Annotated in this window: 119 protein-coding genes, 4 tRNA genes, 3 pseudogenes and 1 riboswitch (2 of these 127 cut by a window edge); of the genes and pseudogenes, 72 read left to right on the top strand and 54 right to left on the bottom strand. The window is 67.3% G+C overall.

What is annotated here, in order from left to right; all coding sequences use genetic code 11:
* From AC5Y39_RS15855 to AC5Y39_RS15835, 5 genes are all read left to right on the top strand, one after another.
* Positions 1 to 1,108 carry the 3' portion of an aldehyde dehydrogenase gene (locus AC5Y39_RS15855; RefSeq protein WP_500018914.1) on the top strand. It extends 359 nt beyond the left edge of the window, so only the last 1,108 of its 1,467 coding nucleotides appear in the window; its start codon lies off the left edge, out of view; it ends in the stop codon at positions 1,106 to 1,108.
* A 72-nt stretch (positions 1,109 to 1,180) separates the two neighbouring features.
* Entirely contained in the window at positions 1,181 to 1,930 is a 750-nt protein-coding gene (locus AC5Y39_RS15850; protein ID WP_500018916.1) for an SDR family oxidoreductase, read from the top strand.
* Positions 1,931 to 1,941: 11 nt separating this feature from the next.
* Complete coding sequence (locus AC5Y39_RS15845; RefSeq protein ID WP_500018918.1) at positions 1,942 to 2,823, top strand: NAD(P)-dependent oxidoreductase; 882 nt, start codon at positions 1,942 to 1,944, stop codon at positions 2,821 to 2,823.
* A gap of 2 nt (positions 2,824 to 2,825) precedes the next feature.
* Positions 2,826 to 3,269 (top strand): carboxymuconolactone decarboxylase family protein, encoded by a 444-nt coding sequence (locus tag AC5Y39_RS15840; protein ID WP_500018920.1) that lies wholly within the window; start codon positions 2,826 to 2,828, stop codon positions 3,267 to 3,269.
* Positions 3,259 to 4,467 (top strand): hypothetical protein, encoded by a 1,209-nt coding sequence (locus tag AC5Y39_RS15835; RefSeq protein WP_500018922.1) that lies wholly within the window; start codon positions 3,259 to 3,261, stop codon positions 4,465 to 4,467. Before AC5Y39_RS15840 ends, AC5Y39_RS15835 begins: the two co-directional genes overlap by 11 nt.
* A 145-nt stretch (positions 4,468 to 4,612) precedes the next feature.
* On the opposite strand, the gene AC5Y39_RS15830 is transcribed toward AC5Y39_RS15835, so the two are convergent.
* A complete protein-coding gene (locus tag AC5Y39_RS15830) occupies positions 4,613 to 6,016 on the bottom strand; it encodes a WS/DGAT/MGAT family O-acyltransferase (RefSeq protein ID WP_500018924.1) in 1,404 nt (467 codons plus the stop codon).
* A gap of 80 nt (positions 6,017 to 6,096) precedes the next feature.
* A complete protein-coding gene (locus tag AC5Y39_RS15825; protein WP_500018926.1) occupies positions 6,097 to 6,708 on the bottom strand; it encodes a TetR family transcriptional regulator in 612 nt (203 codons plus the stop codon).
* Between the two features lie 159 nt (positions 6,709 to 6,867).
* On the opposite strand from AC5Y39_RS15825, the gene AC5Y39_RS15820 reads away from it, so the two are divergent.
* Positions 6,868 to 7,191: a nuclear transport factor 2 family protein gene (locus tag AC5Y39_RS15820; RefSeq protein WP_499947816.1), complete on the top strand. Its 324-nt coding sequence runs from the start codon at positions 6,868 to 6,870 to the stop codon at positions 7,189 to 7,191.
* On the opposite strand, the gene AC5Y39_RS15815 is transcribed toward AC5Y39_RS15820, so the two are convergent.
* Positions 7,182 to 8,048 carry a TIGR03619 family F420-dependent LLM class oxidoreductase gene (locus AC5Y39_RS15815; RefSeq protein WP_500018928.1) on the bottom strand — a complete coding sequence of 289 codons (867 nt, stop codon included), beginning with the start codon at positions 8,046 to 8,048 and terminating at the stop codon, positions 7,182 to 7,184. The two genes, AC5Y39_RS15820 and AC5Y39_RS15815, sit on opposite strands and share 10 nt — an antisense overlap.
* A 10-nt stretch (positions 8,049 to 8,058) precedes the next feature.
* The gene (locus AC5Y39_RS15810) at positions 8,059 to 9,288 is read right to left on the bottom strand and encodes a cytochrome P450 (protein WP_500018930.1); all 1,230 of its coding nucleotides are present in this window, start codon (positions 9,286 to 9,288) and stop codon (positions 8,059 to 8,061) included.
* 96 nt (positions 9,289 to 9,384) lie between these two features.
* Here AC5Y39_RS15810 and purD point away from each other — a divergent pair, with 96 nt between their 5' ends.
* Positions 9,385 to 10,656, top strand: a complete 1,272-nt coding sequence (purD, locus tag AC5Y39_RS15805; RefSeq protein ID WP_500018932.1) for a phosphoribosylamine--glycine ligase — start codon at positions 9,385 to 9,387, stop codon at positions 10,654 to 10,656.
* A 7-nt stretch (positions 10,657 to 10,663) separates the two neighbouring features.
* Here the strand turns inward: purD and AC5Y39_RS15800 are convergent, their stop codons facing one another.
* Complete coding sequence (locus tag AC5Y39_RS15800) at positions 10,664 to 11,569, bottom strand: alpha/beta hydrolase (RefSeq protein ID WP_500018934.1); 906 nt, start codon at positions 11,567 to 11,569, stop codon at positions 10,664 to 10,666.
* Positions 11,570 to 11,661: 92 nt separating this feature from the next.
* Here AC5Y39_RS15800 and AC5Y39_RS15795 point away from each other — a divergent pair, with 92 nt between their 5' ends.
* Positions 11,662 to 12,264 (top strand): TetR/AcrR family transcriptional regulator, encoded by a 603-nt coding sequence (locus tag AC5Y39_RS15795; protein WP_500048259.1) that lies wholly within the window; start codon positions 11,662 to 11,664, stop codon positions 12,262 to 12,264.
* On the opposite strand, the gene AC5Y39_RS15790 is transcribed toward AC5Y39_RS15795, so the two are convergent.
* On the bottom strand, positions 12,261 to 13,037 hold the full coding sequence (locus AC5Y39_RS15790) for a DUF429 domain-containing protein (RefSeq protein ID WP_500048258.1): 777 nt from the start codon (positions 13,035 to 13,037) through the stop codon (positions 12,261 to 12,263). The two genes, AC5Y39_RS15795 and AC5Y39_RS15790, sit on opposite strands and share 4 nt — an antisense overlap.
* Positions 13,038 to 13,056: 19 nt before the next feature.
* On the opposite strand from AC5Y39_RS15790, the gene purB reads away from it, so the two are divergent.
* From purB to AC5Y39_RS15775, 3 genes are read left to right on the top strand one after another with little or no spacing between them, the layout of a single operon-like run.
* Positions 13,057 to 14,484: an adenylosuccinate lyase gene (purB, locus tag AC5Y39_RS15785; RefSeq protein WP_500018939.1), complete on the top strand. Its 1,428-nt coding sequence runs from the start codon at positions 13,057 to 13,059 to the stop codon at positions 14,482 to 14,484.
* A 6-nt stretch (positions 14,485 to 14,490) separates the two neighbouring features.
* Positions 14,491 to 15,477 (top strand): tellurite resistance/C4-dicarboxylate transporter family protein, encoded by a 987-nt coding sequence (locus AC5Y39_RS15780; protein WP_500018941.1) that lies wholly within the window; start codon positions 14,491 to 14,493, stop codon positions 15,475 to 15,477.
* A 48-nt stretch (positions 15,478 to 15,525) separates the two neighbouring features.
* The gene (locus AC5Y39_RS15775; RefSeq protein WP_500018943.1) at positions 15,526 to 15,891 is read left to right on the top strand and encodes a hypothetical protein; all 366 of its coding nucleotides are present in this window, start codon (positions 15,526 to 15,528) and stop codon (positions 15,889 to 15,891) included.
* Positions 15,892 to 15,928: 37 nt separating this feature from the next.
* On the opposite strand, the gene AC5Y39_RS15770 is transcribed toward AC5Y39_RS15775, so the two are convergent.
* On the bottom strand, positions 15,929 to 16,573 hold the full coding sequence (locus AC5Y39_RS15770) for a hypothetical protein (protein WP_500018945.1): 645 nt from the start codon (positions 16,571 to 16,573) through the stop codon (positions 15,929 to 15,931).
* 46 nt (positions 16,574 to 16,619) lie between these two features.
* Here AC5Y39_RS15770 and AC5Y39_RS15765 point away from each other — a divergent pair, with 46 nt between their 5' ends.
* Positions 16,620 to 17,510, top strand: a complete 891-nt coding sequence (locus tag AC5Y39_RS15765; protein WP_500019209.1) for a phosphoribosylaminoimidazolesuccinocarboxamide synthase — start codon at positions 16,620 to 16,622, stop codon at positions 17,508 to 17,510.
* Entirely contained in the window at positions 17,507 to 19,642 is a 2,136-nt protein-coding gene (locus tag AC5Y39_RS15760; protein WP_500018947.1) for a S9 family peptidase, read from the top strand. The genes AC5Y39_RS15765 and AC5Y39_RS15760 overlap by 4 nt, the downstream gene beginning before the upstream one ends.
* On the opposite strand, the gene AC5Y39_RS15755 is transcribed toward AC5Y39_RS15760, so the two are convergent.
* Positions 19,604 to 20,044 (bottom strand): DoxX family protein, encoded by a 441-nt coding sequence (locus AC5Y39_RS15755; RefSeq protein WP_500018949.1) that lies wholly within the window; start codon positions 20,042 to 20,044, stop codon positions 19,604 to 19,606. The genes AC5Y39_RS15760 and AC5Y39_RS15755 overlap by 39 nt on opposite strands.
* Positions 20,045 to 20,134: 90 nt before the next feature.
* Between AC5Y39_RS15755 and AC5Y39_RS15750 the strand changes: the two genes are divergently transcribed.
* Positions 20,135 to 20,707 (top strand): TetR/AcrR family transcriptional regulator, encoded by a 573-nt coding sequence (locus tag AC5Y39_RS15750; RefSeq protein WP_500018951.1) that lies wholly within the window; start codon positions 20,135 to 20,137, stop codon positions 20,705 to 20,707.
* A gap of 59 nt (positions 20,708 to 20,766) precedes the next feature.
* Positions 20,767 to 21,476, top strand: a pseudogene (locus tag AC5Y39_RS15745) (DUF2334 domain-containing protein).
* Here the strand turns inward: AC5Y39_RS15745 and AC5Y39_RS15740 are convergent.
* Positions 21,473 to 22,123, bottom strand: coding sequence for an MBL fold metallo-hydrolase (locus tag AC5Y39_RS15740; protein ID WP_500018953.1), 651 nt, complete (start codon positions 22,121 to 22,123; stop codon positions 21,473 to 21,475). The pseudogene AC5Y39_RS15745 and the gene AC5Y39_RS15740 sit on opposite strands and share 4 nt — an antisense overlap.
* Before the next feature lie 61 nt (positions 22,124 to 22,184).
* Between AC5Y39_RS15740 and AC5Y39_RS15735 the strand changes: the two genes are divergently transcribed.
* Genes AC5Y39_RS15735 through purQ form a run of 3 tightly spaced genes read left to right on the top strand, consistent with a single transcriptional unit; the run spans position 22,185 to position 23,835 of the window.
* Positions 22,185 to 22,865 (top strand): ATPase, encoded by a 681-nt coding sequence (locus AC5Y39_RS15735; protein WP_500018955.1) that lies wholly within the window; start codon positions 22,185 to 22,187, stop codon positions 22,863 to 22,865.
* Between the two features lie 59 nt (positions 22,866 to 22,924).
* Positions 22,925 to 23,164 carry a phosphoribosylformylglycinamidine synthase subunit PurS gene (gene purS / locus AC5Y39_RS15730; RefSeq protein ID WP_500018957.1) on the top strand — a complete coding sequence of 80 codons (240 nt, stop codon included), beginning with the start codon at positions 22,925 to 22,927 and terminating at the stop codon, positions 23,162 to 23,164.
* On the top strand, positions 23,161 to 23,835 hold the full coding sequence (purQ, locus tag AC5Y39_RS15725; RefSeq protein WP_500018959.1) for a phosphoribosylformylglycinamidine synthase subunit PurQ: 675 nt from the start codon (positions 23,161 to 23,163) through the stop codon (positions 23,833 to 23,835). The genes purS and purQ overlap by 4 nt, the downstream gene beginning before the upstream one ends.
* Positions 23,836 to 23,935: 100 nt before the next feature.
* On the opposite strand, the gene AC5Y39_RS15720 is transcribed toward purQ, so the two are convergent.
* Positions 23,936 to 24,736, bottom strand: a complete 801-nt coding sequence (locus tag AC5Y39_RS15720) for a family 1 encapsulin nanocompartment shell protein (protein WP_500018962.1) — start codon at positions 24,734 to 24,736, stop codon at positions 23,936 to 23,938.
* A complete protein-coding gene (locus AC5Y39_RS15715) occupies positions 24,733 to 25,731 on the bottom strand; it encodes a Dyp-type peroxidase (RefSeq protein ID WP_500018964.1) in 999 nt (332 codons plus the stop codon). Before AC5Y39_RS15715 ends, AC5Y39_RS15720 begins: the two co-directional genes overlap by 4 nt.
* A 51-nt stretch (positions 25,732 to 25,782) precedes the next feature.
* On the opposite strand from AC5Y39_RS15715, the gene AC5Y39_RS15710 reads away from it, so the two are divergent.
* From AC5Y39_RS15710 to purF, 7 genes are all read left to right on the top strand, one after another.
* Positions 25,783 to 27,042, top strand: coding sequence for a M18 family aminopeptidase (locus AC5Y39_RS15710; RefSeq protein ID WP_500018966.1), 1,260 nt, complete (start codon positions 25,783 to 25,785; stop codon positions 27,040 to 27,042).
* A 17-nt stretch (positions 27,043 to 27,059) separates the two neighbouring features.
* The gene (locus AC5Y39_RS15705; RefSeq protein WP_500018968.1) at positions 27,060 to 27,410 is read left to right on the top strand and encodes a VOC family protein; all 351 of its coding nucleotides are present in this window, start codon (positions 27,060 to 27,062) and stop codon (positions 27,408 to 27,410) included.
* A gap of 113 nt (positions 27,411 to 27,523) precedes the next feature.
* Positions 27,524 to 29,794, top strand: a complete 2,271-nt coding sequence (gene purL / locus AC5Y39_RS15700; RefSeq protein ID WP_500019211.1) for a phosphoribosylformylglycinamidine synthase subunit PurL — start codon at positions 27,524 to 27,526, stop codon at positions 29,792 to 29,794.
* A gap of 107 nt (positions 29,795 to 29,901) precedes the next feature.
* Positions 29,902 to 31,578 carry an alpha/beta hydrolase gene (locus AC5Y39_RS15695; protein ID WP_500019213.1) on the top strand — a complete coding sequence of 559 codons (1,677 nt, stop codon included), beginning with the start codon at positions 29,902 to 29,904 and terminating at the stop codon, positions 31,576 to 31,578.
* Positions 31,578 to 32,201 carry an Rv0804 family intramembrane glutamic endopeptidase gene (locus AC5Y39_RS15690; protein ID WP_500018970.1) on the top strand — a complete coding sequence of 208 codons (624 nt, stop codon included), beginning with the start codon at positions 31,578 to 31,580 and terminating at the stop codon, positions 32,199 to 32,201. Before AC5Y39_RS15695 ends, AC5Y39_RS15690 begins: the two co-directional genes overlap by 1 nt.
* An 11-nt stretch (positions 32,202 to 32,212) precedes the next feature.
* Positions 32,213 to 32,602, top strand: a complete 390-nt coding sequence (locus tag AC5Y39_RS15685; RefSeq protein ID WP_500018973.1) for a sterol carrier family protein — start codon at positions 32,213 to 32,215, stop codon at positions 32,600 to 32,602.
* A 119-nt stretch (positions 32,603 to 32,721) separates the two neighbouring features.
* On the top strand, positions 32,722 to 34,263 hold the full coding sequence (gene purF, locus AC5Y39_RS15680; RefSeq protein WP_500018975.1) for an amidophosphoribosyltransferase: 1,542 nt from the start codon (positions 32,722 to 32,724) through the stop codon (positions 34,261 to 34,263).
* Here the strand turns inward: purF and AC5Y39_RS15675 are convergent.
* Complete coding sequence (locus AC5Y39_RS15675; RefSeq protein WP_500018977.1) at positions 34,243 to 35,583, bottom strand: NAD(P)H-binding protein; 1,341 nt, start codon at positions 35,581 to 35,583, stop codon at positions 34,243 to 34,245. The two genes, purF and AC5Y39_RS15675, sit on opposite strands and share 21 nt — an antisense overlap.
* Positions 35,584 to 35,650: 67 nt before the next feature.
* Between AC5Y39_RS15675 and AC5Y39_RS15670 the strand changes: the two genes are divergently transcribed.
* Both AC5Y39_RS15670 and purM read left to right on the top strand, forming a co-directional pair.
* Complete coding sequence (locus AC5Y39_RS15670; RefSeq protein WP_500018979.1) at positions 35,651 to 36,379, top strand: class I SAM-dependent methyltransferase; 729 nt, start codon at positions 35,651 to 35,653, stop codon at positions 36,377 to 36,379.
* Between the two features lie 91 nt (positions 36,380 to 36,470).
* Positions 36,471 to 37,544 carry a phosphoribosylformylglycinamidine cyclo-ligase gene (gene purM / locus AC5Y39_RS15665; RefSeq protein ID WP_500018981.1) on the top strand — a complete coding sequence of 358 codons (1,074 nt, stop codon included), beginning with the start codon at positions 36,471 to 36,473 and terminating at the stop codon, positions 37,542 to 37,544.
* Between the two features lie 23 nt (positions 37,545 to 37,567).
* Here the strand turns inward: purM and AC5Y39_RS15660 are convergent, their stop codons facing one another.
* Both AC5Y39_RS15660 and ygfZ read right to left on the bottom strand, forming a co-directional pair.
* A complete protein-coding gene (locus AC5Y39_RS15660) occupies positions 37,568 to 37,741 on the bottom strand; it encodes a DUF3073 domain-containing protein (protein ID WP_500018983.1) in 174 nt (57 codons plus the stop codon).
* Positions 37,742 to 37,878: 137 nt separating this feature from the next.
* Positions 37,879 to 38,997 carry a CAF17-like 4Fe-4S cluster assembly/insertion protein YgfZ gene (gene ygfZ / locus AC5Y39_RS15655; protein WP_500018985.1) on the bottom strand — a complete coding sequence of 373 codons (1,119 nt, stop codon included), beginning with the start codon at positions 38,995 to 38,997 and terminating at the stop codon, positions 37,879 to 37,881.
* On the opposite strand from ygfZ, the gene AC5Y39_RS15650 reads away from it, so the two are divergent.
* Entirely contained in the window at positions 38,996 to 39,847 is an 852-nt protein-coding gene (locus AC5Y39_RS15650) for an aminodeoxychorismate lyase (RefSeq protein ID WP_500018988.1), read from the top strand. The two genes, ygfZ and AC5Y39_RS15650, sit on opposite strands and share 2 nt — an antisense overlap.
* 430 nt (positions 39,848 to 40,277) lie before the next feature.
* On the opposite strand, the gene AC5Y39_RS15645 is transcribed toward AC5Y39_RS15650, so the two are convergent.
* The 7 genes from AC5Y39_RS15645 to lmeA all read right to left on the bottom strand — a co-directional run bounded on the left by AC5Y39_RS15645 (position 40,278) and on the right by lmeA (position 44,153).
* Positions 40,278 to 40,928, bottom strand: coding sequence for a heme-binding beta-barrel domain-containing protein (locus AC5Y39_RS15645; protein WP_500018990.1), 651 nt, complete (start codon positions 40,926 to 40,928; stop codon positions 40,278 to 40,280).
* A gap of 220 nt (positions 40,929 to 41,148) precedes the next feature.
* Positions 41,149 to 41,451 (bottom strand): DUF1416 domain-containing protein, encoded by a 303-nt coding sequence (locus AC5Y39_RS15640; protein WP_499906868.1) that lies wholly within the window; start codon positions 41,449 to 41,451, stop codon positions 41,149 to 41,151.
* Between the two features lie 2 nt (positions 41,452 to 41,453).
* Positions 41,454 to 42,287: a sulfurtransferase gene (locus AC5Y39_RS15635; protein WP_500018992.1), complete on the bottom strand. Its 834-nt coding sequence runs from the start codon at positions 42,285 to 42,287 to the stop codon at positions 41,454 to 41,456.
* Positions 42,266 to 42,748, bottom strand: a complete 483-nt coding sequence (locus AC5Y39_RS15630) for a DUF4395 domain-containing protein (protein WP_500018994.1) — start codon at positions 42,746 to 42,748, stop codon at positions 42,266 to 42,268. Before AC5Y39_RS15630 ends, AC5Y39_RS15635 begins: the two co-directional genes overlap by 22 nt.
* A 69-nt stretch (positions 42,749 to 42,817) precedes the next feature.
* A complete protein-coding gene (locus tag AC5Y39_RS15625) occupies positions 42,818 to 42,907 on the bottom strand; it encodes an Ms5788A family Cys-rich leader peptide (protein WP_499906864.1) in 90 nt (29 codons plus the stop codon).
* Positions 42,908 to 42,921: 14 nt separating this feature from the next.
* Positions 42,922 to 43,362, bottom strand: a complete 441-nt coding sequence (locus AC5Y39_RS15620) for a thioredoxin family protein (protein WP_500018996.1) — start codon at positions 43,360 to 43,362, stop codon at positions 42,922 to 42,924.
* On the bottom strand, positions 43,359 to 44,153 hold the full coding sequence (gene lmeA / locus AC5Y39_RS15615; RefSeq protein WP_500018998.1) for a mannan chain length control protein LmeA: 795 nt from the start codon (positions 44,151 to 44,153) through the stop codon (positions 43,359 to 43,361). Before lmeA ends, AC5Y39_RS15620 begins: the two co-directional genes overlap by 4 nt.
* A gap of 202 nt (positions 44,154 to 44,355) precedes the next feature.
* On the opposite strand from lmeA, the gene AC5Y39_RS15610 reads away from it, so the two are divergent.
* From AC5Y39_RS15610 to pstB, 6 genes are all read left to right on the top strand, one after another.
* Positions 44,356 to 45,135: a winged helix-turn-helix transcriptional regulator gene (locus tag AC5Y39_RS15610; protein WP_500019001.1), complete on the top strand. Its 780-nt coding sequence runs from the start codon at positions 44,356 to 44,358 to the stop codon at positions 45,133 to 45,135.
* Positions 45,132 to 46,025, top strand: a complete 894-nt coding sequence (gene mshD, locus AC5Y39_RS15605) for a mycothiol synthase (RefSeq protein WP_500019004.1) — start codon at positions 45,132 to 45,134, stop codon at positions 46,023 to 46,025. The genes AC5Y39_RS15610 and mshD overlap by 4 nt, the downstream gene beginning before the upstream one ends.
* A 146-nt stretch (positions 46,026 to 46,171) precedes the next feature.
* Entirely contained in the window at positions 46,172 to 47,284 is a 1,113-nt protein-coding gene (pstS, locus tag AC5Y39_RS15600; protein WP_500019006.1) for a phosphate ABC transporter substrate-binding protein PstS, read from the top strand.
* A 66-nt stretch (positions 47,285 to 47,350) separates the two neighbouring features.
* Complete coding sequence (gene pstC, locus AC5Y39_RS15595) at positions 47,351 to 48,376, top strand: phosphate ABC transporter permease subunit PstC (RefSeq protein ID WP_500019008.1); 1,026 nt, start codon at positions 47,351 to 47,353, stop codon at positions 48,374 to 48,376.
* Positions 48,373 to 49,284, top strand: coding sequence for a phosphate ABC transporter permease PstA (pstA, locus tag AC5Y39_RS15590; protein ID WP_500019011.1), 912 nt, complete (start codon positions 48,373 to 48,375; stop codon positions 49,282 to 49,284). The genes pstC and pstA overlap by 4 nt, the downstream gene beginning before the upstream one ends.
* Before the next feature lie 16 nt (positions 49,285 to 49,300).
* Positions 49,301 to 50,077, top strand: a complete 777-nt coding sequence (gene pstB / locus AC5Y39_RS15585; RefSeq protein WP_500019013.1) for a phosphate ABC transporter ATP-binding protein PstB — start codon at positions 49,301 to 49,303, stop codon at positions 50,075 to 50,077.
* Between the two features lie 65 nt (positions 50,078 to 50,142).
* Here the strand turns inward: pstB and phoU are convergent, their stop codons facing one another.
* The 4 genes from phoU to AC5Y39_RS15565 form a co-directional block, all read right to left on the bottom strand.
* A complete protein-coding gene (gene phoU / locus AC5Y39_RS15580; protein WP_500019015.1) occupies positions 50,143 to 50,817 on the bottom strand; it encodes a phosphate signaling complex protein PhoU in 675 nt (224 codons plus the stop codon).
* A gap of 66 nt (positions 50,818 to 50,883) precedes the next feature.
* The gene (locus AC5Y39_RS15575; protein WP_500019018.1) at positions 50,884 to 52,872 is read right to left on the bottom strand and encodes an LCP family protein; all 1,989 of its coding nucleotides are present in this window, start codon (positions 52,870 to 52,872) and stop codon (positions 50,884 to 50,886) included.
* A gap of 193 nt (positions 52,873 to 53,065) precedes the next feature.
* The gene (gene dusB / locus AC5Y39_RS15570) at positions 53,066 to 54,223 is read right to left on the bottom strand and encodes a tRNA dihydrouridine synthase DusB (protein WP_500048257.1); all 1,158 of its coding nucleotides are present in this window, start codon (positions 54,221 to 54,223) and stop codon (positions 53,066 to 53,068) included.
* 11 nt (positions 54,224 to 54,234) lie between these two features.
* The gene (locus AC5Y39_RS15565; protein WP_500019022.1) at positions 54,235 to 55,233 is read right to left on the bottom strand and encodes an acyl-ACP desaturase; all 999 of its coding nucleotides are present in this window, start codon (positions 55,231 to 55,233) and stop codon (positions 54,235 to 54,237) included.
* A 215-nt stretch (positions 55,234 to 55,448) separates the two neighbouring features.
* Here AC5Y39_RS15565 and AC5Y39_RS15560 point away from each other — a divergent pair, with 215 nt between their 5' ends.
* Positions 55,449 to 55,871, top strand: coding sequence for a PASTA domain-containing protein (locus AC5Y39_RS15560; protein WP_500019025.1), 423 nt, complete (start codon positions 55,449 to 55,451; stop codon positions 55,869 to 55,871).
* 4 nt (positions 55,872 to 55,875) lie between these two features.
* Here AC5Y39_RS15560 and AC5Y39_RS15555 read toward each other — a convergent pair whose 3' ends face one another.
* Complete coding sequence (locus AC5Y39_RS15555) at positions 55,876 to 56,508, bottom strand: TetR/AcrR family transcriptional regulator (RefSeq protein ID WP_500019027.1); 633 nt, start codon at positions 56,506 to 56,508, stop codon at positions 55,876 to 55,878.
* A gap of 74 nt (positions 56,509 to 56,582) precedes the next feature.
* Here AC5Y39_RS15555 and AC5Y39_RS15550 point away from each other — a divergent pair, with 74 nt between their 5' ends.
* Both AC5Y39_RS15550 and AC5Y39_RS15545 read left to right on the top strand, forming a co-directional pair.
* Positions 56,583 to 57,593 (top strand): oxygenase MpaB family protein, encoded by a 1,011-nt coding sequence (locus AC5Y39_RS15550; RefSeq protein ID WP_500019029.1) that lies wholly within the window; start codon positions 56,583 to 56,585, stop codon positions 57,591 to 57,593.
* Between the two features lie 29 nt (positions 57,594 to 57,622).
* On the top strand, positions 57,623 to 58,780 hold the full coding sequence (locus AC5Y39_RS15545) for a serine/threonine-protein kinase (RefSeq protein ID WP_500019032.1): 1,158 nt from the start codon (positions 57,623 to 57,625) through the stop codon (positions 58,778 to 58,780).
* 92 nt (positions 58,781 to 58,872) lie between these two features.
* Here AC5Y39_RS15545 and AC5Y39_RS15540 read toward each other — a convergent pair whose 3' ends face one another.
* Positions 58,873 to 59,385 (bottom strand): hypothetical protein, encoded by a 513-nt coding sequence (locus AC5Y39_RS15540; protein ID WP_500048256.1) that lies wholly within the window; start codon positions 59,383 to 59,385, stop codon positions 58,873 to 58,875.
* 94 nt (positions 59,386 to 59,479) lie between these two features.
* A tRNA-Lys gene (locus AC5Y39_RS15535) sits at positions 59,480 to 59,552 on the bottom strand.
* Positions 59,553 to 59,670: 118 nt separating this feature from the next.
* Here AC5Y39_RS15535 and AC5Y39_RS15530 point away from each other — a divergent pair.
* The 4 genes from AC5Y39_RS15530 to AC5Y39_RS15515 all read left to right on the top strand — a co-directional run bounded on the left by AC5Y39_RS15530 (position 59,671) and on the right by AC5Y39_RS15515 (position 61,353).
* Positions 59,671 to 59,743 (top strand) — tRNA-Glu (locus AC5Y39_RS15530).
* Positions 59,744 to 59,777: 34 nt separating this feature from the next.
* Positions 59,778 to 59,854, top strand: a tRNA-Asp gene (locus tag AC5Y39_RS15525).
* A 31-nt stretch (positions 59,855 to 59,885) separates the two neighbouring features.
* Positions 59,886 to 59,959 (top strand) — tRNA-Phe (locus tag AC5Y39_RS15520).
* A 221-nt stretch (positions 59,960 to 60,180) separates the two neighbouring features.
* On the top strand, positions 60,181 to 61,353 hold the full coding sequence (locus AC5Y39_RS15515; protein WP_500019036.1) for a Fic family protein: 1,173 nt from the start codon (positions 60,181 to 60,183) through the stop codon (positions 61,351 to 61,353).
* A 160-nt stretch (positions 61,354 to 61,513) separates the two neighbouring features.
* On the opposite strand, the gene AC5Y39_RS15510 is transcribed toward AC5Y39_RS15515, so the two are convergent.
* The 3 genes from AC5Y39_RS15510 to AC5Y39_RS15500 are packed head-to-tail and all read right to left on the bottom strand — an operon-like array spanning position 61,514 to position 63,601.
* On the bottom strand, positions 61,514 to 62,059 hold the full coding sequence (locus tag AC5Y39_RS15510; protein ID WP_500019038.1) for a chromate transporter: 546 nt from the start codon (positions 62,057 to 62,059) through the stop codon (positions 61,514 to 61,516).
* The gene (locus AC5Y39_RS15505; protein WP_500019040.1) at positions 62,056 to 62,619 is read right to left on the bottom strand and encodes a chromate transporter; all 564 of its coding nucleotides are present in this window, start codon (positions 62,617 to 62,619) and stop codon (positions 62,056 to 62,058) included. Before AC5Y39_RS15505 ends, AC5Y39_RS15510 begins: the two co-directional genes overlap by 4 nt.
* Positions 62,612 to 63,601 carry a phospholipase D-like domain-containing protein gene (locus AC5Y39_RS15500; RefSeq protein WP_500019042.1) on the bottom strand — a complete coding sequence of 330 codons (990 nt, stop codon included), beginning with the start codon at positions 63,599 to 63,601 and terminating at the stop codon, positions 62,612 to 62,614. Before AC5Y39_RS15500 ends, AC5Y39_RS15505 begins: the two co-directional genes overlap by 8 nt.
* Positions 63,602 to 63,994: 393 nt before the next feature.
* Here AC5Y39_RS15500 and AC5Y39_RS15495 point away from each other — a divergent pair, with 393 nt between their 5' ends.
* The gene (locus AC5Y39_RS15495) at positions 63,995 to 65,302 is read left to right on the top strand and encodes a PE-PPE domain-containing protein (RefSeq protein WP_500019044.1); all 1,308 of its coding nucleotides are present in this window, start codon (positions 63,995 to 63,997) and stop codon (positions 65,300 to 65,302) included.
* Positions 65,303 to 65,604: 302 nt separating this feature from the next.
* Here the strand turns inward: AC5Y39_RS15495 and AC5Y39_RS15490 are convergent.
* Positions 65,605 to 67,885: pseudogene (locus AC5Y39_RS15490) on the bottom strand (prolyl oligopeptidase family serine peptidase).
* A gap of 120 nt (positions 67,886 to 68,005) precedes the next feature.
* Positions 68,006 to 68,494: a winged helix-turn-helix transcriptional regulator gene (locus tag AC5Y39_RS15485; protein WP_499907458.1), complete on the bottom strand. Its 489-nt coding sequence runs from the start codon at positions 68,492 to 68,494 to the stop codon at positions 68,006 to 68,008.
* A gap of 94 nt (positions 68,495 to 68,588) precedes the next feature.
* Between AC5Y39_RS15485 and AC5Y39_RS15480 the strand changes: the two genes are divergently transcribed.
* Positions 68,589 to 69,290: an SDR family oxidoreductase gene (locus tag AC5Y39_RS15480; protein WP_500019046.1), complete on the top strand. Its 702-nt coding sequence runs from the start codon at positions 68,589 to 68,591 to the stop codon at positions 69,288 to 69,290.
* Between the two features lie 30 nt (positions 69,291 to 69,320).
* Positions 69,321 to 69,740: a tautomerase family protein gene (locus tag AC5Y39_RS15475; protein ID WP_500019048.1), complete on the top strand. Its 420-nt coding sequence runs from the start codon at positions 69,321 to 69,323 to the stop codon at positions 69,738 to 69,740.
* A gap of 13 nt (positions 69,741 to 69,753) precedes the next feature.
* Here the strand turns inward: AC5Y39_RS15475 and AC5Y39_RS15470 are convergent, their stop codons facing one another.
* Positions 69,754 to 70,128: an LGFP repeat-containing protein gene (locus tag AC5Y39_RS15470; RefSeq protein ID WP_500019050.1), complete on the bottom strand. Its 375-nt coding sequence runs from the start codon at positions 70,126 to 70,128 to the stop codon at positions 69,754 to 69,756.
* 367 nt (positions 70,129 to 70,495) lie between these two features.
* On the opposite strand from AC5Y39_RS15470, the gene AC5Y39_RS15465 reads away from it, so the two are divergent.
* Positions 70,496 to 70,660, top strand: a complete 165-nt coding sequence (locus AC5Y39_RS15465; protein WP_499906805.1) for a hypothetical protein — start codon at positions 70,496 to 70,498, stop codon at positions 70,658 to 70,660.
* On the opposite strand, the gene AC5Y39_RS15460 is transcribed toward AC5Y39_RS15465, so the two are convergent.
* Positions 70,657 to 71,529, bottom strand: coding sequence for an alpha/beta fold hydrolase (locus AC5Y39_RS15460; RefSeq protein ID WP_500019052.1), 873 nt, complete (start codon positions 71,527 to 71,529; stop codon positions 70,657 to 70,659). The genes AC5Y39_RS15465 and AC5Y39_RS15460 overlap by 4 nt on opposite strands.
* 150 nt (positions 71,530 to 71,679) lie before the next feature.
* On the opposite strand from AC5Y39_RS15460, the pseudogene AC5Y39_RS15455 reads away from it, so the two are divergent.
* The 6 genes and pseudogenes from AC5Y39_RS15455 to AC5Y39_RS15430 all read left to right on the top strand — a co-directional run bounded on the left by AC5Y39_RS15455 (position 71,680) and on the right by AC5Y39_RS15430 (position 76,891).
* Positions 71,680 to 72,870 (top strand): annotated as a pseudogene (locus AC5Y39_RS15455) (lipid-transfer protein).
* 81 nt (positions 72,871 to 72,951) lie between these two features.
* The gene (locus AC5Y39_RS15450) at positions 72,952 to 73,968 is read left to right on the top strand and encodes an SDR family NAD(P)-dependent oxidoreductase (RefSeq protein ID WP_500019054.1); all 1,017 of its coding nucleotides are present in this window, start codon (positions 72,952 to 72,954) and stop codon (positions 73,966 to 73,968) included.
* 9 nt (positions 73,969 to 73,977) lie between these two features.
* A complete protein-coding gene (locus tag AC5Y39_RS15445) occupies positions 73,978 to 74,769 on the top strand; it encodes an SDR family NAD(P)-dependent oxidoreductase (protein ID WP_500019056.1) in 792 nt (263 codons plus the stop codon).
* Between the two features lie 69 nt (positions 74,770 to 74,838).
* Positions 74,839 to 75,285, top strand: coding sequence for an SRPBCC family protein (locus AC5Y39_RS15440; RefSeq protein WP_500019058.1), 447 nt, complete (start codon positions 74,839 to 74,841; stop codon positions 75,283 to 75,285).
* A gap of 9 nt (positions 75,286 to 75,294) precedes the next feature.
* Positions 75,295 to 76,374 (top strand): CaiB/BaiF CoA transferase family protein, encoded by a 1,080-nt coding sequence (locus AC5Y39_RS15435; RefSeq protein WP_500019060.1) that lies wholly within the window; start codon positions 75,295 to 75,297, stop codon positions 76,372 to 76,374.
* Between the two features lie 55 nt (positions 76,375 to 76,429).
* Entirely contained in the window at positions 76,430 to 76,891 is a 462-nt protein-coding gene (locus AC5Y39_RS15430) for an SRPBCC family protein (protein WP_500019062.1), read from the top strand.
* A gap of 4 nt (positions 76,892 to 76,895) precedes the next feature.
* On the opposite strand, the gene AC5Y39_RS15425 is transcribed toward AC5Y39_RS15430, so the two are convergent.
* Both AC5Y39_RS15425 and AC5Y39_RS15420 read right to left on the bottom strand, forming a co-directional pair.
* The gene (locus AC5Y39_RS15425; RefSeq protein WP_500019064.1) at positions 76,896 to 77,381 is read right to left on the bottom strand and encodes a DUF2834 domain-containing protein; all 486 of its coding nucleotides are present in this window, start codon (positions 77,379 to 77,381) and stop codon (positions 76,896 to 76,898) included.
* 133 nt (positions 77,382 to 77,514) lie between these two features.
* Positions 77,515 to 78,684 carry a pyridoxal phosphate-dependent aminotransferase gene (locus AC5Y39_RS15420; RefSeq protein ID WP_500019065.1) on the bottom strand — a complete coding sequence of 390 codons (1,170 nt, stop codon included), beginning with the start codon at positions 78,682 to 78,684 and terminating at the stop codon, positions 77,515 to 77,517.
* Positions 78,685 to 78,844: 160 nt separating this feature from the next.
* On the opposite strand from AC5Y39_RS15420, the gene AC5Y39_RS15415 reads away from it, so the two are divergent.
* The 8 genes from AC5Y39_RS15415 to AC5Y39_RS15380 all read left to right on the top strand — a co-directional run bounded on the left by AC5Y39_RS15415 (position 78,845) and on the right by AC5Y39_RS15380 (position 87,474).
* Positions 78,845 to 79,846: an AAA family ATPase gene (locus tag AC5Y39_RS15415; RefSeq protein ID WP_500019066.1), complete on the top strand. Its 1,002-nt coding sequence runs from the start codon at positions 78,845 to 78,847 to the stop codon at positions 79,844 to 79,846.
* A gap of 6 nt (positions 79,847 to 79,852) precedes the next feature.
* A complete protein-coding gene (locus AC5Y39_RS15410; RefSeq protein WP_500048255.1) occupies positions 79,853 to 80,716 on the top strand; it encodes a DUF58 domain-containing protein in 864 nt (287 codons plus the stop codon).
* Positions 80,706 to 81,179, top strand: a complete 474-nt coding sequence (locus tag AC5Y39_RS15405) for a hypothetical protein (protein WP_500019069.1) — start codon at positions 80,706 to 80,708, stop codon at positions 81,177 to 81,179. The genes AC5Y39_RS15410 and AC5Y39_RS15405 overlap by 11 nt, the downstream gene beginning before the upstream one ends.
* On the top strand, positions 81,170 to 82,180 hold the full coding sequence (locus tag AC5Y39_RS15400) for a hypothetical protein (RefSeq protein WP_500019070.1): 1,011 nt from the start codon (positions 81,170 to 81,172) through the stop codon (positions 82,178 to 82,180). The genes AC5Y39_RS15405 and AC5Y39_RS15400 overlap by 10 nt, the downstream gene beginning before the upstream one ends.
* Entirely contained in the window at positions 82,177 to 83,196 is a 1,020-nt protein-coding gene (locus AC5Y39_RS15395; protein WP_500019072.1) for a VWA domain-containing protein, read from the top strand. Before AC5Y39_RS15400 ends, AC5Y39_RS15395 begins: the two co-directional genes overlap by 4 nt.
* Entirely contained in the window at positions 83,193 to 83,966 is a 774-nt protein-coding gene (locus tag AC5Y39_RS15390) for a hypothetical protein (RefSeq protein ID WP_500019074.1), read from the top strand. Before AC5Y39_RS15395 ends, AC5Y39_RS15390 begins: the two co-directional genes overlap by 4 nt.
* 147 nt (positions 83,967 to 84,113) lie before the next feature.
* Entirely contained in the window at positions 84,114 to 85,325 is a 1,212-nt protein-coding gene (locus AC5Y39_RS15385) for an acetyl-CoA C-acetyltransferase (protein ID WP_500019076.1), read from the top strand.
* Positions 85,326 to 85,329: 4 nt separating this feature from the next.
* Positions 85,330 to 87,474 (top strand): 3-hydroxyacyl-CoA dehydrogenase NAD-binding domain-containing protein, encoded by a 2,145-nt coding sequence (locus AC5Y39_RS15380; RefSeq protein ID WP_500019078.1) that lies wholly within the window; start codon positions 85,330 to 85,332, stop codon positions 87,472 to 87,474.
* Between the two features lie 49 nt (positions 87,475 to 87,523).
* On the opposite strand, the gene AC5Y39_RS15375 is transcribed toward AC5Y39_RS15380, so the two are convergent.
* Both AC5Y39_RS15375 and AC5Y39_RS15370 read right to left on the bottom strand, forming a co-directional pair.
* Positions 87,524 to 88,141 (bottom strand): TetR/AcrR family transcriptional regulator, encoded by a 618-nt coding sequence (locus AC5Y39_RS15375; protein WP_500019080.1) that lies wholly within the window; start codon positions 88,139 to 88,141, stop codon positions 87,524 to 87,526.
* Positions 88,142 to 88,147: 6 nt separating this feature from the next.
* Positions 88,148 to 88,540, bottom strand: coding sequence for an antibiotic biosynthesis monooxygenase (locus AC5Y39_RS15370; RefSeq protein ID WP_500019082.1), 393 nt, complete (start codon positions 88,538 to 88,540; stop codon positions 88,148 to 88,150).
* 75 nt (positions 88,541 to 88,615) lie between these two features.
* On the opposite strand from AC5Y39_RS15370, the gene AC5Y39_RS15365 reads away from it, so the two are divergent.
* Entirely contained in the window at positions 88,616 to 89,236 is a 621-nt protein-coding gene (locus tag AC5Y39_RS15365) for an NADPH-dependent FMN reductase (RefSeq protein WP_500019084.1), read from the top strand.
* Here AC5Y39_RS15365 and AC5Y39_RS15360 read toward each other — a convergent pair.
* From AC5Y39_RS15360 to AC5Y39_RS15350, 3 genes are read right to left on the bottom strand one after another with little or no spacing between them, the layout of a single operon-like run.
* Positions 89,219 to 89,788, bottom strand: coding sequence for a class I SAM-dependent methyltransferase (locus AC5Y39_RS15360; RefSeq protein WP_500019086.1), 570 nt, complete (start codon positions 89,786 to 89,788; stop codon positions 89,219 to 89,221). The two genes, AC5Y39_RS15365 and AC5Y39_RS15360, sit on opposite strands and share 18 nt — an antisense overlap.
* Before the next feature lies 1 nt (position 89,789).
* Positions 89,790 to 90,215: a pyridoxamine 5'-phosphate oxidase family protein gene (locus AC5Y39_RS15355; protein WP_500019088.1), complete on the bottom strand. Its 426-nt coding sequence runs from the start codon at positions 90,213 to 90,215 to the stop codon at positions 89,790 to 89,792.
* A 33-nt stretch (positions 90,216 to 90,248) separates the two neighbouring features.
* Complete coding sequence (locus AC5Y39_RS15350) at positions 90,249 to 90,371, bottom strand: hypothetical protein (protein ID WP_499906759.1); 123 nt, start codon at positions 90,369 to 90,371, stop codon at positions 90,249 to 90,251.
* Between the two features lie 57 nt (positions 90,372 to 90,428).
* Here AC5Y39_RS15350 and AC5Y39_RS15345 point away from each other — a divergent pair, with 57 nt between their 5' ends.
* Positions 90,429 to 91,415 (top strand): LLM class F420-dependent oxidoreductase, encoded by a 987-nt coding sequence (locus AC5Y39_RS15345; protein ID WP_500019090.1) that lies wholly within the window; start codon positions 90,429 to 90,431, stop codon positions 91,413 to 91,415.
* Here AC5Y39_RS15345 and AC5Y39_RS15340 read toward each other — a convergent pair.
* Positions 91,412 to 92,431, bottom strand: a complete 1,020-nt coding sequence (locus AC5Y39_RS15340) for an NADP-dependent oxidoreductase (RefSeq protein ID WP_500019092.1) — start codon at positions 92,429 to 92,431, stop codon at positions 91,412 to 91,414. The two genes, AC5Y39_RS15345 and AC5Y39_RS15340, sit on opposite strands and share 4 nt — an antisense overlap.
* 276 nt (positions 92,432 to 92,707) lie before the next feature.
* Here AC5Y39_RS15340 and AC5Y39_RS15335 point away from each other — a divergent pair, with 276 nt between their 5' ends.
* The gene (locus AC5Y39_RS15335) at positions 92,708 to 93,187 is read left to right on the top strand and encodes a hypothetical protein (protein ID WP_500019094.1); all 480 of its coding nucleotides are present in this window, start codon (positions 92,708 to 92,710) and stop codon (positions 93,185 to 93,187) included.
* Positions 93,184 to 93,819, top strand: coding sequence for a uracil-DNA glycosylase (locus tag AC5Y39_RS15330; protein WP_500019096.1), 636 nt, complete (start codon positions 93,184 to 93,186; stop codon positions 93,817 to 93,819). Before AC5Y39_RS15335 ends, AC5Y39_RS15330 begins: the two co-directional genes overlap by 4 nt.
* An 80-nt stretch (positions 93,820 to 93,899) precedes the next feature.
* Here AC5Y39_RS15330 and AC5Y39_RS15325 read toward each other — a convergent pair whose 3' ends face one another.
* Both AC5Y39_RS15325 and AC5Y39_RS15320 read right to left on the bottom strand, forming a co-directional pair.
* Positions 93,900 to 95,549, bottom strand: coding sequence for a DNA repair helicase XPB (locus AC5Y39_RS15325; protein WP_499914036.1), 1,650 nt, complete (start codon positions 95,547 to 95,549; stop codon positions 93,900 to 93,902).
* Positions 95,550 to 95,576: 27 nt separating this feature from the next.
* Entirely contained in the window at positions 95,577 to 97,829 is a 2,253-nt protein-coding gene (locus AC5Y39_RS15320) for a helicase-associated domain-containing protein (protein WP_500019098.1), read from the bottom strand.
* Between the two features lie 65 nt (positions 97,830 to 97,894).
* On the opposite strand from AC5Y39_RS15320, the gene AC5Y39_RS15315 reads away from it, so the two are divergent.
* Genes AC5Y39_RS15315 through AC5Y39_RS15300 form a run of 4 tightly spaced genes read left to right on the top strand, consistent with a single transcriptional unit; the run spans position 97,895 to position 99,475 of the window.
* The gene (locus tag AC5Y39_RS15315; RefSeq protein WP_500019100.1) at positions 97,895 to 98,089 is read left to right on the top strand and encodes a hypothetical protein; all 195 of its coding nucleotides are present in this window, start codon (positions 97,895 to 97,897) and stop codon (positions 98,087 to 98,089) included.
* 8 nt (positions 98,090 to 98,097) lie between these two features.
* Positions 98,098 to 98,580 carry a cyclic pyranopterin monophosphate synthase MoaC gene (gene moaC / locus AC5Y39_RS15310; protein ID WP_500019102.1) on the top strand — a complete coding sequence of 161 codons (483 nt, stop codon included), beginning with the start codon at positions 98,098 to 98,100 and terminating at the stop codon, positions 98,578 to 98,580.
* A complete protein-coding gene (locus tag AC5Y39_RS15305) occupies positions 98,577 to 99,053 on the top strand; it encodes a MogA/MoaB family molybdenum cofactor biosynthesis protein (RefSeq protein ID WP_500019104.1) in 477 nt (158 codons plus the stop codon). Before moaC ends, AC5Y39_RS15305 begins: the two co-directional genes overlap by 4 nt.
* Positions 99,050 to 99,475, top strand: coding sequence for a molybdenum cofactor biosynthesis protein MoaE (locus AC5Y39_RS15300; protein WP_500019106.1), 426 nt, complete (start codon positions 99,050 to 99,052; stop codon positions 99,473 to 99,475). The genes AC5Y39_RS15305 and AC5Y39_RS15300 overlap by 4 nt, the downstream gene beginning before the upstream one ends.
* A 5-nt stretch (positions 99,476 to 99,480) precedes the next feature.
* Here the strand turns inward: AC5Y39_RS15300 and AC5Y39_RS15295 are convergent, their stop codons facing one another.
* The 4 genes from AC5Y39_RS15295 to AC5Y39_RS15280 all read right to left on the bottom strand — a co-directional run bounded on the left by AC5Y39_RS15295 (position 99,481) and on the right by AC5Y39_RS15280 (position 102,677).
* On the bottom strand, positions 99,481 to 100,545 hold the full coding sequence (locus AC5Y39_RS15295; RefSeq protein ID WP_500019108.1) for a transglycosylase family protein: 1,065 nt from the start codon (positions 100,543 to 100,545) through the stop codon (positions 99,481 to 99,483).
* A gap of 9 nt (positions 100,546 to 100,554) precedes the next feature.
* A riboswitch (cyclic di-AMP (ydaO/yuaA leader) is annotated at positions 100,555 to 100,746 on the bottom strand.
* A gap of 209 nt (positions 100,747 to 100,955) precedes the next feature.
* Positions 100,956 to 101,225 carry a MoaD/ThiS family protein gene (locus AC5Y39_RS15290; protein WP_500019110.1) on the bottom strand — a complete coding sequence of 90 codons (270 nt, stop codon included), beginning with the start codon at positions 101,223 to 101,225 and terminating at the stop codon, positions 100,956 to 100,958.
* A 1-nt stretch (position 101,226) separates the two neighbouring features.
* The gene (moaA, locus tag AC5Y39_RS15285) at positions 101,227 to 102,288 is read right to left on the bottom strand and encodes a GTP 3',8-cyclase MoaA (protein ID WP_500019112.1); all 1,062 of its coding nucleotides are present in this window, start codon (positions 102,286 to 102,288) and stop codon (positions 101,227 to 101,229) included.
* On the bottom strand, positions 102,285 to 102,677 hold the full coding sequence (locus AC5Y39_RS15280) for a YccF domain-containing protein (protein WP_500019114.1): 393 nt from the start codon (positions 102,675 to 102,677) through the stop codon (positions 102,285 to 102,287). The genes moaA and AC5Y39_RS15280 overlap by 4 nt, the downstream gene beginning before the upstream one ends.
* 177 nt (positions 102,678 to 102,854) lie before the next feature.
* Between AC5Y39_RS15280 and AC5Y39_RS15275 the strand changes: the two genes are divergently transcribed.
* Both AC5Y39_RS15275 and AC5Y39_RS15270 read left to right on the top strand, forming a co-directional pair.
* Positions 102,855 to 103,265 carry a cold-shock protein gene (locus tag AC5Y39_RS15275; RefSeq protein ID WP_500048254.1) on the top strand — a complete coding sequence of 137 codons (411 nt, stop codon included), beginning with the start codon at positions 102,855 to 102,857 and terminating at the stop codon, positions 103,263 to 103,265.
* Between the two features lie 82 nt (positions 103,266 to 103,347).
* On the top strand, positions 103,348 to 104,358 hold the full coding sequence (locus AC5Y39_RS15270) for a glutathione S-transferase family protein (RefSeq protein WP_500019118.1): 1,011 nt from the start codon (positions 103,348 to 103,350) through the stop codon (positions 104,356 to 104,358).
* Here AC5Y39_RS15270 and AC5Y39_RS15265 read toward each other — a convergent pair.
* Entirely contained in the window at positions 104,355 to 104,804 is a 450-nt protein-coding gene (locus AC5Y39_RS15265; RefSeq protein WP_500019215.1) for a DUF2771 domain-containing protein, read from the bottom strand. The two genes, AC5Y39_RS15270 and AC5Y39_RS15265, sit on opposite strands and share 4 nt — an antisense overlap.
* 32 nt (positions 104,805 to 104,836) lie before the next feature.
* Entirely contained in the window at positions 104,837 to 106,423 is a 1,587-nt protein-coding gene (locus tag AC5Y39_RS15260; RefSeq protein ID WP_500019217.1) for an MFS transporter, read from the bottom strand.
* Positions 106,424 to 106,611: 188 nt separating this feature from the next.
* Here AC5Y39_RS15260 and AC5Y39_RS15255 point away from each other — a divergent pair, with 188 nt between their 5' ends.
* Entirely contained in the window at positions 106,612 to 107,382 is a 771-nt protein-coding gene (locus AC5Y39_RS15255) for a DUF3027 domain-containing protein (RefSeq protein ID WP_500019120.1), read from the top strand.
* Here the strand turns inward: AC5Y39_RS15255 and AC5Y39_RS15250 are convergent.
* Together AC5Y39_RS15250 and AC5Y39_RS15245 are read right to left on the bottom strand one after the other, a co-directional pair.
* Positions 107,379 to 107,843 carry an SRPBCC family protein gene (locus tag AC5Y39_RS15250; RefSeq protein ID WP_500019122.1) on the bottom strand — a complete coding sequence of 155 codons (465 nt, stop codon included), beginning with the start codon at positions 107,841 to 107,843 and terminating at the stop codon, positions 107,379 to 107,381. The genes AC5Y39_RS15255 and AC5Y39_RS15250 overlap by 4 nt on opposite strands.
* Positions 107,844 to 107,859: 16 nt before the next feature.
* On the bottom strand, positions 107,860 to 108,123 hold the full coding sequence (locus AC5Y39_RS15245; protein ID WP_500019124.1) for a DUF2530 domain-containing protein: 264 nt from the start codon (positions 108,121 to 108,123) through the stop codon (positions 107,860 to 107,862).
* A 36-nt stretch (positions 108,124 to 108,159) separates the two neighbouring features.
* Here AC5Y39_RS15245 and AC5Y39_RS15240 point away from each other — a divergent pair, with 36 nt between their 5' ends.
* Together AC5Y39_RS15240 and AC5Y39_RS15235 are read left to right on the top strand one after the other, a co-directional pair.
* Positions 108,160 to 108,978: a TrmH family RNA methyltransferase gene (locus AC5Y39_RS15240; protein ID WP_500019126.1), complete on the top strand. Its 819-nt coding sequence runs from the start codon at positions 108,160 to 108,162 to the stop codon at positions 108,976 to 108,978.
* Positions 108,975 to 109,250 (top strand): DUF2537 domain-containing protein, encoded by a 276-nt coding sequence (locus tag AC5Y39_RS15235; protein WP_500019128.1) that lies wholly within the window; start codon positions 108,975 to 108,977, stop codon positions 109,248 to 109,250. The genes AC5Y39_RS15240 and AC5Y39_RS15235 overlap by 4 nt, the downstream gene beginning before the upstream one ends.
* On the opposite strand, the gene sepH is transcribed toward AC5Y39_RS15235, so the two are convergent.
* Positions 109,247 to 109,266, bottom strand: the end of a protein-coding gene (gene sepH, locus AC5Y39_RS15230) for a septation protein SepH (RefSeq protein WP_500019130.1). 748 nt of this gene lie beyond the right edge of the window; only the last 20 of its 768 coding nucleotides appear in the window; its start codon lies off the right edge, out of view — the gene reads right to left on this strand; the stop codon is at positions 109,247 to 109,249. The two genes, AC5Y39_RS15235 and sepH, sit on opposite strands and share 4 nt — an antisense overlap.

The following is a 109,266-nucleotide window of genomic DNA, read 5'->3' as shown; positions in this document are numbered from 1 at the left end:
GACGGCTGAAAGTTATTCGTGGACACAAGATCTCGGGTTGGCGTCGCCGCTGGGAATCAAGACCAAGCGCACCATCGTGCGGGAGCCGTTCGGTGTCGTCGGCGCCGTCACGCCGTGGAACTTCCCGCACCAGATCAACTTCGCCAAACTGGGACCCGCCCTCGCCGCCGGCAATACCGTGGTGCTCAAGCCGGCGCCGGACACCCCATGGTGTGCGGCTGAAGTCGGTCGAATCATCAAGGAGAAGACCGACATTCCGCCCGGCGTCGTGAACATCGTCACGTCCAGCGATCACCGCCTGGGTGCGCAACTGTCGGAGGATCCCCGCGTGGACCTGGTGTCATTCACCGGGTCCACCGCGACGGGCCGGGCCGTAATGGCCGCCGCTGCGCAGACCATCAAAAAGGTCTTCCTCGAACTCGGCGGCAAGTCGGCGTTCTTGGTGCTCGACGACGCCGACCTCAACAGCGCGTGCGCAGTGGCCGCGTTCACGGTCGCCACCCACGCCGGCCAGGGCTGCGCGATCACCACCCGGCTGGTGGTGCCGCGCGATCGCTACGACGAGGCAGTGGCGGCGGCGGCAGGAACGATGGCGGGGCTGGCGCCCGGTGACCCGACGGATCCGTCGACCATTTGCGGGCCGCTGATCTCGGCGAAGCAGCGCGACCGGGTTCAGGGGTATCTGGATCTCGCGCGCGAGGAAGGCGGGTCGTTCGCCTGCGGTGGCGGTCGGCCCGCTGACAAGTCGGCGGGGTTCTTCATCGAGCCGACTGTGATCACTGGCCTGACCAATGACGCCCGGGTGGCCCGCGAGGAGATCTTCGGACCGGTACTCGTGGTGCTGCCACACGACGGTGACGCCGACGCGGTCCGCATCGCCAACGATTCTCCGTATGGCTTGTCCGGCACGGTGTTCGGCGCTGATCCCGAGCGCGTGAACTGGGTGGTGTCGCGGTTCCGGACCGGCACGATCAATGTCAACGGCGGAGTGTGGTACTCCGGCGACGCACCGTTCGGCGGCTACAAGCAGTCCGGGATCGGCCGCGAGATGGGACTGGCCGGCTTCGAGGAGTACCTGGAGACCAAGCTCGTCGCGGAGGCCGTCTAGCGCCGAGTGTCTTTATGGCACGGAATCCGGCAAAAGGCGTGGATCAACTCGACTCTCGGCGGAAAGGAAGCAATGAGGTTCGACAACAAGGTCGCGATCGTCACCGGTGCGGGCGGCGGCATCGGCCAGGCATACGCCGAGGCGTTGGCGCGTGAAGGCGCCGCCGTGGTGGTCGCCGACATCAACGCCGAGGCGGCCGAACGGGTGGCCAAGCAAATCGTCGCCGACGGCGGCACGTCCATCCACGTGCCCGTCGACGTATCGGACCCCGAGTCGGCCAAGGCGATGGCGGACCGGACGCTGGCCGAGTTCGGCGGCATCGACTACCTGGTCAACAACGCCGCCATCTACGGCGGCATGAAGCTCGACTTCCTGATCACCGTCGACTGGGACTACTACAAGAAGTTCATGAGCGTGAACCTCGACGGCGCGCTGGTATGCACCCGCGCGGTGTACAAGAAGATGGCCAAGCGAGGTGGCGGCGCGATAGTCAACCAGTCGTCGACCGCGGCGTGGCTGTACTCGAACTACTACGGACTGGCCAAGGTCGGTGTAAACGGCCTCACGCAACAACTTTCGCGTGAGCTGGGCGGAATGAACATCCGGATCAACGCGATCGCACCGGGCCCTATCGACACCGAGGCCACTAGGACCACCACGCCGCAGGAGATGGTGGCCGACATCGTCAAGGGAATCCCACTGAGCCGCATGGGTACTCCTGAGGATCTGGTGGGCATGTGTCTGTTTCTGCTCTCCGATCAGGCGTCGTGGATCACCGGGCAGATCTTCAATGTCGACGGCGGCCAGATCATTCGGTCGTGAGGAGCTCGCAGATGAGTGGCGAGGAGCAGAACAGCACACCGAAACTCGGTTACATCGGGCTGGGCAACATGGGCGCGCCGATGGCTCGGCGACTGGTCGACTGGCCGGGTGGACTGATCGTGTACGACGTTCGCGCCGAGGCAATGACCCCGTTCGTCGATGCGGGGGCTCAGGCGGCTGACAGCCTCGCCGACGTGGCGGCCGCCGATGTCATCAGCGTGACGGTGCTGAACGACGAACAGGTTCGCGACGTGGTCGGTGAGCTGGCCCGGAATGCCAAGGGCGACACCGTGATCGCAATCCACTCGACGATCAGCGACGTGACCGCAGTAGAGCTGGCCAGAGAGCTCGAGCCGCAAGGCATCCACGTCGTCGACGCGCCGGTGAGCGGCGGCGGGGGAGCGGCCGAGAAGGGCGAGCTGGCCACCATGGTCGGTGCCCAGCGCGATGTCTATGAGCGGATCAAGCCGGTGTTCAAGCAATGGGCATCGCTGGTGATCCACGCCGGCGAGCCGGGTGCCGGGACTCGAATGAAGTTGGCGCGCAACATGTTGACGTTCACCTCGTATGCGGCAGCGTGCGAGGCGATGAAGCTCGCCGAAGCGTCGGGTCTGAGCTTGCAGGCGCTGGGCCGGGTGGTCCGTCACACCGACGCACTCACCGGCGGGCCCGGCGCGATCATGGTGCGTGAGGACATGAAACCGCTGACACCGGACCACTGGCTGTACGACGCGTTCACCCATACACGCGGACTGGGTGAAAAGGATCTCAGCCTGGCGCTGGCACTCGGTGACGCGGTCGACGTCGATCTGCCGCTGGCGGAGGTAGCTTTGCAGCGGCTCGCGGAAGGACTCGGCGTCCCGCACACCGCCGAGTCTCCATCGAAGGAGTGACCATGGACGAGTTGCGCCGCAAGGGCCTCGAGAAGATGAACGAGGTCTACGGCTGGGAGATGCCCGACGTGCAGGGCGACGAGTTCTTCGACCTGACCGTCGACCACCTCTTCGGCAGCATCTGGACGAGGCCGGGGTTGTCGATGCGCGACAAGCGAATCATGACCTTGACGGTGGTCACCGCTCTCGGCGAACAGGGCCTGGCCGAAATCCAGGTGAACGCGGCGCTGCAGAACGGTGAGCTCACCGAGCACGAGCTTTTGGAGATGTCGATTTTCCTCACGCACTACCTCGGGTTCCCGCGGGGCTCGGGGTTCAACGGCGTGGTCAAACGCGTGATCGCCAAGCACAAGAAGGCCGCTGAGAAGGGCGAAGGCGTCGACAAGAAGGCCAACGTGAACGCGGCGGTCAAGATGCACACCGGCAAGACATTCGATGACCAGTAGGTACGCCAGCCTCAGCCGCGACGAGCTCGCCCGCTTGCTGCCCGAGCTGCTGCTGATCGGGCAGCTGATCGACAGATCCGGAATGGCTTGGTGCATCCAGGCTTTCGGCCGCCCCGAAATGCTGCAGATCGCAATCGAGGAGTGGATGGGGTCCAGCCCGATCTACACCAAGCGAATGCAGAAGGCGCTGCGCTACGAGGGCGACGACGTCATCACGATCTTCAAGGGCCTCCAGCTCGACATCGGTGCCCCACCGCAGTTCATGGATTTCCGATACACCGTGCACGACCGTTGGCACGGTGAATTCCACCTCGACCACTGCGGGGCGTTGCTGGACGTCGAGCCGATGGGCGAGGACTACGTGCGCGGCATGTGCCACGACATCGAAGACCCCACGTTCGACGCGACCGCGGTGGCGACCAATCGCAGGGCCCAGATCCGCCCGGTGCACCGACCGCCGCGCGTGCCGGCTGACCGTCACCCGCACTGCCGGTGGACCGTCACCATCGACGATTCGTATCCACCGGTGCCCGACCACCCGGCTCTGGCAACAATTCGCGAAACACGAGCAGCCACAATCGAACTCGACCAGATCGATCCCGACGACGACGGGCAGGCGGACTACTCGGGGCCATTGGTGTCGGATCTCGACTTCGGCGCGTTCTCGCATTCGGCGTTGGTCCGCATGGCCGACGAGGTCTGCCTGCAAATGCATCTGCTGAACCTGTCGTTCGTGCTTGCGGTAGGCAAACGTGCGCGCGACGAACAGCAGGCTCGGGAGATCTGCACCAAGCAGCTGATCGGCATCGCGGGCGTGGCCGCCGAACGTATCCACCGCGCGTTAAACGTGCCCGTGTTGCGCGTCCTCGAACTGCACCCGCTGTTCAACCCCGCCGCGTACGTCGACGCGGAGTTCAGTGCCGACACCGTGCGGGTTCGTAGGTCGCCGGCCCACGACGACGGGGCGTGGATCGCGTTGTGCACGCCGGCGGAACTTCGACCGCTGCAAGCGATTGTCCGGGCGGTCGACCCGCACCTCGACGTCGAGCTCAGCGGGTCCGACACCGAGTGGTCAGCGCGCGTCGTCCGGCGCGGCGAGGCGGCACCGGAGTTCGGGGAGGTGTCGGTGGCCAAGGTCAGCCGCGGCGCCACGTTCGAGTTCGAGCCGAGGCGCTCGCTGCCGTTGACTGTGGTGTGACGGCGCGGCGCACGTTCGGGGGTGGCGAGCGTGCGGTCTTGCACACACGACACGGCGTGTCGGTGTACAGACACGCACGCTCGCGAAGCGAAGCTACAACGCACGCTCGCGGAGCGAAGCTACAACGCACGCTCGCGGAGCGAAGCTACAACGCGTTGGCAAGCGGGGTGAGCTGCTCGGAAAGGCCTGCACCGCGGCGTAATTCGCAGAAGTCGTCGACCATCGCTTCGGTCACCTCATGCGGATCGTCGACAGTGGCGCCATCGGTGAGCACCGAGATGCTGAGCTGATCCGCATAGCTCCAGACCGTGATGTTCAGCCCGCTGCCGGCGATCAGTGGACCGACGGAATAGATTTCACGCACCACCGCACCCGCCACCGTGCCACGTTCACGCGGACCGGGAACATTGGACACCGCGAAATTGAGCAGCTTCGTTTGCTTTTCGCTGCGCGCCAGCCGCTGCGACATCAGCTCGACCGGAGCCGGCGGGAAGTAGGCCGCCCACCGCCCGAACAGTTCAGGCCCCATGAGCTGGTGGGCCTCCTTGGCGGACTGCGCAGCGGCGTGCACTTCGTGGACGCGTTGCACGGGATCGCTGATGTGCGTGGGCGCCGCGACCGACAGCGTGGTGAACTTGTTGCCCCAGATGCGGTTCGGGTCCGGGTCGATGCTCACCGGCACCGACACCAGCAGCGGCCCGGGCGCGTGGCCGTCGTACTTCAGCAGCAGTTTGCGCACTGCTCCGGTCGCGATCGTCAGCACCACGTCGTTGATCGTGACGCCCAACTCCTTACGGGTTTCCTTGACGTCGTCGAGCGCAAGCGCGGCGGTGGCGAACCGGCGCTCGGGCGTGAGGGCGTGGTTCAGGAATGTCGGTGGCGGAGTGAACGGCCGGGTGAGCGTGGACATCTTGCGCGAGCTGCGACGAACCCGGCCGACGCCCTCGGCGGTGTACCTGACGGTTCCCGGGATGCGCCCGATCTGGCGGAGATGATCGCGGAACGCAGCGTTGATGAGCTCGGACCGGCTTGGCGCAGGATCGGTTTCGTACGTGCCTTCGTCGTCGGGGCTGTTCCACACGTCCATCGCGCGGGCAATCAAATTGCCGGAGGCTACGCCGTCGGCCAGAGCGTGGTGCACCTTGTTGACGACCGCGACGTTGCCGTCGGCGAGCCCGTCGACGAAATACATCACCCACAGTGGCTTGCTGCGGTCCAGCGGCGTGCTGGCGATCTCGCCGACGGCCTCGTCGAACTCGCGACGCCCGCCCGGGCTGGGCAGCCGCAGCGGCCGAACGTGGTAGTCGAGGTCGACGTCGACGTGCTCCCGCCACATTGGGTGGTGGAACTTGAACGGGATGTCGACGAGCTGGAATCGCAGCGGGTCGAGCTTGTGCAGGCGGTGACGGAGGATGTCGCGGAACGTGTCGATGTCGGGCGTGCCGTCGAATCCGGACACGTCGATGATGCCGGCCTTGATCGTGTGCATGTGCACGTTGGGCGTCTCGCTGTACAGCAGCATCGCGTCCCAACCGCTGAGTCGCTTCATTGGCGCCCCCGTCCTCGACTGGCCAGTCACCATATAACCGCCATTGCCCGCGCGATGGGGGCAGTTGGCCAACGTTGCTGTCAGGCGTCCAAGGCGTCTTTCGCGGTGAGCGCCGGCGCCACCCAGCGGCGCAGATAGCGGCGCAGGTTCGCGCCGGTGCGCGGCGGCCGTCCGGGGTCGATCACGAACGACTGGATGATGCGCAGCAGATGCTCGGCCAGCTCGTCGAGCTCGGCATCGGTGAATCCGGCGCCGGCCCAATCCACGTCGAACCGGCCGAGCATGGTGCGAGCGAACTCCAACGCGACGTCGGAGGTGACGTCAGCGCTGAATGCGCTCGCCCGGTCGGGGCCCAGCAGAAGACCGATGTGTTTGTCGTGCGGAAGCCATTCCAGTGTGGTGGCAATGCCTTCGACCGCGGCCTCGGCGGGATCGGTGATGCCCGCGATCTGGGTGGCCAGCCTGTCGAGATAGCCCATCGCGGCATTGGTGGCGGCCGCGGCCAGCAGCGCGTCGGTGCTGGGGAAGTAGCGATACACCGTTTGCCTGGTCACCCCGAGCGTGCGGGCCACGTCGGCGATGCTGATGTCGGCGCCGTGAATGTCGATCGCGTTGCTGGCCGCGGCGAGGATGCGCGCGACGGCCTCTTCGTCGCTGGCGGGCGCGGAGCCGGACCAGCCGTGCGTTCGCATCAGGCGCCAGCTTCGCCGCGACCGACCATACGTCGAGCATAGTGACGTATGGTCGCAAGTAGGCAGCGATGGCTCTACGTCGCGACGTCTGCCGCTACATTGGGTGCGGGTAGTTCACGTGCCGCAGCAGGCGGCATGCCGTCGGGGACTGGAGGACGCATGAGCGTGGCCGAACGGTACGTCGAAGCCGTCAACAACGCCGATACGTCCGCATTGCTAGCGCTTTTCGCCGAAGACGCCACACTGACTCACCCGGTGGGCACCGACCACGGGCACACTGAGATCGCCGACTTTCACGCCGACGTGATCTTCGCCGGGCAGGTGCGGATGACGCTGGCGCGCAGCATCGAGCAGGGCAACGTCGAAGTGGCGCAATTGGAAGGGACCAGCCCTCTCAACGACGACACCACCGTGCATACGGTCGACATCTTCACACTCAACGACAACGGCTTGGTGCAGACGCTCGACATCTACTACCGCTGACGGTCCAACCCCTGGTCTCGGCGAAACCGCTTCATGCCGTCGATCTTTTCGGCGAGCGTGGCGTCTGCCCCGGTGTAGAACATCCACGGCATCGTCAAGATGTGCGTTACCCCGCCCTGCTCAGCGCGCGTGTAGTCGTCGGGTGAGAACGCGTCGACCAGGGGAGCCAGAATCGCGAAATCGTCCAAAGGCAGGCCGTTTTCGGTGCGGTACCGCCGCAGCTGCTGCGCTATCGAGACGGCGCGTTCGGTGGTGACCAGATCGCCCACCCAGCCGTCGTAGCGGGCGGCGCGGCGCAGCGCGATGTCGCTCAGTCCGCCGACCCAGACCGGGATGGGCGGCGCGGCGGGCGACATCTCCAGCCGTGGGACGTGGTAGAACTCGCCGTCGAACTCGGTCCAGCCCGGCGACCACAACGCCCGCATCAGCGCGAGCATCTCCTCGGTGCGCTTGCCCCGATCGGCGAACGCCGCACCGAGAAGCTCGAATTCCTCAGCGCACCAACCCACTCCGATGCCTAGCTCGACGCGGCCGCCCGACAACAGCGCCGCCGTGCCGATCGCCTTGGCGGCGACGAAGGGATCGCGCAAAGCGGGCACGTACACGGTGGTGACGAAGTGCAGGTGCTTCGTGACTTGGGCGAGCGAACCGATCAGCACCCACGGGTCGGGCCAGTCGGTGAACGGCTCCCACCGTCGTCGCCCGTCCTTCGTGTACGGGTACGGCGTGGTCAGAGTTTCGAGATTGACGACGTGCTCGGGGATTCCGAGTCCGTCGTATCCGAGGTCGTCAGCGACCTTGGCGATCTCGACGATCTCGGTGGTGTCGAGATAGCCGGTGCTGATGTAGTACTTCACGCGTGGTTCGTCACGGCCGGTAGGCGACCGCCAATTCCTTGACGCCGTTGATCCATCCGGACCGCAGCCGCTGAGGTTCGCCGATTTTCGCAATGTCGGGCATGATATCGGCGATTTCGTTGAAGATCAGCTTGATCTCCATGCGCGCGAGGTTCGCGCCGATGCAATAGTGGGCGCCGTTGCCGCCGAACGACAAGTGCGGGTTGGGATTTCGCATGATGTCGAACCGGAACGGCGACTCGAACACCGACTCGTCGAAGTTGGCCGAGCTGTAGAACAGCCCGGCGCGCTGGCCCTTGCGTATCGTGACGCCGCCGACTTCGGTGTCTACCAAGGCGGTTCGCTGGAAGCAGTGCACCGGGGTGGCCCAGCGGATGATCTCGTCGACGGCCGTGTCGGGGCGCTCCCGCTTGAACAGCTCCCACTGGTCCGGGTTTTCGAAGAACGCGTTCATGCCGTGCGTCATCGCGTTCCGCGTGGTCTCGTTGCCGGCGACCGCGAGCAGGATCACGAAGAATGCGAATTCGGTGTCGTCGAGCACGTCGCCGTCGATGTCGGCCTGGATCAGCCGGGTGACGATGTCGTCGGCCGGGCAGCGCCGCCGCTCCTCAGCCATCGTGTAGGCGTAGCCCATCAGCTCCGCGTTAGCCGCCGTCGGGTCGTCGTCGAAATCCGGATCGTCGGTGTTCATGATCGAGTTGGTCCATCCGAACAACCGCTCGCGGTCGGCCTCCGGCACGCCGATGAGGTCCGCGATCGCCTGCAGCGGAAGTTTCATCGCGATGTCGTCGACGAAGTTGCCGGTCGATTTCTCCGCGGCGGACCGGACGATCTCGTGAGCCGCCTTCGCGAGCTGGTCTTCGAGCGCCGCGACTGCCCTGGGCGTGAAGAGCCGTGAGACGAGCTTGCGCAACCGCGTGTGCGCCGGCGCGTCGTGGTTGATCAGCAGCGCCTTGGTGAGCTCGAGCTGTTCGGGCGTCATGCCTTCGGGGAAGCGCATCACCGCGCCTTTGGCGTGCGTCGACCACGCGTCGTTGTTCCTGCTGATCGCCTTGATGTCCTCATGACGACTGATCACCCAGTACCCGCCGTCGTCGAAGACAGTGGAGCCGGGCGGCTGCTCGTTCCACCAAACCGGGGCGGTCTTGCGCAGTTCGGCGAACTGCGCGACCGGCATGCCCTGCAGGAGCAGGTCCGGGTCGGTGAAGTCGAAGCCGGGGCCGAACGGACAGCGGCTCATCGCAGACCTCCTTGTAAGCGGCGTCACAACGACCATACACCATGACGCCAGGTGTATGGTCCGACGGACGCGGTTGAGCCACTAGGGTGGGCAGCTGTGCGCGTTCTTGTGATCGGCTCCGGTGCCCGCGAACATGCACTTGTCATGGCCCTGCGCCGCGATCCCGGCGTCGACGCGCTGATCGCCGCCCCGGGCAACGCGGGAATTGCAGCTGTCGCCGAGCAACACGCCGTCGACGTCAGCTCCGGCGAGGCCGTCGCCAAGCTCGCCGCCGCCACGAACGCCGACCTGGTGGTGATCGGCCCCGAGGTGCCGCTGGTGCTCGGCGTCGCCGATGCGGTGCGAGCCGCCGGCATTGCGTGCTTCGGCCCGACGGCCGCTGCCGCCCAGATCGAAGGGTCCAAGGCCTTCGCCAAAGACGTGATGGCCGCAGCCGGTGTTCGCACTGCGCGCAGCGAAATCGTCGACAACCCAGCGCATCTGGACGCCGCGCTGGACCGGTTCGGCCCCGAGCACACAGAAGACAAAGCCTGGGTGGTCAAGGACGACGGTCTAGCGGCGGGCAAAGGCGTGGTGGTGACCGCCGACCGCGCCGCGGCTCGCGCGCATGCCGCCGGGTTGCTCGACGACGGCCATCCGGTGCTGCTCGAGTCCTTCCTCGACGGGCCCGAAGTGTCGATGCTGTGCGTCGTCGACGGCGAGACCGTCGTGCCTCTGTTGCCCGCGCAGGACTTCAAACGGGTGGGCGACAACGATATTGGGCCGAACACCGGCGGCATGGGTGCCTACACGCCGCTGCCGTGGCTGCCCGACGACCTGACGCGGCAGATCGTCTCCGAGATCGTCACGCCGGTGGCCGCCGAGCTGGTACGACGCGGCTGCCCGTTCAGCGGAGTGCTCTATGCCGGGCTGGCGATCACCTCCGCCGGCCCCGCAGTGGTCGAGTTCAATTGCCGCTTCGGGGATCCGGAGACGCAGGCGGTGCTGGCCCTGCTCGAGAGCCCGCTGGGTCAGCTGTTGTATGCGGCCGCAACCGGCCGGCTGGCCGAGCAGCCCGCGCCCCAGTGGCGTCCCGGTGCCGCGGTGACGGTGGTCCTGGCCGCGGAGAACTATCCCGGCCGGCCGCGACTGGGCGACGTGATCGTCGGCGCCGAGCAGGACGGCGTGCTGCACGCCGGCACGGGCCGTCGCGACGACGGCGCATTGATCTCCACCGGCGGGCGGGTGCTGTCGGTGGTCGGCACCGGCCCGGACTTGGCCGCCGCACGGGAAGCGGCCTACCAGAAGATCGCGTCAATTCGCTTGCCCGGCGGGCATTTTCGCAGTGATATCGCATTGGCGGCCGCTGAGGGCCGGATCAAGCTCTAGCCTCAACTCAAGCGGTGAGGAGTGGAGCCATCCACCGCAGTTCGCCGGGAAGCTGCTGACTCCAAAAGCCCGCGTCGTGGCCGCCGGGCGAGAAGCCGCCCGCCGGCGGATTGGGCAGCTCGGCGATGAACTGCTTGGTGGCCGAATAGAACGGATCGCTGGTGCCGCAGTCCACGCGAATGGGAATCGACGCGAGCGCGGGCAGGCCGAACACCGTGTTCGCCGACCAGTCCTCCGCGCTGTCGAACGCACCTGGTGCCGCGGCACCGGGCGTCGTCCATAGCGCCGGACTGACCGCGCAGATCGCGGCGGTACGGGCCGCCCCGAGCCGCGCTCCCAGCAGCAATGCGCCGTAGCCGCCCATCGACCAGCCCAGAAAACCGACCCGCGAAGTGTCCAGTCCCTGCGTCTGTAGCAATGGCAGCAGCTCCGTGAGCACCATTGCGCCGGAGTCCTCACCCGAGACCCGCTTGTGCCAGTAGCTGCCGCCGCCGTCGACACTGACCACCGCGAATGGCGGCAGACCAGAAGCGACCGCCTGTGCCAGCCCCTGCTCGACGCCGCCTGCCATCACGCTGGCCGCGTCACCGCCTTTGCCGTGCAACGCGATCACGGGCCGCAGCGCTGCGGTTTGCCCGGGCGGGCGGGCTATCGCCCAATTGGTCGAGACGCCGCCGCGGGCGGCGGAGACGAACGACCCGGTGACCATCGTCGGCGCGGCGGCTGCGGGCGGTGGCTCCGACGGCGGCGGGGCAAGCGGCGCGCCGACGCCGGTCATGGCCACGTCCGGCACGGCCGTCGACGGTCTGGACTCGAGCGCGGTGCCGAACGCGACGGCACCCGCCGCGCCCACCGCGGCGCCGGCGCTGAGCCGCAGAACCGCGCGGCGACTCAGGCTAGGCATGCCGCACATCTTGCCATCGGCAGTTCACGGCTTTTGCTGCCACCATTACGTATTTCCGAAACCGCAGATAACCGGCTATGCGGCTGGCAGCATCAACTGCTGTGACAGCTGCGGTCACCCCCAAGGGCGAGCGCCGGCGGCACGCGCTGGTGAGCGCTGCCGCCGAGTTGCTGTGCGAGGGCGGCTTCGACGCAGTCCGTCATCGCGCAGTGGCCCGCCGGGCTGGCTTGCCGCTGGCGTCGACGACCTACTACTTCTCGTCTCTCGACGATCTGCTGACTCAGGCCGTCGAGTACGTCGGTGCCCAGGAGATCGCCAAGCTATGTGCCCGGGTCACCGACCTGCCGCGGCGCCGGCGCGGTGTAGAAGCCACCGCTGACGTGCTCGTCGACCTGCTTCTCGACGACAACGGGCCTGCCCACATGAGCGAAGAGCTGATTTCGCGCTACGAGCGGTACGTCGCATGCGCACGGCATCCGTGGCTGCGTGACGTCCAGCGCCGGATCCGCGAGCAGCGCACCACCGGCGTCGTCGAAGCCTTGGAACGCTGCGGACGTACAGTGCGCGGGGACCGGGTGAACGCGCTGATGTATGCCGTCGACGGGGCCGTGGTGGCGGCGCTGGTGGACGACGGCGGCAATCTGCGCGCCACCGCCAAAGCCGCCCTGGTCGACGTAATCGACGTGCTTGCCCCGCTGGGTTAAGAGCGTGGCTCGCTTGCGAATTCACCGACGCGCAGCGTGGGTGTGACGATGTAGCCGGTGTCGACGTCGCCGTACACGGTGACGTCGTTCGGTCGGTGGTGCGCATATCGGGCGACGTACGCGCACAGGACCGCGTCGACGGGGTGCTCCGCCCTGTCCAGCTGTGACGGCCTGGTGGCCGCGGTGAACGCGTCGCGCAGCGCCTGCCAGGACGGCTCGTCGGCGACATGCAGTGTGGGTGCGGTGTCGCGGAGCCCTTCGGTGAGCGCCATCAGACGCAACAGCGCTGTTTTGCGGTCGGCGACGGTTCGGCCGCGGCGCCGCTTGTACTTCAGTGTCTTGGGCAGCCCGAACAGCGCGATCGTCGCCGGATGCGGATAGACCTCGAGCGCGCGCCGCGGTGCGCGCGAGTGCGGATCGATGTCCAGGCCGAGGGCCTCGGCGAGGCGGGCGCCGCGGATCCCTGAGGCGAACACCGGCAATGTGGTGTTCGCCGGGTGCGCGCCCGCCTCGAACCGCCGGAAGTCGGCGTTCAGCGCGCGCTCCGCCGGCCGCTGCCCGGTGGGGTTGGTCACGACCAGCGGTGCGTCGATGCCGACGACGCATTCGCCGCCGGCGAAAGGTTCGACGGCATCGGCGATTTCGGCGTCGTGGACCTTTGTGTCGAGGTGTCTGAGTCGGCCGTTGGAGTCGAGGACCGCGATGCCGGATCGGTTGGCTGGCGACCACGCGAGGTCGAGGCCGACGAAGTACATGCCATCACCCTGCCCCACGACCGTAAGCTGTGTCGTTGTGACGATTCCGAACGTGCTGGCGGCGCGCTACGCCAGCGACGAGATGGTGGCCATCTGGTCGCCGGAGGCCAAGATCGTCGCCGAGCGACGGCTGTGGCTCGCGGTGCTGCGCGCCCAGATCGAATTGGGCGCTCAGATCGGCGACGTTGCGCCGTCGTGCTTGTCGGACTACGAAAACGTGGTCGATGCCGTGGATTTGGCGTCGATACGCGAGCGGGAGCGGGTGCTGCGCCACGACGTCAAGGCCCGCATCGAGGAGTTCAATGCGCTGGCCGGCCACGAGCACGTCCACAAGGGCATGACCAGCCGCGACCTCACCGAGAACGTCGAACAACTCCAGATATGGCGGTCCCTCGAACTGGTCCACGCCCACGGCGTCGCGGTGGCCGCCCGACTGGCCGAGCGCGCCGTCCAGTACCGCGACCTGGTGATGGCAGGCCGCAGCCACAACGTCGCGGCCCAGGCGACCACGCTGGGCAAGCGTTTCGCGTCGGACGCCGAAGAAACGCTGATCGCGCTGACACGGGTGCGGGAGTTGATCGACCGTTACCCGCTGCGAGGCATCAAAGGCCCGATGGGCACCGGCCAGGACATGCTGGACCTGTTCGGTGGCGACGGCGGCAAGGTTGCCGAGCTGGAGCGCCGGGTGGCCGAATTCCTGGGATTCACAAAGGTTTTCACCAGCGTAGGGCAGGTGTATCCGCGCTCGTTGGACCACGACGCCGTCTCGGCGCTCGTCCAGCTCGGCGCCGGACCGTCGTCGCTGGCGCACACCATCCGGCTGATGGCCGGCCATGAACTCGTCACGGAGGGATTTGCGCCCGGCCAGGTGGGCTCCTCGGCGATGCCGCACAAGATGAACACCCGCAGCTGCGAACGCGTCAACGGGCTTCAGGTGGTGCTGCGGGGGTATGCGTCGATGGCCGCTGAACTGGCCGGCGCGCAGTGGAACGAGGGCGACGTGTTCTGCTCGGTGGTCCGCCGAGTCGCGATGCCGGATGCGTTTTTCGCGATCGACGGGCAGATCGAGACGTTCCTGACGGTGCTCGAGGAGTTCGGCGCCTACCCCGCTGTGGTCGAACGCGAGCTCAACCGTTATCTGCCGTTCCTGGCGACCACCCGGATCCTGATGGCGGCTGTGCGTGCCGGGATGGGTCGCGAAGCCGCACACGAGGTGATCAAGGAGCACGCGGTAGCTGTGGCGCTGGCGATGCGCGAGCGCGGCGCCGAGCCGGATCTGCTGGACCGGTTGGCCGCCGATCCGCGGCTGCCACTGGATCGCGCGGCGCTCGACGCTGCACTGGAAGACCGGACCGCATTCGTGGGTGCCGCCGCAAACCAGGTCGACGCTGTGGTGGCCGCCGTCGACGAGCTGGTGAGCCACTACCCGGAAGCGGCGAAATACAGTCCCGGCGCAATTCTCTAGCGCTTCGTGGGTTTTCGCGTCGCCGACGTCGGATTGTCGCCTGACGTCTTCGCCGCCGTGATGGCCACCGGCATCGTGTCGGTCTCGGCCCACGACCACCACTACGAGGTGATCAGTGACGTGCTGGCCGGCGCCGCCGTGCTCGCGCTGGTGGTCATGGTGCTGCTGATCGCCGCCAAATGCTTTGCTGCCCAGCGGTTTCCGTTCATGCTGTCCGATCCCGACGTGACGGTCCGGCTGTTCACGTTCGTCGCGGCGTGCGCGGTGGTGGGCGCCCGGTTCGAGGATCGTCACGTGGTGATTTGGGTATTGGCTGTGCTCGCATGGTCGGCATGGCTTGTGCTGGCGCCGTTGCTGATTCACACCATGTGGCCGTACCGATGGACGGGCCTGCGCGACCGCGCGCGCGGCGCATGGGAGTTGTCCAGCGTTGCGACCTCGGGGCTCTCAATCGTGACTGCACACATCGCGGTACTGACCCGCTCACGTGTGGCGTTCGCAGTCGGGTTGGCGGCATGGGTGACGGCCATCGCCATCTACGGACTGATGACTTGGCTGATCCTGTGGCGCGCCGCGACGGCACCCACTGACGACATCTGGCGGCCGGACTGCTGGATTTTGATGGGCGGTTTGGCGATCGCGACGCTTGCCGGTGACCGATTGCACCGGGCGACGCTGGTGATCGGGACCGGTGACGCGTTGCTGGGCACGATCCGTTCGGTGACCGTCGTGACGTGGGTGCTGGCCTCGCTGTGGTTGGCGCCGCTGGTCTACCTGACCGTCCGGCATTTTCGCTTCGCAGTCACCGGTGCGTGGTGGGCCACGGTGTTTCCGCTCGGGATGTACTCGGGCGCCACATTCGCGATGTGCGTCGAAACCGGCTGGCGACCGTTCCTGACGATCTCGTGGGTGGTCTTCTGGATCGCGTTGGCTGCCTGGACGCTGGTGACGTGCGCAGCGGCAGCGGCTGCGGCGCATGCTTGGCGGCACTGATCATCAGGTGGGGTGTCAGCGACCACCCGTCGCGGGTACCCGGCGGGCATGGCTGACCGAGATGTGCAAAGGAACGTCGCAACTGCCGACCCTGCGACCGCCGGCGAGCACCGCAGCGGCCGGGCGAAAGTACTGGTCAACTGGGTGCTCGCGCTGGCGACCGTGCCGGTGGCGATCGTCGCGGTGATCGTCGGCATCGCCGGAGTGATCAGCACCGCCGGTTGCACGGGGCAGACCTGCGAGGGCCCCGGCTCCGCGGTGTTCGGCGTGCTGTTCTACGGCGCGCCCGTGGTTGCGGCGGCGACGATCGTCGCGTCGTTCTTCACGGCCAAGCGCGCCTGGGGCGTCGTGGTGCCGGTGTTGGCGTTGGTGCTGCTCGCGGTCGACGTCGTCGTGCTCGCGGTGTCGTACTGACCGCTTGACCTTGCCGAAAGCGACGTTCGACGGGTGTCTACTCGAAATTCCTCTGCCAACCGTCGCTCTCGATAACGCCTACGCCGGCCGCTCGTAGCTCCAGGGCAGCCAGCCCGCGGATTGCCAGTGGGTCTTCGCGGCGCCACGCGCCCACCGGGTCCGCGCTGACGGCCGCCAACCGTCGCAGCGGCCGATTGGCCAGCGCGCGCAACGCGAGCAGTTGCTCGCCGGCCGGGGTGGCGGCAAGCTCGATCAGCCGGCGCTTGCGCAGGAAGAACCGCAGTCGCAGCAGCAGCCAGGGCGTCACGACCGCCAAGAACGGCGGTGCAGCCACCGCCACGGCCAGCAGCACCGCCAACCAGCTGGCCGTGGTGTCCAGACTGTGGCCCGCGCCGGCGATGTCATGGGCCGCATCGCCCGCAGCGCTGAGCGGCTTGCTGAGCGCCTGGCCGATCCACGGCACCCTGCCTGCGCTGTGGCCAGCGGACTCGAGATTGCTGGCCACTCCGCTGGCGCCGGTTTCCACGCGCTGGCCGGCCTTGGCGATCTCCGCTATCGCGGCGTGCACGGCCATCGCGATCCACACCCACAGCGCCGTCCATCCCACCGCGACGATGTCACTGACGATCTGGACGGCCGTGCGGGCGGGTCTGCTGGCATAAGGCAGATGACGGCTACTCATGGCCACGATCCCAGCACAGGACGTCGGCGTCTAGGCTGACGCGGTGGTGCGTCCCGAACTGAGCGACTACCGTCATCTGGCCAGCGGCAAGGTACGCGAACTGTACGAGGTCGACGACGAGCACCTGCTGTTCGTCGCCACCGACCGGATCTCCGCCTTCGACTATGTGCTGCAGTCGGCGATCCCGGACAAAGGCCGCATCCTCACCGCGATGAGCGTGTTCTTCTTCGGCTTGGTCGACGCGCCCAACCATCTCGCCGGGCCGCCGGACGATCCACGCATACCGGGCGACGTGCTCGGCCGCGCGCTGCTGGTGCGCCGCTTGACCATGCTGCCGGTCGAATGCGTGGCGCGCGGTTACCTGACCGGATCGGGCCTGCTGGACTACGAGAAGACCGGCACCCTGTGCGGCATCGAGCTTCCGCCAGGTCTGGTGGAAGCCAGCCGCTTCGACGAGCCGCTGTTCACGCCGGCGACGAAAGCTGAATTGGGACTGCACGACGAGAACATCACGTACGACGACGTCGTCACGCTGGTGGGCGCCGACCGCGCCGCTGCGCTTCGCGACCTGACGTTGCGGATCTACCAACAAGCCGCCGAGCATGCGCTGCAGCGCGGAATCATCATCGCGGACACCAAATTCGAATTCGGCGTCGACGAGCACGACGCGCTGGTGCTCGCCGATGAGGTGTTCACGCCCGACTCGTCGCGGTACTGGCCGGCTGACGATTACCGGCCCGGGGTACGGCAGCACAGCTTCGACAAGCAGTTCGTCCGCAACTGGCTGACGGGCCCAGAGTCCGGCTGGGACCGCGACAGCGGTGAGCCACCTCCGCCTTTGCCGCCTGAGATTGTCGACGCCACCCGAGATCGTTACATCGAAGCCTACGAACGCATTTCGGGTCTGCGGTTCGACGACTGGATCGGACCGGCATGACGCGTCCGGTGCCGCCGCGGGCCAAGCGCGTCGACCATGTACGCGAGCACCACGGCGACGTGTTCGTCGACCCGTACGAGTGGCTGCGCGACAAATCCAGCCCTGAGGTCATCGACCATCTGACTGCCGAGAACGACTACACGGAGAAGCTGACCGAGCACCTTGCGCCGCTGCGACAGCAGATCTTCGACGAGATCAAGTCGCGCACCAAGGAGACGGATCTGTCGGTACCGACGCGGCGCGGGGGGTGGTGGTACTACGGCCGAAGCTTTGAAGGAAAGCAGTACGCGGTGCAATGCCGCTGCCCCGTGGTCGATTCCGCAGACTGGTCGCCGCCGAAATTCGACGAGCACACCGAGGTCCCCGGCGAGCAGGTGCTGCTCGACGAGAACGAGGAAGCCGAGGGCCACACGTTCTTTGCGCTCGGTGCGTGCAGCGTCAGCAAAGACGGACACATCCTCGCTTACTCCGTTGATGTAGTTGGCGACGAGCGATACACGTTGCGGTTCAAGGACTTACGTACTTCAGAGCGCTACCCGGACGAGATCGCCGGGATTGGCGCGGGGGTCACCTGGGCCGCCGACAGCCGCACCGTCTACTACACCACCGTCGACGAGGCGTGGCGCCCCGACACCGTGTGGCGCTACGGGCTGGGCTCGGGACAGCCCGCCGAGCAGGTGTACCACGAGCCCGACGAGCGGTTCTGGCTGGCGGTCGGACGCACGCGCAGCGACGCCTACATCCTGATCGCCGCTGGATCTGCCATCACGTCGGAGATCCGCTACGCCGACGCGACGGACCCGCAGGCTGCGTTCACGGTCGTGCTGCCGCGCCGGGAAGGGGTGGAGTACTCGCTGGATCATGTCGTGTTCGGCGGGCGGGACACGTTCCTGATCGTGCACAACGACGGTGCGGTGAACTTCACGTTGGTGGAGGCGCCGGTGTCCGACCCGTCGGCGCAACGCACGCTGATCGGTCACCGAGACGACGTACGGATCGACGGCGTCGACGCATTCGCCCGGCACTTCGTAGTCAGCTACCGGCGTGAGGCGCTGCCGCGCATCCAAGTGTGGCCGGTGGACGAGGACGGTAATCACGGTGAACCGGAGGAGATTTCGTTCGATTCCGCGTTGACGTCGGCCGGTCTGGGCGCGAACCCGAATTGGGATTCGCCGATGATGCGCATCGGCGCGACGTCGTTCATCACCCCGGTGCGGGTGTACGACCTCGAATTGGCCACCGGCGAACTGACGCTACTGCGCGAACAGCCGGTGCTGGGCGACTACCGCCGTGACGACTACGTCGAACGCCGCGACTGGGCCGTGGCCTCCGACGGCGCGCGGGTGCCCCTGTCGATCATCCACCGCCGTCACGCGACGTTGCCGGCGCCTGCACTGATCTACGGTTACGGCGCCTACGAGTTGTGTGAGGACCCCAGGTTCTCGATCGCCCGGCTGTCACTGCTGGACCGCGGCATGGTTTTCGTCGTCGCCCATGTGCGTGGGGGCGGTGAGATGGGCCGGCTGTGGTACGAGAACGGAAAGCTGCTCAAGAAGAAGAACACATTCACCGACTTCGTCAGCTCCGCAAACCATCTCGTCGACACCGGGGTTACCGAGGCGCAGAACCTGGTGGCGATGGGCGGCAGCGCCGGAGGACTCTTGATGGGCGCGGTGGCGAATCTGGCACCAGGGCTGTTCGCGGGAATTCTCGCGCAGGTGCCGTTCGTCGACCCGCTCACCACGATATTGAACCCGCTGCTGCCGCTGACCGTGACGGAATGGGACGAGTGGGGAAATCCGTTGCGCGACAAGGACGTGTACTTCTACATGAAGTCGTATTCGCCGTATGAGAACGTGGCGGCTATCGACTACCCCCACATCCTCGCGATGACGTCGCTGCACGACACGCGGGTGTACTACGTCGAGCCTGCGAAATGGGTTGCGGCCCTGCGGCATACCAAGACAGACGACAGACCGGTGTTGCTGAAGACCGAGATGAGCGCCGGGCACGGCGGCATCAGCGGGCGCTACGAGCGGTGGAAGGAAGTCGCGTTCCAGTACGCGTGGGTGTTGGCCACGGCAGGAGCCTGGTCACCCGACCGCGACCAGCACCGCGCCGGCGAGGAATAGCCCCTGCATCAGCGTGCGCGGAACCAGCGGGGTGTTGGGAGCGTGCTCTGACCGCTTGGCCCCGGCGGCGTACACGTTGGCCGGAAACATTGCGACCAGCAGCACCGCGAGGCAGACGGCGGCCGCGACCCGGGTCTGTGGAAGGAGCAGGGCCACTGCGCCGAGCAGCTCCAGAGCACCGGTGACCGTGACCAGCAGGCTTGGCGCCGGAAGCCGCGGCGGCACGATCGCGATCAGCCCGTCGCGCAGTGGGTTGACGAAGTGCGCGACCCCGGTCACCGCGAACATCGCCGCCAGACCCAGGGCCGCGGCGGCCGGCCAGCCGTCCGCGTAGCCCCATCCGAGCCAGCCTGCGCAGCGGGCAGTCAGCGTGACCACGAGAAGCGTCAGCAGGGGAGCCATCGAGGGGCCTCCGATCTAGACAGTGACAAGATTCGTCGAATGTAGGCGCTCCATCTAGCCAGTGTCAAGTTAGGCGGCTACCATGCACTGATGAGCGCCGCCACGCGCCCGCAGTACCACCACGGCGATCTGCGGGCAGTGATCCTGGCCGAGGCCGCCCGTTTGGTGGCGCAGCAAGGCGCCGACGGTGTTTCGCTGCGGCAGCTGGCACGCAAGGCGGGCGTCTCGCACGCCGCGCCGGCCCATCACTTCGCGGATCGGCGCGGCCTGTTCACAGCCCTTGCGGCAGAAGGCTTTTGGCTGCTGTGCGAGGCGCTGACGGCGGCCCGCGGCCAGTTCGTCAACGCGGCGCTGGCCTATGTGGGCTTCGCGATAGACCATCCAGGGCACTACGCGGTGATGTTCGACCGCTCACTGGTGAACCCGGCCGACGCGGAGTTGTCGGCGGCCAAGGCGGCAGCCGGCGCGGAGCTCTCACGCGGGGTGGCGACGCTGGTCGACGCCCATGCCAAGGCGGATCCCACTGGCGCCGAGATTGCCGCGTGGTCGCTGGTGCACGGGTTCGCGATGCTGTGGCTCAACCATGCGGTGCCCGACGAGGTCGCTGCGACCGATCCGCTGACCACCGCGGAGCGGATCGCACGGATCCTGTTCGAGGGTTAGCAACGTGGGATCGGCGTATACGACACCGGGTGGACACCTCGAGACGCCAGGCTAGACGCGTGCCTGCACAGCTCATCGTGTCGATCTCCGGTGTCCGCGACCGCAACGTCGAAGACGTCCGAAAATTCTGCGACCTGCTCGACGCCCGCAGCGTGCCGGTGTCATTCCTGGTCGCCCCGCGGTTGGCCGGCTACCGGCTCTGCGACGACGGCGCGACCGCCGAGTGGCTGAGGTTGCGTCGCGGCCGGGGCGACGCGGTGGTGCTGAACGGCTATGACGCCGGCGCAACCAAGCGGCGGCTGTCCGAGTTCGCGGCATTGGCGGCTCACGAAGCGAATCTGCGACTGATTGCTGCCAATCGTGTCATGGAGCAAATGGGTCTGGGCACAAGGATATTCGCCCCACCCGGCTGGTTTGCATCGGCACAGCACAAGTGTTGCCGCGCAACGGCTTTCGGGTGCTAGCCAGCATGACCGGTGTCAGCGACCTGGTGCGTCGCACGACCGAACGTGCACGCGTCGTCGGGATCAGAGCCGGCTTCCTCACCGAGCCGTGGTGGTGCCGCACGGTCGTGACCGCGGCCGAGCGGACTGCGCGGCGTGGCGGAATTGTCCGGATTACGGTGTCGGCGAAGCAATTGCATCGTCCGGGACCACGGCTAGCCATGATCGACGCGATCGACCTGGCGTTGATGCACGGCGCCACACCGGGCGTCTACCACTGGCGGCCGAACCACCCGGGCCGGCCCTCGCTCGTCGACGCCGCCTAGAACTCCGTCGCGTTTTCCGGTTCCAGCACCCGGAAGTCTGCGCTGCCCATCTCCGCGAAGCGTTGATAGTAGATGCCGTACGCCGCAGGGTTGACGATGCCCTGGTGAATCGGTATGGCGCTGTTGGGGTTTACGGCACGCAAGTACTCCACAGCTTCGGAGATCTTCATCCACGGAGCGGCGGCGGGCAGCGCGAGCACGTCGACCGGCTCACGCGGGATGTAGAGCGCGTCACCCGGATGCATGAGCCGGGCCGGATGGTCGGCATCGCCGACAAGAAACGAAATGTTGTTCACCAGTGGGATTTCCGGGTGGATGACCGCGTGCACTCCGCCGACGCCGCGCACCCGCACGCCGCCGACGGTCAGCTCGTCGCCAGCGTTCACCGGCTGCCAGGGCGCGCCGAGCTGCGCGGCGGTCTGCGGATCGGCGTACAGCGCCGCGCCGGGGTTGGCGTCGATGAGCGCGGGAAGCCGAGACGTGTCGACGTGATCCGGATGCTGGTGCGTGATGAGGATCGCCGACAGGCCGGTGATGCCCTCGAACCCGTGCGAGAACACGCCGGGGTCGAACAGCAGCGTCGTTTCGGCGCCGTCGCTCCGAAACGTGGCAAGCAGACAGGAGTGACCGAAATGCGTCAGTTGCATGTTTCCGATTGTGCGCCGTCGCGCCGCCCGCTGGGTATCCTGGCCGCTTAGGGGGTGGTCGGTGACCCGGGTGCTGGCAGCCGTGAGTGTGGCCGCGATGACGGCAGCTTTCAGCTTGTTCGGCCAGCCGTTCGCCCGTGCCGAACCCACCACCTGCCCACCGAACTGCGACCGCATTCCGGCGACGGCCTGGGTGGACCCGGCCGCGATTCCGCTGTTCAACCGCTACTCATGGCCCCAATTAGCGGGTATCGCGGTGCCGCAACTGCGTCCGCGGTTCTACTTCGACGAGGTGTGCGCCAGCCCGCCGGTGTTCAACGACCCCAGGGGTTTCGCGGTCGCGGCCAAAGCGACCGTCGCGAATCCGCCTGGGCAGTGGCAACTTCAGGCGCAGGTGCTGCACTGGCGCGGCGAATCTTGGTACGGCGGCCAGCTTGCCGACGACGTCGTGCGTGCAGCCACCGCGTCGCTGCATGCGTGCCAGGTCACTGCGCCGTTTGCGTCGCCGTCGATCACGCTCGAAGAGCCGGGCAAGCTGGCCGCGGTGTTCAGCGTCGCGGGCACCGCACCGATGGTGCTGCACCAGTATCTGGTGTCGCACCCGCAGAGCAGTTCGGTGGTCGAGTTGGCGATGTGGGCGTCGTCACCTCCGGCGGTGAGCTGGCCGATGGTCCCCGACCAGCAGGTACTGGACGCGTTGGTGGCTCCGCTCTGCGGCGCGTACATCGCCTCGTGCCGGTGAGCTGGCGCGCTCGTCGGTAGAGTTGTCGCCGAAAGTCGAAACGAAGCGAGGAGCAGCGCGTGGCGCGGGTGGTGGTCAACGTCATGCCCAAAGCGGAGATCCTCGACCCGCAAGGGCAGGCGATCGTCGGCGCGTTGAACCGGCTGGGCCATGCAGGCATCTCAGATGTGCGGCAGGGCAAGCGGTTTGAGCTGGAGGTCGACGACACCGTCGACGATTCCACGCTCGCCGAGATCGCCGAGTCCCTGCTGGCGAACACCGTGATCGAGGACTGGACCGTCACCAGGGAGCCGTCATGACCGCACGCGTGGGCATCATCACGTTCCCCGGCACTCTCGACGACGTCGACGCCGCCCGCGCAGCCCGGCTCGCCGGGGCGGAGGCGGTCAGCCTGTGGCATGCCGACGCCGACCTCAAGGGCGTCGACGCGGTCGTGGTGCCGGGCGGCTTCTCCTACGGCGACTATCTACGTGCCGGGGCGATCGCGCGGTTCGCGCCGGTGATGGGCGCGGTGATCGAAGCCGCCGGCCGTGGCATGCCAGTGTTGGGGATTTGCAACGGTTTCCAGGTGCTGTGCGAAGCCGGTCTGTTGCCGGGGGCGTTGACCCGCAACGCCGGACTGCACTTCGTCTGCCGCGATCTGCGCCTCGAGGTGGTGTCGACGGCGACGACGTGGACGTCGCGCTACGAGCCGGGTGCGGAACTGCTGGTGCCGCTGAAGTCCGGCGAGGGCCGCTACGTGGCCAGCGAGGCGGTGCTGGACAAGCTCGAGGCCGAGGACCGGGTCGTGTTTCGCTACCGCGACAACCCGAACGGCTCGATGCGCGACATCGCGGGCATCTGTTCGGCCAACCGCCGCGTCGTCGGGCTGATGCCGCATCCCGAGCACGCCACCGAGCCGCTGACCGGCCCCTCCGATCACGGTCTGGGGCTGTTTCATTCGGCGCTGGACTCGGTTCTGGCGGCGTAGCCCCCGGGCGCGAGCGTGCGCTGGTGCACGGCTAGCACCGGCGTGTCGGCGTGCAGACACGCCCGCTCGCGGGGCACGGGGGGCGCGGGGAGCATGGGGGCTACTGGGGTGTCAGCGCGACCGAGGCCTCGGCGGTGTAGACCAAGAACGTCAACGTCTCTTCCAGATACAACTGCACGGTGTCGGCGTCGTGGCTGGTGTAACCGATCGACACGTCAGTGCCAAGCTGCAGGTCGAAATCGCCGCCGCGGGTGGTCAGCACGAAGGCCCCGTCGATGGCCGGGGCCCAGATGATGTCGCCGCGCACGATTCTGTTGAGGTGCTCGAGGATCGGATAGCCGTGCTCGGTGGTCTCGCTGACCGCGGTGTAGGCGTCGGCCGACAACAGCAGCGCGTACGGTCCGTCGACGCCGGCGAGCCGCAATTCCGACAGCGCTTGGCTGATCACGTCGGGAATCTGGCGGGCGTCCTCGGGCAGGGTCAGCACCTGGTTGGAGGTGGTACGGCGGATTCCGGCGATGCCGGCGGCCTGGTAACCCTCGAAGATCGCCCGGTCCTCGACGAACGCCAGCTTCTTCGCGGCGTCCTTGACCGGATCCCAGTCCGAGTCTTGCGAGCCGCGCTCCACGTCGTCGATGTCGGAGCGGCGCAGCGTGAACGGAACCCGCAGGCGCACAAGAGGTTTGCTTTCCCGCAGATGTGCCACCACACCCTCGCTGGGCGGCGCGACGTCGAGCAGATGGCCGGTGCTGATGGCCGCCCGCACCGGCCCGCCAGGCTCGCTGACGTCGACCACGCGCCGGCCGGCGATGTGCCGCTTGAACGTCCGGCTAGCCTCCAATTCGATTTCAGCCCAAGCCAATTCGGTGATCGGAGCCAGTTCCCGATACAGGTTGTTCATCCGCTGATTCCTTTCAGGCTGCCGATTACCAGTGACCCGTCACAGCTCGCGGCGGTGGCCGCGGGCAGCGGCGGCGGGTCGTTGAGGAAGTCGAGTACCGGGCTGAAGAACAGGCCGCCGGTGACCGCGGTGGAGAAGTCGAGGATCCGGTCGGTGTTGCCGGGCGGATCGCCGAAGAACATGTTGCGCAGCATCTGCTCGGTGACGTCCGGTGTGGCCGCATAGCCGATGAAATACGTTCCGAATTCCGGCTTTCCGATCTCCCCGAACGGCATGTTGTGCCGGACGATCTTGCGCTCGCGACCGTCGTCGTCCGTGATCACGTTCAGTGCGACGTGCGAGTCGGCGGGCTTCTCGTCGTCGTCGAGCTCGATGTCGTCGAGCTTGGTCCGGCCGATCACGCGTTCCTGCTCGTCGACGGTCAGGGCCTTCCACGCCGCCATGTCGTGCAGGTAACGCTGCACGATCACGTAGCTGCCGCCGGCGAAGTCGGGGTCCTCGTCGCCGACGAACACGGCAGCCTCGGCCAGCGGGCCGTCGGGGTTCTCGGTGCCGTCGACGAAGCCAAGCAGATCGCGGTTGTCGAAGAAGCGGAAACCGTGCACCTCGTCGACGACGGTGATCGCCTCACCCATCGCGTCGACGATCTTGGCCGCCAGTTCGAAACAGAAATCCATGCTCTCCGCGCCAATGTGGAACAGCAGATCCCCGGGCGTCGCCGGGGCGACATGGCGGGGCCCGCGCAGCTCGACGAACGGATGCAGCTCCGCCGGACGCGGACCGGAGAACAACCGGTCCCACGCGTCCGAACCGATCGACGCCACCACCGACAGATTCTTGGTGGGGTCGCGGAAACCGATCGCGCGTACCAGTCCGGAAATCTCTGGCAGCGCGTCGTGCACGGTGGCCTCACCGCCCGCGTTGACGGTCGCGACCAGAAAGATCGCCGACGGGGTCAGCGGCGCAAGGACGGGTTGCGGCAGAGCCGGGGGCACGAAACGACCCTAGTCCGATCCCGGCGCGCGACGGCAGCGAAGATGGACAACATGTCGCGAGCCAGTGCGATGGGACTGTGTGAGTTCATCGACGCGTCGCCGTCGCCGTACCACGTCTGCGCCACCGTCGCGCAGCGGCTGAGCGCCGCCGGCTACACCGAACTCGCGGAGACCGATCGGTGGCCCGGCAACGGACGCTACTTCACGGTGCGCGCGGGCTCGTTGGTCGCCTGGAATGCGGCCGACGGTGCGGGGCGTGGGTTCCGGATCGTCGGCGGCCACACCGACAGCCCTAATCTGCGGGTGAAGCAACACCCCGACCGGTTCGTCAGCGGCTGGCAGGTGGTTGCGCTGCAACCGTACGGGGGTGCGTGGCTGAACTCGTGGCTGGACCGGGACCTGGGGATCAGCGGCCGGTTGGTCGTGCGCGACGCCAGTTCGGTACGTGAGCTGCTGGTGTGCGTCGACGAGCCGCTACTTCGGGTGCCGCAGTTGGCGATTCACCTCGCAGAGGACCGCAAGAGCGTAAAGCTGGACCCGCAGCGGCACGTGAACGCGGTGTGGGGTGTCAGCAGTGGCGGCCGCTCTTTTCTGGCGTATGTGGCCGAGCGGGCCGGCGTGGAGGTTGACGACGTGCTCGGGGCCGACCTGATGACCCACGACGTGCAGCCGTCCCAATTGATCGGGGCCGAACGCGATCTGGTCAGCGCGCCGCGGCTGGACAACCAGACCACCTGCTACGCGGGCGTGGAGGCGTTTTTGGCGGCCGAGCCGAACAGGTATCTGCCGGTGCTGGCGCTGTTCGACCACGAGGAGGTGGGCTCGACCTCCGACCACGGCGCCCAATCCAACCTGCTGACCACCGTGCTGGAGCGAATTGTGTTGGCGCAGGGCGGAACTCGCGAAGACTACCTACGGCGCCTGCCGGGTTCGGTAGTGGCCTCGGGTGACATGGCCCACGCCACGCACCCGAACTATCCGGACCGCCACGAGCCCGCGCACCTGATCGATGTGAACGCGGGCCCGGTGCTCAAGGTGCAACCCAATCTGCGCTATGCCACCGACGGACGATCGGCCTCGGTGTTCGCGTTGGCCTGCGAGCAGGCGGGGGTGCCGTTGCAGCGCTACGAGCACCGCGCCGATCTGCCATGCGGGTCCACGATCGGGCCGATGACCTCGGCGCGCACCGGGATCCCGACCGTGGACGTCGGCGCCCCCCAGCTGGCCATGCACTCCGCCCGGGAGCTGATGGGTGCCGACGACGTGGCGGCTTATTCGGCCGCCCTGCAGGCCTTTCTGTCACCCGAATGAGTCGATAAATTGAAGCGATGGCACTCAACGTCGAGATGGTCACCTTCGACTGCTCCGATCCTGCGACGCTCGCGGCGTGGTGGGCCGAGCAGTTCGACGGCAAGACCCAAGAGCTGATTCCCGGCGAGTTCACCGTCGTCATCCGCTCAGAAGGCCCACGGCTCGGCTTCCAGAAAGTCCCCGACCCCACTCCCGGTAAGAACCGCGTGCACCTGGACTTCTCCGCCGCCGACGTCGACGCCGAAGTGCAGCGCCTCACCGCGGCGGGCGCCTCCGAGACGGGCCGGCACTCGATCGGGGAGAACTTCCGCTGGGTGGTGCTGGCAGACCCGGAGGGCAACGCATTCTGCGTGGCGGGCAGCAGCTAGCTCGGCGGCCGGCGCGTGGCCGGCGGGTCCGCGTCGGCCCGAGAACTTAAGCTGTCGGGGTGACGGCTGGACATGCTCTTCGCGCAAGCGGCTCACCGCAGACGACGGCCACGCTGGACACCGTGGAGCACGCGGCGGCCACGCCGGACCTGCCCCAGCCGTACCGTGAGCTGGGCCTGAAGGACGACGAGTACGCCCGCATCCGGGACATCCTCGGCCGCCGGCCCACCGACGCCGAGCTGGCAATGTACTCGGTGATGTGGAGCGAGCACTGCTCCTACAAGTCGTCGAAGGTCCACCTGCGCTACTTCGGCGAGACCACCACCGACGAGATGCGTAAGGCGATGCTGGCGGGCATCGGCGAGAACGCCGGTGTGGTCGACATCGGCGACGGTTGGGCGGTGACATTCAAGGTCGAGTCGCACAACCACCCGAGCTACGTGGAGCCGTACCAGGGCGCGGCGACCGGCGTGGGCGGCATCGTGCGCGACATCATGGCGATGGGCGCGCGGCCGGTGGCGGTGATGGACCAGCTGCGCTTCGGCGCCGCCGACGCGCCGGACACCCGCCGCGTGGTCGACGGGGTGGTCCGCGGCATCGGCGGCTACGGAAATTCGCTGGGCCTGCCGAACATCGGCGGCGAGACGGTGTTCGACGCGTCGTATGCCGGCAACCCTCTGGTGAATGCGTTGTGCGTGGGCGCCCTGCGCAAGGAGGACCTGCACCTGGCCTTTGCGTCCGGCACTGGCAACAAGATCATCCTTTTCGGCGCCCGCACCGGGCTGGACGGCATCGGCGGGGTGAGCGTGCTGGCGTCCGACACGTTCTCCGGTGACGAAAGCGGTACGGGCAGAAAGAAGCTGCCCAGCGTGCAGGTGGGTGACCCGTTCATGGAAAAGGTGCTCATCGAGTGCTGCCTGGAGCTGTACGCCGCCGATTTGGTGGTGGGCATCCAGGACCTCGGGGGCGCTGGGTTGTCTTGCGCCACATCGGAATTGGCGTCTGCCGGCGGACAAGGCATGGCGATTGAACTGGACAAGGTGCCGCTGCGGACCGCGAACATGACACCCGCCGAGGTGCTGGCCAGTGAATCGCAGGAGCGAATGTGTGCGGTGGTCGAGCCAGACAACGTCGACGCATTTCTGGCGGTCTGCCGCAAGTGGGAGGTGCCCGCCACGGTGATCGGGGAAGTCACCGACGGCGACCGGCTGCACATCACCTGGCACGGCGAGACGGTCGTCGACGTGCCGCCCCGCACGGTCGCTCACGAGGGCCCGGTGTATCAGCGTCCCGTCGCGCGGCCCGACAGCCAGGACGCGCTGAACGCCGACACCTCGGCCCGCCTGCCAAGGCCGGCGACCGGCGAGGAATTGCGCGCGACTTTGCTTGCGCTGCTTGGCAGTCCGCACTTGTGCAGCCGCGCGTTCATCACCGAACAGTACGACCGCTACGTGCGCGGCAACACCGTGCTGGCAGTGCGCGCCGACGCCGGTGTGCTGCGTATCGACGAACGGACCGGCCGTGGCATCGCGGTGTCCACCGATGCCAATGGCCGCTACACCCAACTCGACCCGTACGCCGGCGCCCAACTTGCACTTGCGGAGGCTTACCGCAACGTCGCCGTCACCGGGGCCACCCCGGTGGCCGTCACCAACTGCCTGAACTTCGGCTCGCCCGAAGACCCCGGTGCGATGTGGCAGTTCGCGCAGGCGGTTCGCGGCCTGGCCGACGGCTGCGCCGAGCTGGGCATCCCGGTGACCGGCGGCAATGTCAGCTTCTACAACCAGACCGGCGCCACGCCGATCCTTCCGACTCCAGTGGTCGGTGTGCTCGGCGTGCTCGACGACGTATCACGGCGCATTCCGACGGCTTTCGGCACCCGAGCCGATGAGGTTCTGTTCCTGCTGGGCGAGACCCGCGACGAGTTCGACGGATCGGTGTGGGCCCAGGTGACCGCCGACCATTTGGGCGGGCGACCTCCCGCCGTCGACCTGCAGCGCGAGCGCGCGCTGGCCGACGTGCTGTCCGCCGCCTCACGCGACGGGCTGGTGTCCGCGGCGCACGACCTGTCCGAAGGCGGCCTGATCCAGGCGGTCGTCGAGTCGGCGCTGGGCGGTGAAACGGGTTGCCGCATAGAGCTTTCCGACGGTAACGATCCCTTCGTCGCGCTGTTCTCCGAATCGGCCGGCCGAGTGCTCGTCGCGGTGCCGCAGACACAGGTAGACCAGTTGCAGGCGCTGTGCCAGACGCACGGCCTGCCGGCCACCCGCATCGGCGTCGTGGATCGGCGCAGTGCGGCGGTGGAGGTGCGGGGCCTGTTTGCGGTGTCTCTCGAGGAACTGTTCACCACCTCCGAGCGGGTGTTGCCGGAGTTGTTCGGGTAGACGGACTTTCGGTGAAGACCGCCGCACAGATCGCCACCGACACAGAGTCCGGCACGGCAGCGCCGGGCACCGACGTCGAGCAGACCCGCCAACGCCATCCACTGCTGGTGTGGGCGTGGGGATTGGTGCGGCTCGAGTTCGTCGGTGTCGCGGTGGGCGCGCTGTTCTTCTGTCTGTCACTGACGCCGTCGCTGCTTCCGCGGGACTGGCTGTTCCAAGGCTTGATCGGCGGCATCAACGCCGGCATCGGCTACGGCCTCGGAGTGGTGCTGGCAAAACTGTTGCGGCCCTTCATACGACGGCGCGACTGGTGGCCGCCGAGCCCGCGCGTGCTGTACGGGCTGAAGACAGCCACGGTGGCGTTGTCCGCGTCGGCCAGCGTGCTGATGGTCATTCCCGCGGCGGCCTGGCAACGGCAGGTATCCGAGCTCATGGACATCGAGGGCCCCTCGACGGTGGGATATCTGCGCACGCTGCTGATCGCGCTGGTCGTCGGCGGCGTGCTCGTCGGGGTGTCGCGGGTACTGCTGGACACCGTGAAAACCTTGGCCCGCTACTTCATTCGGCGGTGGCGCGTCAACGACGAGGTCGCGCTGTTCATCGGCACCGCAATCGTCGTCGCGGTCGTCGTCACCCTGGTCAACGGTGTCCTGTTCCGCGGGTTCATCGCCGGGGCGAGCGCGATCTTTCAGCCGCAGAACCTCAGCACCAAAGAAGGCGTCGTCCAGCCGACCCAACCGGAAAGATCAGGCAGCCCAAGCTCTTTCGCCGACTGGGACACGCTCGGCTATCAGGGCCGTAACTTCGTGGCCACCGGTCCGCACGCCGACGAGCTGACCGAGCTCAACGGCCGCCCCGCCAAAGAGCCCATTCGGGTCTACGCCGGACTCGCCACCGCCGACACCGAAGACCAGCGGGTGAACGTGATCCTGTCCGAGCTGCGCCGCACCGGTGCGTTCGACCGCAAGCTGCTGGTGATCGTCCCCACGACCGGCACCGGTTGGGTCGATCCGATCGCCGCACGCGCGATCGAGTCCATCTACGACGGCGATACGGCGATCGTCGCGCTGCAGTATTCGTATCTACCGAGCTGGATTTCGTTCCTGGCCGACCGGCAGACGTCGATGAACTCCGGCAAGCATCTGATCGACGCGGTGCACGGGCTCTGGGCGCAGCAGCCGCCAGACCGGCGGCCCAAGTTGGCGCTCTACGGCGAAAGTCTCGGCTCGATGGCCGGACAAGCCGCCTTCGGGTTCCTGCCCGACATCGAGCAGATGGGTTTCTCGTCGGTGCTGTGGGTCGGGCCGCCCAACGCGAGCCCGCTGTGGCATGCGCTGACCGTGCGCCGCGACCCCGGCACTCCGGAGGTCCAGCCGCGCTACGACAACGGACGCACGGTGAGGTTCTCGCAGGGCTACGACGTGGCCCAGGTTGCCGCACCGCCGTGGCGGGGCACGCGGGTGTTGTTCCTGCAGCACGCCTCAGACCCGATCGTGTGGTGGTCGCCCGATCTGCTGTTCGACCGGCCGGACTGGCTGCGTGAACCACCTGGCTACCACCGCACCGCGACGATGCGGTGGTACCCGATCATCACGTTCTGGCAAGTGGGGTTCGACATGACCAACGCGGCCGGCATGCCGGCGGGCCACGGCCACAACTACGGCAACACCGTGCTGGACGGCTGGGCCGCGGTCGCCCCGCCGGAGGGATGGACCTCCGCCGACACCGAACGCATCCGGCGTGCGCTGGAGAAAGCGGAAGCCGCGGACGGTCCCGAATTCTGATGCGAGACAACAGGTTTCGCGGTCTTCGAACATTCGCACTGGCGGCGGCGCTGCTTGCCTGGCGTGCGGTGCCGCGACGCGATCCGCTGCTACAGGCCGCGCTGGCTGCTGGCCTGGTGGCCGCCGTCAAACCGCGGATGGGTCTGCGGCCGCCCGCGCTGTGGGCGGGGTTGCGGCTCGGTGCGGCCGCGGCGCTCGGCATCGCGGGGGGCGTCGCGGGGAGCACCGCGATCCCGCAGGTGCGCAACCGAATGGCCGAGCGCAGCGCGCCGACGAGGCCGGCTCGTTGGCTTTGTCTGCAGATCCCGGTCGGCACGGTGTGGTCCGAGGAGGCCGCCTACCGGGGAGCGCTGGCGACGCTGGCCGCCGACGAGTTCGGGCGCCGGAACGGCCGGCTGGTGCAGGCGGTTGTGTTCGGGTTGTCACACATTCCCGATGCGCGTGCGGCGGGTGAATCGGTGACCGGCACCGTCGTCGTCACCGGCGCAGCCGGCTGGGCCTTCGGTTGGCTGGCCGAGCGGTCGGGCAGCCTGGCCGCGCCGATGCTCGCCCATCTCGCGATCAACGAGGCCGGCGCGATTGCCGTGCTGACGACGCGGCGGTTCGCCCGCCGAACCCCGTAGGATCGCGCGGCGTGCCCGGCCGTCGACCCGTCGATCCTGCGCAGACCCGCGCCGCGGTGCTGGCCGTCGCCGACTGGCTGCGCGACGGCTCGCTTCCGCAACCCGGGCGTGAGCAGCTCGCGGCGGCGGTCCGGCTGACGGCCCGCACGCTGGCTGCGTCGGCCCCCGGCGCCACGGTCGAACTCAGGATTCCGCCCTTCGTCGCCGTGCAGTGCATCGCCGGGCCGCAGCATCGCCGCGGCACTCCGCCCAACGTCGTCGAAACGGACGCCAGAACGTGGTTGTTGTTGGTCACCGGCCTGGTTTCGGCGGCAGAGGCTGCCGGATCGGGCGCGCTGCAGCTGTCCGGCTCGCGTGCCGGTGACATCGCGGCACATCTGCCACTCGTCGCGATCCCGTGAAATGGATGCGCCGGAAATTCTGTTGAATCGGTCACGACACCACGCCGCGCCTTTCGTGACTTGACCGTGATGACCGTAGACTCGGCCATGTCACCGACCCCTCTGGGAGCAGCCATACCGTGACCGGCCCGCACACCGACGGCCCTGACAATCCACCCCGCGAGGAATGCGGCGTATTCGGCGTCTGGGCGCCCGGCGAGGAAGTCGCCAAACTTACCTATTACGGCCTCTACGCCCTGCAGCACCGCGGGCAGGAGGCGGCCGGCATCGCCGTCGCCGACGGCTCCCAGGTGCTGGTGTTCAAGGACCTCGGCCTGGTCAGCCAGGTATTCGAGGAGCAGACGCTCGCGGCGATGCAGGGCCACGTCGCAATCGGGCACTGCCGCTACTCCACGACCGGCTCCACCACGTGGGAAAACGCCCAGCCGGTGTTCCGCAACACCGCGGCGGGCACGGGCGTGGCCCTCGGGCACAACGGCAACCTGGTGAACACCAGCGAGCTGGTGAAGAAGGCCCGCGATTTGGGGCTGGTCGACACGCGCCGGCACGGGAATGCGACCACCGACTCCGACATCATGGGCGCGCTTTTAGCTCATGGCGCGGCCGACTCCACGTTGGAGCAGGCTGCCCTGGAGCTACTGCCGACGGTCCGCGGCGCTTTCTGTTTGACCTTCATGGACGAGAACACGCTGTACGCCGCGCGTGACCCGTATGGCGTGCGCCCGCTGTCGCTGGGCCGGCTGGACCGCGGCTGGGTGGTGGCCTCCGAAACCGCCGCGCTCGACATCGTCGGTGCGTCGTTCGTCCGGGACATCGAGCCCGGGGAGCTGCTGGCCATCGACGCCGACGGCGTGCGGTCGTCGCGGTTCGCCAACCCCACCCCCAAGGGCTGCATCTTCGAGTACGTCTACCTGGCCCGCCCGGACAGCACGATCGCCGGCCGCTCGGTACACAAGACCCGGGTCGACATCGGCCGACGGCTGGCTCGCGAGCATCCGGTGGACGCCGACCTGGTGATCGGCGTGCCGGAATCCGGCACGCCGGCCGCGGTCGGTTATGCGCAAGAGTCCGGCATCCCTTACGGCCAGGGCCTGACCAAGAACGCGTATGTGGGCCGCACGTTCATCCAGCCCTCGCAGACGATCCGTCAGCTGGGCATCCGGCTGAAGCTCAACCCGCTGCGCGAAGTGATCCGCGGCAAGCGGCTGATTGTGGTCGACGATTCGATCGTGCGGGGCAACACGCAACGCGCGCTGGTGCGGATGCTGCGCGAAGCCGGTGCTGTCGAAGTGCACGTGCGCATCGCCTCCCCACCGGTGAAGTGGCCGTGTTTCTACGGCATCGACTTCGCCACCCCCGCCGAGCTGATCGCCAACGCGCCGAGGAATCAGGCCGACGAAGCCGAGATGGTGGCGGCGGTTCGGCACGCGATCGGCGCCGACACCCTGGGCTACGTGTCGCTGCACGGCATGATCGCCGCCAGCGAGCAGCCCGCTTCGCGACTGTGCTGCGCCTGCTTCGACGGTGTGTATCCGATCGAGCTGCCCAGTGAAACAGCCTTGGGCAAGAACGTGATCGAGCAGATGCTGGAGAACGCAGCCCGCAGCGGCGCAGCGGTGGTAGCCGAGAACGACAACGCCTCAGCGTTGCGCCGCCCCTAGCGGCTGCGAAGCGGTAGCGCGGTGCAACACCTCGCGAAAGGTCTGCCGGAACTTCCTGCGGTGCCGCCGAAGCCCGCCGTACCAGTATGCCGACCCGGGAGTCCCCTTGGGGTAGAACAGCATTCGTTGGTGATACGTGCTTCCCCTGCCGGCTACCGTCCCGACCCGCAGCTGTAGCCATGCGACACCGACGCGGAGATCTTTGCGCAGTAGCAGCAGCCGGCCCGGTTCCTGTGACGCGACCCGCCAATCACCTTGAGGCGCAACGCTTTCGATCGCTGCCCAGAGCTGGTCTTCGCTGGCCGATGTCCACCCCGACCGCTTCAAAGTGTGAGCCACCGCTCCTGCCCAGTGGGGGTCGCTGGGCAGCGGTTCGAAGGGTGCGTTAGACCATGACGCCGCGACGCGGCCGTCTTCGATCTCCTTGAGCGCCAATGCGACTGACTCGCGGTAGCCGATCAGCCCACTCGACGGGGGCGGGATCACGGCGTCGATGTCGTGGTTGTCCATCACCGCGTCGCAGTGCAGTGACTCCACCAGCGGCCGGGCCAGGCCCGACGGGATCGGCGTCACCAGACCGACCCACCAGCTGGCGATCGCCGGGGTGAGGAACGGCACCACGACGATTCCGCGCCGGTGCAGACCCGCGACGTCGGCGTAGATCTGCATCATCTCGCCGTACTCGAGCACGTCGGGACCGCCGATGTCCCACGCCCGCGATGCGGCGACCGCGGCAGTGGCCGCCTCGACGAGGTCGTGCAGCACGTCGCTGATCGCGATCGGCTGGATTTTGTTGTGCACCCACTTCGGCGTCGTCATCACCGGCAGCCGGTCGGTCAGGTGGCGGATCATCTCGAACGACGCCGAGCCGGACCCGATGATCACGCCGGCCTGCAGCACCACGGTTTCGATGCCCGAGGCCAGCAGCACCTCGCCGACCCTGGTGCGCGACGCCAAATGCGGGGAGAGCTGCGCGCCGTGCGGGTGCAGCCCGCTCAAGTACACCAGCCGGCGGACACCCGTACGGCGCGCTGCCGCGACGACGTTGTGGGCGGCGCGCTCTTCGGCCCGGGCGAAATCGCGCGACGTACCCATCGAGTGCACGAGGTAGTAGACGACGTCGGCGCCGTCGAACGCGGCCACCAGCGAGTCCGCGTCGGCGAGATCGGCCCTGACTACCTCGGCGTCGTCACGCCACGGCACGTTCGCGAGCTTGCTGGGCGTACGGGCGAGCGCGCGCACGTCGAAACCCCGCTCGAGCAGGCGCGGGATCAGCCGGCCACCGACGTACCCCGTCGCGCCCGTCACCACGCAGCGCATCCCGGCTCCCCTCGCGTCGACGCTTACCGCATGCTATTCGGAGCCGCGGCGCGGCAGGATTGAACGCATGACCGCCACGATGCCGCCAGCTTTGAGTCGAGCCCTGGAACTGCTCGCCGACCCTCCGACCGACCCGGACATCAGCAAGGGGTACCTCGATCTGCTGGGCAGCTCCGCCGACGTCCCCACGAACACCGGTGCGATCCAGAAGGTCTGGGCATCGACGCTCGGGTCGCTGTTCTACGACAATGCGCAAGCATTGGCGCGCAAGCTGTTCACCGCGTGGCAGCACCCCGTCGACTGGCTGGACATTCCGCGCGGGGGAGTCGCGCTGGACGTCGGCAGCGGTCCGGGCAACGTCACCGCCTCGCTGGCAGAGGCCGCGGGCCCCGACGGGCTGGCGCTGGGCATCGACATCTCCGAGCCGATGCTGGCCCGGGCGGCTCGCGCCAACCGGCAGCCGAACGTCGTATTCATGCGGGCCGACGCCCAGCGGCTGCCGCTGCGCGACAACACCGTCGATGCCGTTGTGTCGATCGCGGTGCTGCAGCTGGTTCCCGAGCCCGCGGCTGCCATCGCACAGATCGCCAGCGTGTTGCGACCCGGCGGACGGCTGGCCGTCATGGTGCCCACAGTCGGCCGGCAGGGAAGGCTGTGGCAGATGCTCCCGAACGCGGGTGCCCGCTTCTTCGGTGACGACGAACTCGGCGACATCCTCGAAGAACACGGCTTCGTCGGCGTGCGCACGAAGAACGTCGGCTCGCTGCAGTGGGTGCGAGGAAGGCGGCCGAACTGAGCACCGGATCGCCCGCCGTTGAGACACCGCGGCGGCACCTACCGGTAGCCTTGCACGCGATGATCGAAGTGGTCGGGCGGATCGACGTCACGTGAGCGAACGGGCTCGGGATCCCGGCATCTCGTACGCGTCCTCGGGGGTGGATATCGAGGCCGGCGAACGAGCCGTGGAGTTGCTCAAACCGCTGGCGCAGAAGGCCAGCCGGCCCGAGGTGGTCGACGGTCTTGGCGGGTTCGCCGGGCTGTTCGCGCTAAAGGGCAATTACCGCGAACCGCTGCTGGCCGCATCAACCGACGGCGTCGGCACCAAAGTCGCGATCGCCCAGGCGATGGACAAGCACGACACCATAGGGCTGGACCTGGTGGCAATGGTCGTCGACGACCTCGTGGTGTGCGGCGCCGAGCCACTGTTGCTGCAGGACTACATCGCCGTCGGCCGTGTCGTCCCCGAGCGGATCGCGGCCCTGGCGGCGGGCATCGCGGAAGGTTGCGTGCAGGCCGGCTGTGCGCTGCTGGGCGGCGAGACGGCCGAACACCCGGGCCTGATGGCGCCCGACGCGTACGACGTCTCGGCCACCGGTATCGGGATCGTGGAGGCCGACGACGTGCTGGGGCCCGACCGTGTGCGCCCGGGTGACGTGGTGATCGCGATGGCGTCGACGGGATTGCACTCCAACGGCTATTCGCTGGCCCGCCACGTGCTGCTGGAAATCGACCGGATGAACCTCGAGGGCCATGTCGAGGAATTCGGGCGCACACTCGGTGAAGAACTGCTCGAGCCCACCCGCATCTACGCCAAAGACTGCCTAGCGCTGGCCGCCGAGACGCAGGTGCGAACGTTTTGCCACGTCACCGGGGGAGGATTGGCCGGCAACCTGGCGCGGGTGATACCGCACGGCCTGCGGGCCGAACTCGACCGCGGGACCTGGACGCCGGCGCCGGTGTTCCAGATGATCGCCCAGCGCGGCCGCATCGACCGCGCCGAGATGGAGAAGACCTTCAACATGGGCGTCGGCATGGTGGCCGTGGTCAGCGCCGACGACACGGACCGTGCGCTCGCTGTGCTGACGGCCCGTCATCTGAACTGCTGGGTGCTGGGCACGGTGAACAAAGCCGGAAAAAGCAGCACCCGGGTGGAACTTGTGGGACGGCATCCGCGCTTCTGAGCCGGATTCCGCAGCGGGGAGGGTCAGCGCCGCCAGTCGCCGCCGTCGTCGTCCCAGCGATCGCCGCTTTCGACGTCTACGTCGTCGGCGCCGCCCGACAGCTCGCGTTGGAGCCGCTCGAAATCAGTCTGCGGGGAGCTGTATTTCAGCTCCCGGGCAACCTTCGTCTGTTTCGCCTTCGCCCGGCCGCGGCCCATGGGGGAACCCCCTCGCGCAATAACGGAGCGGCCCGATCTGAAGGCGGCTCCGATCTGAGTGTGTGTTTGTTAGTCCTGCCAACACTTTACCGTGCCCGCGCCCCATGCGCTGTCAGGGCTTGCCCGTCTGACGCACGTCACCTGTTGACGCCCCGCAGCCGGTCAACCGCGGCGCGACCGGCGCCCACACCGTCGTCAGTAGGAACGGTGTCGGGGTCGATCGCCACCGCGAGCTCGCCGTCCTCGGTGCCGACCACCAGCGGTATGTCGGCCGTCACGCCCCGCTTCACCAGTGCCAGCGCCACGGGGCCGAGATCGACGTGGTCGACGACGGTGCCGACCCGCCCGACGGTCCGGCCGCCCGCGGTGAGCGGCGCCCCGGTGACCGGACGCTTCTCGGTACTCTCCAAGTGCGCCAGCACCAGCATGCGGGGCGGCCGGCCGAGATTGTGCACCCGCGCGACGGTCTCCTGGCCGCGGTAGCAGCCCTTGTCCAGGTGAACAGCGGCACCGATCCAGCCGACCTCGTGCGGAATCGTCCGCTCATCGGTGTCCACGCCCAGCCGCGGCCGCAACGCCGCCACCCGATGTGCTTCGTATGCCCAGATTCCGGCGGGCCTGACTCCGTTCGCCTGCAGCCGCTGCCGCACCGCTGCCACCTGCTCGCGGGGAACCACCACGTCCAGCGCCACGCCCGGACCGTCGGCGCCGGTGGGCATGCGGCGCACGAATCCGCCTCCCGGCAGCGGAATCGCCGCGTCTTGCGGCAGGTCGTCGACACCAAGGGCGTGGGCCACCTTGGGGTCGGTGAGCGCGGGACCTAGCAGCGACAGCACGCCGTAGTCCGCGGCTTGGGGGGCCACGTCGGCCCAGAACACCATGCGCTCGAGGTAGGCCAGCAGCGGCTGCGCCCGCCACGGCTCAGTGTCGAGGTAGCTGACACCGCCCAGCTCGGTTTGTAGCCAGTGGTCCTCGACGCGGCCCTGGCCGTCGAGGCTGAGGTTCTCGACGGTCGCGCGGTCGGGGAGGTCCGCGACGTGCTGTGAGCAGAGTTTGTGCAGCCACGACAGCCGCTCACCGCCGGTCAGCGTGATGACCCCGCGGTGCGAGCGGTCGATGACGACCGCGTCTGTGAGCGCCGCACGCTGTTCACCGAACGGGTCGCCGAAATGCCAAGTGACCCCGCTGTCGGGAGCTGGGGCTGGAACGGCTGTCACGCATTCAACTGTACGGTCAGCCGTTACGGTGTTGCCCATGTCAGTTCTCGTCACCTTGGACGGGCAGTTCCACGATCCGCAGGCGCCGCTGCTGTTCGCCGACGACCTGGCCGCCGTGCGGGGCGACGGCATCTTCGAAACGCTGCTGGTGCGCGACGGAAGGCCGTGTCTGCTCGACGCGCATCTGCAGCGGCTGACGCAGTCGGCCTCGTTGATGGGCCTGCCCGCGCCGGATGCCGACGCCTGGCGCCATGCCGCGGCGGCGGCCTCGGCGCGGTGGGCGGCGCACAGCGCAGACGAAGGCGTCATGCGCTGGGTGTACAGCCGCGGCCGCGAAAGTGGCGGGCCGCCAACCGCTTACATCACCGTGGGCCGGCTGCCGGACCGCGTGGCGTCGGCACGCCGCGACGGGCTGGCCGCGCTGACCCTGGCGCGCGGCATGCCGACGACGGCGGCGGGCGCGCCGTGGTTGTTGGCAGGCGCGAAGACGCTGTCGTACGCGGTGAACATGGCGGCGCTGCGGCACGCGGCCGAGCGCGGCGCGGGGGACGTGATCTTCGTCAGCACCGACGGGTACGTCCTCGAAGGGCCGCGCTCGACGGTGGTGATCGCAACGTCCGACGGACTGCAGACCCCGCCGCCGACGATGCCGATTCTGCACGGCACCACGCAGCAGGCGCTGTTCACCGTGGCCGCCGAGAAGGGCTACCGCTGTGAGTACCGGCCCCTGCGGCCCGCCGATCTGCTTGGCGCACAAGGGGTTTGGCTAGTGTCGAGTATCACGCTGGCCGCGCGGGTGCACACTCTCGACGGCCGGGAACTACCGGAATCGCCGCAGGCGGCGGAGCTGCGCGAGCTTGTCGACCTGGCGGTCGTCAGCGACCGCTGAGCGAAACGTCGGGGCGGTGGCGGTTCGGCCTACGGACGCTCAGTCCTTCTTCGTCAGCGCATAGTGGACATTCGCCGGAGGCGACGCGGGCGGGCAGTCGAGGATCAGGACGAGCGAACCGTTCCTTCCGGGCGACCGGCACAGGCTGCGTAAGTGGAACCGTCGCGAAGCGGCCGGCGCGGGCCGGAAGAAAATCGCTACCAGCCCTCTCGGCGTCAGTGGTACCTTCGCGCGTACACGGGAAAGGAGGTGGTCCGAGAATTGATTGGCTTATGGACACGTGAGGTGACTGCCGGCTAGCAGCCGCCAGCGGAGAATCTCCCGCCGGCAGGCGCTGGTAATTCCCCGCAGTCACCCGGCCCCCGAGCCCCCGGTCTGTCCAACTGGGAACCACGGCTCGGGGGCCGCCCCATTTCCGGGTCTTTACGCGTCAGCCCGCGTATCGCGACAGCCGCGCCGACAGGTGCGGCACCAGACCGCCGTCAGCGTCGACCCGCTCCTCGACGTAGGCCAGATCGCCGCCCTCGACAATGCCGTAGAGCCGCTTGGCGCCGCCGACGAGCACTCCAGATCGACTGCGCGCCAACGCATCTGTGACCAATTCCCACGACGACTGGTTCAGCGGGCGGCCGTAGAACAACTCGACGTAACCGGCCGAATGCGCGAGCAGCAGCTCGATCGCCTGAGTTTCGGCCGGGTCGGCGGGATCTTTGACGAACCGCCAGAAGCCCGTCTCACGCAGAGCGGGCTCGTCGTACTCACCCTTGTCGGTGAGCCGCCAAGACCGCGCCTCCCAGTTCAGGTAGTCGCGCCCGTCGTGGGAGACGATGATCTGCTGGCCGAAGCGGTAGTCGCCGTGCGGTCCACGGCCCTCGCCCTCGCCGCGCCAGACGCCGACCAGCGGCAGCAGCGCCAGCAACGCGTCGTGCAGATTGGCGCCCTCGCGCAGGTTCGCGGTGTCTGCGGGCAGCGGCAGGTCTTCGAAGACGGGGATGTTGCGCGACGCCGTCGTCTTGGCACGCTCGGCCGCCGCGGCCACCGCCCGGTCACCAGATCCAGGCTTTGGATGAGATGAGCTCACGAGTCGTCGGAAATCAGTCGGTACACCACATACAGCGCGAACCACGCGATCACCACAGTGCACGCCACCAGCAGGATCTCGTAGAAGAGCACCACGGGCACGAGTCTAGTGCCGGGTGCCTCGACGCACGGCCGCGCCGTGACGAGCGTGCGCCCCGGTACACCGATCACCGGCGTGTCGCTGTACCGACACGCACCCTCGCGGTGAAGGCGGGGTGCGGTCAGGCGACCTTGACGTCGACCTCGTGGATGCCCGCGCCATTCGGGGCGACGACGGCGTCGCCGCTGCCCACCGACGACAGCGCCCGCACGGTCCACTGCCCGGGCGCCGCGAAGAACCGGAAGTCACCGGTTGCCGACGCGACGACCTCGGCGGTGAACTCGTCGGAGCTGTCCAGCAGGCGCACGAACGCGCCGCCCACCGGCTGTCCGGAGCCGTCGACCACCCGGCCGGTGATCACCGTCTCCTTCTCGACGTCGACACTGGCCGGCAGCGTCTGTCCTTGCTTTGGTGCAGAGCACATATTCAGCTTCCCAACTCGATCGGGGCCCCCACCAGAGAGCCGTATTCCGTCCAACTTCCGTCGTAGTTCTTGACGTTTCGATGCCCGAGCAGCTCATGCAGCACGAACCAGGTGTGCGACGACCGCTCCCCGATGCGGCAGTACGCGATCGTCTCCTTGGAGTCGTCCAGACCAGCCTCCGCGTACAGCTTCTTCAGGTCCTCGTCGGACTTGAAGGTGCCGTCCTCGTTGGCGGCCTTACTCCAGGGGACGTTGATGGCGCTCGGAATATGGCCGGCGCGCTGGCTTTGCTCCTGCGGCAAGTGCGCGGGCGCGAGGATCTTGCCCGAGAACTCGTCGGGGGAGCGCACGTCGACGAGGTTCTTCTCGCCGATGGCGGCGAGCACTTCGTCGCGGAAAGCGCGGATGCTGTTGTCGGGCTCTTTGGCGGTGTAGCTGGTGGGCTCACGCTGCACGGTGTCGGTGGACAGCGGGCGCCCGTCGAGTTCCCACTTCTTGCGGCCGCCGTCGAGCAGCTTCACCTTCTCGTGCCCGTAGAGCTTGAAGTACCAGTACGCGTACGCCGCGAACCAGTTGTTGTTGCCGCCGTACAGGATCACGGTGTCGTCGTTGGAGATTCCGCGCTCGGACAGCAGCTTCGAGAACTGCTCTGCGTCGACGAAATCGCGCTTCACCGGGTCCTGCAGGTCTTTGCGCCAGTCCAGCTTGACCGCGCCGGGGATGTGGCCGTTGTCGTAGGCGCTGGTGTCCTCGTCGACTTCGACGAAGACGGTGTTGGGAGCGTCGAGATTGCTCTCCGCCCAGTCAGCTGTGACTAGGACGTCGGAGCGAGCCATGAATTTCCTTTCCTTACCTGACGGTGTCGAATGCGGGCGACCAGCGGATATAGCTGGCAGCCCAGGCAGATGCCGAACGCCGCGTTGAGGAACGCGGCCACCAATGCGAACGCTGTGGCGATCTCGCCGAGCAGCACCCACCCCGCGGCGAATCCTGCTACGCCGAGTACCGCGAACACAAAGCCGACGAGCTGAGCGAATTTGAGCGGAGCGACGGGCTCACGTTCGGTGGCCGGCCCGAGCCGGGGGGCGACGAGTTTGGCGAAGATCAGCCCGTACGGGCTGCGCCGCGGCCCGCGCAGCGCGCTGACCGCGAACACCGCGGCCTGCAGCGCGAGGATGACCGCGGCGGCAGACGGACTGACGGCTGACACCAACAGTGCGAGAACCAGGACGCCGCTGGTCAGCCACGCGGCGAACCGGGGACCGCGAACATCTACTTCACTGGTGACGGTCGACATAAAGATACTCCTGTGCTGGACGAGCTGGCTGGAATCGCACGGCTCCGTGCCGCGACGAGCGAGACGCGCTCAGCGGCAACAGCGACAGAAACAACCCGCGGTGCGGCACAGATCGACTGCGCGGCGCTTGGTGAGCATCTGCTCGAGGCGGGCGGACACGTCGGCAAGCTTACCTAATCGCGATGCGATCGAGCCAACAGCGGTACCAGCTTCGACCGCAGGTCAGCGGCCTTGGGGACGCCGGCCGTGCGGTACCGCTGCCGGCCGTCCGCGTCGAAGATGAACGTCGTCGGCAGCGACAGTACTGAAAGACATTGCGCTGCAACAGGATTCGCGTCCATGTCGATCTCCACGTGCGCCACGTCGGGCAGGTCGCTGCACACCTGGCTGACCACCCGGCGCACCGCGGCGCACGGTCCGCACCACACCGCGCTGAAGTGCACGATCGTCGGTCCGGTCCGCGACAGCCCCAGATCGGCGGTGGGTGGCACGGCGTCGACTTCAGTGCTGTCCCGCAGCACCCCGGAACGCCGGTTGATCAGCACCCCGATGACGACGGCCACAGCGAGGGCCGCCGCGATCACCCACAGCACGGCGACCAGTGAAGGCGTCATGACACTGTGAACTCGTCCAGACGCAGGGTTAGTCCCGGCGCGATGCCTTCGATGATCACATCCGAGCCCCGAGCGCCCTCCCGGTTCGGGGCGATGCCGAAGGGCAGCTTCTGGCCGGGCAGGTGCTTGCTGAAGGCGGCGAGCACGGCAGGCAGCTTGTCGTCGGGCACCGTCTGGTCCGCGGTGCCCGGGCCGGTGACGATGCCCGTCGCCGTGAACACGAGCGTGGTGTGGTCCGGACCGGTCATCGACAGGTCCACCGACACGCTCACCCGCTTGCCGAGCCTCGCCGACTTCGGGGTGCCGGTGAACACCAGGCCGACGCTGCTGGAAATCCCCGACTCCGTGGTGCCGCCGGTCGCGTCGTTGGTGTCTTTGGGCGGGGCCTCGACGAGCAGGTCATTGATACCCATGAACCGGCCTAGATGTGTGGAGTCGATGATGATGCGGCTTTCGGTCTTGGCGACCGGTAACGCTGCGTGCGGCCGGACAAGCCACGACGCCGAGGTGAGGTCGACGCCGTGCAGGGTGGCCTCTAGGCCGGCCCTGCCGATCAAGGGCCGATCCACCCCGGTGGCCTTGATCTCGACCTCGTCGTAGTGGTGACGCAGAGCCTGCGGGATGAACGGAAACCCGAGAATGCCGACCCACGGGTCGAAGCCCAGCCGCGCCTCGGCGTGCAGCGTGCGCGCGAACCGGTACTCGGCGTAGATCGCGGTGCCGAAGTCCACTCCGACGCCGCCGACCACTGCGACCAGCATCACCGTCAGCCCGATCAGCAGTGCGCGCACCCGCACATTCTGGCGGTTCGGCCCGACGAGCACGCATCCCGGAGGGCTAATTCGCAGGTCGCGCGTTATCGTTAGATTGCTTGAGCGGATGCGGCGAACAGTGATGGCGGCGCGGAAGCGGCAAGCAAAGAAGGGTGTCAGCCCGCGGTCGTGCTGATATCGCAGGTACGTCGAAGCGTCGTACACCCGCGCGCTGGAGGGTGTGTTGGATCTACTGCTACTCACTGCCGACCCGCATCCGGAGTCAGTGCTGCCGTCGTTGTCGCTGCTGCCGCACCACGTGCGCAGGGCGCCCAGCGAGGTGTCGTCGCTGCTGGAGGCGGGCAGTGCCGACGTGGCGATCGTCGACGCGCGCACCGACCTGGCTGCGGCGCGGGGACTGTGCCGGCTGCTCGGCACCACGGGAAGCTCGGTGCCGGTGGTCGCCGTGGTCAACGAAGGGGGCCTGGTCGCGGTCAACGTCGACTGGGGTCTCGACGACATCCTGCTGCCGGGCACCGGGCCCGCCGAGATCGACGCGCGGTTACGTCTGCTCGTCGGTCGCCGCGGCGGCGCCGCCAACCAGGAAAACGCCGGCAAGATCACGCTGGGCGAGCTGGTCATCGACGAAGGCACCTATACGGCGCGGTTGCGCGGTCGGCCGCTCGACCTCACCTACAAGGAATTCGAGCTGCTGAAATACCTCGCGCAGCATGCCGGCCGCGTGTTCACCAGGGCTCAGTTGCTGCAAGAGGTGTGGGGCTACGACTTCTTCGGCGGCACCCGCACGGTCGACGTCCACGTGCGGCGGCTGCGGGCCAAGCTGGGCAGCGAACACGAGTCGCTGATCGGCACCGTGCGCAACGTGGGCTACAAGGCGGTGCGCCCTGCCCGCGGCCGCCCGTCCGCGGAAGCTGACCTCGACGACGACGAGGAGGGCGAGTTCGCTCCTGCGCCCGACGAGCTGCCCCGCCCGGTGTCCGACGCGCTGCGCACTCCGTGACCCAGCTCGACTGGCGGACGAGCCTGTCGCCGGGCGACCAAGACCAGATCCGCGACGTCGTTGCGGCGGCCACGCGCGCAGACGGCGTCGCGCCGGTGGGCGAGCAAGTGCTGCGTGAATTGCCGCTGCGCCGGACCAAGCACCTGCTGGCCGCCGACGGCGACCGCGTCGTCGGCTACCTCAACCTCGCGCCGCGCACCGACACCGCGGAGCCGGTCGCCGAGCTGGTGGTGGCCCCCGATGCCCGTCGTCGCGGCGTCGGCGCGGCGCTGGCCAAGGCCGCGGTCGACGAGGCCGGTGCCACCACCCGGTTCTGGGCGCACGGCAACCTCGAGCCGGCTCGCGCAGCCGCTGCCGCGCTGGGCTTCACGCCCGTTCGCGAACTGTGGCAGATGAGCCGCCCACTGCGCGACCTGCCGCCGGCCACGGTTCCCGCGGGCGTGCAGGTGCGCACATATCGCGGTGCCGACGACGACGCGGAGCTGCTGCGGGTCAACAACGCGGCCTTCGCCTGGCATCCCGAGCAGGGCGGCTGGACACTCGACCACCTCGCCGAGCGGCGGTCCGCATCCTGGTTCGATCCGCAGGGGCTGTTCCTGGCGTTCGACGAGCACACCCACAAGTTGCTGGGTTTTCACTGGACCAAGGTGCATTCCGACCATTTGGGCGAGGTCTACGTGCTCGGGGTCGACCCCGACGCCCACAATCGCGGGCTGGGCACAGCGCTGACGCTGATCGGGCTGCACCACCTGGCGGAGCGGCTGTCCGGTGCGCCTGAGCCGACGGTGATGCTCTACACCGAAGCCGACAACGCCGCGGCCGTGCGCACCTACCGGCGGCTCGGGTTCGATGTCTCGGGCGTGGACACCGCCTACGCCCAGAGCCGGTAGTCGGCTCCGCGGAGTCCTATCCGCTCTGTTCACGGGCCTGTTCACCCTCCGTTCATGTGCCATGAGCCGTTCGTCCACCGCGACCGCATACGTTGCCGGAGGTATCGGCGGCCGGTTTCGGCTTCGGCTCAGAAAGGGTCAACACGGTGAAGCTCAACGGGTTCGGAAAGGCGTGTGCTGCGACGGCGTCGGCGGTCGCGATCGCCGCGTTCTCGCTGTCGGCATGCGGCAGCGACAACAACGCGGGCACGGCGTCGCCCGGCAACGGCGCGAAGCCCGACTGCGCCGGCAAGAATTCGCTGACAGCGGAGGGCTCCACCGCGCAGCAGAACGCGATCGGGGTGTTCAACCAGACGTGGGGCCAGGCCTGCCCCGGCAAGAACCTGTCCTACAACCCGACGGGCTCAGGCGCCGGCGTTGCGCAATTCATCGCCAAGCAGGTCGATTTCGCCGGCTCCGATTCGCCGCTGGCCAAAGACCAGGTGGATTCGGCCGCCAAGCGCTGCGGCGGCAACCCGGCCTGGAACCTTCCGCTGGTCTTCGGTCCGGTCGCGCTGGCTTACAACCTGCCGGGCGTCGACAAACTCACTCTGAACGCCGACGTGATCGCGAAGATCTTCACCGGTGCGGTCACCACGTGGAACGACCCGGCGATCGCTGCGCTCAACAGCGGGGTGTCGCTGCCCGACACCAAGGTCACCGCGATCTACCGCTCGGATTCGTCGGGCACCACCGACAATTTCCAGAAGTACTTGACGACGGCCGCGCCCGGATCGTGGACCAAAGGCGCCGGCAAGGAGTTCCAGGGCGGTGCGGGCGAAGGCGCGCAGAAGTCCGCGGGAGTGGTCCAGGCGGTTCAGGCCACGCCGGGCGGCATCGGCTACGTCGAGAAAGGCTTCGCCACGCAGGCGAATCTGCCGTACGCGCAGATCGACAACGGCGGCGGCGCCGTGGCGCTGACCGACGAATCGGCCGGCAAGGCGATTGCCGGGGCCAAGTTCGCCTCCGACGGCAAAGACCTTGTCCTCGACCTCAACTCGCTGTACGGCTCGAAGGAGTCGGGCGCTTACCCGCTGGTGCTGGCCACCTACGAGATCGTCTGCTCCAAGGGCTACGACCCCGACACCGCCGCCGCCGTGAAGTCGTTTCTGACGGTCGCGGCCAACCAGGGGCAGGCCTCGCTGTCGTCGGCCGGCTACATTCCGCTGCCCGATGTGTTCAAGCAGCGGTTGCAGCAATCGGTCGACGCGATCCAATAGCCGGTGTGGGCAAGCGGTGGGTCTGCTGTGAGAATGGAAGCCGAGGTCAACAGCGATAGTGTCGGCGTGTCAGAAATCAATCCACTGAATTCGGGTTCGGCTGAGGCCCTGGCCCAGCCGTTCGGTTCCCCGCCGCCGTTGTCGCTGGACCCGTCTCGGCACGCAAAGGTCCGGCTCGGCGATCGCGTGTTCCAGTGGCTGGCGCAGGGCTCCGGAATCCTGATCGTGGTGCTGATCGCCGCGATCGGGTTCTTCCTGCTGTGGCGCGCAATCCCCGCGTTGGCGCGCAACACCGAGAATTTCCTGCTCTACGGCGGCAACTGGGTGACCACCGACACGTCGGCGATGAAGTTCGGCGTGGCCGAACTGCTTCAGGTCACGGTGTTGGTCTCGCTGTTCGCACTGGTGTTGGCCATGCCGGTGGCTTTGGGCATCGCGATCTTTCTCACCCAGTACGCCCCGCGCCGCGTCGCCGGGCCGCTGGCCTACATGGTGGATCTGCTCGCCGCGGTGCCGTCGATCATCTACGGCGTGTGGGGCCTGTACGTGCTGGCGCCGCAGCTGCGGCCGCTGGCAGCGTGGCTGAACGAAAACCTCTCGTGGATACCGCTTTTCGCGACGGGCAATGCCTCGGTGGTCGGCGGCGGCACGATCTTCACCGCCGGCATCGTCCTCGCGGTGATGATCCTGCCGATCATCACCGCAGTTACTCGGGAGGTGTTCGTGCAGACGCCCACCGGGCAGATCGAAGCCGCGTTGGCGCTCGGCGCCACCCGGTGGGAGGTGGTGAAGACAACGGTGCTGCCGTTCGGCCGGTCCGGGTATGTCAGCGGCGCGATGCTCGGCCTGGGCCGGGCGCTGGGCGAGACGATCGCGTTGCTGATCATCCTGCGCGGCACCCAGGCCGCATTCCGCTGGTCGCTGTTCGACGGCGGGTACACGTTCGCCAGCAAGATCGCCGCCGCCGCATCGGAGTTCAACGACCAATACAAAGCCGGCGCGTACATCGCCGCGGGCCTGGTGCTGTTCGTCCTGACGTTCGTCGTCAATTCGCTTGCGCGAGCGGCGGTTACCGGGAAGAAGTCGACGTGACGACGCTCGACCGGCCGGTGAAGGTGCCGACGTTCCAAAGCGTCAGCCTGCGTCGTAAGGCCGTCAATTACCTTGCCGCCACGTTGGTCGCGCTCTCGATGGTCGTCGCACTGATACCGCTGATCTGGGTGCTCGTCGCGGTGGTGGTCAAGGGATTCAAGACCGTCGCATCCGCCGGTTGGTGGTGGCATTCGCAGGCGGGCATGACGGCGTTCACTCCGGGCGGCGGTGTCTACCACGCGATCGTCGGCACCCTGCTGCAGGGTCTGGTGTGCGCGGCGATCTCGATCCCGGTCGGAATCTTCGTCGCCATCTATCTCGTCGAGTACGGCGGCGCAACGAGATTGGGCAAGCTGACGACGTTCATGGTCGACATCCTCACCGGCGTGCCGTCCATTGTCGCCGCACTGTTCATCTACGCGTTGTGGGTGGCCACGCTGGGCTTCCAACGGTCCGGTTTCGCGGTGTCACTTGCGTTGGTGCTCTTGATGATTCCGGTGATCGTGCGGGCCACCGAGGAGATGCTGCGGGTGGTGCCGATGGACCTGCGCGAGGCGAGCTATGCCCTGGGCGTGCCGAAGTGGAAAACGATTGCCCGGATTGTGATTCCGACGGCGCTGTCGGGCATTGTCACCGGCGTCATGCTGGCGCTGGCGCGGGTGATGGGTGAGACCGCGCCGCTGCTGATCCTGGTCGGTTACTCCCAGGCGATGAACTTCGACATGTTCCACGGGTTCATGGGCTCGCTGCCCGGGATGATGTACGACCAGACGTCCGCCGGTGCGGGCGCCAATCCGGTGCCCACCGACCGGCTCTGGGGCGCGGCGCTGACACTGATCCTGTTGATTGCCATACTGAATATCGGGGCGCGACTCGTCGCGAAGCTGTTTGCCCCGAAGAAGACATAGGAGAGCGGCACCGGCCATGGCCAAGCGTCTGGACCTCAAGGACGTCAACATCTACTACGGCTCGTTCCACGCCGTCGCTGACGTCTCGCTGTCGGTGCCGCCGCGCAGCGTCACCGCGTTCATCGGTCCGTCGGGCTGCGGCAAATCGACGGTGTTGCGCACGCTCAACCGCATGCACGAGGTCATCCCCGGCGCGCGCGTCGAGGGCTCGGTGCTTCTCGACGGCGAGGACATCTACGGCCCCGGCGTCGACCCGGTCGGTGTGCGCAAGACCATTGGCATGGTCTTCCAACGCCCAAATCCGTTCCCCACCATGTCGATTCGTGACAACGTGGTAGCCGGGCTGAAGCTCCAGGGCGTCCGCAACCGCAAGACGCTGGACGAGGTCGCCGAACGTTCGCTCAAGGGTGCGAACCTGTGGAACGAGGTTAAGGACCGCCTCGACAAGCCCGGCGGTTCATTGTCGGGCGGTCAGCAGCAGCGCCTGTGCATTGCACGGGCGATCGCGGTGCAGCCCGACGTGCTGCTGATGGACGAGCCGTGCTCAGCGCTGGACCCCATCTCCACGCTGGCCATCGAAGACCTGATCGCCGAGCTGAAGCTTGATTTCACGATCGTGATCGTCACGCACAACATGCAGCAGGCGGCCAGGGTGAGTGATCAGACGGCGTTCTTCAACCTGGAGGCCGCCGGAAAGCCGGGCCGGCTCGTCGAGCTCGACGACACCGAGAAGATCTTCTCCAACCCGAGCCAGAAGGCCACGGAGGACTACATCTCCGGCCGCTTCGGCTGACCGGCACGCATCGGGTGTGCATTCAGTGCGCTGAAGTGCGAGAGCGCCGCGCCCTCATCGCACAGTCAGTGTTGGGTGCCGCTGGGTAAGCCGTCCTCTTCCGGCAGCTTGCCGGTGGCCTGGAAGATCACGCGCCGGCCGATTTCGACGGCGTGGTCGGCGAACCGCTCGTAGAACCGGCCCAGCAGCGTCACGTCCACCGCGGCGGCCACGCCGTGCTTCCACTCGCGATCCATCAGCACGCTGAACAGATGACGGTGCAGGTCGTCCATCGCGTCGTCTTCTTCGCGTAGCCGGGCGGCCTTCTCCGGATCGCGCGACGCTACCACCTCTTGTGCGGCGTTGCCCAATTCGACTGCGACACGGCCCATTTCGGCGAAGTAGCCGTTGACTTCCTCCGGCAGTGCATGCTGGGGATGGCGACGGCGAGCGATCTTGGCGACGTGCAGCGCGAGCGCCCCCATGCGGTCGACGTCAGCAACCATCTGGATGGAGCTGACGATCGCCCGCAAATCCCCAGCGACCGGGGCCTGCAGCGCCAAGAGCACGAAAGCGGCCTCCTCGGCGCGCACGCTCAAGGCGCTGATCTGGTCGTGGTCGTCGATGACTTGTTCGGCCAGCACCAGATCGGCCTGCAGCAGCGCTTGGGTCGCCCGTTCCATCGCGACACCGGCCATCCCGCACATCTCACCGAGTTGCGCGGTCAGTGCATCGAGCTGCTCGTGGTAGGCCGTGCGCATGTTCCCACCCTACGTTCTGACGTCTGTCGCGGTCACGAGCCGCGCGTGAACACGCGGTGAACGCCGTTACCGCTCGCAGCGGATGTCGGCGGCGTTGGTGACGCTCAGGTCCTCGGGCAGCGGGGTGGGTTTGGTGTGGGTGTTGTGTGTCAGGTGTACCTGCACCGACGACCCACTGGGCGGCGGCGCGTTGACAGCGTTGAAGTCGTTGCCCAGCACCACCTGCACGACGTTGCCCATTCCCGTTTTTCGTTCCATCTGCGGGTGGGGGAACGCCGCGGCCACAGTGGCGGCCGCCTCTTCGTTGCCTGGCGAGAAGAACACCGTGGTGGACTCTAGCGAGCTGGGATAGTCGTCGGGGCTGAGCACTCGAAAACCGTGCTGCTCCAACTCATTTGCCGCGGTCGCAGCGAGCCCGTCTTGACCGGTGGAGTTGGAGACGTGCACCGTGACGCTCTGCGGCTCGGTGGTCACCGCGTCGACGAGCTCGCCGGTGTCGCGTGGGGCGGCTGCGGCCGGCGGGCTGCTGCTGGCGAGAACGGAGCTGGACCCACTGGTGGGGCCAGAGGTGGGGGTGGTGGTCTCGTTCTGGTTGTTCTCGCCGGGCAGCGGGTCGTCGTTGATGATCGCGTCGAACAGCGCGCGGTTGTCCTCGGTGCGCAGCGGTTCGTTGCCTTCGGAGTCCGTCTCGCCCGTCGGCACCGTGAGGAACGTGATCCGCCCGGCGGAGATGCCCTGGATCGACTGGCCGAGGTCGACGAGGTCCTTGGTCTGGACGTTGTCGACGTAGCTGTCGTTGATGAACGTGTTGACGACGTCGTTGAGCTTGTTGAGGTTGAAGAACACGTCGTTGGAGATCAGCGACCGCAGCAGCGACGACAGGAACAGCTGCTGGCGCTTGATGCGGCCGTAGTCGCCGTTGCTCTCCGTGGTGACCTGCCGCGCTCGGACGTAGTTCAGCGCGGTACGGCCGTCAACGGTCTGCCAGCCGGCCTTCGGCAGGACCGTGCCCAGCTCGTAGTCCTCCAGCGGGGTGGTGCTGCACACCTTCACGCCGCCGAGCGCGTCGACCATCTTCGCGAAGCCCGCGAAGTCGATCGCCATGAACCGGTTGATCGACAGCCCCGACAGCTTCTGGATCACCTTCACCAGACACTTCGGCCCGCCGAACGAGTACGCCGAGTTCAGTTTGGTCTCGGTGTAGACCTGTCGCGGCCCGTAGGTGCCGGACTGTTCGTCGTAGACGGGCCCGTACTTGCCGGTCTGCGGATCCCAGGCGTCGCACAGCGTCGGCTTGATCGCGAGGTCACGCGGAAACGACACGGCCACAACGCGTTTGCGGCTGGCCGGGATGTTGACCAGCATCACGGTGTCCGAGCGCGCGCCACCTGCCTCTTCGGTGTCGCCGGCGCCCATGTTGGCGTTCTCGCCGAACCGGCTGTCGACGCCGACGATGAGGAAGTTCTCGTCGCCGTACTGGGCGTTGGGGTCGACGACGTCATGCGAGTTGGGGTCCAGCGCCGAGATCAGGTTGAGTCGGTTGTCCTTGGAGGTGCTCCAGTGCCAGGCCGCTCCCGTCATCGCCAGCGCGGCGACGGACAGGATGGCGGCAGCGGCGCGGCCGGCCGTGGCCGCGGATCGGCGGCGCCTTCTTCTCCGGTTCGGCTGCTCGACGACAGCGTCGTCGTCCACTCGGGGCAGCACCACCGTGGCGCGATGCGGCTGCGCGACGGCGAGATCAGGGATCTCGGACGGCGGCACGGCCGGGATGGCCGCAGTGACCGCATCCTGCCCGTCGGATGGTTGGGATTGCGGCTCGCCGCGGGCCCGGCGCCGCGACGTCCGCCGGCCGTTCGTCGTCGCGCCCACCTTCGCGAGAAGCTCGGCGACGGGCACGCCGTCGGTGTGGTTGCCGCTGGGTGCCTCGGATTTCAGAATTCCCGCGCGTTCCCAGGGCGCGGCTAACGTCGCGGGCCGCGGAGTTCGGGTAAGCCAGTGACTGTCGTCGGAGCCGCCGGGAGTGGCATCAGGAAAGATCCTGTCGCCATCACTCATGTGTTACCGGCCTCCGACCTACGAAATGGGTACAGCTTGGGCGCTGCCGCGTGCTCACGGTGCGCGATGTATCTACACGCAGCACTATGTCTTCTAGCAGGCAAAGGCTTGCATCCGCCACCTGAGCGGGACGCAGCCCGGGCCTAATCGTACTGAGGCGTCCTGAGCGCTGCGATTTCGGAACCGTCTCGGTTCAGCCTCCAGAGTGCATAAGCTCCGCGCCGGCCGGCACCGCGCAGTCGTCGGGATCCGACAGCCAGCCGTGCGGTAGCGCCACCGACGCCGGTGAGCCCTGCCGGCCGCGGGGTCCGGTCGCAGCGGCCGGGAACGGGACGTCGGGGTCCAGCTGCGCGAGCAGGCTGTCGAGCTCGGCGAGCGTCTTCACCAGCGCCAACGCCCGCCTCAGCTCGGCGCCAGCCGGGAATCCGTGCAGGTACCAGGCGATGTGCTTGCGGATGTCGCGCATGCCCTTGTCTTCGCCGAAGTGAGCGGCCAGCAGCTCGCCGTGCCGCCGGATGATCTGCGCGACCTCGCCCAGCGTGGGCGGCGTGGGCGCCGCAGCGCCGGTCAGCGCGGCCGACAGCTCGGCGAACAGCCACGGCCGGCCCAGGCAGCCGCGCCCGATCACGACGCCGTCGCAGCCCGTGGTGGCCATCATCGCGACGGCGTCGTCGGCGTCGAAGATGTCGCCGTTGCCCAGCACCGGGACCGAGCGGACGTGTTCCTTGAGCGCGGCGATCTGGCTCCAGTCGGCGGTGCCCGAGTACCGCTGGGCGGCCGTGCGGGCGTGCAGCGCCACGGCGGCGGCGCCTTCCTGCTCGGCGATCCGGCCGGCATCGAGATGCGTGTGGTGCGCGTCGTCGATCCCGATCCGGAACTTGACCGTCACCGGGATTCCGGCGTGCTCGGTGGCCCGCACCGCGGCGCCGACGATCCGCCCGAACAGCCGGCGCTTGAACGGCAGCGCGGCGCCGCCGCCGCGTCGGGTGACCTTGGGGACCGGGCAGCCGAAGTTCATGTCGATGTGGTCGGCCAGCCCCTCGTCGGCGATCATCCGCGCTGCCGCGAACGTGGTATCCGGGTCCACGCTGTACAGCTGCAGCGACCGCGGCTGCTCGTCGGGCGCGAACGTGATCATGTGCATGGTCGCCGGATGGCGTTCGACGAGCGCGCGGGCCGTCACCATCTCGCAGACGTAGAGCCCGCTGACGGTGCCCGCGCGGGCGATCTCCTGCTCGCGGCACAGCGTTCGGAAGGCGACATTGGTGACCCCGGCCATCGGCGCCAGCACAACCGGGCTCCGCAACGCGATGGGCCCGATCCGAAGCGCCGCCGTGGGCGCTGGATGCACTACACCATGCACTAGGCCCGAGCCGACGCCAGGACCCGCTTGGCGGTCAGCTTCTCGGCCCGGCGAGCCTCCCGCTCGAGCCGCCGGCGCTTGGACTCCTCGAACTTCTCGCAGGCCTCTTCCAGCTCCTCGACCAGCACGCCGAGGTCGTCGCGCAGCTTGGCCGCCTCGCCGGTGAAGTCCTCACGCTCGAAGATCCGCCACTTCTTGAGCACCGGCATCACGACGTCGTCGAGGTGCACCCGCGGGTCGTACACGCCGCCGACTGCGATGATCACGGCCTTGCGGCGAAACTCCGGCACGGTGTAGCCGGGCATCTTGAAGTTGCGCAGCACCCGGTGCAGCGACTTCATCGCCTGGTTGGGCGCGATCTCCAGACCGGCCTCGGACACGTCGCGGTAGAGGATCATGTGCAGGTTCTCGTCGGCCGAAACCCGTTGCAGCAGTTGGTCGGCGATGGTCTCGTTACAGGCCTTGCCGGTGTTGCGGTGCGAGATGCGAGTGGCCAGCTCCTGGAACGTCACGTAGATGACGGAGTCGAAGAGGCTGTCGGCGAACAGGTCACCCTGCTGGTTCTGGCCCGGGCTGAACCCGCGGGTCATCTGCTCGACGCGAAGCTTCTCCAGCTCCACCGGGTCGACCGCGCGGGTGACGACGAGGTAGTCGCGCAGCGCGATGCCGTGCCGGTTCTCCTCGGCTGTCCAGCGGTTCACCCAGGTGCCCCAGGCGCCGTCCATGCCGAAGTTCATCGCGATCTCGCGGTGATACGACGGCAGGTTGTCCTCGGTCAGCAGGTTCTGGACCATCGCCACCTGGGCGACGTCTGACAGCTTCGCTTCCTCGGGGTCCCAATCGTGCCCGCCGAGCGCGTAGTAGTTCTTGCCGTCCGACCACGGGATGTAGTCGTGCGGGTTCCACTCTTTCGACATCGCCAGGTGACGGTTGAGAAGCTTCTCGACCACCGGCTCCAGCTCGTGCAGAAGGTGCAAGTCGGTGAGGTCTTGCGGCATGGGCGCTTTGTCCTCCTCGCGTCCGGGAGACCCTCCCAGTTATCTGTACCTATTGGTTGCACGCAATATATCTGTGTACGCCGGTGACATTCAAGCCACCGCGCCGTTTGGCGTAATGCGCGGCAGGGCGGCGGGCGATAATATCCGCATGGGGCATCTGCCCTGATGAGGCCGAAGAAATCCCGCTGCAAGACGAATACCGGAGGTCGCCAGACGTGAGGAACCTCATTGTTGTCGGTGCAGGCGCCGTGGGGGTCGCCGGTGTGGCGATGGCCTTGCTGGGCCAGGGCGTGGCGAGCGCGGACACACTCAGCGACGTCACGGGTAAGTACTACGGGCAGGCCAAGGAAGTGCTGTCGCAGGCCGGGCTCACGCCGATCGTCGCGACGAGGGTGGGGGACAAAGCCGACGAAGACAAGTGCGTGATCGACCGAATCCAGCACGCCAACTTCGTCAACGGCACCGGCACCGCCGCGGAGAACACGGTGTACGTCTACCTCAACTGCTACGCCAATGTGGCGTCGTCGCAGCAGCCGGGCTACTCGCGGCAGTCGCAGCTCGGCCGGGCCGCGTATGAGGCTCAGCAACAGCAGCAGGCGCAGTCCGAGCAGAACGTCACCGCCGAGAACCAGCGCTAGACGCTCAGGTTGCCGACGAACGCTCCAGATAACTGGCGCGGCTCAGCAGCATCGCGACGCAGTAGTCGATGAACTGTTCGCGCGTGGCGGTCAGCCGGCCGTCCAAGTAAGCGGTGAAAAGAGCGGTCAGCGCGCCGATCAGCCCGGTCGCGACCATGTTCTGCAGCGCCGGGTCGCTGATCGTCGTGAGCTTGCGCTGCAGCAGCTCGATGAAGCTCGGCATCCACTCCGCGCCGGAGCGCACAAGAACCGGCTCGACCTCGGGGGCCAGCAGCAGTACGCGGCCGCGGACCGGGTCGTCGACCATCAGCGCGACGAACCGCTCGACCGCCTCACGCGGGGTGGCGGCCGACATCAACGTCGCCATCGCACGCGCGCACACGTCGTCGTACACGGCGCGCACGAATTGGTCTCTGTCAGAGAAGCTTTCGTAGAAGTAGCGTTCGGTGAGCCCGGCTTCGCGGCACACCGCCCGCACGGTGAGCGAGGGCCCGTCGGCGCGTCCGAGCAACGTGACGCCTGCTGCCACGAGTTCGTCGCGGCGCAGCGCCTGGCGGTCCTCGATCGGCACACCCGACCAGCGACCGCGAGATTGGCTCTTCGCGCGAACACGGGTCCCTCGTTGACCGGTCGGCACGGCTCTCCTAGACTCGACGACTGACAACGCACGTAGTCAGTTTTGGCTCCGGCCCTGATGGGGACTCGTCACCAGTGACTCAACATACGTCTCATGCTCGCGCGCTGACCAGCGAACCGGTTGCCGCCGGCTGTCCGGTGGCGTCCGGTGGTTACGACGCGCCACCCGAACCGTTGGGTCCCGACTCGCTGACGTGGAAATACTTCGGCGACTGGCGCGGCATGCTGCAGGGGCCATGGGCCGGCTCGATGCAGAACATGCATCCCCAACTCGGCGCGGCCGTCGAACAGCACTCGACCTTCCCGCGGGAGCCGTGGCCGCGAGTGCTGCGGTCGCTGTACCCGATCGGCGGCGTGGTGTTCGACGGCGACCGCGCGCCGGCCACCGGCGCCCAGGTGCGCGACTACCACACCGAGATCAAGGGCGTCGACGCGAAAGGCCGCCGCTATCACGCGCTGAACCCTGACGTCTTCTACTGGGCGCACGCCACGTTCTTCATGGGCACCATCCACGTGGCCGAGCGGTTCTGCGGCGGGATCACCGAAGACGAGAAGCGCCAGTTGTTCGACGAGCACGTCACCTGGTACCGCATGTACGGCATGAGCATGCGTCCGGTGCCGAAGACATGGGAGGAGTTCCAGGAGTACTGGGACTACATGTGCCGCGAGGTGCTGGAGGACAACAAGGCCACGCGCGACGTTCTCGATCTGGCGCACTATCCGAAACCTTGGTTCGCGCAATGGATTCCGGACTTCTTGTTCACTCCGCTGCAGCGCCACATCGTCGCGCCGTTCATGGTGTGGCTGTGCGTGGGACTGTACGACCAGCCGGTGCGTGATCTGCTGGGCTTCAGCTGGTCGGCCCGCGACGAATGGCTGCACCGGCGGTTCGGCGACTTTGTGCGGGTGGTGTTCTCGCTGTTGCCGCCGCGTATGCGCAAACATCCACGGGCGCGGGCGGGCCTGGATCGCGCCAGCGGGCGGATCCCGGCGGACGCACCGCTGCCGGAGACGCCGGCGCGCAACCTGCCGCCGCTCGATGAGCGGCACAAGCCCACTCACTACTGCCCGGTCGCGGGGGTTTAGCCGGGCACCGTCCGGTTAACGTAGCCAGGGTGAAGGCCCCCGAGTTGCTCGGTGGCCGCTACGAGCTTCGTGGCGTGTTGGGTCGTGGCGGTATGGCGGAGGTCCGCGACGGCTGGGATACGCGATTGGCCCGGCCGGTGGCGATCAAGCTGCTGCACCCCGCGATCGACGCGCAGGCGGACAATCGCCGCCGGTTCGAAGCCGAGGCGCGTGCGGCCGCTGCACTGGATTGCGCACACATCGTCGCGGTGCACGACACGGGCGAGCACAACGGCGTCCCGTTCATCGTCATGGAGCGGCTGACCGGGGAATCGCTGCACGACAAGATCGTGCGCGGCCCGCTGCCGCAGCCGCTGGTGTGCGCTGTGCTTGACGACATGCTCGCTGCGCTGTCCGCCGCCCACGATGCGGGCATTCTGCACCGCGACATCAAGCCCGCCAACATCTTGTTCACGTCGTCCGGCGAGGCGAAAGTGAGCGACTTCGGCATCGCCAAGACGGCGCAGAGCACCAACTTCACGGCAGCCGGCCAGGTGTTCGGCACGATGGCGTACCTCAGCCCCGACCGGGTGCTCGGCAGGCCGGCCACCGCGGCCGACGACGTCTATGCCGTGGGCGTGGTGGGATACGAGGCGCTGACGGGCCGCCGGCCGTTCATGCAGGAGAACATCGCCGCGCTGGCGCAGGCGATTCTGCACGAGCAGCCGCCGCCGCTTTTGATGCTGCGTCCTGACGTGAGCCCGGCGCTGGCGGCCGTGATCGAGCGGGCGTTGGCGCGCGATCCGGCCCTGCGCTTCCCGAACGCCCGGGCCATGCGCGCTGCGCTCAACGGCCAGCCGCCCGTGCCGGCTGGCCGCCCGGGGACCCGGGTGATGACCACGCCGGTGCCCGCGGCGATACCGCCGCCGATGCCGACAGCCGGACCTCCGAGCCGACGGGGTCTGCTGCTGGTGTTGGGATTGGTGTTCGCCGCTCTGGTGCTCGGTGTGATTTTGCTCGCAGTGGACTCGGGCCGAACGCCGCCGCCCCAGCCCGTCACTACCAGCACGACGGCGCCGTCGCCACCGCCACCGAGCACTCCTGCGATGACGTCGCCGCCGTCGTCGATCGTGCTTCCGCCCGCGCCGCCAAAGGTGCCGCCCGGGCACAACAAGCCGGGCAAGAAGGGCAACGGCGAACGCGACTAGACGGCTGCGTGCACGCTTATCGTAAGCTTGAAAAGCCTTGGCGCAGAACCTAATTCGTCGGCTCAGGGATTATCGGGCGGCCCGCCTTGGCGCTATTTCGTGGAGGACGAAGTTCCCGCGGTCGAATTCGCAGACGACCCTGTGCCGGTTGACGGCGTCTTGGCGCCGGTCACGCTGCTCGTCTTCGCGGTCTGCGTGCTCGGGGCGATGTCGATGCCGGTGTACTGCTTGATGGTCTGGGCGAACGCATTCTGATATCCCTGGACAGTGTCGCCCGGGAGATTTGCCCAGTTGTTGATGGTCTTCGGCACGAAGTTTGCGTAGTTATTGGGCGTGTCCAGCCAGAAGGGTCCATCGCCCGTGAAGCATGGCTCGTGGCTGCCGTCGTCGCATGTGGCGGACGCGGGTGCGGCGAGTGCGAAGCCGAGGCTGGCGAATCCGGCCACAGCGGCAGCGGTCAAGGTGACGCGAATCTTCATGGTGTTCCTTCGGGACCGTTCGGCGCCCTCGATCGACGGCTCCGGAGTGTTATGGCCTTGGTGCACGCCCGCGACATCATCGTGACGGACATCGAGGAGTTTATCGCGTCTCGGCGGATCCGCCACCGCTTTCAGGAGTTCCCCAGCAAATCGCATTAGCCGGGGACCGTCCGGCGAACCAAGGCCTTCACAGCTTGCGGCAAACGCCTCGACTCTTCAGTGCCCCCACTAGGACTCGAACCTAGGACCTGCGGATTAAAAGTCCGTAGCTCTACCAACTGAGCTATAGGGGCGCGACCAAAAAGGATACTGCGTCGCGACCGGGAAGCGCGTTTGAGGATTGGCCTTGGCGTGCCCTAAGCTAGCGAGGCTCCCAACGAGCGTTGCGAGTCCCCCGGAGCGATTCGGCAGGCCCCCTTCGTCTAGCGGCCTAGGACGCCGCCCTTTCAAGGCGGTAGCGCGGGTTCGAATCCCGTAGGGGGTACGCGTGGCGACCGTAGGATGGAGCCACACAGAATGGCCCTGTGGCGCAGTTGGTTAGCGCGCCGCCCTGTCACGGCGGAGGTCGCGGGTTCAAGTCCCGTCAGGGTCGCCATCACGGCGAGGCACGTGCGTCGGTGCCTTCCGGCCAGGTAGCTCAGTTGGTATGAGCGTCCGCCTGAAAAGCGGAAGGTCGCCGGTTCGATCCCGGCCCTGGCCACATCGGAGGGGCTACTTTCTTCCTGGAGTCGGGCCGCGTCGCTTGACGTCTGTTCGCGTGTCGAACCCCAGCTGCCGCCATCTACTTGGTCACGAAAGCCGCCTTGAACTTACACCCCTGTGGTTCAAGGATCCCGAGAAAACCTGAAGCGCAAGACGGGACATTCAAGTTACATTGATCTGCGCCCAGGCGTATTCAGGAAAATCGCATAAACTTGAATTGTGGATGTCGAGGCTTTGAAGAACTCACCGATCGGTCAACTCGTGCCGATCTCTGGCACCGATCCTCGCACGATGGAGACCTGGGAGTACTGGGCGTACTTGCCGGACAACCTCCCGGAAGTACCGACCCTTTCTCCGCATGCCATCAGCCTGTCGGCTAAAGCTGGCGCTGCGGTCGCTCGACTCGACGAAGCCGTCGCTCACTTACCGCGTCCCGAGATACTTGTTCGACCGATCATCCGGAAAGAGGCGAGGAGCACCTCTGCCCTCGAAGGTACATACGCGTCGTTTCAGGACATTCTTGAAGCAGACTTTCTTGACGACCGCCAGATGTCCGCGGAACAGCGTGAGATCCACAATTACGTCACCGCAACGGAGTACGCGTGTTCCCGGATCGAGAAGTGTTCGCTGAGACGGTCCTTTCTTGGCGAGCTGCAACAGTTGATCGTCCGAGGTACGCCCGGCGATACCCCGGACGCCGGCGACATTCGGCCCCATCAAGTCGCGATCGGCCCGAAGAATCGACCTATCGAAGAGGCTCGGTTTGTCCCTTGCCCACCCGGTGACCAGCTGGAGGCAGGATTCCGCGCTTGGGAGGACTGGGTCGAGGCGGCATCAGACATTTTTATTGTTGCGAAGGTAGCGATCGCGCACTATCAGTTCGAAACACTGCACCCATATGGAGACGGAAATGGCCGGCTCGGTCGGCTGGTCTCACTTCTTCAACTGATGAGGGCGGGCGAGCTGCGCTGGCCGGTCCTAAACATTGCTCCCTGGTTCGAGTCGCACCGCGAGTTGTACCAGGAAGGCATGATGGACGTGACATTGTCGGGTGACTTCAGTCCGTGGGTCGAGCTATTCGCGCATGCCGTCGAACTGCAGGCCCGCGAAGGCCTGGCAAAGATACAGCACCTCCTCGCACTAAAGGACATGATGGTGGGCGAGCTTCGCGCTCGTAACCTACGCGGCTCTGCGATCGAGATCGCGGAAATCTTGATCGGCTACCCCGTGATTGATGTCCGAACGGCGAGCAACCTCATCCACCGAACCTTTGAGGCGACGAATGTCTCGATCTCCAAGCTCGTGGATCACGGCATCCTCGAGGAGATCACCGGCCGTTCGCAGAACCGCCTATTCGCATGTCACCGCGTCGCACGGGCGATCACAGCATAGTGGTCACCGTTGCCTTCACGTTACTTAACGACGATGCCAGGCGAATTGTTGGACACCTCTGGCAGCAGATGCCTCAACCCGCCATCGCTAGGTCTCGTCGCCGGATTGGTTGCGGCGCAACACTATTCGGCAATATCAGAACGGACTCGGCAGCACTCGGCTACACCATGCCGACGTAGCCGATCACTCCCGCGGCGGCCACCACGATTAGCGGGTTCGTCTTGGTGAACACGAAGATCGCCGTGCACACGCCCGTCAACAGATAAGCGCGCCAGTCGTGGTCGGCGGCTCGGCTCATCACCAGAGACGTGGCGAGGATCAAGCCGACGGTCAGTGGCGCGAAGCCCTTCTCGACCGCGTACCGCAACCGCGATTTCTCCGCCTTCTGCCAGAACTGGGTGATCGCGTAGACCAACACCGCCGCCGGCAGCACCATCGCCACCGTGGCGATCAGCCCGCCCAGCACTCCGCCGAGAATGCCGGCCGCCGAAAGGCCTGCGGCATAGCCGACCAGCGCGACGATCAGGATGCTGGGGCCCGGCGCCGCCTGCGAGATCGAGAAGATGTCGGCGAACTGGGAGTCGGTCATCCAGTGATTGCCGTTGACCGAGCGCATGTGCATCTCCGGCAGCACCGCATTGCCGCCGCCGATCGACATCAGCGACAGCGAGCCGAACAACGTGACCAACTGCAGGTACGTCTTCACGCGGCACGTCTTCTTGGCCACGCCCACAGCAGGCTCAGCGGCGCCAGTATCGCGAGCGTCACCAACAACGGCCAGCGCAGCACGCCGTTGAGCACGAAAGCGGCCGCGAAAAGCAGCACCGGCGCCACACCGGTCAGACACTTCTTCCCCGTCTTGATCACCATGGCGACGGTCAGGGCCACCGCTGCCGCCGATGCCCCGTGCAGAACGCCCTTCACTGCCGGCACCTCCTTGAATCGGAAGTACACGAACGCCATCACCAGGATCAGCGCTACAGGCATCAGACACAGGCCCAGCAACGCCGCAATGGCGCCGGACACACCGCCCATCTTGGTGCCGACGAACACGGCCATGTTGACCTGGTTGGCGCCGGGCAGGATGCGGCACATCGTCATGGCACTGAGAAATTCCTCTTCGGCCAGCCAATGCTTTTCGACCACCAGGACTTCGCGCGACCACGCGGAGAGTCCGCCGCCGAACGAGGCAAGCGCAATGTGGTTAAACGTCAACGCAATTTCCGTCAGTGACACCTTCTCGCGAGCCGGCTCGACCTCACTCATGAATCAGGTCCTGGTCATGCGGGAAGTCGTCCTCGGTATGCGGCATCGCGTCGAGCGGATCTGGCGGTTCGTAGTGGTGGGACAGCTCCCAATCCGCATCGAACACACTCTTCAACCGCGCGACGACGCCCCGGTCGCCGATTTCGATGCCGAGTTCGCGCCGCAGGTCGAAGGCGCTGCGGTCGATGTTCATCGAGCCCACCAACGCACGCTCGCCGTCTGCGATCAGTAGCTTGGCGTGCACGCGCAGGTTCTTTTGTTTGTGCACCTTGACCCCGAAGCGCCGCAAGGTACGAAGTGACGCGAACGTGTCGAGGATGTCCCACTCGCTGATGCCGTGTTTGCCGCCGCACAGCACATGGACTTTCACGCCGCGGTGCGCCGCGGCGGCGAGGTGATCGAGGATCACCGCGTCGACGTACTTGGGATGCTGCACGTCCAGCCGGTGTCGAGCGGTGTCGATGAACCGGGCCATGTGGTAGCGAGAATTCGCGTTACTCCACAGCAGCCCTTCATAATTCGTTGGCACCCAGTCGCGGTGTTCCCAGTCGGCGTCGAACACCTCCACGATCTGGGCGACGTGCTGAGGGTCGTTGGTGATGATGCCGTAGTCCCGGGTGAGCGTGAAGTACTTGGCCATCAGATTGAACGTGGCCACCAGCGCGGCCGCGTTGTCGACGACGATCGACTTCTCATGTGTCACATAGAATTTCGGATTCGACCACTGGACGGCGACCCCGGCATCTTGTAGCTGTCGGTAGGTTTCGTCGTTGGCGCGGTCGCCACTCGAACGCTTCGGGTTGAGCATGACGCGCACGTCTACACCGGCGTTGCTACGGTCGATGACTGCCTGTAGCAGGCTCTCCTCGGTGAAGGTGAATTGTTTCACCAGAAGCGATCTCGTAGCCGTGGCGATGAACTCGCGGACAGGGTCGAGGCCGTCGTCGGGCTCCACGATCAAGCGTGGCGGAGACGGCGGCATAGGGTTCGAAGGCTACCACCACATACGCGCGCGTATGGGGTGTGAAACGTGGCGCCGCGGGCGCGCCGGCCGACAGTGCGCGGGCTGGCCGAGCCGGCGGGTGACAGGCGTCGCGCGGTGGCGCAGGGGTGGGTCTGTGCATGCCGCCAAACCGCGCGAAAATAATTTGCTGGACGGCTGATGATTTGTTAGCTGAGTGTTAGGCTCGGCGCAGTTCGGCGTCCCCGCTTCGACTTGTCAGCGCTTTGCGACGTCACTCGTCTACACAGTCAAGGAGCGGCTCAGATGGCCGGTAAGCATCATCGCAAGTCCCGTCGGATTCGTTCCGCCGCTCGGCGGCGCCTTGCTCCGGGACTCGCGGCCGCAGCGCTGAGCGCGACCAGCCTGACGACCGTGCTGACTACAGGTACGACGGTGACCGTGGCCCCGCAGATCGAGCTCACCGCGCTGATCACTCCGGCCAACTCGACCGCGCAGATCTTCGCCAGCGCCGACTACTACAACCGCGACTGGTCGAGCTACGGCCCTCAGCAGGTGGTCCCGTTCTTCCTGGGGCCGAATGGCATCGCCACCGCGATCCACGACAGCGACAATGATCCCCGCAGGATCGTCGTGCTGTCCTCGGGCTGGGGCGCCGGCCAGACCGGCACCGCGCTGGGCATCCTCAAGCAGCGCAACGATTCCGCCCTCGACGACATCGACCTGGTGGTGCTGGACAACAACACCAACCGCGCCGGCGGTGGATTCTGGACCACGTACTCGGCGTTCGCGCCGCTACTGCTGACCTCCGGCGCACCAACGCCGTCGAACACGGGCGTTCCCGTGCTCGACGTGGCCTACGAATACAACATCAACTCGGACGCACCGACCAACCCGCTGAATCCCTTCGCCGACGCCAACAGCCTGGTCGCCTACGTCTGGGGATACGGCGGGCAGGCCACCGCGCCGGTGCCGGACGCGATCATCGCCGAGGCACAGAACCCGACGGGGCCGCACTACCACTACATCCTGAACGAAGACGGTTCGCTGGCACAGAATCCCATTCCGTTGCCAGGAAGCTCGACGACGTTCGTGACGTTCAAGTCCGACCATCTGCCATTGGTCAAGCCGCTGCTGCTGATTCCGGGCGGCAACGTGCTCGCCGCGGCGGTCGAGCCGACGCTGACCGAGCTCGTCAACGCCGGGTACAAAGACAACCAACCGATTCCCGCCGACCCCACCCAGACGCGGCCGATGAACTTGTTGTCGTTCTCCGAAACCGCTACCGCTGCGCGCAATCTTCCCGGAGCGGCCGTCCAAGGCGTGCAAGGCAGTGTGCAGGCGGCGAAGGATGACATCGACAACCCGAGCAACCTGATCACGATTCCGCTGCATAATCTGCCGGCACCGGTCGCCTCGGCCGTCAACGGATCGCAGACTAACTCGCAGACCTCGACGCTCGCCGCGTCCAATCCGAATACGAACTCGGCCTCGACGGCTCCGTTCTCCATCGACAAGAAGCTCTCGCTGAGCTCCGGCGGCACCAAGCCCGCCGACGGATCGTCGAAGGATGCGAAGAACCCGGTGCGACAGGTGATCGGCAATGTGAAGACGGCGCTTGGTGGTCTCGGTGACAGCCTGACCCGCGGCGCCAAGAAGCCCGCCAATTCCGGGACTTCCGGACCGGCCACGGCCACCGGATCCCCCGCGGGATCGCACTGAGTGGCTGACGGCTAGCTCAAATCACGGCTCGATGTCGGTTGTCTTTCGCTTGTGCGGGCAAACGCCGCGGCGAGCTTCACCGCCGGCTCTCGAGGCGCACACTCCCTGTTGGCTGCAACTGCACAGACACCGGGGAGCGACCACATGCACACCGACGCACAACACGCCGGCCGTGAAGAGCGCCGCGCACAGCTCGAACAGCGACGCGCTCAAGTCGCACACCAAATGCGCCGTCTCGCAATCGAATTGGCGGACCTAGACCGGCAGATCGACGAGCTCGAACAGTCGCCGCCCTGATCTCGTCACGCTGTGACGGGCTGCGCTGCCGTCAAGGTAATTCGGTGCCGTCCCGGCGGCACCATCACCGTCGTCGGGCCTGCGGGCACGCCGTCAAGCTCCACGCTCGTCGCGGCCGGCAGTGCGGCGAGGGTGAGCTGTGCGCCGGTGTCGGTCACTACCGCGATCGTGGATCGCGCCAGCGTGGCCAGCCCTGCCCGGGCGATGTCGACAGTGAGCGCCGCGACGCCGGCCAGCGTCAGGGTCAGGTAGGGCAGCGCGGCAGCCGGTGGCCCTTCGTACCACGTCAATTCGGTGTAGAGGCCGGGCGTGGGATCGAAATGAGGTAGGAAGCCTCGTCGGCGTCGTGTGGTCCGGGTGCGGTCGGGGCGAGCGTAGGAGCGGGCGTCCACCTCCGCGATTGCACCGGGCGTTGCCGCGACCTCGGGCGCGGCGGTCAAGTCCGAGATCCACCAAACACGTTGGGGCCCAATGCCTAAATCGTGCCGCACCAATTGCGGATACCACGCGAACGTGATGTGTCCTGGATCAGCTTGGCGCAGACCGGTTGTCATGTGCGCGACAGGGTCGTCGAACTTGTCCTTGAACAAGAACGCGATGTGGTCCTCGAACGGGTAGACGGTGAACCGGTAGCGGTAGCCGAGCCGGTCCAGTTCGAGTACCTGCTCGGCCGCTGAGAGGAACGGCACCAGCTCGTCGACCAGCCCGTGGCAGACGACGAACGGCAGCCAGCGGGCATTGACGAGCAGCCGCCAGGTGTCGCCTTCGCGCGCACAGTGCGAGTGCGGGTCGAAGTCGGCCGGGATGTCGGTGCCGGGCCACAGCCGCACCCCGCACGTGGGCGGGCCGGCCAGCACCACCGCCTGCGAGAACACCTGCGGATACGACAGCGCGAACTTGTAGGTGCCGTAGCCGCCCATTGAGTAGCCCGCGACGACGGTGCGGTTGGGGTCGGCGCCGAGTTGTTCGGCCACGCGGGCCCACACTTCCCATACGTCCAGCTCGCCTTCGTCGAAGTACCAGCACGACGGACCGCGGGCCAGCGGCGTGACCACCACCGAACCGCGAACCGCGCCCGTCGCACAGCTCGTGCAAAAGGCGCGGGTCAATCGCGGCGAACTGGCTCTGGCCGAGCGCCAGCGAGTGCAGCAGCAGGGTCAGCGGCAGAACCTGGCCGGGGGCGTAAGTGGCCGGCAGGCACACCGAGTACGGCTGGACGCGGCCCAAGAACAGCGGCTTGGTGCTCAGCGTCAGCAGGTTGGTGTCGGCGACGCCCTGCCCGAGCTCCACCGAGGACACGTACCAGCGGGTGGTGGTGCCGGTGATCACCGGTTCAGGCGTGCTGGCGCGGGCCGCCAGCCGATCCCATGGGACGGCCAGCGCAAACTGCGACACGTCGCCGTCGGTGAGCGCTGCCGCCTGCGCTTCGTCGGACCAGAAATTGAGGTGCGTCTTCTCCTGCTCGTGGGTGCGGAATGCGACGTTGTAGACGTTGGGCTGGCCCGGCAGCGCGCCATGATCGGCCGTGACGTCGGCGAACTGGTCACCGGCGGCATTGGCCAGCCCGGCCGCCAGCCGCACCGTCCAGGTGCCGCTCGGCATCAGCAGCGAGCGCGGTACCCGAGCCAAAAACGATCGCGACTGCATGTCGACCATGTGCGCGACCGGAGTCGACTCGTGCGACACCAGGTCGATCAGCAGCGCGCCGGTCCCGGAAATCAGCAGCGCCCGGTCGATACCTGCCGAGCGGATTCCGGCGCCGGCCGGCCAGGCGTCGTCGGCCACTCGTGTCCGGTCGGTGTCCATGGTGAACAGCGCAATCGGCACAGATGCGTCGACCAGCGTGTTCCAGTCCACCCGCCACCACGTGTCGGTGTCGGTGAGCCCGATCGCGGCCCGAAAGATGTCGGCGCCGTTGCGCGCCGCCGGTCCGTCCGGGTAGATGTAGGTGCCCCGCGGCGGCACGTTCAGTCCGCTGGACGGGATGTTCAGCGGCAAGCCGGTGGCGCCGTGGTCGTCGTAGATGAAATCGGTCCACAGCAGCGCGCCGCCGGCCAGCCGGCCGGTGCCGCAGGTGCGGGGGAAGTCCTCGCCGAACGGCCACTCTGCGGGAGCGGGAAGCTTCGGCTCGGGCTTCAGCGCCGCCGGCGGCACTCCTTCTGGCATGCCACCGATCACCACGAGGTCGTCGGCCGACGGCGCTGCGGCCGCCACCGCGACCGCCACCGCGCCGACCACCCGGCGTGCGACCCGCCACGGCAGAAACGCCATGTCCAGCAATCCCATGACTCGACCTTCCCCCACGCGGGCTCACCGCCGTCGCGTTGGACCAATGGTAGGGAGACCCCCTGACAGTCAGCCGGGACAATGGAACCTTGGCCAGGCTGGTCGGGCGATTTGCGGGTGTCAGGCTCGGCTGCGGTCGCGCCGTCGGGGCCGTCGGATCTCGATGTCGCTCGACCGGGCTGGCCGCTGGTCAGCATCGGCCGTGACGCACACCCGCACCGGTCGGCCGGTGTCTGCGTCGACGAAGTCAAGCGGGCCCTGGCCGTTCTGCAGGTAGGTGTCCCCCCACTGCACCAGCGACAGGAAGACGGGCAGCAGGTCCTCGCCCGCCTGCGTCAACTTGTATTCGTCGTGGGCGCGCCGCCCCGGTTCGCGGTAGGGGACGCGAGTGATGATGCGTGCGGACTCCAACTGCCGCAGCGCGCGCGACACGGCAGGTGCCGACGTGCCGATGCGCTCGACGAAGTCCTCGAAGCGCGTGGTGCCGTAGAAGCATTCGCGAATGACCAAGAAGATCGTCTTCGTGCTGAGAAGGTCTAACGCTTTCGCGGCTGAGCACGCATCGGCCGCCCATCGGGTGCGGTCGCGCAACCGCTCTTCGAACTCCATTGCCACGTGACGATGATAACTAACGGTTGCATTACTCAGGTGCAGGTGCTTCGATCTGACTAATGTTGTCGTTAGTTAGTTGGAGGTGGTTGTCGTGGTCGCAGTGGCCGGCAAGGTGGTGCTAGTGACCGGAGGCCGGCGTGGACTGGGTTCGGCCCTGGTCGACGAGGTGCTGCGGCGCGGCGCACGGAAGGTGTATTCGACTGCGCGGCAGAATTATTCAGACAGCCGCAGCAGGGTCGTGTCACATGAGTTGGAAGTCCGGTCGGACCGCTCCGTCGCAGCGCTGGCCGAGGCCGCCCCAGATGTCGAGGTCTTAGTCAACAACGCCGGAATCCTGCTGCCCGGACCGTTGCTCACCGCACCTATGGACGAGATCACCGCCACGTTCGACGTCAACACGTTCGGCCCGCTGCGCGTCGTGCGCGCATTCGCGCCGATCTTGGCGAGCAACGGCGGTGGAGTGGTGGTGAATGTCCACTCGGTGCTGTCCTGGCTGGGCGGGAGCGGCGCCTACGGCGCGTCGAAGGCCGCGATGTGGTCGATCACGAATTCGCTTCGGGGAGAGCTGAAGTCTCAGAACACCCATGTCCTGGGGGTGCACGCTGGATTCATCGACACGGCCATGGTGTCGGCTATCGATCTGCCCAAGACGACGCCTGACGTGGTCGCCCAGCGGATCATCGCCGCGCTCGAGGAGGGCGCGGCTGAGGTGCTCGCCGACGACGTCACGGTCTCGGTGAAGGCGGCGCTGTCCGGACCCGTCGAGAACCTGACCTTCCCGCTTGCGCGCTGAGCACGCCGAACATCGAGGAGTGACACCGCCATGCCGTTATGGACGATCTATCACACGCCCGGCGTCTTCACCGACGAAGACAAACAACAGCTGTCCGCTCGGATCACCGACCACTACGCACAGGTTGGGCTGCCACGCTTCTACGTCGTCACGGTCTTCGCCGAACTGCGGCCCGAAGATCTCTACGTGGGCGGTGAAAAACCGGCTGCCGCACTGCGAGTGGTCATCGACCACATCGCCCGGCACAATCCCGATCAGGCCAGCCGGCAACGCACCGCGCGATGGATCGCCGCCATCTTGCAGCCCTACGTCACGTCAGGGTTGCACTGGGAATTCCACGTCGACGACACCAGCGAGGACCTCTGGATGATCAACGGCCTGGTTCCGCCGCCTGCGCACTCCGAAGCCGAACGGGCATGGGCGGCAGCGAACGCGACGAGCCTGTACTGATCTGCGTTGCAGCTCAATGCATTTCGACGTGAGTCTGGCCGTCCGAGTAGGTGATGCTGCCGTGTTCGAAGTCGGTTCGCAAGCCTCCGGCGACGGTTTGCTCGTCGGTGGTGGGATAACCGAGCGGGCCCGCGGCGCCGCCGGTGTTCTCCCACTCCTGCCGGATCGCGCCGCGCACGATGTGTGCACCGGTGGCCGGGGTCCAGTAGACCACTCCGCTCTGGAATTTCGCGTATCGGCCGCCGGCCGGCCCCTGCTGCTCGTCGGAGATGGGCAGGCCAAGCTGGCCGCTGGTGCCGCCGGCCTCGATGAACTTCTCCAGGATCGCGCCCTGTAGCACAAGCTGTCCGTTGGGAGTGGCGATTGTGCTGGATGACAGAGAAGGCACCGACACGGGAGCATCGGTTGGCGACGAGCTCGAACAACCTGACACCAGTGCGCATGCGGCGGCTGTCGCGGTGAGGCCGGCCAACCCCCGGCGACGAGCGGTCCGCTGGAGCCGTCGCGGCCAACTGGTCACGCGTTGTCCTTTCTCATCGGTCGACGACAAGTCCCGGTGTGGACGTAACCTGCTGTGCGCCAAGCAATTGACGCGCGACGACCGTCTGGCCGCGCGACGTCACCGCCACGTCACCGGCCGGCGGGCAGTGAGATCGACGTCCATGCGGTTCAACCATAGGCGCCGCGGGTAAGTAGACGGCACGGGTGACACCGTAGACACTTGACACGACCCGACGCCTAGCGATGAGAGCGAGATGACGGAATCCGCGCAACCCAACAGGGACCAAGAGCTGGAGCAGATCGTCGACAAGCTGGACGAGAACGTCATCGGACAGCGCGAGGAGCAGGATGTGGCGGGCAAGCCGAGCGAGCGAGCCAAGGAGCCGCGCGAAGGCTCGCCCGAGGAGCCGACCGCCTAAGGCCTGGAGTCGTCGCTGGGCACAGACGGCCGTTCCGCCGTCGCGATGGAGTCCTCGATGAGGTCCACCACCTCCATCGGCGCTTCGACTTGCGGGAAGTGTCCGATGCCCGGCATCACCTCGAGCCTGCTGTCCTGGCGTGCCTGCGCAGCGGCGTAGGCGTGCTCGACCGGGATGATGTTGTCGTGGTCGCCCCAGATCGCCATCACCGGCAGGTCCGCCCGCGTTTGCAGGCGGTTCAGCGCGCTGACCGCCTGCCCGCGGTAGTCGACCACTGAGCGCAGCGTGCGCAGGAATGACTGGCGAGTCTGCCGGTCGGCCAGCGAGCTGTACGCACTCCACATCTCGGCGCCGCGAGGCGACTGGATTCCGGCCGAGCGCAACCAGTTGCGCACCTTGTTGCCGACGGTGAGCACCGGACGCGGCGCAATGACGGGCAGCACGAATTCGGCGCCGGGCGCCGACAGCAACCGCAAAAGCAGCCCGACATCCGGGCCGAGCCCGCCGCTGGCGATCAGCACCAGCCGCCGGCAGTAGTCGGGATGCTGGTAGACGAACTGCATCGCCACCCCGCCGCCGAGCGAGTGGCCGACCACAGTGACCTGTGTGATGCCCAGTTCGTCGAGGAAGTCGCGCAGCCACACCGCGAAGGCTCCCAGCGAGTAGTCGCCGCGCGGCTTGGCCGACTGTCCATGGCCCAGCAGGTCGGGCGCCACCACGCGATGATTCTTCGCCAGTCGCGGCAGCACCGCGCGCCACGTTTCGGAACTGCCGGCCATTCCGTGGATCAGCAGCAGCGCATCGCCGGTGCCCTCGTCGCGGTACGCAATCCGGTCGCCGTGCAGCTCGAGGAATTTGAGCTCGGTCATTTCGACGGGTTCCCCCTTTTCGTCACATCCGCAGCCATCGTCGCAGACAACGCGGCCCCGAGGCGGCGGTGGACGCCTTAGATTACGTGGATACCGGAACGAAATGAGGAGCTCGCCGTGGTCAACAAGGTTTACGTCATCGGTGTCGGGATGACGAAGTTCGAGAAACCCGGCCGCGCACGCGAGGAGCGAGATGGCGTGAGCAGGGAAGGCTGGGACTATCCGGACATGGCCAGGGAGGCCGGCACCAACGCACTGGCCGACGCCGGCATCGAGTACCGGGAGGTCGAGCAGGGCTTCGTCGGCTACGTCTACGGCGAATCCACGTCGGGGCAGCGGGCCCTCTACGAACTGGGGATGACGGGCATCCCGATCGTCAACGTGAACAACAACTGTTCGACGGGCTCGACGGCGCTGTATCTGGCCGCCCAAGCGATCCGCGGCGGGCTGGCCGACTGCACCATCGCGCTGGGCTTCGAGAAGATGAAGCCCGGCTCGCTCGCGTCCACCTACGACGACCGCGCATAGCCGATGGAGAAGCACATCAAGGCGATGGCCGGGATTTTCGACCTGGCATTTCCGCCGGCGCCCTGGATGTTCGGGGCGGCCGGCCGCGAACACATGCAGCAATACGGTTCCACCGCAGAGCATTTCGCAAAGATCGGCTACAAGAACCACAAGCACTCGGTGAACAACCCGTACGCCCAGTTCCAGGAGGCCTACACGCTCGACGACATCCTGGCGTCGCGGATGATCTACGACCCGCTGACCAAGCTGCAGTGTTCGCCGACGTCCGACGGCTCCGGTGCCGCGATCCTGGCGTCCGAGGAGTTCGTCGACAAGCACGGCTTGAGCGGCCAGGCCGTCGAGATCGTCGGGCAGGCCATGACTACCGACTTCGCCGACAGCTTCGACGGAACCGCCAAGGGCTTGATCGGGTACCACATGAATGTGGCTGCGCCACAACAGGTTTACGACCAGTCAGGGCTGGGCCCGGAGGATTTCCAGGTCATCGAGCTGCACGACTGCTTCTCGGCCAACGAGCTCCTGCTGTACGAGGCCCTGGGCCTGTGCGGCGAAGGGGAAGCACCCAAGCTCATCGACAACAACGACACCACCTACGGCGGACGGTGGGTGGTCAACCCGTCGGGCGGGCTGATCTCCAAGGGCCACCCACTGGGCGCGACGGGGCTGGCGCAGTGTGCGGAACTGACATGGCAGCTGCGGGGTCAGGCCGACGCGCGGCAGGTCGAGAACGTCAGCGCCGCACTACAACACAACATCGGCCTGGGCGGCGCTGTGGTGGTGAGCGCGTATCAGCGCGCCGAGCGGACCGGTTGACCCACCTCCGCGCGGATTTACTGCGGCGTCGAAGCGGTGTCGTACGTTTGATGACGGCGCGTTGCGGGCAGCCACTGCTGCATGAATCTCGGCGATTTGGCCAGCCTGGTGGAAAAGCCGTTTTCGGCGGTATCGAACCTGCTCAACACCCCCAACTCGGCGGGGCGGTACCGGCCGTTCTATCTGCAGAACATCGTCGACGCGCTCACCGGCCACACCCTCGAGGACGCGGTCCGCGACAAGATCATCCTCATCACCGGCGGCTCGTCGGGCATCGGTGAGGCCACCGCGAAGAAGGTGGCAAAGGCCGGCGGCGAGCTGGTGCTGGTGGCCCGCACCCGCGAGAAACTCGAAGCGGTAGCCGAGGACATCACCGGCGCAGGCGGCACCGCGCACGTCTACCCATGCGACCTGACCGACACGGACGCAATCGCGGACATGGCCGACAAAGTGCTCGCCGACCTGGGCCGCGTCGACATCCTGGTGAACAACGCCGGGCGTTCCATCCGGCGCTCGCTGGAGCTGTCCTACGACCGCATCCACGACTACCAGCGCACCATGCAGCTGAATTACCTGGGCGCAGTGCAGCTGATCCTGAAGTTCGTCCCCGGCATGCGCGAACGCGGATTCGGCCACATCATCAACCTGTCGTCGGCGGGAGTGCAGACCAGGGCTCCGCGCTTCGGCGCCTACATCGCCAGCAAGGCCGCGCTGGACACGCTCTGCGACTCGCTGCAGGCCGAAACCGTAAGCGACGGCGTGAGATTCACGACCGTCTACATGGCGCTGGTGAAAACGCCGATGATCAGCCCCACGAAGGTCTACGACAAGTTCCCCACGCTCACCCCTGAGCAAGCGGCCGGCGTGATCGCCGATGCGATCGTGCACCGGCCGCGCCGCGTGAGCCCACCGTTCGGCCAATTCGCGTCGTTCGCCGACGCCGTGAACCCGATGCTGATGGACTTCGTGCGCAATCGCGCATTCGCGATGTTCGACGACTCGGCGGCCGCGCAGGGCGACGAATCCGCCCAGGAGAAACCGAAATTCAGCAGACGCAGCGAGGCCTTCGTCAAGGCCACGCGCGGGATCCACTGGTAGAGGTCAGCCATGAGTCTTCCGAAGCCAAGCGCCGACACCAACGTCGTCATCACCGGCGCGTCCTCCGGGATCGGCACCGAACTCGCCCGCGGGCTGGCCAGCCGCGGCTATCCGCTGGTGCTGGTGGCGCGCCGGCAGGACCGGCTCGTCGAGCTGGCCGACGAATTGCGCGACGCACACGGGGTGCGCGTCGACGTGCTGCCGCTCGATCTGGCCGACGACGCGGCCCGCGCCCAGCTGGTCGAGCGGGTCCAACGTGACCCCGTTGCCGGGCTGTGCAACAGCGCCGGGTTCGGCACCAGCGGACCGTTCTACACGCTGCCGATCGAACGCGAACGCGAAGAAGTGGTGCTCAATGCGCTGGCGCTGATGGAGCTCACTCACGCCGCGCTGCCCGGCATGGTGGAGCGCGGCGCCGGGGCCGTGCTCAACATCGCCTCGGTGGCGGGCTTCCAGCCGCTGCCCGGCATGGCCGTGTACTCCGGCACCAAGGCGTTCGTGCAGACCTTCTCGGAGGCCGTGCATGAGGAATTGCACGGCACCGGAGTCTCGTGCACGGTGCTGTGTCCGGGCCCAGTCCCCACCGAATGGGCCGACATCGCCGACGCGCAGCAGTGGAGCGTCGGGATCGCGCAGGTGTCCCCGCATGACGTGGCCGAGGCTGCGATCGCCGGCATGCTCGAAGGCAAACGCAGCGTGGTGCCCGGGTTGGTGCCCAAGATCGTCGGCATCGGCGGCCGGTTCGCGCCGCGCAGTTTCCTGCTGCCGGCGCTGCGGCTGGGCCAGGGTTTGCGGCGCTGACGCTGCGTCCAGATCGCGAATACTCGCGAATCGGCGATCTCACCGCAGTCTCGACGCTACGGTCCGGGCATGGCGATCACCGAAACCAAGGAAGTAGTCATCGAGGCGAGCAAGCAAGAGGTGCTCGACGTCATCACGGACGTCGAGTCCGCCCCGGAGTGGTCGTCCGCCCAACAGAAGGTCGAGATCGTCGACACCACCGACGACGGCCGTCCGCACCGGGTCAAGATGAAGGTGAAGTCGGCGGGCATCACCGACGACTGCGAAGTCGAATACACGTGGACCGACGACGTCGTCAGCTGGTCGCTGGTCAGCTCGAAACAGCAGAAGAGGCAGGACGCCAGCTACACGCTCACCGACGAGGGCGACAAGACGCGGGTGAAATTCGAGCTGACCGTCGAACCCGCGATTCCGGTCCCCGGCTTCGTGATGAAGCGGGCCATCAAGGGTGCGATGAACGACGCAACCGACGGACTACGCAAGCGTGTCCTGTCGGTGAAAAAGGGCGGCCGATAGTCTGCTGGCGTGACCAACAGCGGACCCCTGGCCGGGGTGAGAGTAATCGAGTTGGGCGGTATCGGACCGGGACCCCATGCGGCGATGGTGCTCGCGGACCTGGGCGCCGACGTGGTGCGCGTGCGCCGACCCGGCAGCACCGGGATGCCGCGCGAGGACCGGGATCTGATGCACCGCGGCAAGCGGATCGTCGACCTCGACGTGAAAAGCGAACCGCAGAAGCTGCTGGATCTCGTCGCCAAGGCCGACGTGCTGCTCGACCCGTTTCGTCCGGGCACCTGTGAGCGACTGGGCATCGGTCCCGACGACTGCGCGGCGGTCAATCCGCGGCTGATCTTCGCGCGGATGACGGGCTGGGGTCAGGACGGTCCGTTGGCGCTGACCGCCGGGCATGACATCAACTATCTGTCGCAGACCGGCGCACTGGGATCGATGGGCTACCGCGATCGCCCGCCTCTGCCGCCGATGAACCTGGTCGCCGACTTCGGCGGCGGCTCGATGCTGGTGCTGCTGGGCATCGTCGCGGCGCTCTACGAGCGGGAGAAGTCCGGCAAGGGCCAGGTGATCGACGCCGCGATGGTCGACGGAGTCAGCATCCTGGCGCAGATGCAGTGGACGATGAAGGCCGTCGGCTCGCTCTCCGACGAGCGCGAGTCCAGCCTGCTCGACGGCGGCGCGCCGTTCTACCGCACTTATGAGACGTCGGACGGCAAGTACATGGCCGTCGGCGCGATCGAGCCGCAGTTCTACGCCCAGTTGCTCGACGGTCTCGGCTTGGCGGGGGAGGACCTGCCGCACCAACTCGACCCAGCGGGCTTCGAGCAGATGCGCAAGTTGTTCACCGAGCGGTTCGCCAGCAAGACGCGCGACGAGTGGACGGAGATCTTCGCCGGCACCGACGCGTGCGTCACGCCGGTGCTGACATGGAGCGAGGCGGCGCAGAACGAACACCTGCGCGCGCGTTCGACGATCGTGCACCGCAACGGTTTCGACCAGGCAGCACCTGCACCGCGCTTCTCGCGAACGCCGGCAGCCGACTTCGGACCGCCGCCTGCCCACACCACACCGCTCGACGAGATCGGCTGGTAGCGGGTTAGCTGGATTTCGGCTTGCCAACCGCGGGGAGGTCATTACCCTCGAACTCGTGGCTGTGCGCGCGTCGCGGGAAATCGTGATCGATGCTCCTCCGGAGGCGGTCCTCGATGCGCTCGCCGATGTGGAATCCGTGCCGTCGTGGTCGCCGCTGCACAAGCGTGTCGAGGTGCTCGACACCTACGAGGACGGCCGGCCCCACCACGTCAAGGTCCACTACAAATTGATGGGCATCACCGACAAGGAAGTGCTCGAATACCACTGGGGCCGGGACTGGATGGTCTGGGACGCCGAGGAGACGTTCAATCAGCACGCCCAGCACGTTGAGTACACGTTGCGTCCGGAGGGCGGCGGGACGAGGGTGCGGTTCGACATCACGATGGAGCTGCGCGCGCCCATCCCGGAGTTCCTGATGAGGCGGGCCAAGAAGCAGGTGCTCGACGTGGCGACCGAAGGCCTGCGCCGGCGGGTGCTCGGCGAGCGGGCGGTGCCCGCGAAACCTGAAGCACCGTAAGCGATTACGTCTGCAGCGCGGCTTCGCGAACGGCGTTGGCGCGACGCTGCCGTTCCACCGTCGCGAGGTAGAACGCCCACGGGAAGGCCGAACTCAGGGTCCACACCAGCAGGAAATACAGCCAGGGATGTCGGATGCCGCGCCGTCGGCCGTCGACGATGGTGAACAACGGCAGCAGCACCACGCTCATGATCGTGTAGTCCTGGCTTGCATTGCTGGCGGCCGGGTTGACGTATCCGAGCCGGATGAAGTCGGCCAAGCTGCCCGGTCCCCAGAACGGATTGTGCACCGAACCCTGCGCGTACTCGTCGGTGAACCGGACGATGAAGTAGTAGCCCAGCACTGTCGCGGTGATGCCAGCGAGGTAGTAGATCGCCTCCAGCGCCGACACTTTGGGGGTGACCGACTGCTTGAAGATGTGCGGATTCAACCCGACGATCAGCGCGACGATGGCAACGCCGACGACCGCATGCACCACAACCGGAACCATGGTGCCGCAGTCTGCGCCGGCCCATAGCCCCATGTCAATGGTGACGAACTATCGGGCAATCGTCCGCCGACTGTGCGAATTCGCATACCCCCCTCGGCGTTTCGCCTACGAAATCGCACGCTCGAGGGGGCCGCTAGCTTCGGAGCACCGCCAGCCGGCGTAGCGCCTCGTCGAGGGTGTCGTCACGTTTGCAGAACGTGAAGCGCACCAGGTGGTTCCACGCTGCGGCGTGTTGCCCGTCGGGGTCGCAGAACGCCGACAACGGAATCGCGGCGACACCGGCCCGATGCGGCAGCTCGGCACAGAATGAGCTGCTGTCGGAGTAGCCGAGCGGACGCGGGTCGGCGCACAAGAAGTAAGTGCCGTTGCTGTGGTGCACCTCGAAGCCCAGCTCGGTCAGTCCCGCTGCGAGCCGATCTCGCCTGTCCTGCAGAGTTTTTCGTAGACCGAGCACCCAGTCCTGCTGGGTGTTGAGCGCAAGCGCGACCGCGGGCTGAAACGGGGCCCCGCCGACGTAGGAGAGGAACTGCTTGGCGGCGCGCACCCCGGCGATCAGGTCGGCGTGGCCGCATGCCCAGCCGATCTTCCAGCCGGTGCAGTTGAACATCTTCGCGGCGCTGGAAATGGTGACGGTGCGGTCGGCCATGCCGGGAAACGTCGCGAGCGGAACGTGGCGCGCATCGTCGAACACCAGATGTTCGTAGACCTCGTCGGTGATCACCAGCAGGTCGGCGTCCACCGCGACCTCCGCGATCGCGGACAGCTCCGCCTCGCTGAGCACGGTCCCGGTCGGGTTGTGCGGAGAGTTGACGATGATCGCCGACGTTGCGGGCGTCACCGCTGCTCGCAGCGCGTCGACGTCGAATGCGAAACCGCGGCCGTCGAAAACCAGCGGAACGGTCACACGCTGCGCCTGGGCCATCGCCAGCACGGGCGCGTACGAGTCGTAGTACGGCTCGATCAGGATCACCTCGGAGCCGGGCTCGACGAGGCCGAGCACCGCGGCGGCGATGGCCTCGGTCGCCCCGACCGTCACCAGCACCTCACTGTCGGGGTCGTAGCTGGTGCCGAACTTGCGCCGCCGGTCGGCGGCGATCGCCTCGCGCAGCGGCGCGATGCCCAGCCCGGGCGGGTACTGGTTGACCCCGTCGGCGATCGCCTGCCGGGCGGCCTCCAGCATCGCCGGCGGCCCGTCCTCGTCGGGAAAGCCCTGCCCCAGATTCACCGCGCCGATCCGCGCTGCCAGCGCCGACATTTCCGCGAACACCGTGGTGGCGAAGGGTGCCAACCGCGCGACCGTCATAGCCGCCTATCTTGCGCGCCTACAATGGCGACGGTCTCGCCGGGCGGCCTGCGCCCGGCCACATTTGCCGCCTCATCCACGGGGCACGGTTCAGCCAGCGAGCCTGCCCAGCAACGCCGCGCCACAGCGCGAGCCGACGATGACGACGAAACGGGAATCGATGACCGCCGCACGCCCGCAGCACAACAACGTTGGCATGGCAGACGCAAACCGCGTTGTCACTGCCTTGACCCGCGCGTTCGACGCGAAGATCGTCGGCCAGCACAATCTGCGGGAGTCGCTGCTGATCGGGCTTTTGGCCGGCGGACACATCCTGCTCGAAAGCGTGCCCGGCCTGGCCAAAACCACCGCCGCTCGAGTACTCGCCGAGTCGGTACACGGGGGATTTCAGCGTGTGCAGTGCACACCGGACTTGCTGCCCAGCGACATCGTCGGCACCCAGATCTACGAGGCAGAAACCCACACCTTCGCCACCCAGCTCGGGCCCGTGCACACCAACATCCTGCTGCTCGACGAGATCAACCGCTCCAGCGCCAAGACCCAGAGCGCGATGCTCGAAGCGATGGAGGAGCGGCAGACCACGATCGCTGGGACTGTCTATCCCATCCCGGAGCCGTTTCTGGTGATCGCCACCCAGAACCCGGTCGACCAGGAGGGCACGTATCCGCTGTCGGAGGCCCAGACCGACCGCTTCATGCTCAAGGAGGTGCTGCGCTACCCCTCTCCGCAGGAAGAGGTCGAGGTGATGACCCGCATCGACGCCGGCGTGTACGACAAGTCGCGCCGCGCGCAGCCGGTGGTCGACCTCGACGACGTACGCCGCTTGCAAGCCGTCGTGCGCAGGGTGCACATGGACCCGGTGCTGATGACCTACGCCAGCGAGCTCGTCGCGGTCACCCGCAACCCGGATGGGGTGCTACCCGCGCAGTTGGCACGGCTCATCGAGTACGGGGCCAGCCCACGGGCGACGATCGCGTTCTGCACGGCCGCGCGCGCACTGGCCGTGCTGTCCGGCCGCAACCATGTGCTGCCGGAGGACATCCAGCGACTGGCACACCGGGTGCTGCGTCATCGGCTGATCCTCGGCTTCGAGGCGGTCACCGCGAAGGTGACGGCCGACGACGTCGTCGACGCGGTGCTGCGCGCGGTGCGAGTGCCGTAGGGGACCGTGGGCAAGTACCTCAACTACGCCCGGCTGCACTTCGGCACCGACACCCGTGGACTGCTCGAAGGCGGCCGCTATGCGTTGCTGCACACCCGCACTCTCGAATTCGACGAGTTGCGGCCCTACGTGCCCGGTGACGACGTACGCGACATCGATTGGAAGGCGTCAGCGAGGTCCGGCACGGTACTGACCAAGCGATTCGTGTCGGAAAAACACCACAAGGTGCTGCTGGTGGCCGACGCGGGCCGCAACATGTCCGCACTGGCCCCCAGCGCAGAACCGAAGCGCGACATCGCCCTTGCCGTCATGGGGGCGGTCGGTCAGATCACGCTCGGCCGCCTCGACGAAATCAGCATGGTGTTCGGCGATGCCCGCGGCTACACCACCACCGGAAACGGCCGCGGCGAGACGCACATCGAAAGCCTGCTCGATCGGTTCTACCGGCACGCGTGCGGGCGGCCCGGCCGCAGTGACATCGTCACCCAACTGGCATACGTGGCCGCCGCTCACCGCCGCCGGTTGATGATCGTCGTCGTCTCCGACGAACCCGACGTCGACGATCGGTTATCGGACGTGCTTGCGCGGCTCGCGGGGCGCCACGACCTGATGTGGGCGATGGTCTCGGATATGCCTCCGCTGGCGGAGGCGGTCGACGCCTACGACGTGGCTGACGGCCAATACCTGGTCGGCGCCGCTGCCGCCGATCGTCGGCTGGTCTCGGCGTATCGGCGCACCGAGCAACAGCGCGCGCAGCGCCTCCACGAGCTGATGACGTCATATGCGATCCCCTACACCAAGATTCGCGGCACCGAGCAAATCCGCGCCAAAGTCGTCGACATGACCAGGAGGCTCGGCAGTGTCCGGTGATCTGCTGCGCTATCTCGGCGGGCCGGGACCGTACTCGTGGTGGTGGCTGCTGCTCGGGGTGCTGCTGGTGGTTGCCGTCGTCGCCTGGTGCACAGCCGTTGTGGTCTGGACGCTGCCTTCGTCGACGCTGCAGCGCATTCCGCTGATCCGCGACGTGCACTCCTACGTCATCCGGCGCCGGTTCAGCCGGACCATCAGCGGCGTGATCGACGCGCACGCGGCCGGAACGCTCGCGACACCACAGGCCGCCGCCACGCTGAGACGCACCCTGCGCAGCTTCCTGGCCCTGCGCATCGGCGACCACGTGCGCTATCTGCATGCGGGGCAGCTGGCGTCCAGTGATGTGGCCCCGGCCGCGCCGCTGATCTCGGCGCTCGACGATGCGCAGTTCAACACCGCGAGCACGGTCGACGTCCGAGACGTCGGGCGCCGCGCTGAGGAGTTGATCCAGTCGTGGAGCTGAAGTGGTGGGCGGTCGCGGTCGTCGGGCTCGTCGGGCTGGGTGCGGTTGTCGCGTTCGCGATTACGCAGCGGCCGGCCTTGCAGCGCAACGGGTTACGGGCCCTCGCGCATCTCGACCGGGTGACGCGGCTGCCGGAGTATGCCCGCGTGGTGCGCCGCCAGCTGTGGTCGGTGCTGACCGCGGTGCTGTTGCTGACCGGCGTGTTCGCTGCGGCTGTGCTGGCCGGGTCGCGCCCGCTCGCACCCGAGGAATCCGCGGCGAGCGACGTCATGGTCTGTGTCGGCGCGCCCGTGACGGATCCGGCAACCGCCGGGCTGCTCAACTACTTCGCGCACCGCACATCGCGATTCGACGACGATCGGATCGGTCTCACCTCGTCGAGCCTGCGGGTCGTACCGCTGACCCGCGACTACCGATACGCCGCAGACACCTTCTCGCGCTACGCCAGGCTCGCCGCATTGCAGCGGCAGGGTCAGCTCTCGCCCGCGCAGACTCTCGAATTACGTTCCCGCACAGCTGAATTCGATGCGCCAATGCAGTACGTCGACTATGCGCGCAGCGTCGAGGACGTGCTTGCGTTGTGTCTGGCGGGTTTCCCCCCGTCCGGGGCATCGCCGCAGCGCTCGCTGATCTTCCTCGGCGACAACGGCATTCGCGACGCCGATGAGCAACGGCCAGCACTGTTTCGGTCCGACCAGATCGCGCAGATGGCGCGGCAGGCTGGAGTTCGGGTCAGCGTGCTCGCGCCAACCGCCGACGTCGACAGCCTGCGATCGGTGGCCGCCGCCACCGGCGGCACGTTCGACACCTACAGCGCCGCCGGCGCCGAGGCCGATCTGGCCGGGGGGACCAATCCGGAGTTGACCCGGGTGCTCGACCGCATCACCGAGCGTCCTGGGATCGGTGCAACGCACATGACTGACAGGCCAGACGCGGCCTTGATCGCCGCCGTGGTGTTGGCCGCGCTGCTGTGCGGCTCGCTGGCGGTGTCGCAGAGATGAAATTCGAGCCGGTGCTGCCCGCCGTGGTGTTGGTGGTGTGCGCAATCGTGATCGTGGCGGTCCGCCTCATCTCCGTGCGGCACGCGCTACGGCGAGGTGGCCGTGACCATCTGGTCGCTGTGCTGCTGCGCTGGAGCGGGCTGACCTTGGCCATGCTGCTGCTGGTTCTCGCCGCCGCGCGCCCAGTCGTCGGGGGTGGTGCACCTCAAAGCTCGTCGGCCGACACCGCACCCAACGTGTTCTTCGTGGTCGACCGATCTGCCGCGTCGAGAATCGAGGACTACGGCGAGGGCGCCGCGCGTATGGCGGGCATCCGCCGGGACATGAGCGAACTCGTCGAGCGGTATCCAGGCGCACGGTTCGCGATTATTTCATTCGCCGCAGACTCAGATCTCGATTGGCCGCTGTCGCAAGACATTTGGAGTCTCAAACCCAAGATTGCCGCATTGTCGTCGTACCCGTCGACGTCACTGGAGGCGCTCTACGACGCGAATGCGGCTGCGGGCAGCGGGATTCTGCGCTACGAGCTCGAGCAGTCCGCCCGGCAGTTCCCAGGCGCGCCGAACGTGGTGTTCTACTTCGGTTCAGGCGCCGCCGGTTCGCGTGCACCGCAGGGCCGTTTCGACATCGGATCGGCTCCCCTCGCCGGCGGCGCAGTGCTGGGTTACGGCACACCGGACGGCGGCCCTGTGCCCAGTGAAATTGTCGGTGGCACTGTGACGTACCTGAGTGAGTCGCCCGGCGGCGCCCCGCTGCGATTCGGCATCGACGAGGCCCGTCTGACGTCGATCGCCCGACAACTCGGCGTGCCCTACATTCACCGCGACAGCGGCCAGAGCCTCACGACGGCGCTGTCGTCGGTCCCGCGGGCGAATGTGAGCGCGGCATCCTCCGAGCGCGTCGAATTGTATTGGCCCCTTTCGCTGATGGCAGCGGCTCTGATCCTGTGCGAAATCTACCTGACAATCCGGCACTACCGCCGCAGTCGCGTCGTGCGCGTGGAGGTCGACCAGTGACCGCACTGCCCGGGCCGTCGCGGTTACGGCTGCGCCGTCGGCTGCTGGCCTACTCGGCGCCGGTGCTCCTCGTTGCGATATGCGTTGCCGTCAAGCTGATCTCGGTGGTGCTAGCCGGCCACGCTGCGACCGCAGACCTGGCCCGCAGTGACCCCGATGGGCTGCGCCACCACCTCGAGATTGCCCAATTCGTGAACATCGTCGAGCCGGACCGGGCGGCATTCTGGGCGGCCGATTCCGCAGCGCTGAACGGCAACCTGCAAGAGGCCGACGCGCGATTGAGTGCAATCTTGGCCACCACCCCGGCCGGCCGGTCCTGTCCGGTGCGCGTCGACCTGGAGTTGGTGCGCGAAACTCACGGCGACACCGCGGCCCGCGACGGCAACGCTGCGGTGGCCGAACACCGGTACCGCGACGCGCTCGCGGCGGTGGACGCTGCCCCCGTCGGCTGCTTCGCTGGAAACTCCGACCCTGACCCCACACGCCGCGCGATCCGCGACGCCGCCGCCGCCCGGCTCCTCGGCAAGATCAACGCGCTGCGCGCTGCACCATCACCCACTCCGCCGCCGTCCCCGGTAGACGCGCCACCTGTGCCTCCGCCTCCACCGCCTCCGCCCGCGGCTGCGTCAGGCGCATCGGGCGGCATCGATCCCGACTGGCTTCCGGGGCAAGGCCAGCCACCGGTGTTGCGCCTGGAGCCGGGCCGCGGCGATCCGCTCGATCGCCTGCAAGACGCCTTGCGCGACTCCGACGCTGGCGCGCGCGGCTAGCCGCGCTCGGTCTCAGTTGTGGCTGCTCAGTGGCCCAACCAACAGGTTGGTTTGCGCCGCTGATAGGCTGCGGTGTCAGAGGTCTACGCTCTTGGGAGCCGGCCTGCTCGATGTGCCGCCCTCACTACATCTGAAGAGGAATCAGTCATGTCCGAAGAAGCCTTCATCTACGAGGCCATCCGCACCCCCCGTGGCAAGCAGAAGAACGGATCGCTGCACGAGGTCAAGCCGATCAACCTGGTCACCGGCCTGATCGACGAGCTGCGCCGGCGCTACCCAGACCTGGACGAGACGCTGATCAGCGACGTCATCCTCGGCGTCGTCTCCCCGGTGGGTGACCAGGGCGGTGACATCGCCCGCACTGCAGTGCTGGCCGCGGGACTGCCCGACACCACCGGCGGCGTGCAGCTCAACCGGTTCTGTGCCTCTGGTTTGGAAGCGGTCAACACCGCCGCGCAGAAGGTGCGCTCCGGCTGGGACGACCTGGTACTGGCCGGCGGCGTCGAGTCGATGAGCCGGGTGCCGATGGGCTCCGACGGCGGGGCCTGGGCCACCGACCCAGAGACCAACTACCGGATCGGCTTCGTGCCGCAGGGCATCGGCGCGGACCTCATCGCGACGATCGAGGGCTTTTCGCGCGAGGACGTCGACGCGTACGCGCTGCGGTCGCAGCAGAAGGCGGCTGCGGCCTGGTCCGGCGGCTACTTCGAGAAGTCCGTGGTGCCGGTGCGGGACCAGAACGGCCTGGTGATCCTCGATCACGACGAGCACATGCGGCCGGACACCACGATGGAAGGGCTGGCCAAGCTGAAGACGGCGTTCGACGGGATCGGCTCGATGGGCGGGTTCGACGACGTGGCGCTGCAGAAGTACCACTGGGTCGAGAAGATCAACCACGTTCACACCGGCGGCAACAGCTCCGGGATCGTCGACGGCGCGGCGCTGGTGCTCGTCGGCAGCGAAAAGGCTGGTACGTCACAGGGATTGACGCCTCGGGCGCGCATCGTGGCCACGGCCACCAGCGGCTCCGACCCGGTGATCATGCTCACCGGTCCTACTCCGGCCACCCGCAAGGTGCTCGACCGCGCCGGGCTGACCGTCGACGACATCGACCTGTTCGAGCTCAACGAGGCGTTCGCGTCGGTGGTGCTGAAGTTCCAGAAGGACCTCGACATTCCCGACGAGAAGCTCAACGTCAACGGCGGCGCGATCGCGATGGGCCACCCACTCGGGGCCACCGGCGCGATGATCACCGGCACCATGGTCGACGAACTGGAGCGCCGCGGTGCACGCCGCGCGCTGATCACGCTGTGCGTCGGCGGCGGCATGGGCGTGGCCACCATCATCGAAAGGGTTTAAGAGCATGGCAGAGAACACGATTCAGTGGGACAAAGACGACGACGGGATCGTCACGCTGACGCTCGACGACCCCACCGGCTCGGCCAACGTGATGAACGAGCACTACAAGGAGTCGATGCACAAGGCCGTCGAACGCCTTGTCGCAGAGAAGGATTCGATCACCGGCGTGGTGATCACCAGCGGCAAGAAGACCTTCTTCGCCGGCGGCGACCTCAAGCACATGATTCAGGCGGGCCCCGAGAACGCCGGCGAGATCTTCACCGAGGTCGAGGACATCAAACGCGATCTGCGCACGCTGGAGACCCTGGGCAAGCCGGTCGTCGCGGCCATCAACGGAGCTGCGCTCGGCGGCGGTCTGGAGATCGCGCTGGCGTGTCATCACCGCATCGCCGCCGACGTCAAGGGATTGGTGGTCGGCTTCCCGGAGGTGACGTTGGGCTTGCTGCCAGGAGGCGGCGGGGTTACGCGCTCCGTGCGGATGTTCGGCATCCAAAAGGCGTTCATGGAGGTGCTGTCACAGGGCACCCGGTTCAAGCCGGATAAGGCCAAAGAGATCGGGCTGATCGACGAGATCGTCGGCTCCGTCGACGAATTGGTGCCTGCCGCCAAGGCTTGGATCAAAGCCAATCCCGATGCGCACACGCAGCCGTGGGACCAAAAGGGCTACAAGATGCCCGGCGGCACACCGTCGTCGCCGGCGTTGGCGTCCATCCTGCCGTCGTTCCCCGCGCTGTTGAAGAAGCAACTCAAGGGCGCGCCGATGCCGGCGCCGCGGGCGATCCTCGATGCTGCTGTCGAAGGCGCACAGGTGGATTTCGACACCGCCAGCCGCATCGAGAGCCGCTACTTCACGTCGCTGGTGACCGGGCAGATCGCCAAGAACATGATCCAGGCGTTCTTCTTCGATCTGCAGACCATCAACTCGGGTGGCTCGCGGCCCGAAGGCATCCCGCAGAGCAAGCCGAAGAAGATCGGCGTGCTGGGTGCCGGGATGATGGGCGCCGGAATCGCTTATGTCTCAGCGAAAGCCGGCTTCGACGTGGTGCTCAAGGACGTCAGCCTGGAAGCCGCGCAGAAGGGCAAGGGCTACTCCGAAAAGCTGGAAGCCAAGGCGCTGCAACGGGGTAAGACCACCGAGGAGAAGAGCAAGGCGCTGCTGGACCGGATCACGCCGACTGGCGACGTCGCCGACCTCGCCGGCGTGGACTTCGTCATCGAGGCGGTGTTCGAGAACCAGGAGCTCAAGCACAAGGTGTTCCAGGAAATCGAGGACGTCGTCGAGCCGAACGCGCTACTGGGGTCCAACACCTCGACGCTGCCGATCACCGGCCTGGCAACCGGAGTCAAGCGCCAAGAGGACTTCATCGGCATCCACTTCTTCTCACCCGTCGACAAGATGCCGCTGGTCGAAATCATCAGGGGCGAGAAGACTTCTGACGAGGCACTGGCCCGGGTGTTCGACTACACGCTGGCCATCGGCAAGACCCCGATCGTGGTCAACGACAGCCGCGGCTTCTACACCAGCCGGGTGATCGGCACGTTCGTCAACGAGGCGCTGGCGATGCTGGGGGAGGGCGTGGAACCGGCTTCGATCGAACATGCCGGTTCGCAGGCCGGTTATCCGGCGCCGCCGCTGCAGCTGTCCGACGAACTCAACCTCGAGCTGATGCAGAAGATCGCGACCGAGACCCGCAAGGGCGTGGAGGCGGCCGGCGGCACCTACGAGCCGCACCCAGCCGAGGCCGTCGTCAACAAGATGATCGAGATCGGCCGGCCGAGTCGGTTGAAGGGCGCCGGGTTCTACGAGTACGCCGACGGCAAGCGGGTCGGGCTGTGGCCGGGCTTGCGCGAGACGTTCAACTCCGGGTCGTCGAAACCGCCGCTGCAGGACATGATCGACCGGATGCTGTTCGCCGAGGCACTCGAGACGCAGAAGTGTCTGGATGAAGGTGTGATCACCTCGACCGCTGATGCGAACATCGGCTCGATTATGGGCATCGGGTTCCCGCCGTGGACCGGCGGCACCGCGCAGTTCATCGTCGGCTACGAGGGTCCGGCCGGCCGCGGCAAGGAAGCGTTCGTCGCACGGGCACGCGAGCTCGCGGCCAAGTACGGCGACCGCTTCACTCCGCCAGCCTCCCTCAGCTGAGCGATTTCGGTGCGATTCGCGGCGCTCAGCGCCTGGAATCGCACCGAAATCACACGCCGTAGCCGTGGAGGAAGGTTCGCACGCCGGCGCGCACTGCGCGCTGCCGGGCCCGGTTGGACAGCGGGGGTCCCGGGCGGTCGACCACTCCTGCGGTGAGCGCGACAAGCTGGTGTGCGGCGAGGAGTTCCGCGTGCTTGCCGGGTGGGATGTCCAGCATGCCCGCCCGGGCGATGCGGCGCAGATGCACACCGATTTCGGCGCGCACGCGTTCCGGACCGGCGCGCTGCCATGCCTCGATGGTGTCGTCGGGAATGTGGGCAATGTCCGCGAGGACTTGCCGCACCAACGCGAAATGGGTTGCGGTCGCGGGGTCGGGCGCTGACCATGCCATGCCGAACTCGACCAGGTCCTCCTCGAGATCGACGATGCGGGCGAGATGACGGCGCACGATCTCGATCTGATGGTTGGCGGTGCGTTCAGCGCTGTCGATGATCACCGCGCGGAACAGGGCGGCCTTGTCGTCGAAGTGGTTGTAGATGGTTCTGGTCGATACCCGTGCCGAGTCCGCAATAGCCTCGATGCTGGCGCGGCTGTAGCCGTCACGCGCGAACACCCGCAGCGCGCCGTCCAAGAGAGCACGCTGTTTGTCGGGTCGTGGCGACGGCATCGGCGCTCAGCGGTCCGGTGTCACGGTGCGCACCGCCTTGAAGGCGGTCACGCGCTCTAACGACGCACCGCCTTGCGCGAGCACGCGGGCCGCTGGTTCGTCGACACTGCGGCGCTGCAACCAGTTCGGGTCCTCGCCGGGACTCGCCGGCGGTGACTGTTGGTCGGGGCTCTGGGTGGCCATGCGCCATTGTTGCTCTGATGCCCAGCGCGCGACGTTCACCAGGCGCTTGCCGTCGGTGCTGACCAGAAGCGTCGCCGAAAGGTATCCGTCGCGCTCCGCGAAAGTTTCGGCGATGGTGTCGGCCAGGTCGTTGGCCAGCTTTTCGGCGTTTGGCGGGTCGGCGAGGTCGAACTCCACCAACACGGTCACCTCGCCGTCGGTAGCCGGCGTCGACATGTGTCCTCCTCGAAAAGTCGAAGTACAATAGTCATTGTAATAGCTACAACCGATGTTGTAAGGAGGACGATCCTGATGTCCGCCGAGACAGCCGCTCCGCTGCGCCTGGCGATCGTGGTCGGCAGCACGCGTCCGCGCCGACGTGCCGCAATGGTGGCGGACTGGGTTATGCATTGTGCGCGTGCGCATTTCGAAGGACGGCCGGTCGAGGTCGAGCTGGTCGACATCGCCGACGCCGGGCTGCCGCTGCTCGACGAACCGGTGCCGGCGGCGATCGGCAGCTACAGCGCCGAGCACACCCGCCGTTGGGCCGACACCATCGGATCCTTCGACGGGTTCGTGTTCGTGGTCCCCGAATACAACCACTCGATGCCCGCGGCGGTGAAGAACGCCATCGACTACCTGTTCGCCGAGTGGAACGACAAAGCCGCCGGCTTCGTGAGCTACGGAATCGACGGCGGCACAAGGGCCGTCGAGCACCTGCGGCTCACACTGGCCGAAGTCAAGGTCGCGTGTGTGCGCAGCCAGGTGTCGCTGGGGCTCTTCACCGACTTCGAGCTCGACGACGTCACGCAGCCCGGGCGGTTCACCCCTGCGGAGCATCGAGAGTCGGTGCTGCACCGCATGCTCGACGAAGTCGCGGCTTGGGCTCAGGCGTTGCGTGAACTGCGGAAGAACTCAGCGGCGCTGAAGTAGGTAGAAGCGCAGGTTCTTCGCCCACGATTCGTCGCCGGTCCGCACCAGCGTCCAGTCGTCGGCGAAGCGTCGTTCGATTTCGTTCTGTGCGATGCCCGGGACCGCGAACGAGCCGCCCGGAGTGAACTCGATGAGCAGCAGGCGTGCCTGCGCAGCTGCCACTGCCGTGATTTCACGGACGTAGCTGTCACGGTCGGCGTCGCTCATGCCGTGCAAGCAGCCGTTGTCGACGATCAAGTCGAATCTGGTGCCCAGGTTTTCGTCCGACAATTGGGTCGCGTCGGCGTGGCGGATGTCGACGGTCACGTTGCGCTGACGGGCTTTTGCGCGAGCAGTCTCGACGGCCTTGGGAACGAAATCGATTGCGGTGACCCGCCATCCGTGTTCGGCGAGATAGATCGCGGTGTCGCCGGTACCGCAGCCGACATCGAGGGCAGAGCCGGGTGCAAGTTCAGCGACCAGCTGCTGCAGGCTGCTTGCAATCGGGTGGCCGTCCCACGGCGTGAAGCCGAGCCGATAGAAGATCCGGAAGAGAGTGTGCCGCGAGCTCACGTCACGCCTGACCCAGATCCGCGGAGAGCCAGTGCTGCGGTTTGAGATAGATCGCCACACTGTCACCGTGCTCGCGGCGGGCGAACTCGAGATAGGGCTCGACCTTCTCGGGCGCCAGATAGCGCTTGGTCATCTCGACGAGCTGCTCGTCGGTGCCGGGCTCGATTCGGCTGACCGGACCGTCGACCGCCACGTACCGGACGGTGGGCTCCAGCCGCTCGACCATCAGCGAGAAGAACCCTGCCGCCTCGATCAGCCGGTGCTTGCGCGAGCCCGCGCCCGTCAGTACCCACGGTTCGCCGCCCGGCGTGTACTGGTACCAGATCGGCACTGTGAGCGGTCCGCGATCAGCGCCATTGCTCACCGATAAGGCCGCGATGTGCGGCTGGGCCAGGAATTCTTCACGTTCTTGCTTCGACAGTGCCATACGAAACAGGCTAGTCGCGGCCACTTACCGGACTCACTCATCAGGTGGCTTGCTGCGCGGCGGCCTGTTCAACCAATCCCGCAGGCGGAAAAGCTCTTCGATTACCAACCCCACTGCGAGCAGGGCCACGATTACGACGATCACGATGGTCAGCATGGGTTTCGCCTTCGACATCTAGGTATACCCGCCTGTGGGCACCTAGAGTCTGCAGATATGCATTTTGGGCTGTTCATCCCGCAGGGCTGGCGTCTGGATCTGGTCGGCATTCCGCCCGAGCAGCATTGGGAGGTGATGGCAGGCCTCGCGCGCTATGCCGACGAGGGGGCGTGGGACTCGTTGTGGGTGTACGACCACTTCCACACCGTGCCGGTGCCGACGGCCGAGGCCACCCATGAGGCGTGGAGCCTGATGGCCGCGTACGCGGCGTCGACGTCGCGGATCAAGCTCGGCCAGATGTGCACGGCGATGAGTTACCGCAACCCCGTCTACCTGGCGAAGGTGGCCGCAACCGTCGACGTCATCTCCGGTGGCCGCGTGCAGATGGGCATCGGCGCCGGATGGTACGAACACGAGTGGCGCGCTTACGGCTACGGGTTTCCGTCAGTCGGTGTGCGACTGGCCCGGCTCGACGAGGGTGTGCAAATCATGCGCGACGCATGGCGCGACGGCGTCGTGACGTTCTCCGGCAAGCACTATCAGGCCGACGGAGCGATCGTGCAGCCGAAGCCTCTGCAGCCCAACGGTATTCCGCTGTGGATCGCCGGCGGGGGAGAGCAGAAGACCCTGCGGATCGCGGCCAAGTATGCGCAGTACACCAACTACACGCCCGAGCCGGATGCGTTCAAGCGTAAGTCGGAGATCCTCGCCCAGCACTGCCGCGATGTCGGCACGGACTTCGACGCGATCGTGCGCTCGGCGAATTTCACAGGCGTACTTGGTGATTCGGAGGCGGACGTCAAAGATCGCATGAACCGGATCCGCGATCGCTTGGTTGCGCACGTCGGTGAGCAAGCGACCGACGCGATGCTTGCCGCGACGGGCACCGATGCCGCGACCGGAACACCCGAGCAGGTCATCGAGAAGCTGCGGTCCATCCGCGATCTCGGATGCGAGTATGCGATCGTGTACTTCCCCGAAGCGGCCTACGACCGCTCAGGCATCGAACTGTTCGAACGTGAGGTGATTCCGGCGCTGAGTTAGACCGTCGCCGGCTCGCTGACCTTGACCAGCGTCTTGCCGATGTTGGCGCCGATGAACAGTCCGTTGAGCGCGTCGACGCACGACTCGATGCCGTCGAAGATGGTCTGGCGGTGGACAAGTCGGCCCTCGTGCTCCCATCGGCGAAGCGCGGCGAACGCTTCGTCGAAGCGACCCCATTCGTCGAGCGCGTTGAACCCTTGCATCAGTGCGGTCTTGGCGAGCAGGTTGACGTAGTTGGCCGGGCCTGGGTGCTCACCGGTGAGGTAGCTGGAGATGACACCGCAGAGAACCACCCTCGCTTTGTGCGCGAGCCGGCCGAGCACCGCGTCGAGGATCGGGCCGCCCACGTTGTCGAAGTACACGTTCACCCCGCGCGGGCAGTGTTGCTTGAGCGCGGCGGGCACGTCGTCGTGCTTGTAGTCGATGCAGGCGTCGAAGCCGAAGTCGTCGACGACGGCCTGGCACTTGTGCGGTCCGCCGGCGATGCCGACCACCCGGGCGCCGGCGATCTTGGCGATCTGGCCCGCGATGGACCCGGTGGCGCCTGCGGCAGCCGAGACGACGACGGTTTCACCGGCTTGCGGCCGGCCGATGTCGGTCATGCCGAAGTAGGCGGTAGCGCCAGTCGGGCCGTACACCGACATGATCGCGAGCTGGTCGGTTTCGCCGGGGATCGGGGTGGTGAAGATGTCGTCGCGGATGAGCACGTACTCCTGGAAGCCGGTGAGCGTGGTGACGATGTCGCCGACCTGGTATGCCGGGCACCGGGACGTGACGACCTCACCGATGCCGGCTGCCCGGATGACCTCGCCCAGCTGCACTGGCGGCAGATAGCCCGGTTGGTCGTTGAGCCATGTTCGGACGGCGGCGTCGATGCCGACGTAGGTGGTGCGGACCAGCGCCTCACCGTCGGCGGGCTCGGGCGCCGGGACCGTGACGAGTTCGGTGTCATCGGGCTGCACCAGTCCCGTCGGGCGGCGGCGCAGGACGATCTGGCGGTTCATCAGGTCAGCCACGAGGGTGAACCTACACGGGCTGCGCTAGCACAGAGCTTGACAAACCGCGGTCATTGAAAGGTTCTGATTGACAAGCCCTTCCGCCTGCCGATGAATTCAAAGACCGCCAGTGGACGCGATCGCAGTCCGAATACGGGTTCGAGTCGGTCGCGGGGCTTGAAGTCGATGGAAACCGCAATGCAAGCGACAACGAGTCGGTCCGTCAGCGCACAATGTCGAAAACCAACGCGGGCCGACGTCTGCCGACTGCCGATGCGCCCGCTGAACGGAGGAAAAATGACGGCCGCCGTCAAGTTGGGCACCCAGGCAATAGGCGCAGCCGGTGAGCTGCTGGTGCAATACCAACTACTCAAGCAGGGCATCGACAGTGCCCGACTCACCACCGACTCAGGCATCGACCTGGTGATGTACGTGCCCGGCCACCAATCGGCAGCCACGATCCAGGTCAAGACGAATCAGGCAGCAAAGCCCGCTGGTGGCACGGGCAAGTTGCTGCTCAGTTGGTCGTTTCCCGATGACTGCAAGGCGCAGTGGCTCGCGTGCGTCGACATGTCCACCGACAGCGTGTGGATGTTCCCAATCGACCAGGCGCGCGAGCTGGCTCAGCAGAAGCACGCCGACGGCACGCGATTGTTGTACTTCTACGCCGATGAGTCGGTCGGACCGAAATCACGTCGTGTCAGCGACATGACCCGGCACCGGCTAGAGCCCGTCATCGCCACGCTGCTCGGTGGTGAGCTTCGGCAACTGCCGTGACGCCCCGCAGCTATGACCATCGGCAGCGGCAGAAGATTGCCCTCGACCGCAGAATCAAGGCGTGCCGCAAGTGCGTTCACCCCGATCGCCTGAATATCCCCGAAGTGACCGAATCCGCACCCGGCTTCGGCTCGATCGACTCGCCGGTGGTGATCGTCGGCGAGGCCCTATGCCGTGCGTGCATGAAAACACAGGAGCCCTTCTACGGTGGTAGTGGCGCCGTCCTCGACCGGTGTTTCAAGCGGGCCCACGTCGACAAGACCGACCTCTTCATCACCAACTCGATCCACTGCCACCCGCCCGGTGATCGAGACCCGCTACCCCACGAGAGCGAGAACTGCCTGCCCTGGCTGCGTGCTGAGCTTCGGATCGTTCAGCCGCGCCTCGTCATCGGAGTCGGCAGGTTCGCCAAGGCATCGTTGTTGCGCCTCTACCCCCAGGCGCGGCAGCTGGATTGGCCGTTTCGGGTCCCGCGGACCCGCCGCTCCGACCCGCCCGACGTGCCCTATCTGCTGTTTCCTCCACATCCGTACTGGATCATGACCCGGTCTGCGGCCATTCGCGAGCAATACGAACGGAGACTGGCCCGGGCTTTGACATGGGCCTTTGCTACTTACAGCGGCGAGCAGTGAGACCGGCAGCGCACCACAACCACGTCACGAACCATCGGCCGGCTCATGCGCGAAGTAGCTTGGCTTTGTCGCGCGAACCCTCAGATGGCCGGGCCCAGCAGGTCGTCGGCGTCCTTGATCACATATCCGTAGCCTTGCTCGGCCAGGAACCGCTGCCGGTGTGCGGCGTATTCGGCGTCGAGGCTGTCGCGGGCCACCACCGAGTAGAAGTAGGCGCCGCCACCGCCGGCCTTCGGCCGCAGCAGCCGGCCCAGTCGCTGCGCCTCCTCCTGCCGTGACCCGAACGTGCCCGAAACCTGAACGGCCACAGAAGCTTCCGGTAAATCGATGGAGAAGTTCGCCACCTTCGACACCACCAGCGTCGACACCTCGCCGTTGCGGAACGCGTCGAACAGGGCCTCGCGTTCGGCGGTCTTGGTGGAGCCCTGAATCACCGGCGCGTCGAGTTCTGCGCCCAGCTCCTCGAGCTGATCGAGGTATGCCCCTATCACCAGCCGCTGGTCGTCGGGGTGCTTGTCGAGGATCGACTTGACCACCGCGATCTTCGAATGCGCCGTGGAGCACAGCCGGTAGCGTTCCTCGGGTTCTGCGGTGGCGTAGAGCATCCGCTCGTTGTCGGTGAGCGTGACCCGTACCTCGATGCACTCTGCCGGAGCGATCCAGCCTTGCGCCTCAATGTCTTTCCACGGCGCGTCGTAGCGCTTCGGCCCGATGAGCGAGAACACGTCGCCCTCGCGGCCGTCCTCGCGGATCAGCGTCGCAGTCAGGCCCAGGCGGCGCCGTGACTGAAGATCTGCCGTCATCCGGAACACCGGCGCAGGCAGCAGATGCACCTCGTCGTAGATGATCAAGCCCCAGTCGCGGCTGTCGAACAGCTCCAGGTGCCGGTAGGCGCCCTTCGACCGGCGCGTCATCACCTGATACGTCGCGATCGTGACGGGCCGAATCTCCTTGCGCTCGCCCGAATACTCGCCGATCTCCTCTTCGGTCAACGACGTGCGGGCGATCAGCTCGCGCTTCCACTGCCGGCCCGCCACGGTGTTGGTCACCAGGATCAGCGTGGTGGCACCGGCCTTGGCCATCGCGGCCGCGCCGACCAGTGTCTTGCCGGCGCCGCACGGCAGCACGACCACGCCCGAGCCGCCGGCCCAAAACGACTCGGCGGCCATCTCCTGGTAGTCGCGCAGATGCCAGCCCTCCTGGCGCAGGCTGATCGGGTGCGCCTCGCCGTCCACGTAGCCCGCGAGGTCCTCGGCGGGCCAGCCGATCTTGAGCAGCATCTGCTTGATGTGGCCCCGTTCGCTGGGGTGCACGATCACCGTGTCGTCGTCGATACGCGCGCCCAGCATTGGCTGAATCTTCTTGTGCCGCAACACCTCCGCCATCACCGCGCGATCCAGGCTGACCAGTGTCAGCCCGTGCGCGGGATGCTTCACCAGCTGCAGCCGCCCGTAGCGCGACATGGTGTCGACGACGTCGACCAACAACGCCTGCGGCACCGCATACCGCGAATAGCTGACCAGCGCGTCGACCACCTGCTCGGCGTCGTGGCCTGCGGCACGGGCATTCCACAGCGCCAGCGGCGTGATTCGATAGGTGTGCACATGCTCGGGCGCGCGTTCGAGCTCGGCGAACGGCGCGATCGCCGCGCGCGCCTCGTTGGCGAGTTCGTGGTCGACTTCCAGCAGCACCGTCTTGTCGGACTGTACGATCAGGGGCCCGTCGGTCATTTCACCTATTATCCGTCGTCTACCAACTTATCCGTCGTCCACCGACACCACCGAGGTGACGCGGTGCACGGCGAAGTCGCGCACCCGGCCCGACGCCGGGTCGAACGCCACCAGCTGGCCGCCGCGCACGCTGATCGGCGACACCACCCGCTGGGTGGCCACCCCGGCCGGGTCGACGTAGCCCATCACCACCGAGGCCTGGTCACGCACGGCTTGCTGCAACAGCAGCACCGCGGTGCCGGCATCGACGCGCACCGCGGGCGCAGTAGCCGCGACTTTGCGCAGCATCGCGACGATCGCTTCCAGTGTCTGCGCGGCAAGCGGCGGCGGGCTGCGGTACGGCCTACGCTGCGGGACGTCAGTCACTCTGGCTCCGCGCGCCCGCAGGTCGACGACCGCCCCCGTGGCGTCCTCGGCCGCCGGCGCGAACCCCGCGTCGCGCAACGCTTTGAGCACTTCGGCGATCGGCGCCTGCGCCACCGCGACCGTCGGCGCGAGGAACCGCAACTGCACCGCCTCGGCCAACGGCGCGGCCGCCACCTGGGCCAGCAGCGCGGTGTCGTCGCACCGCACAAACGACGCAGCGACCCCAACCCGTAGCTGCCCGTGGCGGCGGGCGACGTCGTCGATCAGATAGGTAAGTCCTTGCGGCACAGGAGTTTTGGAGTGCTCACGAAAGAAGGCATGCAGCGCCGCGGCGGTGCGGCCGATGTCCAGTGCCCGCCGGATCGATGCTTCGGAAATCCGGTAGACCATCGCGGCGCCGGCCGACTCGACGGTGGCGACTTCCGCCAACTGGTCGGACAGCTCGCGGCGCAGCGGACCCGGCACCACCACGGTGAGGTCTGCCTGCACCAGGAAGTGGTCGATCGGCGCGGGCAGGATGCGCTTCATCGCGGCGACGGTCTCGTCGTCGGGCGCGCCGGAGATCAGCGCCCGCGCCGGCGACGTCAACGCCCCCCGGCCCACCAGCCCGAGCGCGGTGGCCTCGTCGAGCAGATCGGCGACCGGTCCGGGTTGCAGACGCAGCGCCCACCGCGGCCGCCGCCACAGCAGCAATCGCGACGCCTCCGCGGCGTCGAGTCCTGCTCCCTCGGGCAAGTCGGCCAACAGTGATAGCAGCAGCCGGCGGTCCAGCGGGGCCGCGGTGGAAAACAGTGCCTGCGACAGCGCGGCTATCGGCTTGTTGTCGGGCCCGCGGCGGCCCGCCAGGCTCGGACGCGACGCCAGCTCCAGCCACGTCGTCGCCAACAGGTGCCAGCGCTGCTCGGGCGGCGACTCGACGAAGCGGTCGGCCTGCACGGTGGGTGCCCAGTACGGCCCGTCGCCGTCGAGCGGCTCTGGGTGCGGCATGCCGGACACGATCAGCCCTGCAGACGCCGCAAGCTCGAGAAGCAGCCCGAGCCGCTGCTCGGAGATGCCGGTCACCTTGGCGAGCCGCTTCACCTCACGCACTCCGAGCCCGCCGCTGCGCAGCTCGGGAACCGGTGCGGCGCCGAGGGTTTCGACCAGCAGCTCGATCTCGCGCAGCACATCCAGCACCGCGCCGGCAGCGGCCGCGTCGACGTCGGCCATCGAGGTCGAACGCACCGAGGGCGTCGGCTCCACCAGACTCACCGGCCCCGGCTCTTCACCGCGCAGTACCTGTCCGACCACTCGTGGCAGGATCACGGTCTCGTCGTCCACCTGCCGCAGCAGCCCGGCCGCCAGCAGCCGCTGCACCGGCCGGTCCGGTGGCGTGCCCGGCGCAGCGTCGCGGGTGCGGCCCACCGGCGAGCCGGACACCAGCCGGTCCAGCAGCTGGCGCTGCGCATCGTCGAGCCCGTCGACCGCGCTGATGATGTCCTGGGCGTCGCGTACGTCGTGCTCCAGCGTCACCTGACCGGGATGCCACGGCAGCGCCGCGGGCGCCTCGGCAACCACCCGAAGGTCTCCCTCGCCCCACACCAGCGCGCGGTCGGTCAGCTCTTGCAGAGCCGCCGAGAGCGCGTTCGAGGGCACGCGGTCACTGAGCAGCGCTGCCACCTTGGCTGCGGACACCGGCGCCGCGTCGGCATGCAGCACCAGCAGCGCATCGAGCACGGCCAGCGTCAGGAAGTCCAGGTCGTCGCCGGCTGCCCTCACCGACTGGCGCGCCTGGGCCCGCGCCGCCAACGCGGCGATACTGCCCGGAGGCGGTTGGGTGAGGTCGGGGCGCAGTTGCAGCAGTCGGACCAGCCGGTCATCGGGCAGGTCGGCCAACCAGGCACCCAGCGGCAGGCGCGGGGTGTTATTGCTCATTGCTGACCAGCCTAAAGCAGCCGGTCAGTGTCGCGACGCGCCGTAACGCCTGTCAGAATGGGGCCGTGGCAGACAACAAATCCCAGAAGAGTCGATACGTCGATCCCGGCTGGCCGACCCTCGACGGCGACAACGACCACGCCGTCAGCGAGCTCGCTGCCGACCGCACCGGCGCGTTGTCGCCGTTCGGGGACGTCACCTTCCCCCTGCCCGCCGACGAGCTCCCGTACACCCATCCGGTGACGGTGGTCAACAAGTAGCTGGCCCCATGAGCGCTTCCGGCGCCGGCCGACTCTCGCACCTCGACGAACGAGGAGCGGCGCACATGGTGGACGTGACCGCCAAGGCCGTCACCAAGCGCACTGCGGTCGCGGCCGGAGCGTTGGTGACGACGCCCGAGGTGGTCGGGTTGATCTCCACCGGCGGCCTGCCGAAGGGTGACGCGCTGGCGACCGCACGGGTAGCCGGCATCCAGGCGGCCAAGCGCGCCAGCGAGCTCATCCCGCTGTGCCATCAGCTCGCGCTGACCGGCGTGGACGTCGACTTCGAGATCGGCCCGTCGAGTGTCGAGATCACCGCGACCGTGCACAGCACCGACCGCACCGGCGTCGAGATGGAAGCGCTGACCGCCGTCAGCGTCGCGGCCCTCACTCTCTACGACATGATCAAGGCCGTCGACAGGGCCGCGCGCATCGACAACGTGCGGGTGCTGCACAAGGCAGGCGGCCGCAGCGGCAGCTGGACCAGATGACGCGGTCGGCTCGAGTGGTGATCGCGTCCACACGTGCTGCGGCGGGAAGATACGAAGACCGTTGCGGCCCAATCATTTTCGACTGGCTCACGCAGCGCGGCTTCATCGTGCCGCCGCCGGCGGTGATGCCTGACGGCGACGCGGTGGGTGCGGCTTTGCGCGCTGCGGTCGCCGACACCGTCGACGTGGTCATCACCTCGGGAGGCACGGGGATCTCGCCCACCGATGCGACGCCCGAGCAGACCGCCGCAGTGCTCGACTACCAGATCCCCGGGCTGGCCGACGCGATCCGGCGCTCGGGGCTGCCGAAGGTGCCGACGTCCGTGCTGTCGCGCGGGTTGTGCGGGGTGGCCGGCCGCACGCTGGTGGTCAATCTGCCGGGCTCACCCGGCGGCGTCCGCGACGGCCTTGCGGTGCTCGCGGACGTGCTGGATCACGCGCTGGACCAGCTGCGCGGAAAGGACCACGGATGACAGAGGTGCTGCGCGCCGAGATCACCGAGCAGCCCGTCGACCTCGCCGAGCACGAAGCGCTGGTGGCGCATACCGCCGCCGGCGCGGTGGTGGGCTTCGCCGGCGTGATCCGCGACCACGACGGCGGCCGCTCGGTGACACGGCTGGAGTACTCGGCGCATCCGTCCGCTCGAGACGTGCTGGCCGAGGTGCTGGCCGAAGTCGCGCGGGACAGCCCCGGCGTGCGCGCGCTGGCCGCCAGCCACCGCATCGGCACGCTGATCATCGGTGACGCGGCGCTGGTGGCCGCGGTTGCCGCCGATCATCGCGCAGCCGCGTTTCAGACGTGCGCCAAGCTGGTCGACACCATCAAGGCGCGGCTACCGGTGTGGAAGCATCAGTTCTTCGCCGACGGCAGCGACGAGTGGGTCGGTTCGGCCTGACCTGTCTAGCCGGCAGCCGGGGTCGGCGCGTCCGCGGGCGTCGACTGCTGGGCGAGCCCTAGCAGTGCGTCGTTGAGCGCGATGTCCTGGTTGCTGATCGCGCCCCACAGGTCCTTGAGGTAGCCCGAGCCGGCGCCCTGCTGCAGAATGCCCTGCGGCAACGCGGGCAGCTTGCCGTCCGTCATGAACTGGTTGGCCGCGTCGTAGGCCGGAGCCGGGATATCCGCCGGCAGCGGTGCGGGCGGCGCTGGGTCGGCCGGAGCGAGCGGCACCTCGAGCGAGGTCTGCTCGATGACGGCCGAGTCGGGCGCAGTGACGCCCAGTGCCTCGCCGGCGGGCGGCGCGTCGACCGCAGCGGCGGCGTCGACGATCACGCCGTCGGCAGGTGCGGGAACCTGGTCCACGGCCGGCAGCACGACATCTGCCGGTGCGACGGGTGCGTCGACCGTCTCGATGACCGGCTCGGGAGCCGGGGGCGCTTCGGGGGCCGGCGGAGCTTCGGGCGCGGGCGGCGCCTCAGGGGCCGGCGGTACCTCGTTGACCGGAGCCGGGGTTTCCGGCGCGGGTGCGGCGTCAGCGGCCGGGGCCTCAGGAGCCGGCGCCTCGGGAGCCGGGGCCTCCGGGGCGGGCAACTGGCCCTCCGGCGGCGTGGCTGCGTCGAGCGTTTGCACCTGGTTGGCCGTCCGCGGCGTGACACTGCGCTGGCTGGCGCCGGACAGTCCCGTGCCGCACACCGGCCAGGCCCCTCGGCCCTGGCGGGCCAGCACACGCTCCGCGACCGCGATCTGCTGCTCGCGAGTGGCCATGTGCGCCGACGGCGCGAACTCGCTGCCTCCTGCGGAACTCCAGGTGCTCGGCGAGAACTGCAGACCGCCCTGGTAGCCGTTGCCGGTGTTGATCGACCAGTTGCCGCCGGACTCGCAGCGGGCGACCTGGTCCCATTCGCCGTCGGTGGCCGCGGCCGCGTGGGCGCTCAGCGCCAGGCCGCTTCCTCCGATGACCGCGCCCGTGAAGGCGACTTTCGCGACGTTGATGTTGGATTGGGTGGGCTTGCGATGCCGTCCACTCATGCGCGAGTTTCGTCCTCTCTACATGCGCCTGCGGAGTCAGCTGTCGGGTTCGGGCAAGAGAGGTCGCCCGGCCGGATGAACCGGCTTCACCCCAAGGAGCCGCGTGCGGCCCCTGGTCCGTGTCGGTGGACCGATTGGGTCCCCCGCCTCCATCCACGGTGTCGTCGTGTCCTTCCCTCACGGATGGAGCTCGGCGCGAAAGGGAAGGAGGGCCAACCGCATTGGGGTGGGCCGGCCTGCGCAAGACCGTAACGGTTTACGGGAAATTCGTCACCTTCAGGCGGCCGCGGCGTTTCGGTCCCCGGCAAACGGAAAAGCCCCAAGAAGGGACGGCGTACCTGCAGGTCGCTTGCGGCCGACACCGCCCCGAAGCCAATCTGTGACCATTCCGTGATGTGACGGAAATCACGTTAGCCGCCGGCAAACGGCGGCAGCACATCCACGGTCTGCCCGGCCCGAAGCTGCAGCGACGGGTCGCGCACCGCCACCCCGTCGCACAGATACGAACAGCGCGCGAGCACGGCAGCCAATCTGGGATCGCGCGCTGCGAGAGCGTTCGTCAGATCGGCGACGGTCGCCCCGGAATCCACGGCGAGCACTTCGGATTCCGTGCCAGCGGCCGCCTGCGCGGCCCCGAAGTAGCGGACCGTCACCTGGATCGTCGTCGTCACGTCGGTCATCTCAGCCGCCGATCGCGCTCATCGGTCGTGCCGGTTGCACAAAGCTCGGGTCGTTGATCCCGTGACCGGCCGCCTTCGCCCACATCGCCGCACGCCACGCGGCCTCGATCTCCGCGTCGTCGGCACCGCCGCGCAGCAGTCCACGCAGGTCGGTCTCGGTGCGCGCGAACAGGCAGTTGCGCACCTGTCCGTCGGCGGTCAACCGGGTGCGGTCGCAGGCGGCGCAGAACGCGTGCGACACCGACGCGATCACACCGACCGTCGCAGGACCGCCATCGACCAGCCACAACTCCGCCGGCGCCGAGCCGCGCGGCCCGGAGTCTGGTGTGAGCGTGAAATGCCGCCGCAGTGCGGTCAGGATGTCGTCGGCCGTCAGCATCTCGCCGCGCCTCCAGCGGTGATCGGCATCCAGCGGCATCTGCTCGATGATCCGCAGCTGATAACCGTGCTCCAGGCAGAACCGCAGCAGCGCGACGGCGTCGTCGCGGCCGGTTATCGGATCGAGCACCGCGTTGACCTTCACCGGATCCAGTCCCGCGGCGCGGGCGGCCGCGAGTCCGTCCAGCACGTCGGGCAGCCGGTTGCGCCGCGTGATCGCCGCGAACCGGGCGGCGTCGACGGTGTCCAGCGACACGTTGATTCGGTCCAGCCCCGCGGCGGCCAGCCGCTCGGCGCGTGTCGCCAGGCCGATCCCGTTGGTGGTCAGCGTGATCTCCGGCCGGGGCTGCAGTTCCGCCGTCGCCGCGATGATCTCTTCCAGGTTCTTGGACAGCAGCGGCTCACCGCCGGTGAATCGCACACTGGTGATGCCGAGACGCCTGACCGCGATCTGCAACAGGCGCAGCAGCTCGCCGGGCCGCAGCAGCCGTTTCGCCGGCATCCAGTCCAGGCCCTCGGCAGGCATGCAATACGTGCACCGCAGATTGCAGCGGTCGGTCAGCGAGACCCGCAGGTCCGTGTGGACGCGGCCGAAACGGTCGACCAGCGGTCCGTCGGCGGGCGCGTCGCCAGCCGACGCCCGTTGCGGGTGCACCGACGGCAGACCGAGGGCGGTGACCGTCATATCCACGACCTCGCGTCGTCGGCCGGCACGATCTCTTTGCCCAACGGCACGAGCGAGATCGGGATCAGCTTGAGGTTGGCCAGCGCCAGGGGGATCCCGATGATCGTGATCGCCTGCGCGATCGCGGTCGCTACGTGACCGATCGCCAGCCACACGCCGCACAGCACCAGCCAGATGATGTTGCCCACCAACGCGCCGGTGCCGGTGCCGGGCTTGTCGACGATCGTGCGGCCGAACGGCCACAAGGCGAACAGCGCAATGCGCAGGGCGGCGAAACCGAACGGGATCGTGATGATCAGGACGAAGCAGATGATGGCCGCGAGCAGATAGCCCAGCGCCAGCCACAGGCCGCCGAAGAGCAACCAGATGACGTTCAGTATCAGGCGCATAGTGTCGGCTCTTCGCCCAAGCGGCTCATTGCGGTTCCTCCAGGGGGTTTCCCCAGCCTACCGACCAAACGGGGCTGCTTCGCGCTGGGTGAGCCGAGTAGGATTTGCTCATCGCGTCCTGCGACACTGCGGGGCGCGTTCTTTGCGAGTGACCGTCGAGACAAGCAGGTGAGACAAGTGCCGACCGGCAGGGTGAAGTGGTACGACCCGGAGAAGGGCTTCGGCTTTTTGTCCCAAGAGGACGGCGAGGACGTCTACATCCGCTCGTCCGCGCTGCCCGCTGGCGTCGAGGCGCTCAAGTCCGGCCAACGGGTCGAGTTCGGCGTGGCGACGGGCCGGCGAGGCCCGCAAGCGTTGAGCCTGAAGCTGATCGAACCGCCGCCGTCACCTCTGCGCACGCGCCGGGAAGCGGCACAGCACGAGCACAAGCACACGCCTGACGAATTGCATGCCTTGGTCGAGGACATGATCAAGCTGCTGGAGGGCAAGGTGCAGCCGGAACTTCGCAAAGGCCGCTACCCGGACCGCAAGACTGGACACACGGTCGCGGAGGCGCTCAAGCGGGTAGCGCGCGAACTGGACGCCTGACCGCGCGCCGAGCGTTGACTCGAGCCACGGTTGCGTCGGCGATGCGTGGATTAAGCCGACACTCGCCGGGCATCCTGAAGCCATGGCAGCCTATGTCGCCAACGGCGGCGAGTTCGAACGCGACACCGACTACATCACCACCCGCATCACGGCCGACGGCCGTGACGGCTATCCGGTGGAGCCGGGCCGCTACCGGCTGATCGTCGCGCGCGCGTGCCCGTGGGCCAACCGGGCCATCATCGTGCGCCGGCTGCTCGGTCTGGAACCTGTGCTCTCCATTGGCTTTTGCGGTCCGACGCACGACGAGCGCAGCTGGACCTTCGACCTGGACCCCGGTGGCGTCGACCCGGTGCTGAAGATTCCGCGCCTGCAAGACGCCTACTTCAAGCGGTTCCCGGACTACCCGAAAGGCATCACGGTTCCGGCGATCGTCGACGTCCCCAGCGGCGAAGTGGTGACCAACGACTTCGCCCAAATGACGCTTGACCTGTCCACCGAATGGCGCCAGTACCACCGCGACGGCGCCCCTGACCTGTACCCCGAGCCGTTGCGCGACGAGATCGACGAGGTTGCCCAGCGCATCTACATCGAGATCAACAACGGCGTGTACCGCTGCGGGTTCGCCGGCTCCCAAGAAGCCTACGAGCGGGCCTACGACCGGCTGTTCACCGCGCTGGACTGGGTGTCCGAAAGGCTCAGCCGCCAAAGGTTTTTGGTGGGCGATACCATCACAGAGGCCGACGTGCGGCTGTTCACCACGCTGGCCCGGTTCGACCCCGTCTACCACGGCCACTTCAAGTGCAACCGCCAAAAGCTCTCCGAGATGCCGGTGCTGTGGGCCTACGCTCGCGACCTGTTCCAGACGCCCGGCTTCGGTGACACCATCGACTTCGTCCAAATCAAGCAGCACTACTACATCGTCCACAAGGACATCAACCCCACGGGCATCGTGCCCAAGGGGCCGGACCTCGCCAACTGGCTGACGCCGCATGGTCGAGAAGAGCTCGGCGGCAAGCCTTTTGGTGACGGGACACCGCCTGGTCCGCCGGCGGAAAGGGAGCAGGTGCCGGCGGGTCACTCACCGCTGAGCTAAGCCCAGGCCGTCCGCACCGACCATTCGGCGTGCGGCATCGGGAACAAATCACCCTTCTCGTCGGACACCAACGTCAGGATCTGCACCACCACCCGATCCAGCCGCCCCCCGGCGGCACCGACGGTCGGAATCGTCACCGCCAGGCGGGAATTCGGCCGGAAGACCTGCAGCGAGGTGTCGCGCGGATCGTCGTAGAAGGCCCGCAGCAGCCACGGCGTGCGCCCGATCGAGGGGGGCACCGACAGCTGCACCACATTGCGGTCGTCCACGGCCAATTCGCCTTGCGTCCCCGCATTTTCGCAGTTGTTGAGGTCGACCGGACTGCAGTACCGATACGGTCCCACCCGAGCCAGCTGGCCGCGCGAGTAGGCGCTGATCTCCGGCCGCGGCGGCGGATGGCCGCGCACCACAAGCCAAATGCCAACGGCCACAACGCCGCACACCATGACGACGGCGCCGATCGCCGTCAGGGCACGGGTCACTGCGGTGTTGCCATCGCGTCGGCGGGCGTGCTGCCTTCCTGCTCCGCGACCACCGGCCGGTTGCCGCCGAAGCCCGGGATCAGCGAGTCGCCGCGATAGCTCACGATGGTCTGCGCCAGGCCGAGAATCAGAAACGACGAGATCGCGGTGAACCCGACGCGCAGATCGGTGTACACCAACACGCCCGTCGCGCCGCCGGCCACCCAGGCCAGCTGCAGCAGCGACTCCGAACGCCCGAACGCCGACGCCCGCGACTGCTCGGGCAGGTCGTCCTGCAGCGACGCGTCCAGCGACGCCTTGCCCACTGCGCTGCAGCCCGAAGTCAGCAGCGCCGCGATCGCGGTGAACAGCAGATCGCCGAAGAACGCCGCCGCCAGTGCGGCGACGGTGACGATGATCGTGCAGCGCACCACCAGAATCGACGGTCGGCCCAACTTCAGCCGCGCGCTGAGCCCGTTGCCCGCGAAGTTGCCGACGGTGGCTGCTGCCCCGATCAACCCGAGCATGGCCACCTGCTCCAGTCCGGTCGCGTCGTGGGACTTGGCCCAGAACGCCGGATACAAGAACAAGAACCCGACCATCATCTTGATCGTGACGTTGCCCCATAGCGACGTGATGATGTTGCGGCCCAACGGCTGTCGCGGTTTGGCCCGCTTGGCAGGCCGGGGTTCGCGGTCTCGGCGCAACGGTGCGCTGTGGCTGTGGTAGGTCAGCGTGGTCGGCACCTCACCCGCGGTGACTTCCACCCATCGGGGGATCTGCATCGACAGGTAGGCGCCGACGACCGTGACGACGACGACCACGAACAGCGCGCCGGGCAGGCCGAACAGCTTGGTGAAGACGTACTCGACACCCGCGGCGATGCCGCCGCCGACGATGGTGCCGCCGATCAAGCCGAACACCGTGAGCCGGGAGTTCACCCGCACCAGGTCGATGGTCGGCGGCATCACCCTCGGTGTGACCGCGCTGCGCAGCACACTGAACGACTTGGACATCACCATCATCAGCAGCGCGCACGGGTACAGCACCCAGGGCGGGAAGCTGCCGCTGGCGCCGTCGTAGTTCGCGATCAGGATCACCGCCAGCGCGGTCCGGAAGGCGAACGACATGGCCAGCGCGACACGCCGCCCGTGCTGCAGCCGGTCCAGTGCCGGACCGATGAGCGGAGCGATCACCGCGAACGGCGCGATCGTGATGAGAAGGTAAAGCGCCACCCGGCTTTTGCTTTCGGCCGACGCGGCCGCGAAGAACAGCGTGTTGGCCAGTGCGACGGCCATCGCGGCGTCGACGGCGAAGTTGGCCATCACCGGGTAGGTCAATGCGGTCAGGCCCGACTTGTCGGCGCCGTCAGCGGTGGCCGCCCGATGGAACAGCCCGTACATTCGCACACCCATTTCCCGGCTGCGCATCGCAGCGGCCCGGGTCACGGTGACCTTCTGCCCGTCGGATCCACCGGAGCGCGGCGGAGGCGAATAGCCGTGGGCTGCCGGCTCGTCCAGCGGCGGCAGATACCGGTTTCCGCTGGGCATCGATGGCCGCGAGGTCCGGCGGTACGGCACGCCGTCGGTGGGGTAGTTGGCCATGCCGGGATGTTCGTCGGCGTCGGGAGCCGGCCGGGGTGGGTAATACCGACGATCACCGCCGCGATCACCGCCGAGGGCGTCTGGCCGCGGTCCGCTCACAGCGTCGATTGTCCACTATCGGGCGGATGCAGTGGCGCAGCTAGCCGGTGTGGCTGCGGGCGGGTGCGTCGGGCACTATTGGGGATGCAATGGACGACGTGACAGTGGCCGACGCGCAGGCCACCGAAGCGCCGGCCGCGGACGTGCTGGCCGGCGCGGTTGAGCAGGCCCGCGCGGCGATCGTCGAGTTCAGCGGTGAGACCGTCGGCGAGTACATCGGCGTGACGTTCGACGACGCCACTGCGGCCACCCATCGCTTCCTGGCAAACCTGCCCGGCTATTGCGGCTGGCAGTGGGCGGTGGTGGTGGCCGCGCATCCGGGCGCCGACCACGCGACCATCAGTGAGGTGGTGTTGGTGCCCGGGCCGACGGCGCTGCTGGCCCCGCAGTGGGTGCCGTGGCAGGAGCGGATCCGGCCGGGCGACCTCGGCCCCGGCGACCTGCTCGCCCCGCCGCGCGACGACCCCAGACTCGAACCCGGCTACGTTCTCACCGGCGACCCGGCCGTCGACGACGTCGCGGTGGAACTCGGTCTGGGGCGGCGGCAGGTGCTCAGCGCGTTCGGGCGCGCCGCGGCCGCGCAGCGTTGGCACGACGGCGACTACGGCCCGCAGTCACCGATGGCGCGGTCGGTTCGGAGGGTCTGCCGTGATTGCGCGTTCTACCTTCCACTCGCGGGCTCGCTCGGCAGGATGTTCGGCGTATGCGCCAACGAGATGTCCGCCGACGGCCACGTCGTCGACTCCGAATACGGATGCGGCGCGCACTCGGACACTCCGGCACCCGCCGGCAACGGTTCGCCGCGCTATGACCCGTTCGACGACGGCGTGCTGGATCTAATGGAACCTCAAGAGCGCTAAGCCTTTTCGGCTTTTTCGGCAGCCGCTTTGATCTTGGCGAGCGATGCGTTCATCCCGTCGAGCAGTTCCTGCTCGAAACTGGGCACACCGCCGAAGAGCATGTTGACCAACATGTTCGACGCCGCCTTCACACCGTTTTCGGCGTGCCGCGACTCCACCACGCGGGTACCGGTGGCGGTCGGTTCGAGCTCGTAGCTCCAGACGGTGTTGTTGGTGTTGACGCGGAAGGCGAATTTTCGTTGCGGCACAACCTCGATGACCGTGCTGGTGGTCGGCCAGAACAGCCGGTTGCGGCGGTTGACATTGATGGTCCGGGTGCCCGGGCGCAACGGTCCGAGCGGCTTCATGAGGCGGCACTGCGGACTCCACTCCGGCATCCGGCGGAAGTCGGTGATCAACTGCCACACCTTCTCGACGGGAGCGTCGATGTCGATTTGGGCTTGCAACAGCGGTGCGGCCATTGGTGACTCCTGTTCTTCAGTGCAGGCCGGTCTGAGCGCCGCGGGATCCGCTGCGGGCCGCGCGAAGCTGCCATAAGTACAGCAACGTGCCGAATGCCGCGACACCGATGCCGGCGACGGTGACCGGCCGCCAGGTCTGCAGCTCGGGCACCGTGAACGCCGCGATCGCCGCGGCGATCCAGGCCAGCGTGCACACGGCGATCACCGGGCGCGGGTCGAGCAGAGCATCGGGCAGCGGAGGCGGTTTCACGCCGCGGCCCGGGTTTCCGTCGGTGCTCATCGGCACCAACCTAGCCCACTGTCGTAGTGTTCGGCCGTGGCTGCACAGGTCATCGACGTCGCCGATCCCGCCGACACGCGCCTCGACGACTTCCGCGACCTCAACAGCATCGACCGCCGCCCCGATCTGCCCAGCGGCAAAGGCCTGGTCATCGGTGAGGGCGTGCTCGTGGTGCAGCGGATGCTGGCCTCGCGGTTTCGCCCGTTCGCGCTGCTCGGAACCGACCGGCGCCTCGGCGAGCTCCGCGACGACCTCGCCGGCGTGGACGTCCCGTACTACCGGGTGGACGCCGACGTCATGGCCAAGGTGGTGGGCTTCCACCTCAATCGCGGGGTTCTGGCGGCGGCGCGCCGAGGGCCGATGCCCCCGCTGGTCGAGCTGATTGCCGACGCCCGCACGATCGCGGTGCTCGAGGGTGTCAACGACCACGAAAACCTCGGATCGATCTTCCGCAACGCGGCAGGACTGGGCGTCGACGCGGTGGTATTCGGTCCTGGCTGTGCCGATCCGCTGTACCGGCGCGCGGTGCGCGTGTCGATGGGTTATGTCCTGCTGGTGCCGTTCGCCCGTGCCGAGACCTGGCCGGGTGATTTGAACACGTTGCGCGACAGGGCCTTTCATTTGCTGGCGATGACGCCAGACTCGAGCGCAGTGGCCCTGCCCGACGCGATGGCCGGGCTGGGACACGAGAAAGTGGCGATCCTGGTCGGCGCCGAAGGACCGGGCCTCAGCCGGAAAGCAATGTGCGCCAGCAATATTCGGGTGCGCATTCCGATGTCGCGAGGCACCGACTCGCTGAATGTCGCGACAGCGGCAGCGCTGGCGTTCTACGAGCGGGTTAGGCTCGGCCGGTGACGGACGACGACCTTGCGCGCACTCCGTGGGGGACAGGGCTGACGGTCGCCGGATTCGTCGCGGCCGTCACTGCGGCTGCCGTCGTCGTGCTGAGCCTTGGCGTGTCGCGGGTGCATCCGCTGCTGGCTGTCGCGCTGAACCTGATCGCGGTCGGCGGCCTCGCGCCGACGCTGTGGGGGTGGCGGACCGTCCCGGTGCTGCGGTGGTTTGTACTGGGCGGCGGCGCCGGCGTGGTGATCGCGTGGCTGGCGCTGCTGGCCATCGCCGTCTAGTGGTTGCCGGAGCGGA

This window comes from Mycobacterium sp. NGS39 (genome assembly GCF_059812765.1).
Note: the sequence above shows the minus strand (reverse complement) of the source record. Positions and strands in the feature narration are given on the sequence as shown.

What these genes read in the sequence shown, in the direction of transcription:
- AC5Y39_RS15465 (WP_499906805.1), top strand. Translation starts at nt 70,496, where the DNA reads ATGACGGAATCCGCGCAACCCAACAGGGACCAAGAGCTGGAGCAGATC.
- AC5Y39_RS15365 (WP_500019084.1), top strand. Translation starts at nt 88,616, where the DNA reads ATGTCCGCCGAGACAGCCGCTCCGCTGCGCCTGGCGATCGTGGTCGGC.
- AC5Y39_RS15825 (WP_500018926.1), bottom strand. Translation starts at nt 6,708, where the DNA reads ATGCGAACGCACGGCTGGTCCGGCTCCGCGCCCGCCAGCGACGAAGAG.
- AC5Y39_RS15450 (WP_500019054.1), top strand. Translation starts at nt 72,952, where the DNA reads ATGAATCTCGGCGATTTGGCCAGCCTGGTGGAAAAGCCGTTTTCGGCG.
- AC5Y39_RS15675 (WP_500018977.1), bottom strand. Translation starts at nt 35,583, where the DNA reads ATGCGCTGCGTGGTGACGGGCGCGACGGGGTACGTCGGTGGCCGGCTG.
- AC5Y39_RS15425 (WP_500019064.1), bottom strand. Translation starts at nt 77,381, where the DNA reads ATGGTTCCGGTTGTGGTGCATGCGGTCGTCGGCGTTGCCATCGTCGCG.
- AC5Y39_RS15350 (WP_499906759.1), bottom strand. Translation starts at nt 90,371, where the DNA reads ATGCTGACCATCGTGATCGTCGTAATCGTGGCCCTGCTCGCAGTGGGG.
- AC5Y39_RS15770 (WP_500018945.1), bottom strand. Translation starts at nt 16,573, where the DNA reads ATGAGTAGCCGTCATCTGCCTTATGCCAGCAGACCCGCCCGCACGGCC.
- purQ (WP_500018959.1), top strand. Translation starts at nt 23,161, where the DNA reads ATGACCGCACGCGTGGGCATCATCACGTTCCCCGGCACTCTCGACGAC.
- AC5Y39_RS15395 (WP_500019072.1), top strand. Translation starts at nt 82,177, where the DNA reads ATGAAATTCGAGCCGGTGCTGCCCGCCGTGGTGTTGGTGGTGTGCGCA.
- moaA (WP_500019112.1), bottom strand. Translation starts at nt 102,288, where the DNA reads ATGACGGTCACCGCCCTCGGTCTGCCGTCGGTGCACCCGCAACGGGCG.
- AC5Y39_RS15355 (WP_500019088.1), bottom strand. Translation starts at nt 90,215, where the DNA reads ATGGCACTGTCGAAGCAAGAACGTGAAGAATTCCTGGCCCAGCCGCAC.
- AC5Y39_RS15420 (WP_500019065.1), bottom strand. Translation starts at nt 78,684, where the DNA reads ATGACGGTCGCGCGGTTGGCACCCTTCGCCACCACGGTGTTCGCGGAA.
- AC5Y39_RS15620 (WP_500018996.1), bottom strand. Translation starts at nt 43,362, where the DNA reads ATGACGCCTTCACTGGTCGCCGTGCTGTGGGTGATCGCGGCGGCCCTC.
- ygfZ (WP_500018985.1), bottom strand. Translation starts at nt 38,997, where the DNA reads ATGGGCAACACCGTAACGGCTGACCGTACAGTTGAATGCGTGACAGCC.
- AC5Y39_RS15500 (WP_500019042.1), bottom strand. Translation starts at nt 63,601, where the DNA reads ATGCCGCCGTCTCCGCCACGCTTGATCGTGGAGCCCGACGACGGCCTC.
- AC5Y39_RS15415 (WP_500019066.1), top strand. Translation starts at nt 78,845, where the DNA reads ATGACCGCCGCACGCCCGCAGCACAACAACGTTGGCATGGCAGACGCA.
- AC5Y39_RS15255 (WP_500019120.1), top strand. Translation starts at nt 106,612, where the DNA reads ATGGACGACGTGACAGTGGCCGACGCGCAGGCCACCGAAGCGCCGGCC.
- AC5Y39_RS15295 (WP_500019108.1), bottom strand. Translation starts at nt 100,545, where the DNA reads ATGAGTGGACGGCATCGCAAGCCCACCCAATCCAACATCAACGTCGCG.
- AC5Y39_RS15810 (WP_500018930.1), bottom strand. Translation starts at nt 9,288, where the DNA reads ATGAGCCGCTGTCCGTTCGGCCCCGGCTTCGACTTCACCGACCCGGAC.
- AC5Y39_RS15565 (WP_500019022.1), bottom strand. Translation starts at nt 55,233, where the DNA reads ATGCCGCAAGACCTCACCGACTTGCACCTTCTGCACGAGCTGGAGCCG.
- AC5Y39_RS15445 (WP_500019056.1), top strand. Translation starts at nt 73,978, where the DNA reads ATGAGTCTTCCGAAGCCAAGCGCCGACACCAACGTCGTCATCACCGGC.
- AC5Y39_RS15835 (WP_500018922.1), top strand. Translation starts at nt 3,259, where the DNA reads ATGACCAGTAGGTACGCCAGCCTCAGCCGCGACGAGCTCGCCCGCTTG.
- AC5Y39_RS15265 (WP_500019215.1), bottom strand. Translation starts at nt 104,804, where the DNA reads ATGGTGTGCGGCGTTGTGGCCGTTGGCATTTGGCTTGTGGTGCGCGGC.
- AC5Y39_RS15320 (WP_500019098.1), bottom strand. Translation starts at nt 97,829, where the DNA reads ATGAGCAATAACACCCCGCGCCTGCCGCTGGGTGCCTGGTTGGCCGAC.
- AC5Y39_RS15760 (WP_500018947.1), top strand. Translation starts at nt 17,507, where the DNA reads ATGACGCGTCCGGTGCCGCCGCGGGCCAAGCGCGTCGACCATGTACGC.
- AC5Y39_RS15370 (WP_500019082.1), bottom strand. Translation starts at nt 88,540, where the DNA reads ATGTCGACGCCGGCTACCGACGGCGAGGTGACCGTGTTGGTGGAGTTC.
- AC5Y39_RS15710 (WP_500018966.1), top strand. Translation starts at nt 25,783, where the DNA reads ATGTCGCGAGCCAGTGCGATGGGACTGTGTGAGTTCATCGACGCGTCG.
- AC5Y39_RS15245 (WP_500019124.1), bottom strand. Translation starts at nt 108,123, where the DNA reads ATGAGCACCGACGGAAACCCGGGCCGCGGCGTGAAACCGCCTCCGCTG.
- AC5Y39_RS15830 (WP_500018924.1), bottom strand. Translation starts at nt 6,016, where the DNA reads ATGAAGCGACTCAGCGGTTGGGACGCGATGCTGCTGTACAGCGAGACG.
- AC5Y39_RS15650 (WP_500018988.1), top strand. Translation starts at nt 38,996, where the DNA reads ATGTCAGTTCTCGTCACCTTGGACGGGCAGTTCCACGATCCGCAGGCG.
- AC5Y39_RS15845 (WP_500018918.1), top strand. Translation starts at nt 1,942, where the DNA reads ATGAGTGGCGAGGAGCAGAACAGCACACCGAAACTCGGTTACATCGGG.
- AC5Y39_RS15670 (WP_500018979.1), top strand. Translation starts at nt 35,651, where the DNA reads ATGACCGCCACGATGCCGCCAGCTTTGAGTCGAGCCCTGGAACTGCTC.
- AC5Y39_RS15305 (WP_500019104.1), top strand. Translation starts at nt 98,577, where the DNA reads ATGACGCGGTCGGCTCGAGTGGTGATCGCGTCCACACGTGCTGCGGCG.
- AC5Y39_RS15575 (WP_500019018.1), bottom strand. Translation starts at nt 52,872, where the DNA reads ATGAGTGATGGCGACAGGATCTTTCCTGATGCCACTCCCGGCGGCTCC.
- AC5Y39_RS15660 (WP_500018983.1), bottom strand. Translation starts at nt 37,741, where the DNA reads ATGGGCCGCGGCCGGGCGAAGGCGAAACAGACGAAGGTTGCCCGGGAG.
- AC5Y39_RS15270 (WP_500019118.1), top strand. Translation starts at nt 103,348, where the DNA reads ATGGCAGCCTATGTCGCCAACGGCGGCGAGTTCGAACGCGACACCGAC.
- AC5Y39_RS15740 (WP_500018953.1), bottom strand. Translation starts at nt 22,123, where the DNA reads ATGCAACTGACGCATTTCGGTCACTCCTGTCTGCTTGCCACGTTTCGG.
- AC5Y39_RS15260 (WP_500019217.1), bottom strand. Translation starts at nt 106,423, where the DNA reads ATGGCCAACTACCCCACCGACGGCGTGCCGTACCGCCGGACCTCGCGG.
- AC5Y39_RS15250 (WP_500019122.1), bottom strand. Translation starts at nt 107,843, where the DNA reads ATGGCCGCACCGCTGTTGCAAGCCCAAATCGACATCGACGCTCCCGTC.
- AC5Y39_RS15475 (WP_500019048.1), top strand. Translation starts at nt 69,321, where the DNA reads ATGCCGTTATGGACGATCTATCACACGCCCGGCGTCTTCACCGACGAA.
- phoU (WP_500019015.1), bottom strand. Translation starts at nt 50,817, where the DNA reads ATGCGCACGGCCTACCACGAGCAGCTCGATGCACTGACCGCGCAACTC.
- AC5Y39_RS15280 (WP_500019114.1), bottom strand. Translation starts at nt 102,677, where the DNA reads ATGCGCCTGATACTGAACGTCATCTGGTTGCTCTTCGGCGGCCTGTGG.
- AC5Y39_RS15705 (WP_500018968.1), top strand. Translation starts at nt 27,060, where the DNA reads ATGGCACTCAACGTCGAGATGGTCACCTTCGACTGCTCCGATCCTGCG.
- pstB (WP_500019013.1), top strand. Translation starts at nt 49,301, where the DNA reads ATGGCCAAGCGTCTGGACCTCAAGGACGTCAACATCTACTACGGCTCG.
- AC5Y39_RS15640 (WP_499906868.1), bottom strand. Translation starts at nt 41,451, where the DNA reads ATGTGCTCTGCACCAAAGCAAGGACAGACGCTGCCGGCCAGTGTCGAC.
- AC5Y39_RS15325 (WP_499914036.1), bottom strand. Translation starts at nt 95,549, where the DNA reads ATGACCGACGGGCCCCTGATCGTACAGTCCGACAAGACGGTGCTGCTG.
- AC5Y39_RS15375 (WP_500019080.1), bottom strand. Translation starts at nt 88,141, where the DNA reads ATGCCGTCGCCACGACCCGACAAACAGCGTGCTCTCTTGGACGGCGCG.
- AC5Y39_RS15335 (WP_500019094.1), top strand. Translation starts at nt 92,708, where the DNA reads ATGACGGCCGCCGTCAAGTTGGGCACCCAGGCAATAGGCGCAGCCGGT.
- AC5Y39_RS15380 (WP_500019078.1), top strand. Translation starts at nt 85,330, where the DNA reads ATGGCAGAGAACACGATTCAGTGGGACAAAGACGACGACGGGATCGTC.
- AC5Y39_RS15485 (WP_499907458.1), bottom strand. Translation starts at nt 68,494, where the DNA reads ATGGAGTTCGAAGAGCGGTTGCGCGACCGCACCCGATGGGCGGCCGAT.
- AC5Y39_RS15345 (WP_500019090.1), top strand. Translation starts at nt 90,429, where the DNA reads ATGCATTTTGGGCTGTTCATCCCGCAGGGCTGGCGTCTGGATCTGGTC.
- AC5Y39_RS15690 (WP_500018970.1), top strand. Translation starts at nt 31,578, where the DNA reads ATGCGAGACAACAGGTTTCGCGGTCTTCGAACATTCGCACTGGCGGCG.
- AC5Y39_RS15800 (WP_500018934.1), bottom strand. Translation starts at nt 11,569, where the DNA reads ATGTGCGGCATGCCTAGCCTGAGTCGCCGCGCGGTTCTGCGGCTCAGC.
- AC5Y39_RS15385 (WP_500019076.1), top strand. Translation starts at nt 84,114, where the DNA reads ATGTCCGAAGAAGCCTTCATCTACGAGGCCATCCGCACCCCCCGTGGC.
- AC5Y39_RS15300 (WP_500019106.1), top strand. Translation starts at nt 99,050, where the DNA reads ATGACAGAGGTGCTGCGCGCCGAGATCACCGAGCAGCCCGTCGACCTC.
- AC5Y39_RS15750 (WP_500018951.1), top strand. Translation starts at nt 20,135, where the DNA reads ATGAGCGCCGCCACGCGCCCGCAGTACCACCACGGCGATCTGCGGGCA.
- AC5Y39_RS15755 (WP_500018949.1), bottom strand. Translation starts at nt 20,044, where the DNA reads ATGGCTCCCCTGCTGACGCTTCTCGTGGTCACGCTGACTGCCCGCTGC.
- AC5Y39_RS15505 (WP_500019040.1), bottom strand. Translation starts at nt 62,619, where the DNA reads ATGAGTGAGGTCGAGCCGGCTCGCGAGAAGGTGTCACTGACGGAAATT.
- AC5Y39_RS15820 (WP_499947816.1), top strand. Translation starts at nt 6,868, where the DNA reads ATGAGCGTGGCCGAACGGTACGTCGAAGCCGTCAACAACGCCGATACG.
- AC5Y39_RS15635 (WP_500018992.1), bottom strand. Translation starts at nt 42,287, where the DNA reads ATGGCTCGCTCCGACGTCCTAGTCACAGCTGACTGGGCGGAGAGCAAT.
- AC5Y39_RS15290 (WP_500019110.1), bottom strand. Translation starts at nt 101,225, where the DNA reads ATGACCGACGTGACGACGACGATCCAGGTGACGGTCCGCTACTTCGGG.
- AC5Y39_RS15775 (WP_500018943.1), top strand. Translation starts at nt 15,526, where the DNA reads ATGGCTGACCGAGATGTGCAAAGGAACGTCGCAACTGCCGACCCTGCG.
- AC5Y39_RS15720 (WP_500018962.1), bottom strand. Translation starts at nt 24,736, where the DNA reads ATGAACAACCTGTATCGGGAACTGGCTCCGATCACCGAATTGGCTTGG.
- AC5Y39_RS15440 (WP_500019058.1), top strand. Translation starts at nt 74,839, where the DNA reads ATGGCGATCACCGAAACCAAGGAAGTAGTCATCGAGGCGAGCAAGCAA.
- AC5Y39_RS15630 (WP_500018994.1), bottom strand. Translation starts at nt 42,748, where the DNA reads ATGTCGACCGTCACCAGTGAAGTAGATGTTCGCGGTCCCCGGTTCGCC.
- AC5Y39_RS15850 (WP_500018916.1), top strand. Translation starts at nt 1,181, where the DNA reads ATGAGGTTCGACAACAAGGTCGCGATCGTCACCGGTGCGGGCGGCGGC.
- moaC (WP_500019102.1), top strand. Translation starts at nt 98,098, where the DNA reads ATGAGCGCTTCCGGCGCCGGCCGACTCTCGCACCTCGACGAACGAGGA.
- AC5Y39_RS15460 (WP_500019052.1), bottom strand. Translation starts at nt 71,529, where the DNA reads ATGACCGAGCTCAAATTCCTCGAGCTGCACGGCGACCGGATTGCGTAC.
- AC5Y39_RS15840 (WP_500018920.1), top strand. Translation starts at nt 2,826, where the DNA reads ATGGACGAGTTGCGCCGCAAGGGCCTCGAGAAGATGAACGAGGTCTAC.